Source organism: Rhodococcus sp. WS3 (genome assembly GCF_003797085.1).
Taxonomy (GTDB): Bacteria; Actinomycetota; Actinomycetes; order Mycobacteriales; family Mycobacteriaceae; genus Rhodococcus_F; species Rhodococcus_F globerula.
In genome coordinates this window covers 1,036,404-1,151,746 of record NZ_RKMA01000001.1, presented here as the reverse complement: position 1 = coordinate 1,151,746, position 115,343 = coordinate 1,036,404, and the positions used below count along the sequence as shown (strand labels likewise).

General features: G+C 61.9%; 106 protein-coding genes and 4 tRNA genes (2 of these 110 cut by a window edge). 82 read left to right on the top strand and 28 right to left on the bottom strand.

Annotated features, from left to right (window positions below; translation table 11 throughout):
• Together EEB13_RS05120 and htpX are read left to right on the top strand one after the other, a co-directional pair.
• Positions 1–370 carry the final stretch of a polyprenyl synthetase family protein gene (locus EEB13_RS05120; protein WP_045071268.1) on the top strand. It extends 680 nt beyond the left edge of the window, so 370 of the gene's 1,050 nt are visible here — the last part of the coding sequence; the start codon falls outside the window, past its left edge; it ends in the stop codon at positions 368–370.
• A gap of 96 nt (positions 371–466) precedes the next feature.
• Positions 467–1,372: a zinc metalloprotease HtpX gene (gene htpX / locus EEB13_RS05115; RefSeq protein WP_141484743.1), complete on the top strand. Its 906-nt coding sequence runs from the start codon at positions 467–469 to the stop codon at positions 1,370–1,372.
• A gap of 71 nt (positions 1,373–1,443) precedes the next feature.
• On the opposite strand, the gene EEB13_RS05110 is transcribed toward htpX, so the two are convergent.
• The gene (locus tag EEB13_RS05110) at positions 1,444–1,935 is read right to left on the bottom strand and encodes a YajQ family cyclic di-GMP-binding protein (protein WP_033236471.1); all 492 of its coding nucleotides are present in this window, start codon (positions 1,933–1,935) and stop codon (positions 1,444–1,446) included.
• A gap of 222 nt (positions 1,936–2,157) precedes the next feature.
• Between EEB13_RS05110 and EEB13_RS05105 the strand changes: the two genes are divergently transcribed.
• The 26 genes from EEB13_RS05105 to EEB13_RS04980 all read left to right on the top strand — a co-directional run bounded on the left by EEB13_RS05105 (position 2,158) and on the right by EEB13_RS04980 (position 28,461).
• Positions 2,158–2,240, top strand: a tRNA-Tyr gene (locus EEB13_RS05105).
• A 426-nt stretch (positions 2,241–2,666) separates the two neighbouring features.
• Positions 2,667–2,739, top strand: a tRNA-Thr gene (locus EEB13_RS05100).
• 45 nt (positions 2,740–2,784) lie between these two features.
• Positions 2,785–2,857: transfer RNA gene (locus tag EEB13_RS05095), tRNA-Met, on the top strand.
• Between the two features lie 61 nt (positions 2,858–2,918).
• The gene (gene rpmG, locus EEB13_RS05090) at positions 2,919–3,086 is read left to right on the top strand and encodes a 50S ribosomal protein L33 (protein WP_003941903.1); all 168 of its coding nucleotides are present in this window, start codon (positions 2,919–2,921) and stop codon (positions 3,084–3,086) included.
• A 155-nt stretch (positions 3,087–3,241) separates the two neighbouring features.
• Positions 3,242–3,727 carry a (3R)-hydroxyacyl-ACP dehydratase subunit HadA gene (hadA, locus tag EEB13_RS05085; RefSeq protein WP_172936632.1) on the top strand — a complete coding sequence of 162 codons (486 nt, stop codon included), beginning with the start codon at positions 3,242–3,244 and terminating at the stop codon, positions 3,725–3,727.
• Positions 3,714–4,139 (top strand): (3R)-hydroxyacyl-ACP dehydratase subunit HadB, encoded by a 426-nt coding sequence (gene hadB / locus EEB13_RS05080; RefSeq protein WP_033236469.1) that lies wholly within the window; start codon positions 3,714–3,716, stop codon positions 4,137–4,139. The genes hadA and hadB overlap by 14 nt, the downstream gene beginning before the upstream one ends.
• A gap of 186 nt (positions 4,140–4,325) precedes the next feature.
• Positions 4,326–4,398 (top strand) — tRNA-Trp (locus EEB13_RS05075).
• Between the two features lie 31 nt (positions 4,399–4,429).
• Entirely contained in the window at positions 4,430–4,921 is a 492-nt protein-coding gene (gene secE / locus EEB13_RS05070) for a preprotein translocase subunit SecE (RefSeq protein ID WP_033236468.1), read from the top strand.
• A gap of 83 nt (positions 4,922–5,004) precedes the next feature.
• Positions 5,005–5,856, top strand: coding sequence for a transcription termination/antitermination protein NusG (gene nusG, locus EEB13_RS05065; RefSeq protein WP_033236467.1), 852 nt, complete (start codon positions 5,005–5,007; stop codon positions 5,854–5,856).
• A gap of 61 nt (positions 5,857–5,917) precedes the next feature.
• Positions 5,918–6,352, top strand: coding sequence for a 50S ribosomal protein L11 (gene rplK, locus EEB13_RS05060; protein ID WP_033236466.1), 435 nt, complete (start codon positions 5,918–5,920; stop codon positions 6,350–6,352).
• Between the two features lie 111 nt (positions 6,353–6,463).
• On the top strand, positions 6,464–7,183 hold the full coding sequence (gene rplA, locus EEB13_RS05055) for a 50S ribosomal protein L1 (RefSeq protein WP_003941982.1): 720 nt from the start codon (positions 6,464–6,466) through the stop codon (positions 7,181–7,183).
• 429 nt (positions 7,184–7,612) lie between these two features.
• Entirely contained in the window at positions 7,613–8,206 is a 594-nt protein-coding gene (rplJ, locus tag EEB13_RS05050) for a 50S ribosomal protein L10 (RefSeq protein ID WP_033236465.1), read from the top strand.
• A gap of 78 nt (positions 8,207–8,284) precedes the next feature.
• Positions 8,285–8,671, top strand: a complete 387-nt coding sequence (rplL, locus tag EEB13_RS05045; RefSeq protein ID WP_033236464.1) for a 50S ribosomal protein L7/L12 — start codon at positions 8,285–8,287, stop codon at positions 8,669–8,671.
• A gap of 255 nt (positions 8,672–8,926) precedes the next feature.
• Positions 8,927–10,042 carry an ABC transporter ATP-binding protein gene (locus EEB13_RS05040; protein ID WP_275586646.1) on the top strand — a complete coding sequence of 372 codons (1,116 nt, stop codon included), beginning with the start codon at positions 8,927–8,929 and terminating at the stop codon, positions 10,040–10,042.
• A gap of 9 nt (positions 10,043–10,051) precedes the next feature.
• On the top strand, positions 10,052–10,846 hold the full coding sequence (locus tag EEB13_RS05035; RefSeq protein WP_033236462.1) for an MlaE family ABC transporter permease: 795 nt from the start codon (positions 10,052–10,054) through the stop codon (positions 10,844–10,846).
• Between the two features lie 5 nt (positions 10,847–10,851).
• The gene (locus EEB13_RS05030; RefSeq protein WP_033236461.1) at positions 10,852–11,712 is read left to right on the top strand and encodes an MlaE family ABC transporter permease; all 861 of its coding nucleotides are present in this window, start codon (positions 10,852–10,854) and stop codon (positions 11,710–11,712) included.
• Positions 11,709–13,070 carry an MCE family protein gene (locus tag EEB13_RS05025; RefSeq protein WP_033236460.1) on the top strand — a complete coding sequence of 454 codons (1,362 nt, stop codon included), beginning with the start codon at positions 11,709–11,711 and terminating at the stop codon, positions 13,068–13,070. Before EEB13_RS05030 ends, EEB13_RS05025 begins: the two co-directional genes overlap by 4 nt.
• Entirely contained in the window at positions 13,067–14,146 is a 1,080-nt protein-coding gene (locus EEB13_RS05020) for an MCE family protein (protein WP_033236459.1), read from the top strand. The genes EEB13_RS05025 and EEB13_RS05020 overlap by 4 nt, the downstream gene beginning before the upstream one ends.
• Positions 14,143–15,138, top strand: coding sequence for an MCE family protein (locus EEB13_RS05015; RefSeq protein ID WP_045070990.1), 996 nt, complete (start codon positions 14,143–14,145; stop codon positions 15,136–15,138). Before EEB13_RS05020 ends, EEB13_RS05015 begins: the two co-directional genes overlap by 4 nt.
• Positions 15,138–16,385 (top strand): MCE family protein, encoded by a 1,248-nt coding sequence (locus tag EEB13_RS05010; protein WP_033236457.1) that lies wholly within the window; start codon positions 15,138–15,140, stop codon positions 16,383–16,385. Before EEB13_RS05015 ends, EEB13_RS05010 begins: the two co-directional genes overlap by 1 nt.
• On the top strand, positions 16,382–17,614 hold the full coding sequence (locus EEB13_RS05005) for an MCE family protein (protein ID WP_141484741.1): 1,233 nt from the start codon (positions 16,382–16,384) through the stop codon (positions 17,612–17,614). Before EEB13_RS05010 ends, EEB13_RS05005 begins: the two co-directional genes overlap by 4 nt.
• Entirely contained in the window at positions 17,611–18,858 is a 1,248-nt protein-coding gene (locus tag EEB13_RS05000; RefSeq protein WP_033236455.1) for an MCE family protein, read from the top strand. Before EEB13_RS05005 ends, EEB13_RS05000 begins: the two co-directional genes overlap by 4 nt.
• A 103-nt stretch (positions 18,859–18,961) precedes the next feature.
• Positions 18,962–19,615, top strand: coding sequence for a hypothetical protein (locus EEB13_RS04995; RefSeq protein ID WP_230590359.1), 654 nt, complete (start codon positions 18,962–18,964; stop codon positions 19,613–19,615).
• 36 nt (positions 19,616–19,651) lie between these two features.
• Entirely contained in the window at positions 19,652–20,446 is a 795-nt protein-coding gene (locus EEB13_RS04990) for a hypothetical protein (RefSeq protein ID WP_141484740.1), read from the top strand.
• A 433-nt stretch (positions 20,447–20,879) separates the two neighbouring features.
• Entirely contained in the window at positions 20,880–24,386 is a 3,507-nt protein-coding gene (gene rpoB / locus EEB13_RS04985) for a DNA-directed RNA polymerase subunit beta (protein ID WP_033236452.1), read from the top strand.
• Between the two features lie 118 nt (positions 24,387–24,504).
• On the top strand, positions 24,505–28,461 hold the full coding sequence (locus tag EEB13_RS04980) for a DNA-directed RNA polymerase subunit beta' (protein ID WP_045070980.1): 3,957 nt from the start codon (positions 24,505–24,507) through the stop codon (positions 28,459–28,461).
• 53 nt (positions 28,462–28,514) lie between these two features.
• On the opposite strand, the gene EEB13_RS04975 is transcribed toward EEB13_RS04980, so the two are convergent.
• Positions 28,515–28,901, bottom strand: coding sequence for a glyoxalase superfamily protein (locus tag EEB13_RS04975; protein WP_033236450.1), 387 nt, complete (start codon positions 28,899–28,901; stop codon positions 28,515–28,517).
• A gap of 88 nt (positions 28,902–28,989) precedes the next feature.
• On the opposite strand from EEB13_RS04975, the gene EEB13_RS04970 reads away from it, so the two are divergent.
• Positions 28,990–29,997, top strand: coding sequence for an MsnO8 family LLM class oxidoreductase (locus EEB13_RS04970; RefSeq protein ID WP_141484739.1), 1,008 nt, complete (start codon positions 28,990–28,992; stop codon positions 29,995–29,997).
• Here EEB13_RS04970 and EEB13_RS04965 read toward each other — a convergent pair.
• Positions 29,994–30,491, bottom strand: coding sequence for a SixA phosphatase family protein (locus tag EEB13_RS04965; protein ID WP_033236448.1), 498 nt, complete (start codon positions 30,489–30,491; stop codon positions 29,994–29,996). The genes EEB13_RS04970 and EEB13_RS04965 overlap by 4 nt on opposite strands.
• Before the next feature lie 73 nt (positions 30,492–30,564).
• Here EEB13_RS04965 and EEB13_RS04960 point away from each other — a divergent pair, with 73 nt between their 5' ends.
• On the top strand, positions 30,565–30,765 hold the full coding sequence (locus EEB13_RS04960; protein ID WP_033236447.1) for a hypothetical protein: 201 nt from the start codon (positions 30,565–30,567) through the stop codon (positions 30,763–30,765).
• Here the strand turns inward: EEB13_RS04960 and EEB13_RS04955 are convergent.
• Positions 30,762–31,520 carry an acyl-[acyl-carrier-protein] thioesterase gene (locus EEB13_RS04955; protein ID WP_033236446.1) on the bottom strand — a complete coding sequence of 253 codons (759 nt, stop codon included), beginning with the start codon at positions 31,518–31,520 and terminating at the stop codon, positions 30,762–30,764. The two genes, EEB13_RS04960 and EEB13_RS04955, sit on opposite strands and share 4 nt — an antisense overlap.
• Before the next feature lie 150 nt (positions 31,521–31,670).
• On the opposite strand from EEB13_RS04955, the gene EEB13_RS04950 reads away from it, so the two are divergent.
• From EEB13_RS04950 to EEB13_RS04940, 3 genes are read left to right on the top strand one after another with little or no spacing between them, the layout of a single operon-like run.
• Entirely contained in the window at positions 31,671–32,453 is a 783-nt protein-coding gene (locus EEB13_RS04950) for a hypothetical protein (protein WP_141484738.1), read from the top strand.
• Positions 32,422–34,581, top strand: coding sequence for an Rv1355c family protein (locus EEB13_RS04945; protein WP_242484598.1), 2,160 nt, complete (start codon positions 32,422–32,424; stop codon positions 34,579–34,581). The genes EEB13_RS04950 and EEB13_RS04945 overlap by 32 nt, the downstream gene beginning before the upstream one ends.
• Before the next feature lie 30 nt (positions 34,582–34,611).
• Positions 34,612–36,468 (top strand): putative bifunctional diguanylate cyclase/phosphodiesterase, encoded by a 1,857-nt coding sequence (locus tag EEB13_RS04940; RefSeq protein WP_141484737.1) that lies wholly within the window; start codon positions 34,612–34,614, stop codon positions 36,466–36,468.
• Here EEB13_RS04940 and EEB13_RS04935 read toward each other — a convergent pair.
• Complete coding sequence (locus EEB13_RS04935; RefSeq protein ID WP_141484736.1) at positions 36,457–37,152, bottom strand: GAF domain-containing protein; 696 nt, start codon at positions 37,150–37,152, stop codon at positions 36,457–36,459. The genes EEB13_RS04940 and EEB13_RS04935 overlap by 12 nt on opposite strands.
• A gap of 403 nt (positions 37,153–37,555) precedes the next feature.
• Here EEB13_RS04935 and EEB13_RS04930 point away from each other — a divergent pair, with 403 nt between their 5' ends.
• Genes EEB13_RS04930 through EEB13_RS04915 form a run of 4 tightly spaced genes read left to right on the top strand, consistent with a single transcriptional unit; the run spans position 37,556 to position 45,727 of the window.
• Positions 37,556–39,349 carry a non-ribosomal peptide synthetase gene (locus EEB13_RS04930; protein WP_187328493.1) on the top strand — a complete coding sequence of 598 codons (1,794 nt, stop codon included), beginning with the start codon at positions 37,556–37,558 and terminating at the stop codon, positions 39,347–39,349.
• Entirely contained in the window at positions 39,349–40,572 is a 1,224-nt protein-coding gene (locus tag EEB13_RS04925; RefSeq protein ID WP_187328492.1) for a cytochrome P450, read from the top strand. Before EEB13_RS04930 ends, EEB13_RS04925 begins: the two co-directional genes overlap by 1 nt.
• Positions 40,569–44,693, top strand: a complete 4,125-nt coding sequence (locus EEB13_RS04920; RefSeq protein WP_141484733.1) for a non-ribosomal peptide synthetase — start codon at positions 40,569–40,571, stop codon at positions 44,691–44,693. Before EEB13_RS04925 ends, EEB13_RS04920 begins: the two co-directional genes overlap by 4 nt.
• A 41-nt stretch (positions 44,694–44,734) precedes the next feature.
• A complete protein-coding gene (locus EEB13_RS04915) occupies positions 44,735–45,727 on the top strand; it encodes a glycoside hydrolase family 6 protein (RefSeq protein ID WP_187328491.1) in 993 nt (330 codons plus the stop codon).
• Here the strand turns inward: EEB13_RS04915 and EEB13_RS04910 are convergent.
• The 8 genes from EEB13_RS04910 to EEB13_RS04875 all read right to left on the bottom strand — a co-directional run bounded on the left by EEB13_RS04910 (position 45,676) and on the right by EEB13_RS04875 (position 55,087).
• Entirely contained in the window at positions 45,676–46,965 is a 1,290-nt protein-coding gene (locus EEB13_RS04910) for a glycosyltransferase (RefSeq protein WP_187328490.1), read from the bottom strand. The two genes, EEB13_RS04915 and EEB13_RS04910, sit on opposite strands and share 52 nt — an antisense overlap.
• Positions 46,966–46,978: 13 nt before the next feature.
• Positions 46,979–48,289 carry a lipopolysaccharide biosynthesis protein gene (locus EEB13_RS04905; protein ID WP_141484730.1) on the bottom strand — a complete coding sequence of 437 codons (1,311 nt, stop codon included), beginning with the start codon at positions 48,287–48,289 and terminating at the stop codon, positions 46,979–46,981.
• A complete protein-coding gene (locus tag EEB13_RS04900; RefSeq protein WP_116101708.1) occupies positions 48,289–49,227 on the bottom strand; it encodes a hypothetical protein in 939 nt (312 codons plus the stop codon). Before EEB13_RS04900 ends, EEB13_RS04905 begins: the two co-directional genes overlap by 1 nt.
• Positions 49,224–51,119 carry a hypothetical protein gene (locus EEB13_RS04895; protein WP_141484729.1) on the bottom strand — a complete coding sequence of 632 codons (1,896 nt, stop codon included), beginning with the start codon at positions 51,117–51,119 and terminating at the stop codon, positions 49,224–49,226. Before EEB13_RS04895 ends, EEB13_RS04900 begins: the two co-directional genes overlap by 4 nt.
• Complete coding sequence (locus EEB13_RS04890; protein WP_141484728.1) at positions 51,116–52,285, bottom strand: glycosyltransferase; 1,170 nt, start codon at positions 52,283–52,285, stop codon at positions 51,116–51,118. Before EEB13_RS04890 ends, EEB13_RS04895 begins: the two co-directional genes overlap by 4 nt.
• Positions 52,282–53,139 (bottom strand): glycosyltransferase family 2 protein, encoded by an 858-nt coding sequence (locus EEB13_RS04885; RefSeq protein WP_141484727.1) that lies wholly within the window; start codon positions 53,137–53,139, stop codon positions 52,282–52,284. The genes EEB13_RS04890 and EEB13_RS04885 overlap by 4 nt, the downstream gene beginning before the upstream one ends.
• A gap of 139 nt (positions 53,140–53,278) precedes the next feature.
• On the bottom strand, positions 53,279–54,364 hold the full coding sequence (locus EEB13_RS04880; RefSeq protein ID WP_141484726.1) for a glycosyltransferase family 4 protein: 1,086 nt from the start codon (positions 54,362–54,364) through the stop codon (positions 53,279–53,281).
• Between the two features lie 3 nt (positions 54,365–54,367).
• Complete coding sequence (locus EEB13_RS04875) at positions 54,368–55,087, bottom strand: ANTAR domain-containing response regulator (protein ID WP_141484725.1); 720 nt, start codon at positions 55,085–55,087, stop codon at positions 54,368–54,370.
• 377 nt (positions 55,088–55,464) lie between these two features.
• Between EEB13_RS04875 and EEB13_RS04870 the strand changes: the two genes are divergently transcribed.
• From EEB13_RS04870 to EEB13_RS04850, 5 genes are all read left to right on the top strand, one after another.
• Entirely contained in the window at positions 55,465–56,430 is a 966-nt protein-coding gene (locus EEB13_RS04870; protein ID WP_095886696.1) for an NADPH:quinone oxidoreductase family protein, read from the top strand.
• An 88-nt stretch (positions 56,431–56,518) separates the two neighbouring features.
• Positions 56,519–56,989: a MarR family winged helix-turn-helix transcriptional regulator gene (locus tag EEB13_RS04865; protein ID WP_033236435.1), complete on the top strand. Its 471-nt coding sequence runs from the start codon at positions 56,519–56,521 to the stop codon at positions 56,987–56,989.
• Positions 56,986–58,512, top strand: coding sequence for a DHA2 family efflux MFS transporter permease subunit (locus tag EEB13_RS04860; RefSeq protein ID WP_033236434.1), 1,527 nt, complete (start codon positions 56,986–56,988; stop codon positions 58,510–58,512). The genes EEB13_RS04865 and EEB13_RS04860 overlap by 4 nt, the downstream gene beginning before the upstream one ends.
• A gap of 147 nt (positions 58,513–58,659) precedes the next feature.
• A complete protein-coding gene (locus tag EEB13_RS04855; RefSeq protein ID WP_033236433.1) occupies positions 58,660–59,754 on the top strand; it encodes an LLM class flavin-dependent oxidoreductase in 1,095 nt (364 codons plus the stop codon).
• Between the two features lie 39 nt (positions 59,755–59,793).
• Entirely contained in the window at positions 59,794–60,780 is a 987-nt protein-coding gene (locus EEB13_RS04850) for a pirin family protein (RefSeq protein ID WP_141484724.1), read from the top strand.
• Positions 60,781–60,820: 40 nt separating this feature from the next.
• Here the strand turns inward: EEB13_RS04850 and EEB13_RS04845 are convergent, their stop codons facing one another.
• The 3 genes from EEB13_RS04845 to EEB13_RS04835 are packed head-to-tail and all read right to left on the bottom strand — an operon-like array spanning position 60,821 to position 63,051.
• Positions 60,821–61,348, bottom strand: coding sequence for a gamma carbonic anhydrase family protein (locus tag EEB13_RS04845; RefSeq protein WP_141484723.1), 528 nt, complete (start codon positions 61,346–61,348; stop codon positions 60,821–60,823).
• Positions 61,349–61,393: 45 nt separating this feature from the next.
• Positions 61,394–62,254, bottom strand: a complete 861-nt coding sequence (locus EEB13_RS04840) for an EamA family transporter (RefSeq protein ID WP_141484722.1) — start codon at positions 62,252–62,254, stop codon at positions 61,394–61,396.
• Entirely contained in the window at positions 62,251–63,051 is an 801-nt protein-coding gene (locus tag EEB13_RS04835) for a crotonase/enoyl-CoA hydratase family protein (RefSeq protein WP_141484721.1), read from the bottom strand. The genes EEB13_RS04840 and EEB13_RS04835 overlap by 4 nt, the downstream gene beginning before the upstream one ends.
• A 109-nt stretch (positions 63,052–63,160) precedes the next feature.
• Here EEB13_RS04835 and EEB13_RS04830 point away from each other — a divergent pair, with 109 nt between their 5' ends.
• From EEB13_RS04830 to tuf, 14 genes are all read left to right on the top strand, one after another.
• Positions 63,161–63,982 (top strand): TIGR03084 family metal-binding protein, encoded by an 822-nt coding sequence (locus EEB13_RS04830; protein WP_141484720.1) that lies wholly within the window; start codon positions 63,161–63,163, stop codon positions 63,980–63,982.
• Positions 63,979–65,700, top strand: coding sequence for an acyclic terpene utilization AtuA family protein (locus EEB13_RS04825; protein ID WP_141484719.1), 1,722 nt, complete (start codon positions 63,979–63,981; stop codon positions 65,698–65,700). The genes EEB13_RS04830 and EEB13_RS04825 overlap by 4 nt, the downstream gene beginning before the upstream one ends.
• On the top strand, positions 65,697–66,845 hold the full coding sequence (locus EEB13_RS04820; RefSeq protein WP_141484718.1) for an acyl-CoA dehydrogenase family protein: 1,149 nt from the start codon (positions 65,697–65,699) through the stop codon (positions 66,843–66,845). Before EEB13_RS04825 ends, EEB13_RS04820 begins: the two co-directional genes overlap by 4 nt.
• Positions 66,842–68,440, top strand: coding sequence for an acyl-CoA carboxylase subunit beta (locus EEB13_RS04815; RefSeq protein ID WP_019744291.1), 1,599 nt, complete (start codon positions 66,842–66,844; stop codon positions 68,438–68,440). The genes EEB13_RS04820 and EEB13_RS04815 overlap by 4 nt, the downstream gene beginning before the upstream one ends.
• Positions 68,441–68,448: 8 nt before the next feature.
• Positions 68,449–70,434: an acetyl/propionyl/methylcrotonyl-CoA carboxylase subunit alpha gene (locus tag EEB13_RS04810; RefSeq protein WP_141484717.1), complete on the top strand. Its 1,986-nt coding sequence runs from the start codon at positions 68,449–68,451 to the stop codon at positions 70,432–70,434.
• Positions 70,434–71,594 carry an acyl-CoA dehydrogenase family protein gene (locus EEB13_RS04805; RefSeq protein ID WP_141484716.1) on the top strand — a complete coding sequence of 387 codons (1,161 nt, stop codon included), beginning with the start codon at positions 70,434–70,436 and terminating at the stop codon, positions 71,592–71,594. Before EEB13_RS04810 ends, EEB13_RS04805 begins: the two co-directional genes overlap by 1 nt.
• 25 nt (positions 71,595–71,619) lie before the next feature.
• Complete coding sequence (locus tag EEB13_RS04800; RefSeq protein WP_045070925.1) at positions 71,620–72,417, top strand: enoyl-CoA hydratase family protein; 798 nt, start codon at positions 71,620–71,622, stop codon at positions 72,415–72,417.
• A 16-nt stretch (positions 72,418–72,433) separates the two neighbouring features.
• On the top strand, positions 72,434–73,045 hold the full coding sequence (locus EEB13_RS04795; RefSeq protein ID WP_033236422.1) for a TetR/AcrR family transcriptional regulator: 612 nt from the start codon (positions 72,434–72,436) through the stop codon (positions 73,043–73,045).
• Between the two features lie 36 nt (positions 73,046–73,081).
• Entirely contained in the window at positions 73,082–73,639 is a 558-nt protein-coding gene (locus EEB13_RS04790) for a DUF3558 domain-containing protein (protein ID WP_141484715.1), read from the top strand.
• A complete protein-coding gene (locus EEB13_RS04785; RefSeq protein WP_141484714.1) occupies positions 73,636–74,160 on the top strand; it encodes a DUF3558 domain-containing protein in 525 nt (174 codons plus the stop codon). The genes EEB13_RS04790 and EEB13_RS04785 overlap by 4 nt, the downstream gene beginning before the upstream one ends.
• A gap of 364 nt (positions 74,161–74,524) precedes the next feature.
• Entirely contained in the window at positions 74,525–74,899 is a 375-nt protein-coding gene (rpsL, locus tag EEB13_RS04780; protein ID WP_003941908.1) for a 30S ribosomal protein S12, read from the top strand.
• Positions 74,899–75,369 carry a 30S ribosomal protein S7 gene (gene rpsG / locus EEB13_RS04775; protein ID WP_003941856.1) on the top strand — a complete coding sequence of 157 codons (471 nt, stop codon included), beginning with the start codon at positions 74,899–74,901 and terminating at the stop codon, positions 75,367–75,369. The genes rpsL and rpsG overlap by 1 nt, the downstream gene beginning before the upstream one ends.
• Before the next feature lie 204 nt (positions 75,370–75,573).
• The gene (fusA, locus tag EEB13_RS04770; RefSeq protein WP_033236420.1) at positions 75,574–77,676 is read left to right on the top strand and encodes an elongation factor G; all 2,103 of its coding nucleotides are present in this window, start codon (positions 75,574–75,576) and stop codon (positions 77,674–77,676) included.
• Between the two features lie 132 nt (positions 77,677–77,808).
• Positions 77,809–78,999 carry an elongation factor Tu gene (tuf, locus tag EEB13_RS04765; RefSeq protein ID WP_033236419.1) on the top strand — a complete coding sequence of 397 codons (1,191 nt, stop codon included), beginning with the start codon at positions 77,809–77,811 and terminating at the stop codon, positions 78,997–78,999.
• Between the two features lie 132 nt (positions 79,000–79,131).
• Here the strand turns inward: tuf and EEB13_RS04760 are convergent, their stop codons facing one another.
• Genes EEB13_RS04760 through EEB13_RS04740 form a run of 5 tightly spaced genes read right to left on the bottom strand, consistent with a single transcriptional unit; the run spans position 79,132 to position 81,648 of the window.
• Complete coding sequence (locus EEB13_RS04760) at positions 79,132–79,695, bottom strand: hypothetical protein (RefSeq protein WP_141484713.1); 564 nt, start codon at positions 79,693–79,695, stop codon at positions 79,132–79,134.
• Positions 79,692–80,690 carry a DUF6286 domain-containing Asp23/Gls24 family envelope stress response protein gene (locus EEB13_RS04755; protein ID WP_033236417.1) on the bottom strand — a complete coding sequence of 333 codons (999 nt, stop codon included), beginning with the start codon at positions 80,688–80,690 and terminating at the stop codon, positions 79,692–79,694. The genes EEB13_RS04760 and EEB13_RS04755 overlap by 4 nt, the downstream gene beginning before the upstream one ends.
• Positions 80,677–80,856, bottom strand: a complete 180-nt coding sequence (locus EEB13_RS04750) for a hypothetical protein (RefSeq protein WP_033236416.1) — start codon at positions 80,854–80,856, stop codon at positions 80,677–80,679. Before EEB13_RS04750 ends, EEB13_RS04755 begins: the two co-directional genes overlap by 14 nt.
• Before the next feature lies 1 nt (position 80,857).
• Positions 80,858–81,157 carry an Asp23/Gls24 family envelope stress response protein gene (locus EEB13_RS04745; RefSeq protein ID WP_033236492.1) on the bottom strand — a complete coding sequence of 100 codons (300 nt, stop codon included), beginning with the start codon at positions 81,155–81,157 and terminating at the stop codon, positions 80,858–80,860.
• Positions 81,158–81,183: 26 nt separating this feature from the next.
• A complete protein-coding gene (locus EEB13_RS04740; RefSeq protein WP_033236415.1) occupies positions 81,184–81,648 on the bottom strand; it encodes an Asp23/Gls24 family envelope stress response protein in 465 nt (154 codons plus the stop codon).
• A gap of 199 nt (positions 81,649–81,847) precedes the next feature.
• Between EEB13_RS04740 and EEB13_RS04735 the strand changes: the two genes are divergently transcribed.
• Positions 81,848–83,014: an NAD(P)/FAD-dependent oxidoreductase gene (locus tag EEB13_RS04735; protein ID WP_141485538.1), complete on the top strand. Its 1,167-nt coding sequence runs from the start codon at positions 81,848–81,850 to the stop codon at positions 83,012–83,014.
• A gap of 62 nt (positions 83,015–83,076) precedes the next feature.
• Positions 83,077–83,844, top strand: coding sequence for a glutamate racemase (locus EEB13_RS04730; protein WP_033236414.1), 768 nt, complete (start codon positions 83,077–83,079; stop codon positions 83,842–83,844).
• A gap of 34 nt (positions 83,845–83,878) precedes the next feature.
• Here the strand turns inward: EEB13_RS04730 and EEB13_RS04725 are convergent, their stop codons facing one another.
• Complete coding sequence (locus tag EEB13_RS04725; protein WP_033236413.1) at positions 83,879–84,244, bottom strand: SPW repeat protein; 366 nt, start codon at positions 84,242–84,244, stop codon at positions 83,879–83,881.
• Positions 84,245–84,563: 319 nt separating this feature from the next.
• Here EEB13_RS04725 and EEB13_RS04720 point away from each other — a divergent pair, with 319 nt between their 5' ends.
• Both EEB13_RS04720 and EEB13_RS04715 read left to right on the top strand, forming a co-directional pair.
• Positions 84,564–85,310, top strand: coding sequence for a DNA alkylation repair protein (locus EEB13_RS04720; RefSeq protein WP_141484712.1), 747 nt, complete (start codon positions 84,564–84,566; stop codon positions 85,308–85,310).
• A gap of 83 nt (positions 85,311–85,393) precedes the next feature.
• Positions 85,394–86,638 carry a glycosyltransferase family 87 protein gene (locus EEB13_RS04715; RefSeq protein ID WP_141484711.1) on the top strand — a complete coding sequence of 415 codons (1,245 nt, stop codon included), beginning with the start codon at positions 85,394–85,396 and terminating at the stop codon, positions 86,636–86,638.
• Here the strand turns inward: EEB13_RS04715 and EEB13_RS04710 are convergent.
• Positions 86,622–87,677, bottom strand: coding sequence for a ferredoxin--NADP reductase (locus tag EEB13_RS04710; protein WP_141484710.1), 1,056 nt, complete (start codon positions 87,675–87,677; stop codon positions 86,622–86,624). The two genes, EEB13_RS04715 and EEB13_RS04710, sit on opposite strands and share 17 nt — an antisense overlap.
• 362 nt (positions 87,678–88,039) lie before the next feature.
• Between EEB13_RS04710 and mdo the strand changes: the two genes are divergently transcribed.
• From mdo to EEB13_RS04675, 7 genes are all read left to right on the top strand, one after another.
• Positions 88,040–89,314, top strand: a complete 1,275-nt coding sequence (mdo, locus tag EEB13_RS04705) for an NDMA-dependent methanol dehydrogenase (protein WP_033236488.1) — start codon at positions 88,040–88,042, stop codon at positions 89,312–89,314.
• Positions 89,315–89,400: 86 nt separating this feature from the next.
• Positions 89,401–90,483 (top strand): MadB family AAA-type ATPase, encoded by a 1,083-nt coding sequence (locus EEB13_RS04700; protein WP_141484709.1) that lies wholly within the window; start codon positions 89,401–89,403, stop codon positions 90,481–90,483.
• Positions 90,480–91,997 carry a MadC family VWA domain-containing protein gene (gene madC / locus EEB13_RS04695; protein WP_141484708.1) on the top strand — a complete coding sequence of 506 codons (1,518 nt, stop codon included), beginning with the start codon at positions 90,480–90,482 and terminating at the stop codon, positions 91,995–91,997. Before EEB13_RS04700 ends, madC begins: the two co-directional genes overlap by 4 nt.
• Positions 91,998–92,038: 41 nt before the next feature.
• On the top strand, positions 92,039–92,362 hold the full coding sequence (locus tag EEB13_RS04690; RefSeq protein ID WP_095886681.1) for a hypothetical protein: 324 nt from the start codon (positions 92,039–92,041) through the stop codon (positions 92,360–92,362).
• 274 nt (positions 92,363–92,636) lie between these two features.
• Positions 92,637–93,779, top strand: a complete 1,143-nt coding sequence (locus tag EEB13_RS04685) for an iron-containing alcohol dehydrogenase (protein WP_202026135.1) — start codon at positions 92,637–92,639, stop codon at positions 93,777–93,779.
• Between the two features lie 10 nt (positions 93,780–93,789).
• On the top strand, positions 93,790–95,175 hold the full coding sequence (locus EEB13_RS04680) for a MadS family sensor histidine kinase (protein WP_257013360.1): 1,386 nt from the start codon (positions 93,790–93,792) through the stop codon (positions 95,173–95,175).
• On the top strand, positions 95,175–95,879 hold the full coding sequence (locus tag EEB13_RS04675; protein ID WP_261984445.1) for a MadR family response regulator transcription factor: 705 nt from the start codon (positions 95,175–95,177) through the stop codon (positions 95,877–95,879). The genes EEB13_RS04680 and EEB13_RS04675 overlap by 1 nt, the downstream gene beginning before the upstream one ends.
• On the opposite strand, the gene EEB13_RS04670 is transcribed toward EEB13_RS04675, so the two are convergent.
• Positions 95,876–96,364, bottom strand: a complete 489-nt coding sequence (locus EEB13_RS04670) for a GbsR/MarR family transcriptional regulator (RefSeq protein WP_245006060.1) — start codon at positions 96,362–96,364, stop codon at positions 95,876–95,878. The genes EEB13_RS04675 and EEB13_RS04670 overlap by 4 nt on opposite strands.
• 68 nt (positions 96,365–96,432) lie before the next feature.
• Between EEB13_RS04670 and EEB13_RS04665 the strand changes: the two genes are divergently transcribed.
• Both EEB13_RS04665 and EEB13_RS04660 read left to right on the top strand, forming a co-directional pair.
• Positions 96,433–97,368 carry an ATP-binding cassette domain-containing protein gene (locus tag EEB13_RS04665; RefSeq protein WP_141484707.1) on the top strand — a complete coding sequence of 312 codons (936 nt, stop codon included), beginning with the start codon at positions 96,433–96,435 and terminating at the stop codon, positions 97,366–97,368.
• Positions 97,365–99,029 (top strand): ABC transporter permease, encoded by a 1,665-nt coding sequence (locus tag EEB13_RS04660; protein WP_141484706.1) that lies wholly within the window; start codon positions 97,365–97,367, stop codon positions 99,027–99,029. The genes EEB13_RS04665 and EEB13_RS04660 overlap by 4 nt, the downstream gene beginning before the upstream one ends.
• Positions 99,030–99,037: 8 nt before the next feature.
• Here EEB13_RS04660 and EEB13_RS04655 read toward each other — a convergent pair whose 3' ends face one another.
• A complete protein-coding gene (locus EEB13_RS04655; RefSeq protein ID WP_141485537.1) occupies positions 99,038–99,508 on the bottom strand; it encodes a MaoC/PaaZ C-terminal domain-containing protein in 471 nt (156 codons plus the stop codon).
• Between the two features lie 73 nt (positions 99,509–99,581).
• On the opposite strand from EEB13_RS04655, the gene EEB13_RS04650 reads away from it, so the two are divergent.
• Complete coding sequence (locus EEB13_RS04650) at positions 99,582–100,025, top strand: DUF6314 family protein (protein WP_141484705.1); 444 nt, start codon at positions 99,582–99,584, stop codon at positions 100,023–100,025.
• Positions 100,026–100,066: 41 nt separating this feature from the next.
• Positions 100,067–100,276 carry a DUF4287 domain-containing protein gene (locus EEB13_RS04645; RefSeq protein WP_033236403.1) on the top strand — a complete coding sequence of 70 codons (210 nt, stop codon included), beginning with the start codon at positions 100,067–100,069 and terminating at the stop codon, positions 100,274–100,276.
• A 3-nt stretch (positions 100,277–100,279) separates the two neighbouring features.
• Here EEB13_RS04645 and mftM read toward each other — a convergent pair whose 3' ends face one another.
• Together mftM and mftR are read right to left on the bottom strand one after the other, a co-directional pair.
• The gene (gene mftM / locus EEB13_RS04640) at positions 100,280–101,104 is read right to left on the bottom strand and encodes a mycofactocin oligosaccharide methyltransferase MftM (protein WP_141484704.1); all 825 of its coding nucleotides are present in this window, start codon (positions 101,102–101,104) and stop codon (positions 100,280–100,282) included.
• A gap of 11 nt (positions 101,105–101,115) precedes the next feature.
• Positions 101,116–101,715 (bottom strand): mycofactocin system transcriptional regulator, encoded by a 600-nt coding sequence (gene mftR / locus EEB13_RS04635; protein ID WP_033236401.1) that lies wholly within the window; start codon positions 101,713–101,715, stop codon positions 101,116–101,118.
• Positions 101,716–101,818: 103 nt separating this feature from the next.
• Between mftR and mftA the strand changes: the two genes are divergently transcribed.
• The 7 genes from mftA (at position 101,819) to EEB13_RS04600 (ending at position 109,438) form a co-directional block, all read left to right on the top strand.
• A complete protein-coding gene (gene mftA, locus EEB13_RS04630; protein ID WP_072782308.1) occupies positions 101,819–101,914 on the top strand; it encodes a mycofactocin precursor MftA in 96 nt (31 codons plus the stop codon).
• Positions 101,899–102,186 (top strand): mycofactocin biosynthesis chaperone MftB, encoded by a 288-nt coding sequence (gene mftB, locus EEB13_RS04625; RefSeq protein ID WP_033236400.1) that lies wholly within the window; start codon positions 101,899–101,901, stop codon positions 102,184–102,186. Before mftA ends, mftB begins: the two co-directional genes overlap by 16 nt.
• 75 nt (positions 102,187–102,261) lie before the next feature.
• Positions 102,262–103,476 carry a mycofactocin radical SAM maturase gene (gene mftC / locus EEB13_RS04620; RefSeq protein WP_141484703.1) on the top strand — a complete coding sequence of 405 codons (1,215 nt, stop codon included), beginning with the start codon at positions 102,262–102,264 and terminating at the stop codon, positions 103,474–103,476.
• 40 nt (positions 103,477–103,516) lie between these two features.
• On the top strand, positions 103,517–104,695 hold the full coding sequence (gene mftD / locus EEB13_RS04615; protein WP_141484702.1) for a pre-mycofactocin synthase MftD: 1,179 nt from the start codon (positions 103,517–103,519) through the stop codon (positions 104,693–104,695).
• Between the two features lie 26 nt (positions 104,696–104,721).
• Complete coding sequence (locus EEB13_RS04610) at positions 104,722–106,671, top strand: mycofactocin system FadH/OYE family oxidoreductase 1 (RefSeq protein WP_141484701.1); 1,950 nt, start codon at positions 104,722–104,724, stop codon at positions 106,669–106,671.
• Positions 106,668–107,489, top strand: a complete 822-nt coding sequence (locus tag EEB13_RS04605) for a mycofactocin-coupled SDR family oxidoreductase (RefSeq protein ID WP_092801761.1) — start codon at positions 106,668–106,670, stop codon at positions 107,487–107,489. Before EEB13_RS04610 ends, EEB13_RS04605 begins: the two co-directional genes overlap by 4 nt.
• Positions 107,489–109,438 (top strand): mycofactocin system FadH/OYE family oxidoreductase 2, encoded by a 1,950-nt coding sequence (locus EEB13_RS04600; protein WP_141484700.1) that lies wholly within the window; start codon positions 107,489–107,491, stop codon positions 109,436–109,438. The genes EEB13_RS04605 and EEB13_RS04600 overlap by 1 nt, the downstream gene beginning before the upstream one ends.
• Before the next feature lie 57 nt (positions 109,439–109,495).
• Here the strand turns inward: EEB13_RS04600 and EEB13_RS04595 are convergent, their stop codons facing one another.
• The gene (locus EEB13_RS04595) at positions 109,496–110,734 is read right to left on the bottom strand and encodes an HNH endonuclease signature motif containing protein (protein ID WP_141484699.1); all 1,239 of its coding nucleotides are present in this window, start codon (positions 110,732–110,734) and stop codon (positions 109,496–109,498) included.
• Positions 110,735–110,899: 165 nt separating this feature from the next.
• On the opposite strand from EEB13_RS04595, the gene mftE reads away from it, so the two are divergent.
• The 4 genes from mftE to EEB13_RS04575 form a co-directional block, all read left to right on the top strand.
• Positions 110,900–111,592 (top strand): mycofactocin biosynthesis peptidyl-dipeptidase MftE, encoded by a 693-nt coding sequence (mftE, locus tag EEB13_RS04590; protein ID WP_045071240.1) that lies wholly within the window; start codon positions 110,900–110,902, stop codon positions 111,590–111,592.
• Between the two features lie 70 nt (positions 111,593–111,662).
• A complete protein-coding gene (mftF, locus tag EEB13_RS04585; RefSeq protein ID WP_095887928.1) occupies positions 111,663–113,060 on the top strand; it encodes a mycofactocin biosynthesis glycosyltransferase MftF in 1,398 nt (465 codons plus the stop codon).
• Complete coding sequence (gene mftG / locus EEB13_RS04580) at positions 113,057–114,544, top strand: mycofactocin system GMC family oxidoreductase MftG (protein WP_141484698.1); 1,488 nt, start codon at positions 113,057–113,059, stop codon at positions 114,542–114,544. The genes mftF and mftG overlap by 4 nt, the downstream gene beginning before the upstream one ends.
• 73 nt (positions 114,545–114,617) lie before the next feature.
• A protein-coding gene (locus tag EEB13_RS04575; RefSeq protein WP_033236962.1) for a helix-turn-helix domain-containing protein crosses the window boundary here: on the top strand, positions 114,618–115,343 show its 5' portion. Its footprint extends 582 nt past the window's final position; the window shows 726 of its 1,308 coding nt (coding positions 1–726); its start codon is at positions 114,618–114,620; the stop codon falls past the right edge of the window.

Here is a 115,343-nt window from a genome sequence, read left to right as displayed (position 1 = left end):
CGCCGTCGGCACCGCATTTCAAATCGTCGACGACATCATCGACATCTCCTCCGTTTCGGAACAGTCGGGTAAAACCCCTGGCACCGACCTGCGCGAGGGAGTCCACACGCTTCCTGTGCTGTACGCCTTCGAGGAAGAGGGCGCCGACGCGGATCGTCTTCGCGAGCTGCTTGCCGGCCCGGTCACCGAGGATGCTGACGTCGAGGAGGCCCTCGCCTTGCTCGAACGTTCACCGGGAATGACCAAAGCCAAAGCAAAGCTGGGCGAATATGTCGATGCAGCCCTGGCTCAGCTGGCAGAGTTGCCGCAAGGCCCGGCCAACGAGGCCCTCGTTCGCTTGATCGACTACACGGTTCGACGGGTTGGCTGACGTTTAACCGCGTACACCGTTCGCGTTGCCGCGGGAACCTGAACACCCCTGCTCTTCGTTGTGCTAACGGGTCGGCTGCAAAAGCCGCGAAGTTACATGCGAGCAGTCGAGCTCGTTACGGGTAAGGGGTTGAGCGCTGTGCACGGCTACGCAAACGGAGCCAAGACTTTCGGGCTGCTGCTGGGCATGTCTGCCCTGATCGTGTTCATCGGATCGTTGTTCGGCAACCCGACCATCTTGTGGTTATCCGTACTTTTTGCCGTCGGAATGAACGCCTACGTCTATTTCAACAGCGACAAGCTGGCGTTGCGGTCGATGCATGCCCAGCCCATCACCGAGGTCGAAGCGCCCGTGATCTATCGCATCGTGCGCGAACTGGCGACTACAGCGCATCAGCCGATGCCCAGGCTCTACATCAGCCCGACCAACGCACCGAATGCCTTCGCAACCGGCCGTAATCCGCGCCACGCTGCGGTATGTGTGACCAGCGGAATCATGGGTTTGTTGAACGAACGAGAACTGCGAGCAGTACTCGGGCACGAACTCTCACACGTCTACAACCGGGACATCCTGATCTCTTCGGTCGCCGGGGCCATGGCTGCCGTCATTTCCGGCCTGGCGAACTTCGCGATGTACGCCAGCATGTTCGGCGGACGAGGCAACGGTCAGGGAAGCAACCCGATTGCATTGCTGCTGGTCTCGCTTCTGGGACCGATCGCCGCCACCGTGGTCAAACTGGCGGTCTCGCGCTCACGGGAGTATCAGGCCGATCAATCGGGAGCCGAGCTCACCGGTGACCCACTGGCGCTGGCGTCGGCGCTACGAAAGCTGGAGGCAGGTGTAGCGGCGGCTCCGTTGCCCCCTGAGCCTCGATTGGCGGCGCAGTCGCATCTGATGATCGCAAACCCGTTCCGGGCGGGGGAGAAGATGAGCAGGCTCTTTTCGACGCATCCGCCGATGGCGGAGCGGATCGAGCGTTTGGAGAAGATGGCGGGCATGTAGGGGCCTTCGGCCCCGGTGCGCCTTTCTGGTCGTCGGAACTACCAAAAAGGCGCACAGGGGCGCAGCCCCTACTACCGGTAGTTCACGAACTGCAGGGCGATCCCGAAGTCCTCACCCTTGAGCAGGGAGATGACGCCCTGAAGGTCGTCGCGCTTCTTGCTGCTGACGCGCAGCTCCTCACCCTGGATCTGTGCTTTGACGCCCTTGGGGCCCTCGTCACGGATCTTCTTGGTGATCTTCTTCGCGTTCTCACTGGAGATGCCCTGGACCAACGTTCCGGACAGTTTGTAGATCTTTCCGGACTGTGCCGGCTCTCCCGCATCGAATGCCTTCAGGGAGATGTCCCGGCGAATCAACTTTTCCTTGAACACCTCGAGGGCCGCCAGCAAGCGCTCCTCGGTGTCGGCGTTCAACGTGATCGTTTCTTCACCCGACCACTCGATCGACGCACCGGTGTTCCGGAAGTCGAAGCGTGTGGTCAGCTCCTTGGCAGCTTGATGCAGGGCGTTGTCCACCTCTTGACGGTCTACTTTGCTCACCACGTCGAAGGACGAATCAGCCACTTCTACACTCCCGCTTTCCGGTAGTCACAACATCGAGGTCTGCCCACCTTCCGTGCCGGTGGACACCTCGACGTTATCGGGTCGGCACCGCCGCTCACCACCCGGTTTGCAAAATGGGGGTGGGTTCGTTGTATTCTTCTTTCCGCACCAAGGAAGCCGTTCTTGGCCGCTGCGCGTCGCGATATACTTGCGAGTGCATCGGATCAAGACCTGGTGCAGCACGGCAGATTGCCCGAGCGGCCAATGGGAGCGGACTGTAAATCCGTCGGCTTATGCCTACGTAGGTTCGAATCCTACATCTGCCACACCAAGTCAGCCCCGATCCTGAATCAGGATCGGGGCTGACTTTTTTGTGTTCGGCCCCGGCTGCTCCAGCTCAGGCTGTTCCGGCTCCGATCGCTTCGAGTGGTCGAAGGCGCAGCAGTAGGTAGATACAGAGTTGTAGATGCAGAGAAGCAGTGCGCTGTCGGCCGAGACGCGGTGTCGTCGTTCTCGGTGTCGTCGTTCTCAGCGTTCGTCGTTCTCGGGCACGAACGGCCGTAATTAGGCACGAGCGGCCGTCAATGGGCCGATATCCGTTGCGTCAAAGGCCTCGCCATGGGCTCGGATCGGTGCAACAATGGGCTGCGGCACTGATTTTGCCCCGATGACCTGGCGATTTGGTGCTGGAGCGCGTTCGTGTGTAATCTTTCGGAGGCTTCAAGAGAGCGGCAACGCACTCCGGAAGCCACGCCCCCTTAGCTCAGTCGGTAGAGCGTTTCCATGGTAAGGAAAAGGTCAACGGTTCGATTCCGTTAGGGGGCTCGCTGGATTGTGGTGCCGCGCTTTTTGCGCGACACTCGACACCGAGGCGGTGTAGCTCAGTTGGTAGAGCAAACGACTCATAATCGTTGCGTCGCCGGTTCAAGTCCGGTCACCGCTACACAATATGCATGATCCACCCTGATTGTTCGTAATCAGATACACCCGAAAGAAGGCATCCCGTGGCCTCCTCGACCGACGTTCGGCCCAAGATCACCTTGGCCTGCGAGGTATGCAAGCACCGTAACTACATCACCAAGAAGAATCGGCGCAACGACCCCGATCGCCTGGAGCTCAAGAAGTTCTGCCCCAACTGCGGAACTCACCAGTCGCATCGCGAGTCGAAGTAGCAAGTCCTTAACGGGACGACGATTTTCGCGGAAGACCCTCTTGGGGCCTGCGTCTTCGGGTCCTAGCTAGAAGAGAGTTTCTCCGCGTGACTGATTTGCAAGAGAACAAGGCAGCGGCCGAGGTCCCTACGGACCCGGCCGCTCATGCCGTCCAGATGGTCGGTCACCATTATCGTGTCGAAGACTTCTACGAGGTCGGGCGCGAGAAGGTGCGCGAGTTCGCTCGCTCCGTCCAGGATTCACATCCTGCGCATTACGACGAAACCGCTGCAAAGGGCCTCGGATACGACGGCCTGATTGCTCCGGTGACGTTTGTTGCGATCGTCGGCGGCATTGCCCAACGTCGACTCTTCGAAGAAGTTGTCACCGGCTACGACTTGAGTCAGATTCTCCATACGGATCAACGGATCGTGCTTCACGAACCGATTCAGGTGGGGGATCGACTGTTCTGCGACGTCTATCTGGATTCGTTCAGGCAGGCTGCAGGTAGTGACATCATCGTGACCAAGAACATCATCATCAACCAGCACGGTCGAGAGACCGTCACGATGTGGACAACCCTGGTTGCCCGCACCGGTGGTGAGGTGGACGAGAACATCGCCCACGCAGTCAAGGATGTGATGATGCATGTCGCTCCGTAAATTTTCCGACGTGAATGTCGGCGATCTTCTTCCTGAGAAGACCGTCACCGTCACGCGTGGAAACCTCGTCAATTACACGGGCGTATCGGGAGATCCAAACCCGATTCACTTCAGTGACGAGGTTGCTCGACTTGCCGGCCTGCCCGATGTGGTGGCGCACGGCATGCTCTCCATGGGCATGGGTGCCGGATACGTCACCGAATGGCTAGGGGACCCGGGTGCGGTAACCGAATACAATGTACGGTTTACTAGTCCGGTAATCGTGGCGGCCGACAAGGCCGCCGAGATCGAGTTCACCGCCAAGGTGAAGTCGATCGACGAAGACAGCAAGACTGCAGTACTGGCAATTGTGGCAAAATCCGAAGGTAGAAAAATCTTCGGCCGCGCCACGGCCACAGTCCGTCTGGCCTGATAGCCGGGTAGATTGTGTTTGTTCCGGGGCTTTGAAGTACACTGAGATTTCTGGGATTCCTCAGCGCTGCGCGCTGCCCTGAACGTCGCAAGATGTTCACATCGGGTAGCGCGTATGTTGTGTGATCGCAGAGCGGTTAACCGAACCAGCAGGGCATGAAAGTGCCGGGCTGCGGACGTCAACCAAAGGGGCGTAGCTCAACTGGCAGAGCAGCGGTCTCCAAAACCGCAGGTTGCAGGTTCAAGTCCTGTCGCCCCTGCCCCCGGATGCCAGCGACTGAGAGGATCGACGTGAGCGAGGATCGCGACAAGCGCGACGCCGACGCTTCGGACGCGGAGACTTCACCGTCTTCCGCTTCGAAGGCTGTCGACGACACTGCAGCTGACGCGGCCACGCGTTCCGATCTGTCGCTGGACAAGGGAGACGCCGTAGAGGCGGCTTCCGCATCAAGTGGGGTTTCCAACAAGCCGACCGGCAAGCGCGCTGCACGCGGCGCCTCGGTTGCAGCGTCCACCGTGAAGACTCCGGCTCGGACGGCGTCGCCGAAGGCGACTGCAAAGAACCCCGGTAAGAACCCCAAGGCGAAGAAGGACAACCTCTTCAAGCGCCTTCGCAAGTTCTTCCGCGAGGTCATCGCAGAACTCCGCAAGGTCATCTGGCCGAACCGTAAGCAGATGGTCACCTATACCAGCGTCGTGCTGGCGTTCGTGGTCTTCATGGTCGCTTTCATCAGCGGCGTCGATATCGCTGTGATCAAGGGCGTTACCTGGCTGTTCGGCTGATTGTCGAATCGTCGGGCGTCCTTGCCTGCGAGCGCGAGAAAGACCCGCACGGGTCCGAGTAACGAGAGGAAGCGAGTGCCCCAGTGAGCACCCCCGAGAATGACACGAATGAGGCCTTGGCCGAAGAGCGTGTTTCTGCCGAGGCGGCAGCCGAAGTAGACGTCGAGGCTGGCGAAGGCACCGATACCGACGCTGCCGAAGACGCTGCAGACGGCACCGAAGCCGCGCAGACCGAGGCAACCGAGGACATCATCTCCGAGGACGCCGAGAACTCCGACGACGCTGCTCCGGCAGCCGACATCGAAGTAGAAGATCCGGTTGCGGAACTGAAGGCTGCTCTGCGCCGCGCACCAGGCGACTGGTACGTCATCCACTCGTACGCCGGTTACGAGAACAAGGTCAAGACCAACCTCGAGACCCGCGTTCAGAACCTCGACGTCGGCGACTACATCTTCCAGGTGGAAGTTCCCACCGAAGAGGTCACCGAGATCAAGAACGGCCAGCGCAAGCAGGTCAACCGCAAGGTTCTCCCCGGCTACATCCTGGTCCGCATGGAACTCAACGACGAATCGTGGGGCGCAGTGCGCAACACGCCTGGCGTCACCGGATTTGTCGGTGCCACCTCGCGTCCGTCGCCGCTGTCTCTCAACGACGTCGTCAAGTTCCTGCTTCCTCAGCAAGAGCAGAAGAAGCAGCAGGCTGCAGCAGCTGCCGTCGCAGCAGGCGAGGCGCCGGTCGAGTCCTTCGGCAAGCCCCTCATCGAGGTGGACTTCGAGATCGGCGAATCCGTCACGGTCATGGACGGCCCGTTCGCGACATTGCCTGCCAGCATCAGCGAGGTCAACGGAGAGCAGCAGAAGCTCAAGGTCCTCGTATCGATCTTCGGACGTGAAACTCCGGTTGAGTTGAACTTCAACCAGGTCGCGAAGATCTAACCCCCACACTTGCACTGTTAGACGCAAGACACACACCCAAGCTAGAAACTAGGAACTAGAGATGCCCCCAAAGAAGAAGAAGCTCGCCGGGCTCATCAAGCTGCAGATCCAGGCAGGTCAGGCTAACCCTGCACCTCCCGTGGGTCCCGCGCTCGGTCAGCATGGCGTGAACATCATGGAGTTCTGCAAGGCCTACAACGCGGCGACTGAGTCCCAGCGCGGCAACGTTGTGCCGGTCGAGATCTCGGTCTACGAAGACCGGACCTTCGATTTCAAGCTGAAGACCCCTCCCGCTGCTCGACTGCTCCTCAAGGCAGCCGGCGTAGCCAAGGGCTCCGGCGAACCGCACAAGACCAAGGTTGCCTCGGTAACCATGGATCAGGTGCGCGAAATCGCGAAGACCAAGGCTGAAGACCTCAATGCCAATGACATCGAGCAGGCCGCGAAGATCATCGCCGGCACCGCTCGTTCCATGGGCATCACGGTCCAGGGCTAATTCAGCAGCTCCACAGCATCACGTGGGAGGGCCGGCCAGGCCCTGACCACAACTGAACCATTCACCACTGCATCAAGTAACTCTCTGCAGTGATAAGTAAGGACAGAAGAAATGGCAAAGCGCAGCAAGGCGTACCTCGCCGCCGCTGAGAAGATCGACGCAGACAAGCTCTACAGCCCGCTTCAGGCTGCAAAGCTCGCCAAGGAGACGTCGTCCACCAAGATGGATGCAACCGTAGAGGTTGCAGTTCGTCTGGGCGTCGACCCCCGTAAGGCTGACCAGATGGTCCGCGGAACGGTCAACCTGCCCCACGGCACCGGTAAGACCGCTCGCGTCATCGTGTTCGCCGTTGGCGAGAAGGCAGCAGAAGCCGAGGCTGCAGGCGCTGACGTAGTCGGTGCAGAAGACCTGATCGAGCGCATCCAGGGTGGATGGGTCGATTTCGACGCCGCAATCGCGACTCCTGATCAGATGGCCAAGGTCGGCCGCATCGCCCGTGTCCTCGGACCCCGTGGCCTGATGCCGAACCCCAAGACGGGCACCGTTACCGCGGATGTCACGAAGGCTGTCAACGACATCAAGGGCGGAAAGATCAACTTCCGCGTCGACAAGCAGGCCAACCTGCACTTCGTCATCGGCAAGGCATCGTTCGACGATGAGAAGCTGGTGGAGAACTACGGCGCAGCGCTGGACGAGATCCTGCGTGCGAAGCCCTCGTCGGCCAAGGGCCGCTACGTGAAGAAGATCACGGTTTCGACCACCACCGGTCCGGGCATCCCGGTGGATCCGAACCGTACCCGCAACCTCCTCGAGGATGCTGCAGACGCGTAAGCAGTCCGCTGAACTGAAAGAAGGCCGATAGGGATTACCTCCCTATCGGCCTTCTTTTTTGCATTCAGGGAGAGGGCCCAGGGGCGATTTGGTGATGTGTTGCCCGGTGAGGTAGTCTTCAACGCGGAGTTCAGTGCTGGATATGAACTTCACCCCAAAATCATGTTCTACCCAAGACCGTTGGTTATTGCGCTTAGCGATGAGTGCAGTTGAAAGTCCGGAAATGTCCGGCGACCCACGCAGGAGGACGAGGTAAGGGGGAACGCATTCTGTGGTGGTTCTTTTCGCTTCCGTTTGTCTCCTCTGTACGCCCCGTGCGCCCTGCGCCGGGGCGTTTTGCATGTCTAGGACTTGTGGCTTGTCAGGTTCTCCTGGTGAGCCGCGGCGGTTCCGAAGTGGGATAACGACTGTCACGAGAGGAGGCGAAGTATGGCAAAGCCTGAGAAGGTTTCCGCAGTTGCGGAAATCACCGAGCAGTTCAAGGGTTCGACCGCTGCTGTGATCACGGAATACCGTGGTCTGTCAGTGGGCAACATCACGACACTGCGACGCGCTCTCGGAGAAGGTGCCACCTACTCCGTCGCCAAGAACACCCTGGTTAAGCGTGCCGCCGCTGAGGCTGGCATCGAGGGCCTTGATGACCTGTTCGTCGGACCGACCGCCATTGCATTCATCAAGGGCGAACCGGTCGACGCTGCGAAGGCACTGAAGAACTTCGCAAAGGAAAACAAGGCGCTCATCATCAAGGGCGGCTACATGGACGGCGCTGCGCTGTCCGTGGACGAGGTCAACAAGATCGCGGATCTCGAATCCCGCGAAATCCTGTTGGCAAAGCTTGCCGGCGCGATGAAGGGCAACTTGGCAAAGGCCGCAGGCCTGTTCAATGCTCCCGCTTCGCAGATGGCCCGTTTGGCCGCTGCACTGCAGGAGAAGAAGGCCGCAGAAGGCGGAGCTGCAGAAGCTCCGGCTGCTGCCGCAGAGGCTGCTACCGAGGCTCCGGCCGAGGCCGAAGCCGAAAGCTGATCCGCACCCGCGCATCACTGCTATATCCCCGCCCGGTCGCGGATCAGCGACATGGGACTTACAGGAAGGACCGCCACAATGGCGAAGCTCAGCACCGAAGAGTTGTTGGACCAGTTCAAGGAGCTCACCCTCCTCGAGCTCTCGGAGTTCGTTAAGGCATTCGAGGAGACCTTCGAGGTCACCGCTGCTGCTCCCGTCGCCGTCGCCGCTGCAGGCGCACCGGCTGCCGGCGCAGAAGCTGCTGAAGAGCAGGACGAGTTCGACGTCGTCCTCGAGTCGGCTGGCGACAAGAAGATCCAGGTCATCAAGGTCGTCCGTGAGGTCGTTTCCGGCCTCGGCCTGAAGGAAGCCAAGGATCTCGTCGAGAGCGCTCCGAAGGCAATCCTGGAGAAGGTTTCGAAGGAAGCAGCTGAAGCTGCAAAGGAAAAGCTCGAAGGCGCCGGCGCAAAGATCTCCGTCAAGTAAGACGGTTTTCTCCGCTGCTCACCTCGAGTAGTCGAAAGAGGGTCACTTCCTACGGGAAGTGGCCCTCTTTTTTATTGGGCGCATCCGGCGGGAATGTCCGGATCGGCGCAGGTCGGATGCGTGTCCGATTCAGGGTGCGTGTTAGTTTGTGCTTCGTACTTACTCGTTAGTAGTATTCGCAGTCACGGGTAACACTTCCATGCGATAGAGTGACCCAACCCACATCGGGTGGATGCATCGGACGGCGCGGAGGTAGTGGTGGGAGTAGAGGTAGCGGTAGACGGGCTGACTAAGTCTTTCGGGTCGCAGAGGATTTGGCAGGACGTGTCGTTGACGCTTCCCGCTGGTGAGGTGAGCGCATTGCTGGGGCCCTCGGGTACCGGCAAGTCGGTGTTCTTGAAGTCTTTGATCGGTTTGCTCCGCCCCGAGCAGGGTTCCATCGTGATCGACGGCACGGATATTTTGCAGTGTTCCTCGAAGGAGCTCTACGAGATCCGTAAGTTGTTCGGTGTGCTGTTCCAGGACGGTGCGTTGTTCGGTTCGATGAATTTGTACGACAACATCGCGTTTCCGCTCCGTGAGCATACGAAGAAGTCGGAATCCGATATCCGCAAGATCGTGATGGAGAAGCTCGATCTGACGGGTCTGGTCGGTGCGGAGGACAAGCTTCCGGGCGAGATTTCCGGTGGTATGCGTAAGCGTGCCGGTCTGGCTCGCGCGTTGGTGCTCGATCCGGAGATCATCTTGGTCGACGAGCCGGACTCGGGTCTCGATCCGGTGCGTACGACGTACATCAGTCAGACGTTGATCGATATCAATGCTCAGTCCGATGCCACGATTTTGATTGTCTCGCACAACATCAACCTTGCTCGTACGGTGCCGGACAACATCGGGATGCTGTTCCGCCGTCAGTTGGTGATGTTCGGTCCTCGTGAGGTGTTGCTCACCTCGGATGAGCCGGTGGTCAAGCAGTTCCTCAACGGCACGATGATCGGTCCGATCGGTATGTCGGAGGAGAAGGACGAGGCTCAGATGGCGCACGAGCAGGCGCTCGTGGATGCCGGTCACCATGCCGGCGGTGTCGACGACGTCGAGGGCATTGTGCCGCAGATGAAGGCGACGCCCGGTAATCCGGAGCGTCAGGCTGTTCGTCGTCGTCAGGAACGCGTCCGTCAGATCATGCACACACTGCCGGTGAACGCGCAGGCGGCAATCCAGGACAGCCTCAACGAGGAGGCGGGTCAGTTCAACCACGCCTACGCGGACGCGAGCGAGTACCAGGGGGAGTGGGACGGAAGCTCGCAGGATACACAGGTAATTCCAGCTTATGAGGGTGATCCCTACGGAAACACGACTCACGGACAAGGGTAGGCATAACGAATGGCGGGTACCCGCAACTCGGTTCTGAGTCCTGTACACGGGGCACTGACTCAGGCCGGCAACATCGTCGAACTCTTCGTCGAGGTCGTGAAGAATACGTTCCGGCGGCCGTTTCAGTTTCGCGAGTTCATCGAGCAAGCATGGTTCATCGCCAGCGTCACGATTTTGCCGACTGCGCTGGTCGCGATTCCGTTCGGCGCTGTCGTTTCGCTGCAGACCGGTTCGCTGATCAAGCAGTTGGGCGCTGAATCGTTCACCGGCGCTGCCAGCGTTCTTGCGGTGATTCAGCAGGGAAGTCCACTGGTGACTGCTCTGCTTGTCGCTGGTGCTGCCGGTTCAGCGGTCACCGCTGACCTCGGTTCGCGGACAATCCGTGAAGAGATCGACGCCATGGAAGTCCTTGGCATCAATCCCATTCAGCGACTTGTTGTTCCACGTGTGTTGGCGATGGTGCTCATTGCCGTATTGCTCAACGGGCTGGTATCCGTCGTTGGTATCGCGGGTGGCTACTTCTTCAACGTGATCCTGCAGGGCGGTAACCCCGGCGCCTACATCGCATCGTTCTCGGCGTTTGCGCAGCTGCCGGATATCTGGAGTGGCGAGATCAAGGCTGCGGTCTTCGGTGTCATCGCCGGAGTCATCTCGGCTTACAAGGGACTACACCCCTCTGGTGGGCCCAAAGGCGTTGGTGAGGCGGTCAACCAGGCCGTTGTCATCACGTTCCTGTTGTTGTTCTTCGCCAATCTGATTCTGACGATGGTGTACCTCCAGATCGTGCCGGCGAAGGGATCCTGACCTACATGACCATCGCACGAGGCCGCGGCGATCAGTTTCTGCTGAAGAGCCGCAAAGTAGCCAGAATGCCGCTCAACGTGCTTGATCGCGCGGGTGAGCAGATGTCGTTCTACGCGCGAGCCATTGCCTGGACACCGCGCACACTGCACCGCTACCGCAAGGAAACTCTGCGTCTACTCGCTGAAGTGACCTTCGGCAGTGGCGCATTGGCCGTCATCGGCGGAACTATCGGCGTCATCGCGATGATGTCCGGATTCACCGGCGTCGTTGTGGGATTGCAGGGGTTCGCGGCGCTGGAACAGTTGGGTAGCTCGGTCCTGACCGGCTTCCTGTCTGCCTACGTCAATACTCGCGAGATCGCGCCGATTGTTGCCGCGCTGGCCCTTTCGGCGACGGTCGGGTGTGGTTTCACCGCACAACTCGGTGCTATGCGTATCTCCGAGGAGATCGACGCGCTCGAGGTCATGGCAGTCCCGTCGGTTCCCTTCCTGGTGACGACTCGCATGATCGCCGGCTTTGTGGCCGTCATCCCGCTGTATATCGTCGGCTTGCTTGCCGCCTATCTGGCCTCGCGCGTGATCAGTACGGTATTCAACGGCCAGTCGACAGGGTCTTACGACCATTACTTCAACTTGTTCCTGCCACCGCAGGACGTGTTGTATTCGTTTGCCAAGGTCCTGGTCTTTGCTTTTGTTCTGATTTTGATCCACTGCTACTACGGATTTCACGCGTCGGGTGGCCCGGCAGGCGTCGGCGTGGCCGTCGGTCGCGCCGTTCGTGCGGCAATCGTGACTATCGCAGTGCTTGACTTCTTCCTCAGCCTCGCAATCTGGGGCACCACGACAACAGTGAGGGTGGCCGGATGATCGAGGCTCCGTCCGTTCTGCGCCGCCGTGTGCTGGGAATTGTGTTCTTCGTTGTGTTGGCGCTGTTTCTCACCTTCACGATCGGGGCCTTCAACAAGTCGTTCACCGACGTCGTGAAGGTCGATCTCCTGTCCGATTCCGTGGGAAATGCGTTACCTCCCAACGCGGATGTCAAGGTTCGTGGAATGTTGGTCGGTGAGGTGCGATCCGCGTCGACAACCGATGGTGTCGTCACATCGGTTCTCGCGATCGAACCGGACAAAGCCGAGTTGATTCCCTCCGACGCGACAGCTCGTTTGCTCCCGAAGACACTGTTCGGTGAGCGGTACGTCTCGCTGATCATCCCGGAGGGGACAACGGCTCCGCCTCTTTCGGCCGGAACCGTGCTTCATCAGGACAAGAGCGGCAACGCGATCGAGGTTGGCGAGGTCTTGGACGGTTTGCTCCCGTTGCTGCAGGCAATTCCGCCGCAGGATCTCGCGAACACCCTCGGTTCGCTGGCACAAGGCTTGACCGGCCGCGGCGCTGAGTTGGGGCTCACCGTTGACCGTCTCGAGGAGATTTTCCGCGAGGTCAATACTGAACTCCCCGCCGTGCAGGAGGATCTGCGCAAGTTCGCTGACTTCTCACAGACCTATTCGGAGGCCGCGCCGGATCTGGTGAATGCACTCGACACTCTGCGCACCACCGGAAACACGGTGGTGGAGAAGCAGAATCAGGTCAACACCCTGTTGGCTTCGTTGACGGCGACGTCGTCGACCACCGCTGCGTTCCTCGAGACAAACGCGCAGTCCATCATCACGCTGTCCGCAGACTCACGAGAAGCGCTGCAGTTGTTGGCTCAGTACTCTCCGACGTTCGGGTGCACCTTCAAGGGATTCGCTGAAACTACGCCGAAGGCCGCCAAGATTCTCTCGGCTGACGCGCCTGATCCCGGTGTTCGGGCAAACATTCAGATCGTCAACCCGAAGGGGCGTTACATCCCCAACCAGGACGAGCCTCGACTCGTCGACAATCGTGGACCGGTTTGCTACGACAATGTCACCGAGCCCGGTCGACCCTTCCCACAGTATCCCGGCGGTTCGTACGGTGACGGCTCGTACCAGGTTCCTTCCCGCAACGGTGGCCCCGAAACGATGGAGTTCTTGCAGGCTCCGGAAGGTTCGGGACCGCAGATGTTCTCGACCAACACCACCGGTCCGGTGCAGCAAGCCGGATATGCGGGCTCGCAACTCGAAGAGGATACGTTGAAGGTCATCTACGGCCAGGCTAATGGTGTTGCACCGGAGAATGTTCCGTCGTGGACCACTATGGTCAGCGCTCCCGCATTTACCGGTGCGGAGGTGAGCTTCCAATGAGAGGTCTCGCAGCACCGCTGACAAAGCTCATCATATTTGTCGTGGTCACGATTCTGGCAACAGGATTGCTGGCGGCGAGTATCGCAAACCTCGGAGGGGGAGGCGGGACCAAGTTCAACGCCGTGTTCTCCGACGTGACCTCACTGAACGAGGGCGACGAGGTTCGGATTGCAGGTGTGCGTGTCGGTCAGGTCGAGAAGATCGCCATCGTCAACGACAACCAAGCCGAAGTGCAGTTCTCGGTCTCCGATCGAGATTGGTTGCCGGCCAGTTCCATTGCCACGATCCGTTTCCGGAACCTGGTCGGGCAGCGTTACATCTCGCTGTCTCAGGGCGAAGGCAGCCAGGGTAAGAAGCTGACCGCAGGCGAAACGCTCCCTCTCGAGCAGACCCGACCGGCCGTCAATCTCACGACCCTGTTCAACGGCTTCAAGCCGTTGTTCACGACTTTGAGTGCCGAGGATGTCAACAAGCTGTCGTACCAGATCATCCAGGTTTTCCAGGGAGAGTCGGGAACGATCAGCGAACTCGTCCGCAACACGGCCAGCCTGACAAACACGGTGGCGGACAAGGACGTTGTCATCGGCGCGGTGATCAAGAACCTCAACGAAGTGCTGTCGACAGTAAATGCGAACGACAAGAATCTGGATTCGCTCATCGTCAACACGCAGCAGCTTGTCACCGGACTTGCCAACGAGCGCGGAGTTGTCGGGTCAGCAGTCACGTCGCTCGCCGGATTGACAAATGCAACGGCGGATCTGCTGGAGCCCACGCGACCGTCTATCCAGGGATCGATCACGGCGCTGGACACTTTGGCCACAACGCTGAACCGCCGTAGCGACGACGTGAATGCAGTGCTCGAGACCTTGCCCGTGAAGCTGGACAAGTTGACCCGTGTCGCCAGTTACGGATCGTGGTTCCAGTTCTACCTGTGCGGAATCGACATCATTGCAGGTCCTGGTCAGTCGGCAACATTGAACTTGCCGACCGGGTTGCCGACGGTCAATATGCCGATCTACACCAATGCGGCCAAGCGATGCACTCAAGACGGAATGAAGGAGTTGCAGGGCCGATGAAAAAGCGTCGTAGTCCGGCAATGGCCGGGGCCATAGGCATCGTCGTGGTGCTCCTGGCAACGTTGTCCGCCTTCTTCATGGATTCACTTCCCTTTGTCGGCGCAGGGTCTTCGTACGCGGCGGAATTCTCGGAAGCTGCTGGGCTCAAGCCCGGTAACGAGGTCCGCATCGCGGGTGTGAAGGTCGGCAAGGTGACATCGGTCGACCTCGACGGTGACCGCGTTCTGGTCGACTTCAAAGTCAAGGATGCGTGGGTCGGCGATCAGACGTCGGCGTCCATCCAGATCAAGACGATTCTGGGGCAGAAGTACCTGGCTCTGGATCCGCGTGGCACCGAAAATCTGGATCCGAAGGACCGAATTCCATTGGAGCGCACGACTGCTCCGTACGACGTTGTCGAGGCTTTCTCGTCGGCTGCGGACACTGTCGGGGACATCGACACGGAGCAGTTGGCGCAGAGCATGGAAACGCTGTCGGAGGCCTTCTCCGAGACGCCAGAGGACGTCCGAGCATCATTGGACGGCGTGAGTCGGTTGTCGCAGACTATCGCGAGCCGTGATCAGGACCTGCAGAAACTGTTCGAGGCAACGGGCAAGACGTCGCAAATCTTGGCGGACCGGAACAAGGAGTTCACTCAACTGATCAGCGACGGCGCTCTGCTGGTGCAGGAGTTGAACAACCGCCAGCAGGCGATCTCCCAGTTGCTCACCGGAACTCAGCGGGTGTCACAGCAACTCACCGGATTGGTCCGCGACAACGAGGCGGCAATCGGGCCTGCGTTGACCCAACTCAACGGTGTCATCGACATCCTCGAAGCCAACAACGAGAACTTGGACAAGGCTCTGAAGCTCTACGAACCCTTTATTCGCCTGTACGCCAACGTCGTCGGCAACGGCCGCTGGTTCGACCAGGTCGTTGTCAACCTCCTTCCACCTGGTCTGCCACTGATTCCGGGCCCTCGTGATCCGATTCGTACGTTGGGAGGTAACTGATGGCTGATATCACTGAAGCCGAAAGTGGCTCCAAGAAGCGAACTCTGGCGATCATTGCCGCAGCGTTGATTGGCGTGTTGGTGGTTGGCGGCGCCTTGTGGTGGGTGTTCACCCGCGCGGGCACAACAACGATCACGGCGTACTTCGACAAGTCCATCGGTATTTACGACGGTTCCGACGTGCGAGTTCTGGGCGTGAAGGTCGGCACTGTCACCTCGGTGGAACCGCAGGGCGATCAGGTCAAGGTCGACCTCCGCGTGGATCGCGGAATCGATATTCCGGTGGATGCCAATGCGGCGCAGGTGACTCCGTCAGTAGTCGCGGACCGCTACATTCAGTTGACGCCGGTGTTCACGGGCGGCGACAAGATGGCCAGCGGTTCGGTGATTCCGATCGAGCGCACCGCCACCCCGGTCGAGGTCGATCAGTTGTACGCGAGTATCAACGACCTCGCGTCGGCGCTGGGACCCGAAGGTGCGAACAAGGACGGTGCGCTGTCCAAGTTCGTCGAGACCGGTGCAGCGAACCTCGACGGCAACGGAGCAGCGTTGGGGGAGAGCATCACCCAGCTGTCCGACGCGGCTCGTACGTTGAACGACTCGAGTGACAACATCGCGGTGACCATCAAGAATCTCAATACTTTTGTCGGAGCGTTGGCGACCAACGATCAACAGGTGCGCCAGTTCAACACTCAATTGTCCGACCTCACCGGATTTCTGGCGGGCGAACGCGATGATCTGGGTGCCGCTCTGAATCAGTTGTCCTTGACTCTCGGTGATGTCGCTAAGTTCGTGGCAGACAACCGCGATCAGTTGGCGACAACTGCAGAAGGCCTGATTGCGCCGACGCAGACGCTGGCGAACAACAAGGAAGCGCTCGCCAACACCCTGACCTTGTTGCCTCTCGCCATTTCCAATCTGGTGAACTCGTATGACGCCGAATCCGGAGTTCTCGCTTCACGTCTGGCCTTCCCGGACTTGCAGAACCCGGCCGAGGTGCTGTGCAAATTGATGGATCTCGGCAAACTGGTGCCGGGTAATCCTCAGTTCGAGGAGTTGGGACGACAGATGCAACCCGCCATCGATCAGTGTGTGGCGGTGGCCGCTATGACGGATGCGGCCGACCAGGCCAAGAACATGAATCTCCCGTTCGGAATCCTGGCCGGCCCGGAGCGTGAGATGCAGGTTGTTCCTGGCACGGTGCCGGGTGTCGTGTCACCGCGACTGAGCAGCGGGGAGGGCGAGTGAAGCGCACAGTGATTGCCGGTGCGGGACTTGTGGTTCTGCTCGGTGCGAGTGCCTGCTCGTCGGAGGGCATCTATGCGGTGCCCCTTCCGGGTGGGCCTGACGTGGGATCGAATCCCATGAATCTGACCATTGAATTCGACGACGTTCTCGATCTGGTTCCACAGTCCGCGGTCAAGGTGGACGGTGTTCCGGTCGGGCGAGTGGAGAAGATCGGAGTCGGTCCGGACGGTTGGACCGCCGACGTGCGGATCATCTTGGATTCCTCGGTGGATTTGCCGGCCAATGCCGTTGCCGCCGTGGAGCAGACCAATTTGCTCGGTGAGAAATTCATTCAGCTGTCAGCGCCTCCTAGTGGCGCGGACACTACGGCCCAGTTGTCGGACGGCGACTTGATTCCGTTGGATCGCACTCGCCACGCCACCGAGATCGAGCAGGTTCTCGGTGCGTTGTCGCTGCTGCTCAACGGGGGCGGTGTCGGCCAGTTGCAGCCCATCGTCAAGGAGCTCGGCGCGGCGTTCGACGGGCGCGAGGGAACAACCAGAAGTCTTCTGGAACAGGCGAATACTCTCATCGGAGGCTTGAACGAACAGCGTGAGGACATCACTCGCGCGCTCGACGGTCTCGACGTGTTGTCCAGCCGGGTGAACGAGCAGAACGAGAAGATCGCCAAGGTCCTCGACGAACTGCCGGTGGCAATATCGGTACTCAACGAGCAGCGCCCGCAGTTGACGCAGATGCTCGCTCAAGTGGACCGCCTCGGAACCGTCGGTACCGACGTCCTGACACAGTCCAAGGACGATCTGATCGCAGATCTTCAGGCACTTCGTCCGACATTGCAGGCACTCGCTGCATCCGGTGACGACCTCGTCGGCGCGCTCCCGCTGCTTCCGACGTTCCCGTTCCCGGACGGAGTCGAGAAGATCACGCAAGGTGGGTCGGTCAATTTGTTCCTCGCTGTCGACCTGCAAATCGGTAATACGCTCTCCGGGCTTGGTGTCGGACAGGGAGATCCCGAGTATCGCCAGCCCAAGTTCGGTGATCCCAAGCCGGTGGTGGATCCGTCCAATCCGTATTACAACGGAAACGGACCGCGACCGGGCTGGCCCACAGTGTCACTGCTCCCGATCGCGCCGATCCTGCCGCAGTTGCCGATGGCACCTGCAGCCGGTGCCCCGCTCAACCCCATTCAGGGAATGCTGGATCAGTTCGGAATCGGTGGTGGACAATGAGATCGGCTCTGGTCAAGTGGCAGCTAGTGGGCTTCGTATTGGTCGCGCTCCTAGGGCTCGTCTATGTGGGAGGCAAGTATGTGCGCCTCGACAACCTCCTGGGTTTCGGGCAGTACACGGTCAAGACGGAACTGCAGACGTCGGGCGGCATCTTCACCAATGCCGAGGTGACGTATCGCGGTGTGCCGGTGGGAAGGGTTGGTGATTTGTCACTGACGGACGACGGGATCGAGGTCGATCTGAAGATCGACAACAATGCACCGCCGATCCCGGCGTCGACGAGGGCTGTTGTGGCCAACCGTTCTGCAATCGGCGAGCAGTTCGTCGATCTGATCCCCGATACCGATCAGGGTCCGTTCCTCGAGGACGGTTCTGTGATTGCAGTGGGCGACACAGCGACGCCGGTTCCGGTCGAAGAAGTGTTGACCAGTGCGAACGGCTTGGTCCATTCGGTGCCCGTCGATGCACTGCACACCGTCGCGGTCGAACTCGGTGCAGCCTTCAACGGCAAGGGTGAGGACATCCAGGTTCTGGCCGACTCGTTGTCCGGACTCTCGCAGTCCGGCCTCGACACCTTGCCTCAGACGCTCGGATTGATCCGTGACAGCCAGACGGTGCTCACGACCCAGTCCGACCAGTCGTCGTCGATCAAGCAGTTCAGTGCCGACCTCGATGTCATTGCCGCACAACTGCGGACCAGTGACCCCGACATCAGGCGTCTGATCGACAACGGCATCCCGGCCAGCGAGCAGATCGGGGCCCTCGTCAACGAGACCGGTCCGGCACTGACCACGGACCTGACAAATCTGGCGTCGTTCGGCAGGACGTTTGCGCCTCGTGCCATTGCGCTGCAGCCGTTTCTGATCTTTCTGCCGGGGCTGGCTGCGGCGGGGCCGACAGTGGCTCCTGGTGACGGAACCGTGCATCAAGGGTTGGTGCTGGAGACAAACAATCCGTTGTCGTGCACCGTCGGGTACGAAGGCACCATGGCGATTCTCGATGACATGAAGCGTCAGGATCCCAACTTCGACGACACGCAGCAGGACTTCCCGTTGAACACAGCGGCGTCCTGTGAGGTCCCGCTGGGCAGCGAGACGGGTGTTCGCAGTGCCAACCGGGTTATCTACGCCGATCCCGGCACGATTCAACCGTGGGACTTCAAGCCGAAGGTCGATCCTGACAAGTTGAATCTCAATCCGATTGCTACCCAGTTGGCGCCGATTCTCGGAGTGACGCCGAAGTAGATGTGCCCCAGGGTGTGCTATTGGGTTGGGGCAGTTGAGGATTCGAGGCAACGGAATTGGTGCTGCCAGGATCCGGACATAACAGGTAAGTAGGGTAGTGAGCGTGATTCAGAAAAGCAGTCCGAAGGGGGTGACGGCGCCGCTTGTTGCGGTCGGCGTTCTCCTCGTAGCCGCACTAGTTGCGCTAGGTGTGTTCGGCGTCCCGTACGTGAAGGCGTTGACCACTGACCGCAACACCGCAGAGATTCGCGACGAGGCGTTGATCGGCGCCCAGCAGGTTGCGATCAATCTCAACAACGCCGACTCGGCGAATCTCGACGCGTCGATCGAGACCATGCGGTCTTCGGTTACCGGCGACGAGATGACGGTGTACCTCCAAAGTGTTCAAGACTCCATCACGGACGAACTGCGGAACTCCGGATCCAAGGCCGACGCCGAGGTGATGTCTGCTGCGCTCACCGAACTCAACACGGACGACAGGACTGCGACGGCACTTGTGGTCGTGAAGGTCACTACCACCCAGGGCAACCAGTACGTGAAGAACCAGGTCGGTATGCGATTGGGCATGGTCGAGGTGGACGGTATCTGGAAGGCCAGTTCGGCCGAACCCGTCGGAAACCGGATCGATCTGGAGTCGGGCACATTGCCGGGCGCCGACGGCACCGGCAGTTCCGATGGGTCGACGCCGGCAACCGAATCACCAGCGCCCACCGAGGCGCCCGCACCGAGCGTAGGAGGCGATTCAGGTGGCCAGTAGTCAGCCTCGATCAGCCATCCGAAGGAGAAGCGCGTAATGCCACCGAAGCGCAGAGTCGGGATGCCGCAGGCAAACCAGAACCGTCGGCCGAAGATAGCCGGATCAGCCCGCTCGTTGAACGTCCCAGCGGGGACGCCGGCCGAGGAACCAGCGAACGTCGAGGCCGTCGAGACGGAAGTAGCCCCCAAGCTCAGTCTCGAGAAGGAAGCCCCGACCAATCTCGAGGAGAAAGCGCAGCCCAGCCTCGAGAAGGAAGCCCAGCCGAGTCCCGAGACGGCAGCCGAGCCCAGCCTCGCGGAGGAACCGCCAGCACCAGAGCCTGCTCTGTCGAAGGAAGCGAGTCGCACTTCGTGGCCGCTGGTCATCGGGTTAGGCGCAGCAGCGGTAGTAGTCGCGGTGCTTGCGGGTCTGGCTTTTTTCAAGGTCGGCGCCCAGATGGACGATGTGGCATGGGTCGACGAGGGGGCGACGGCTGAGGTGCTGCGCGTGACTCCACCGGCGCTCGAGGCGGTGTTCACCTTTGCGCCCGGCACCTTCGACGCCGATTTCGACAAGGGCTTGCAGGGTCTGAACCAGGCCATGCGTGATCAGCTGACCGAGTACAAGGACACACAGAAGGCCGGCGTCGAACAAACCCAGACGGCGACTACGGCGGATGTCACGGAGATCGGTGTCACCAGGCTCGAGGAGGACCGAGCGCAACTACTCGCGCAGTTGAACGTGAGTTCGACGCAGAGTGGTGTGGCGGCCGGTTCCCGTTCCGGGATGGTTGTCGTCAGCTTGGAGAAGCAGGACGGTAATTGGCTGATCTCGGAGATCCGCGACCGCTGACAAATGTGTACGACGAGCTGGACCGGAAATGGATTCCGGTCCAGTTTTTCGTATCCGGGTCAGTGACTGGCTACACTACCGACAACGGTGTTCGAACCGAGTCGGTCGACTGTTCGAATGCCACGACTTACCTCGGCGCTCTTGACGGGGCGGTTCCGAAGGTCCAGTCTGAGCGGTGAACATGCACGGACGAGTGATCGGCAGTCTCACGTCAGCACCTGAATCAGACCCTCAGCTACACCCGACTCGACATTTCCTGAGTAAGGGTGTACTTTTGGACGTTGCGCTGGCTGCCTCCTGTCCACCCCTCGTCTCAACCGCTGCGAAGTCAAGTACTTCTTGCTTTCTGCGACGGGTTTCGTTCGGGTTGTAACCAGCGAAATTCGAAGCAGATACAGCGGCGGTCGCAACAGTACGGAGCGGCCCGCGTGAGGTGCTGGAAGGACGCATCTTGGCAGTCTCTAGCCAGACCAAGGCAGTTTCCGGAATCCCCGGAGCCCCGAAGAGGGTTTCGTTCGCGAAAGTTCGCGAACCCCTCGAAGTTCCCGGGCTTCTTGATGTTCAAACCGATTCGTTCGAGTGGTTGATCGGCGCGCAGAGTTGGCGCGAACGAGCAGCAGCTCTCGGCGACAATGCAGTGTCCGGCGGTCTCGAAGACATCCTCGCGGAGCTTTCTCCGATCGAGGATTTCTCCGGCTCTATGTCACTCTCCTTCTCTGATCCTCGATTCGACGAGGTCAAGGCCTCGACGGACGAGTGCAAAGACAAGGACATGACCTACGCGGCGCCGTTGTTCGTCACCGCGGAGTTCATCAACAACAACACTGGTGAGATCAAGAGCCAGACGGTCTTCATGGGTGATTTCCCGATGATGACCGACAAGGGCACCTTCATCATCAACGGCACGGAGCGCGTGGTTGTCTCGCAGCTCGTGCGTTCCCCCGGTGTGTACTTCGACAAGAGCGTCGACAAGAGCACCGAGAAGGATCTGCACAGCGTCAAGGTGATCCCGGGTCGCGGCGCATGGCTCGAGTTCGACGTCGACAAGCGCGACACCGTTGGTGTCCGCATCGACCGTAAGCGTCGTCAGCCCGTCACCGTCCTGCTCAAGGCACTCGGCTGGACCACGGAGCAGATCACGGAGCGCTTCGGCTTCTCCGAGATCCTCATGGCCACGCTGGAGAAGGACAACACCGCCGGTACCGACGAGGCGTTGCTCGACATCTACCGCAAGCTGCGTCCGGGCGAGCCCCCCACCAAGGAGAGCGCGCAGACCCTTCTGGAGAACCTGTTCTTCAAGGACAAGCGTTACGACCTCGCTCGCGTCGGTCGTTACAAGATCAACAAGAAGCTCGGCCTCAACGCAGGTCAGCCGATTGTTGCTTCGACGCTGACCGAAGAAGACATCGTCGCCACCGTCGAGTACCTCGTGCGTTTGCACGCTGGTGACACCTCGATGACGGCACCGGACGGCGTCGAGGTTCCCGTTGAGGTCGACGACATCGACCACTTCGGTAACCGTCGTCTGCGCACCGTTGGTGAGCTCATCCAGAACCAGATCCGCGTGGGCCTGTCCCGCATGGAGCGTGTTGTTCGTGAGCGCATGACCACGCAGGACGTCGAGGCAATTACGCCTCAGACCCTGATCAACATCCGCCCGGTCGTCGCTGCGATCAAGGAGTTCTTCGGAACGTCCCAGCTGTCGCAGTTCATGGACCAGAACAACCCGCTGTCGGGGCTGACGCACAAGCGTCGTCTGTCTGCCCTCGGCCCGGGTGGTCTGTCCCGTGAGCGCGCCGGCCTCGAGGTTCGTGACGTTCACGCGTCGCACTACGGCCGCATGTGCCCGATCGAGACCCCGGAAGGCCCGAACATCGGCCTGATCGGTTCGCTGTCGGTGTACGCACGCGTCAACCCGTTCGGCTTCATCGAGACGCCGTACCGCCGGGTTGTCGACGGCCAGGTCACCGATCAGGTTGATTACCTGACCGCTGACGAAGAGGATCGCCACGTCGTCGCACAGGCCAACTCGGCCATCGACCGTGACGGCCGCTTCACCGACGCGAAGATTCTCGTTCGTCGTAAGGGTGGCGAGGTCGAGTTCGTCTCGTCCTCCGACATCGACTACATGGACGTCTCGCCGCGCCAGATGGTGTCCGTCGCTACCGCGATGATCCCGTTCCTCGAGCACGACGACGCAAACCGCGCCCTGATGGGTGCGAACATGCAGCGTCAGGCTGTTCCGCTGGTTCGCAGCGAAGCGCCTCTCGTCGGTACCGGTATGGAGCTGCGTGCAGCTGTCGACGCCGGTGACGTCGTCATCACCGAGAAGACCGGTGTTGTCGAAGAGGTCTCAGCGGACTACATCACGGTCATGGCCGATGACGGAAGCCGCAAGACCTACCGGATGCGCAAGTTCGCGCGTTCCAACCAGGGCACGTGCGCAAACCAGCGTCCGATCGTGGACGAGGGACAGCGCGTCGATGCCGGCCAGGTCCTCGCTGACGGCCCTTGCACCGAAAACGGTGAAATGGCTCTCGGTAAGAACCTGCTCCTGGCGATCATGCCGTGGGAAGGCCACAACTACGAGGACGCGATCATTCTGTCGCAGCGCCTGGTGGAAGAGGACGTCCTGACCTCGATTCACATCGAGGAGCACGAGATCGATGCCCGCGACACCAAGCTCGGTGCCGAGGAAATCACTCGCGACATCCCGAACGTCTCCGACGAGGTCCTCGCTGACCTCGACGAGCGCGGCATCATCCGTATCGGTGCCGAGGTTCGTGACGGCGACGTGCTGGTCGGAAAGGTCACGCCGAAGGGCGAGACCGAGCTGACCCCCGAAGAGCGCCTCCTTCGCGCCATCTTCGGTGAGAAGGCCCGCGAGGTTCGTGACACGTCCCTCAAGGTTCCTCACGGTGAGACCGGCAAGGTCATCGGCATCCGCGTTTTCTCGCGCGATGACGACGACGATCTGCCTCCCGGTGTCAACGAGCTCGTTCGCGTGTACGTGGCCCAGAAGCGCAAGATCCAGGACGGCGACAAGCTCGCCGGCCGCCACGGCAACAAGGGTGTTATCGGCAAGATCCTCCCGCAGGAAGACATGCCGTTCCTTTCGGACGGCACGCCTGTCGACATCATCCTGAACACGCACGGCGTCCCGCGTCGTATGAACATCGGTCAGGTCCTGGAGACCCACCTCGGGTGGATCGGCAAGACCGGCTGGAACGTTCAGATCGCCGCTGACGGCACTCGTCCGGATTGGGCTGCGACCCTTCCGGAAGAGATGCTCGCCGCTCCTGCCGACTCGAACATCGCCACCCCGGTGTTCGACGGCGCGAAGGAAGACGAGCTCACTGGTCTCCTCGAGTCCACGTTGCCGAACCGCGACGGCGAGCAGATGGTCGGCCCCGACGGAAAGGCCACGTTGTTCGACGGCCGCTCCGGCGAGCCGTTCCCGTACCCGGTCTCGGTCGGTTACATGTACATCATCAAGCTGCACCACTTGGTCGACGACAAGATCCACGCTCGTTCGACCGGTCCGTACTCGATGATCACGCAGCAGCCTCTCGGCGGTAAGGCCCAGTTCGGTGGCCAGCGCTTCGGTGAGATGGAGTGCTGGGCTATGCAGGCCTACGGCGCGGCTTACACGCTGCAGGAACTGCTGACCATCAAGTCGGACGACGTGGTTGGTCGCGTGAAGGTGTACGAAGCCATCGTCAAGGGCGAGAACATCCCGGAACCCGGCATCCCCGAGTCGTTCAAGGTGCTCCTCAAGGAGCTCCAGTCGCTCTGCCTCAACGTGGAGGTGCTGTCCTCGGACGGCGCTGCCATCACGATGGCGGACGGCGACGACGAGGACTTGGAGCGCGCTGCGGCGAACTTGGGCATCAACCTGTCCAGGAACGAAGCGGCAACGGTCGACGACCTCGCGAACTAGGTTTCGGTCCCCGGGTTGCTCTGTGAAAGAGCGGCCCGGGGGCGTAGTTCACATTTGAATTGGCAGTCAGGTTGCCGGGTGACCGGCAACCGTAACCCCAACGGGGAAAGGAAGTTACGTGCTCGACGTCAACTTCTTCGATGAACTCCGCATTGGCTTGGCCAGCGCAGAGGACATCCGCAATTGGTCCTACGGCGAGGTCAAGAAGCCGGAGACCATCAACTACCGCACGCTCAAGCCCGAGAAGGACGGCCTCTTCTGCGAGAAGATCTTCGGCCCCACCCGGGACTGGGAGTGCTACTGCGGTAAGTACAAGCGTGTCCGCTTCAAGGGCATCATCTGTGAGCGCTGTGGCGTCGAGGTCACTCGCGCCAAGGTTCGCCGTGAGCGCATGGGTCACATCGAACTGGCCGCACCGGTCACGCACATCTGGTACTTCAAGGGTGTGCCGAGCCGCCTCGGTTACCTGCTCGACCTGGCTCCGAAGGATCTCGAAAAGATCATCTACTTCGCGGCTTACGTCATCGTCGGTGTCGACGAGGAGCTCCGTCACAACGAGCTGTCCACCCTCGAAGCCGAGATGCAGGTCGAGAAGAAGGCTGTCGCAGATCAGCGCGACGCCGATCTCGAGGCACGCGCACAGAAGCTCGAAGCCGATATCGCCGAGCTCGAGGCAGAGGGCGCCAAGTCCGATGTCCGCCGCAAGGTCAAGGACGGCGGCGAGCGCGAAATGCGTCAGCTCCGTGACCGCGCGCAGCGTGAGCTGGATCGTCTCGACGAGATCTGGAGCACCTTCACCAAGCTGAGCGTCAAGCAGCTCATCATCGACGAGCTGCTGTACCGCGAGCTGGTCGACCGTTACGGCGAGTACTTCACGGGTGCGATGGGCGCAGAGTCCATCCAGATCCTGATGCAGAACTTCGACCTCGACGCCGAGGCAGAGTCTCTTCGCGAGACCATCCGCAGCGGCAAGGGCCAGAAGAAGCTCCGTGCTCTCAAGCGCCTCAAGGTGGTTGCGGCTTTCCAGACCAACGGCAACTCGCCGATGGGCATGGTCCTCAACGCTGTTCCGGTGATCCCGCCGGAGCTTCGCCCGATGGTTCAGCTCGACGGTGGACGTTTCGCGACGTCCGACCTCAACGATCTGTACCGTCGCGTCATCAACCGCAACAACCGCCTCAAGCGACTGATCGACCTCGGTGCTCCCGAGATCATCGTCAACAACGAGAAGCGGATGCTGCAGGAGTCTGTCGACGCCCTGTTCGACAACGGTCGTCGTGGACGTCCGGTCACCGGACCGGGTAACCGCCCGCTGAAGTCCCTGAGCGATCTGCTCAAGGGCAAGCAGGGTCGTTTCCGTCAGAACCTCCTCGGAAAGCGCGTCGACTACTCGGGTCGTTCCGTGATCGTCGTCGGTCCTCAGCTCAAGCTGCACCAGTGTGGTCTGCCGAAGCTGATGGCTCTCGAGCTGTTCAAGCCGTTCGTGATGAAGCGTCTGGTGGATCTGAACCACGCGCAGAACATCAAGTCGGCCAAGCGCATGGTCGAGCGCAAGCGCGTCCAGGTGTGGGATGTCCTCGAAGAGGTCATCGCCGAGCACCCCGTGCTGCTCAACCGTGCACCTACGCTGCACCGTCTGGGTATCCAGGCATTCGAGCCGCAGCTCGTCGAGGGCAAGGCCATTCAGCTCCACCCGCTGGTGTGTGAGGCCTTCAACGCCGACTTCGACGGTGACCAGATGGCTGTTCACCTTCCGCTGTCGGCAGAGGCTCAGGCCGAGGCACGCATCCTGATGCTGTCCTCGAACAACATCCTCTCGCCCGCTTCGGGTCGCCCGCTCGCTATGCCGCGTCTTGACATGGTGACCGGTCTGTTCCACCTGACGCGTCTCGACGACGGTGTCGTCGGTGAGCTCGCTGCAGCTACGTCCGAGGGTCCGGAGCAGGGCGTGTACTCCAGCCCCGCCGAGGCTCAGATGGCCGTGGATCGTGGCGCGCTGACGGTTCAGTCGCAGATCAAGGTGCGTCTGACCAACCAGCGTCCGCCGCGCGATCGCGAAGCGGAACTGTTCCCCGAGGGCTGGAACTACGGCGACGGCTGGACCGCTGTCACCACTTTGGGTCGCGTGCTCTTCAACGAGCTGCTTCCGGCGGACTACCCGTTCGTCAACGAGCAGATGCCGAAGAAGCGTCAGGCAACGATCATCAACGATCTTGCCGAGCGTTACCCGATGATCGTGGTCGCTCAGACCGTCGACAAGCTCAAGGATGTCGGCTTCCACTGGGCAACGCGTTCCGGTGTCACGATCTCCATCTCGGACGTTCTGGTTCCGCCGGAGAAGCCTGCCATCATCGAGGACTTCGAGGCTCAGGCCGACAAGATCGAGAAGCAGTACCAGCGTGGTGCTTTGGACAAGAAGGAGCGCAACAGCGCTCTGGTCACCATTTGGCAGGAAGCGACCGAAAAGGTCGGCAAGGCCATGGAGGCTCACTTCCCCGACAACAACCCGATCCCGATGATCGTGAAGTCCGGCGCGGCCGGCAACATGACTCAGGTTCGTTCGCTTGCCGGTATGAAGGGCCTGGTGACAAACCCGAAGGGTGAGTTCATCCCGCGTCCGATCAAGTCTTCCTTCAAGGAAGGCCTGACCGTTCTCGAGTACTTCATCAACACGCACGGTGCTCGTAAGGGTCTGGCCGATACCGCTCTGCGTACCGCCGACTCGGGTTACCTGACCCGTCGTCTGGTGGACGTGTCGCAGGACGTCATCGTTCGCGAGACCGACTGTGGCACCGAGCGCGGCATCGTCACCACGATCTCGGAGAAGCAGGCCAACGGCTCGATCATCCGCGATGCTCACGTGGAGACCAGCACGTACGCCCGCACGTTGGCTGCTGACGCAGTCGACGAGAACGGCAAGGTCATCGTCGAGCGTGGACACGATCTCGGTGACCCCGCGATCGACGCCCTGCTCGAGGCCGGTATTACGCAGGTCAAGGTCCGTTCGGTCCTGACGTGCACCACCGGCACCGGCGTTTGCGCCACTTGCTACGGCCGCTCCATGGCCACCGGCAAGCTGGTCGACATCGGTGAGGCTGTCGGTATTGTCGCCGCACAGTCGATCGGTGAGCCCGGTACCCAGCTGACCATGCGTACCTTCCACCAGGGTGGTGTGGCCGGCGCCGACATCACCGGTGGTCTGCCGCGTGTCCAGGAACTGTTCGAGGCACGTGTGCCGAAGGGCAAGGCTCCTATCGCGGACGTCACCGGTCGGGTGCAGCTCGAAGACGGCGATCGTTTCTACAAGATCACGATCGTGCCGGACGACGGCGGCGAAGAGGTTGTCTACGACAAGCTCTCCAAGCGTCAGCGTCTGCGTAGCTTCAAGCACAGCGACGGCGAAGACCGCCTTCTGGCAGACGGTGACCACGTCGAGGTCGGACAGCAGCTCATGGAAGGTGCTGCCGATCCCCACGAGGTCCTGCGAGTCATGGGTCCGCGTCAGGTTCAGATCCACTTGGTCAACGAGGTCCAGGAGGTGTACCGGAGCCAGGGTGTGTCGATCCACGACAAGCACATCGAGGTCATCGTGCGCCAGATGCTTCGTCGCGTGACGATCATCGATTCCGGTGCCACCGAGTTCCTGCCCGGTTCGCTCACCGAGCGCGCCGAGTTCGAATCGGCCAACCGCCGCGTTGTCGCTGAGGGCCGCGAGCCCGCAGCAGGCCGTCCGGTGCTCATGGGTATCACGAAGGCGTCGCTCGCGACGGATTCGTGGCTGTCCGCGGCATCGTTCCAGGAGACCACTCGTGTCTTGACCGACGCTGCAATCAACTGCCGCTCGGACAAGCTGATCGGTCTGAAGGAAAATGTCATCATCGGCAAGCTGATCCCTGCCGGTACCGGTATCAACCGTTACCGCAACATCCAGGTTCAGCCCACCGAAGAGGCCCGCGCCGCTGCGTACGCAGTGCCCGCGTACGACGACCAGTACTACAGCCCGGACGGCTTCGGCCAGAACACCGGTGCTGCAGTTCCGCTGGACGACTACGGCTTCAGCAACGACTACCGCTAGCGGTTAGTTCGTGAGAAATCCCCCGCCTCTGATGAGGCGGGGGATTTTTCGTTTCAGGAGTTACTGCCGCTGAGGTCCGGGATGACGATCTCCTGGACGGCCCACTTGTTGCCGTCGGGGTCGGCGAAGTAGATGAATCGTCCCCAAGCCTGGTCGTCGATCGGGCTGATATCGATCCCGCGGCTCTTGAACTCGCGCTCGGCCTCTTCGATGTCCTTGACTACCACCTGCATGCCGACGACCGAACCGGGCTCGGCGTCGGTGATTCCCTTGCCGATGCAGATGGAGCAGGCGGAACCGGGTGGGGTCAGCTGGACGAACCGCAGGTTCTCGTTGACGGTGTGATCGTGGTCGGCGTTGAAGCCGAGTCGGACGTAGAAGTCCTTGGCGCGGTCGATGTCGGTGACGGGAATGGCGACCAGTTCGAGCTTGATGTCCATGACGTGCCCTTCATGTGATGGTGAATTCCGGCGACAGGTCCAGTGTTGCGGGTATTGCGGTCAGAAACGGTCCTCGATTGCGAATCGGATGAAACTTTCCGAATTCCTTGTTGCTCCGAGAGTGCTTCTCTCACTGCTCGACCGATCCCGAACCAGGAGCGGATACCCCGACTCCGCCGCTCTAACTCATACTCTCGAGCGAGCCGAAGGTGCCGACGCTCTCGGCTACCACCGGTTCTGGGTCGCCGAGCATCACGCGGTTCCGGGTATCGCGAGTGGGTCGCCGGCTGTGCTTCTTGCAGCCATTGGCGCTCACACGCGCGACATTCGACTGGGCAGCGGCGGCGTCATGCTGCCGAATCATCAACCGTTGGTTGTCGCCGAACAGTTCCTGATGTTGGATGCCCTGTATCCGGGTCGGATCGATCTGGGTCTCGGCCGGTCTTTGGGCTTCACGGAACCGGTTCGCCGGGCGCTCCGACGGAGCAAGGACGCGCCGGACACGTTTGCCGCTGATGTCGAGGAGCTGCGACGCTATCTGGACGGAACTGCCGTCGTCACGGCTCGTCCGGCGTCGCGCGGCGGGGTGCCGATCTTTGTGCTTGCCACGCGCACCGGGTTGAAAGTGGCAGCGCAGCTGGGGCTTCCGGTAGTCGTGGGTGGGCCCATGCTCGAGATCGGTGGTACCAACAGGGTGGAGGCGCTGGACCAGTATCGCCGGACTTTCCAGCCCAGCGACGCGCACCCCGATCCTTATGTCGTGGTCTCGCTCGAAGTTATGGTTGCCGATACCACCGAGGCGGCCCGTGAGCTGTTGATTCCGGAGGCGTACGCGCTCGCGGAATCGTCACGGACAGGGGAGTTTCCGCCGCTCGTGTCGGCGGAAGAGATCAGGGGCGCAGCGCTCAGCGATCGAACCGCCAGGCGTATCGACTCGTTCGTGGCCTCGGCTATGTACGGGACCGCAATCGAGGTGAAGCAGCACTCGAGTGATCTGGCCGAGCGGACGGGCGCGGACGAGTTGCTGGCGTCGACATCGACATACGACCGCGCCGCCCTGGAACACTCGGATCACATACTGCGCGAGGTGATCTAGCGGGGAACGTGGAACTCCAGCAGCGTGGCGGCAGCGTCGTCGAGTTCTGACCACGGGACGGGCACGGACAACACGGCGATTGCCGAAGTCGGAAACTTGTCTCGAATCCGTTGGGCTGCTTCGGAATTCTCGTTCGATGCCAGATCCAGTGCAGTCCAGGGAATTCCCGGTTCATGGCCGATGACCAGGAGCGTGCTGACATTGGCGGACGTGGTCCGGATTGCGTTGATGACGTCGGCCTGGGATCCGCCGTAGATCGACTTGTCGAAGCCTGTCGGGGCGTCGACGGCGGTCGCGGCCAGGGTGTCGACGGTGCGCCGCGACGTCGAGCACAATACGGCGTCGATGGGTGGGACGTTCTCGCGGATCCATTCGCCGCCGAGGCGGGCTTCGCGCAGTCCCCGTTCGGCGAGTGGCCGCTCGTGATCGCGAATGCCTTCGGGATAGCTGGACTTTCCGTGTCTCATGAGAACGAGGGTGCGGTGGTCTGCCATGCGTTCACGTTATCCGCTTTGTCGCTACCAGTGACGGTTACTCTGGATGGTCAGGACCTTGAAGGAGGCTTCCATGGCAGGCAAGAAGCTCGATCGCACGCATGCTCGAACGGCTCTCGAGGTGGTACGGGAAAGCCCTACCATTGCACTCATCACTGTGGCGCCGGCTGTAGTCGTCTTCGGTGTCGTGTGGTGGCTCTTCGGTTTCTGGGCCGCGATCCTTCTCGCTCTGGTGTTCGGCGTTGCGGCAGTAGCTACTCGCAAGCTGCGTTAGAGCGCACTCACCTGTGCAACGGCGCGCAGTGCATCGCCCACCAGGAACCAGACGGTGAGGCGCGAACCTTCGACGTGGCTCCGTAGGACCACGTCGTCGCCGGCGACAAGGGGTGAGAGGTATTCGATCACCGCCCGGTGAGGCGTGCTGCGCAGTGCAGTTCGGGTACTGATCACCTCTTCGACGGCTTGCCAGTAAACGGCGTTGTTGACGTGATCGAACGGGTCGATATCAGTCACACGCAGGGTGAACGGAGTGTCGATGACGCCCGGTGCTTCGACGTCCGGTGCGTTGTCGGCGATCACACGTTTCCATTTGAGGCGATGTTCGTCGGTGGATTCCTCGAGTGGTTTCATGAAGTCGTCACTCATCCGGGTGGGCATACCGGACTCTGCACTGATGTGGATCCAGAACCCTTCCGTCTCGATCAGCGCACCGTTGCTGCCGTCGAAGCGGACACGCATGTTCGCCCACCTCGTCGAGAATGCGGAGCACCACCGGGTCATGGTCAGATATTCGGGCCAGATCGCCGGACGGATGACGTCGATGACGGTTCGACGCACGATCCAGAACGGGTGAGTGTCGACGGCCTCGATGGCCTCGATGTTGTCGGTGGCGATGTCTTGCAGGTATCGGGCGACGCCGTCCAACCGGAGCGCTTTGGCCGCGTTGATGTCGCCGGTGCGCACCGGGCGTGTTTTCACGAAAATCGGTCCGCGATCGGGCTGCGGCGCGAGTGTGAGGTCTGAGTTCACGAAAGTGATTCCTGTTCGCCGAGGGGTTGCTTGAATTCTGCCAGGTGGTCGGTCGACGCAGAGATTCGAGCATCGGTGCCGATTTCTTGCGACAATAAGATTCTCTCCTCGCGCTTCGACTACGCACCTTCTGGTGTGGACGGGACTGTCATGACTCGAGCGGCGAGCACAACCTCTGTTACTGCGGTACGCACGACTACAGCACCCACGACTACGGCATCGGAATGTGGCTATTTCGACGCTACGTCCCGGTGCTGGTTCCTTGTTGCAACACCAGCGTCGCATCCGCGATTATGGCGCGAGTATCTAGACGGTGCGCGGGAGAACTATCGACATCACGGAGTCGAGAGTGTCGTCGAATACGACGACATAGTGGACGGGCTCTCGACAACGCTGTTCTTCGTGGCTCTCGACGACGTGGGACGTGTTGTCGGCGGCGTGCGCGTGCAGGGGCCGTACATGTGCGCGGACCAGGCACACGCTGTCCAGGAATGGACCGACCACCCCGGTATCGCACAGGTTTACGCCATGATCGACGGGCGTATCCCAAGTGGTGTGATCGAACTCAAGACTGCCTGGTGCGGGGCGCAAGCGGAGAGACGTGGTGAGCTGACGTCGGCATTGTCGCGCATCGCACCGCATGCGCTGTCGCTGCTCGGAGTCAGGTTCGCATTCGCGACGGCCGCGGGGTACGTACTCGACCGTTGGGCTACCTGTGGCGGCGTCATGGAGGATTCCATTCCCGGGGTTCCGTATCCGGACGAGCGGTATCTGACCCGCATGATGTGGTGGGACAAGCACACCTACGTGGACAAGACGCACCATACTCAGTTGCCGGCACTCCTGGCGGAGGCAGCCCAACTCGAGGGGGCACAAGTGCCGTCTGACAGCTTCGCGGAAGATGGACTCGGCGATGGTGTCGGCCGGGAATGAGGCGCTCTGGCGAGCGAGAGTGTTCGACGAGCGAGTCGCCGCCGACGCTGCCTCGTTGGAAGAGGTGAGGCGACAACCGGATACGTTGACACTCGACCATCGGGCTCGGTTCCGCGACGAGTTGTCGGGACTTCGCGACCTTCCTGATCGCCGGGTCGTCGACGAACCTTGTCGATGGGTGTACTACCCGTGGCGGCGCGAGCTGGTGGGAATTCTTGGTCCGCAATCATTTTCACTTCTCCGGTTGGACCGGAACCGGAACAAGATCACCCGTGACGAACAGGCGCGACTGAGACGGTTGCGTGTAGGAATCGTCGGGTTGAGTGTCGGGAATGTCATCGCGCAGGCTCTGGCGCTCGAAGGGTTGTGCGGCGAACTGAGATTGGCAGATTTCGACAGTATCGACCTCTCGAACCTGAACCGAATCCCGGTGGGAATCACTGACGTAGGTGTCAACAAGGCGGTGGTCGCAGCGCGGCGTGTTGCCGAACTCGACCCGTATCTTGCTGTGTCGGTGTTTACGGCCGGGGTGACGGACGCGAGCGTCGAGAAGATTGTCGACGGTCTGGATCTGGTTGTCGAGGAATGTGATTCGCTCGACGCCAAGATGTCGATACGACGGGTGGCGCGTGGTCGTGGAATCCCGGTGATCATGGAGACAACCGATCGTGGGCTGCTGGACATCGAGCGTTTTGATCTCGAGCCGCAGCGGCCGTTGTTTCACGGGCTTCTCGGGAATGTCGACACAGCAACCTTGGCCGGACTAACGGCCCAGGAGAAGATCCCCCATGCGTTGGCGCTCCTGTCGGCCGCAGAACTGTCGGCGAAAATGGCTGCGTCACTGGTCGAAGTCGGGTCGACACTGTCGACGTGGCCGCAGCTCGGAAGTGAATGCTTCGCGGGGGCATCCGCCGTGGCGACGGCGGTGCGCCGGTTCGGCTTGGGGGAGTCGCTGCCGTCGGGCCGGATCCGGATCGACTCGGGTGCCCGGCTGAATTGTCTGCGTGATCCACTGGTCGACGAGGATGGCTCGCAGAGCGATGTTCCTGAAACGAGTGTGGCGGCTGGCGCGGCACCGACGATGCCGGCCGACGGCGTCGAGGCTGTTCTCGAGGCGATCAGGTGGGCGCCGTCGGGCGGAAATGCCCAACCCTGGGCCGTCCAGGTCGATGGGCCGGTGATCCACGTTCATGCGGATCGTGATCGAACGTCGTTGATGGATGTAGAGGGCCGCGCAACCCATGTGGCGATCGGTGCTGCCGTCTACAACGCGAAGGTCGCAGCAGCGGCACACGGAATTCTTGGTGACACCGTTCTTCTTCCCGATCCGGATTCGGTAGATCTGGTGGCAAGTGTCAAGCTCGGAGAAACGATGAATCAGCTTCTGGCGCAGCGCTACCCGGCGATGATGGAGCGAAGTACCAATCGAGGGGTAGGGGTGCAAGCACCGATCGGCCGTGAGCTCGAGGATGCACTGCGGGGCGCCGCGCGCGATGAAGGTGGTCACCTTCATCTGTACACGGACCCGCGTGATCTTGGTGCGTTCGGGGACGTCGTGGGTGCCGCTGACCGTATCCGATACCTGACGCCGATGCTGCACGAGCAGATGATCGGCGAATTGCGTTGGCCGGGATCGGAAACAGCGAATACCGGGATCGATATCCGCACACTGGGGCTCGCCGACAGCGAGGTGGCATTCCTCGACGTCGTCAGGCGTAGTGACGTGGTGACCCGGCTGGCGCGATGGGGCGCGGGAGAAGTATTGGGGATCAGTGCTCGTGACCGCATCACGTCGAGTTCGGCATTTGGTGTGGTGACTGTGGACGGTTCCTGTCTCGACGACTATGTTCGCGGCGGTTCGGCTGCCGAAGCGGTGTGGGTGTGCGCACAGGAGCACGGATTGGGTGTGCAACCCATGTCACCAGTGTTCCTGTACGCCCGCGACGGTAGCGACTGCGCGCGATTGTCCGACCCGTTTGCGAGCGAACTCGATGCATTGCGCCTGCGCATGCGAGTGCTACTCGATCTCGGTAGCGAGGAGTCCATTGCCTTGGTGCTGCGCCTGAGTCATTGTCCACCGGAAACAGTGCGCAGTGCGCGACTGCCGGCGAACAGTATTCGACGCTGAGGCACCGTAGAGAAAGTTGCAGGAGAAATCATGGACGGACGTAGCCTCGAACAGTTGGTGACCGACGTTGCCGGTCGACTGATGCCGGCCGACTCGACGACGTCGGTCGCAGCGGCCACCGAGGTCCTTCGCGACCTGGTCGAGTACTTCGGCGTCGACGTCAGCTTCCTGCGGCGCAACGATCACACGATCGGGGCGACGGTGCTGGTGGCGGAATGGCCGCAGCGCCAGGATGTTCCCGACCCCGATCCCTTGGGAGTGGTGTATTTCCGGGACGCGGACCCGGTTTTTGCGGCCGCCGAGAATGCGCGCGAAGCAGTGATCATCCGTCCCGAACCGAGCGGGTATCAAGACAGGATCCGAAGCGGCGCAGGTGTCGTCGAGACGTCGATGGCCGCCGTGCCGTTGCTGTCCGGTCCCGTCACCACGGGGGTCCTGGGATTCATCAAGTTCGGTGACCGGGAGTGGTCAACTCGAGAAATCAATGCACTCAACGCTATTGCCACTCTGTTTGCCCAATTGCAGGCGAGGGTGGCTGCGGAGGGGCGTCTGCGCTACCTGGCGGATCACGACGAGCTGACCGGACTGTCCAATCGGAGGATGCTTCTCGGTGAACTCGAACGACGTCTGCAGCCGGGGGAGTCCGGGCCCGTTGCACTTCTGTTCCTGGACGTCGACCGGCTGAAGGTGGTCAACGATCTACTGGGACACAATGCGGGCGATGCGTTCATTCACGAACTCGGAAACCGCCTCGAAGGCAGATTTCCGGATGACGTCGTGGTCCGGCTCGGCGGTGACGAGTTTGTCATTGTCATGTCGGAACCGATGGACGCGAATGCGGCCGAAGTGGTTGCACGCGAAGCACAGTTGGTTGCGTCCACGCCGATCTCGCTGGGGACCGAAGAGGTGGGCAGAAGCGTGAGTATCGGTATCGCGGTGGCAAAACCGGGAGAGTGCAGCGTTGGCGAATTGCTCAGGTGCGCCGACGAGGCCGTGCTTACCGCAAAATCCGACGGAGGAAATGCGGTAGTGGTGTGCAGCGACGAGATGCGGGCAGCCAACGACGATCATGCTGAGATGGAGATGCACCTGCGCGCGGCAATTCGCGACGGCCAGTTGGAGGTGTACTACCAACCTGTTGTCGACCTGGAATCGGGTGCGATATCGGGTGTCGAAGCGCTGGTGCGGTGGAACCATCCGGTACGTGGTGTGCTTCAACCGGATTCGTTCATCGACATCGCCGAGGCTGCCAACCTGTCAGGGGAACTCGGCCGGCAGGTTCTCCGCGAAGCCTGCCGTCAACTTGCGCAGTGGAATGCGATGATTTCAGGGACACCACTGTTCATGTGCGTGAATGTATCACCGGCGCAGTTGATTACCAGTGACTTTGTGGATTCCGTTGCAATCGAGTTGGAAACGTATGGTCTCTCGGGTGGCAGCTTGTGTATTGAAATCACGGAGCGGGCGGTGATGCACGATCTGGCTCACGTGTTGGTGACATTGCGTGGACTGGAGGAACTCGGCGTTCGCATCGCTCTCGATGATTTCGGAACCGGGTACAGTTCTTTGGCTCAGTTGAAGGTGTTGCCGGTCGACACGGTCAAGATCGATCGGGGATTCGTTCATGAACTGGGAATCGATCACGACGATCTGGCGATAGTCCACTCGATTGTCGGACTTGCAGATTCCTTCGGGCTGGACGTGGTCGCCGAAGGCGTCGACTCCGGTCGGGCGGCGCAAATACTGCTCGATCTCGGATGCCGATATGCGCAAGGATTTCTCTTCAGTCCACCGGTGAAATCCGACCGTATCGCGGCGATGCTGCGGGCCGGGCGCAGGTCGTCGCCGCCCCTACGAGTTACAACTCTGACGCCTTCACACCCGTAGTCCGACATCGACTATTGCGCGTGCGACGGCGGATACCGAAGCGTTGCACAACTGTGCGTGAGCTTGGATCAGCGCGTATGCCTCGTCGATTCCGGTGCGCCGCGCATCGGCCGTGATGCCTTTGGCTTGTTCGAGAATGATGCGCACTTTCAACGATTCCTGTAGCTGAGAACGAATCTGCTGCAGTTGATGGCGTTTCGACGCGTTGACGCAGTACCCCGTTGCCATGTTCGCTACCAGGTACGTGAAGACGATGTCGTCGGCGGACCACGTTCGTGGCTCGTGCGCGTACAGACTTACAACGCCGATCGTTTCGCCGTTGATCGACATCGGGACACTCGCAGTAGCTGCGATGTTCAACCGTCTGGCGTTCTCGGCAAATTCAGGCCAGAGATCGTGCCGTTGACGGATATCGGTGACAGCGATCCTCTCGCCCTTCTCGTACGCCGTCCGTCCGGGGCCGGATTGAAGACCTTCCTGGCACCGTTCGATGTCGGCAGCGGAATCGGCAATCGACGTGATGCATCTCAGTTCGCCCCCACTGACCAGGCTGATGCTGCCACCCGACACCCCGAGGACGTCGACGCTGTTTTCCAGCAACTCCGTCATCACGTCATCGACCACATAGACGGTCGGCAGCAGCTGCACAAAATGTGCAAGGAGATCGGCGAATTCGAGATTCATCGTGGCTACCTACTCGTCAGCGCAGCGAGGACGAGCTGCCGGGAATCAGGGGTAGCTCTGGAGAGGGCCTGCAGCGCTGCCGGGTGTGGAAGGGCAGACTGCCGCCTAGTCGAAAGCTACACCGATCCGGGCCGGTGTGCCATGGAAGACACCTAGCCATCGACCCGGCAGTGACACCTAGCCATCGACCCGGCAGTGACACCTAGCCATCGACCTGGCAGTGGAGTAACTTTCAATTCAGAGCCGTTCCACCCCTGATTCCTGGTGGCGCGGTGCGTGGAGCTACCCCTGATGCCTGGTGGCTCGTCCGATCTGATGGACGAGTAGGCAGGCCCTCATGAATCACATTCAGCGTCACCTTCACTCTCATTTACCTGACGAACATTTGCCTGACGATTCCGTGGTGCGGCAGATCGCGCGAGTTGTGGAATCCGCGCCCCGCAGCGTCGCCGTTTCCTCAGTGGAAGAAGAACTCGACTACGGCCAACTACTTTCTCGCGCAAGCGCACTCGACCAAGCGCTTAGATCTGCCGGGGTGGTTCCTGGTGATCTTGTGGCTCTCTGTGTGCCGCGTTCGACGGACTGTGTCGTCGGTGCGTTGGGGATCCTCTCGGCGGGTGCCGGGTACGTGGCACTCGATCCGCGGCAGCCTGATGCGCGACTTCGGTTTGCCGTCCAGGATAGTTCTGCTCGCGCGTTAGTTGCTTTTCCGGACGTTGCTGCCAGGCTCGATTGGGTCGACCCGATCGTTCCGCCGCGCACTGGGTGCGCACCGGTCGACGGCGAGGCTGTCATTGCCGAGACCTTCAGCACCCGACCGACTGATGCCGCTTACGTCGTCTACACGTCGGGTTCGACCGGTGAGCCGAAAGGCGTTGTCGCCGAGCACGGCGGATTGCTCAACCTGATCGACTGGCACCAACGATCATTCGAGCTGACCTCGAATGATCGATGCACGTTGATCGCGAGTCCGGGTTTCGACGCAGCAGTGTGGGAACTGTGGCCTGCTTTGACGGCGGGCGCGTCGTTGCACGTAGTTCCATCGGGATTGGAAAACGATCCGGTGCGGTTGCGTGATTGGCTGGTCTCCGAACGCGTGAGCGTGTCCTTTGTGCCCACCCCCCTCGCAGAATCGTTGATTGCCATGACCTGGCCGGAAAATACCGCACTGCGGCTTCTGTTGACAGGAGGCGACGTGTTGTACCACCGTCCGCCGCCTGGCTTGCCGTTCACTCTCGTCAACAATTACGGACTGTCCGAGGCGAGTGTCGTCTCCGTGTCGGGGGTTGTCGATCCGCTCGCCGGTGACACCCCAGCAGACGCGTTGCCCGCACTCGGTCGCGCGATCGACGGTGTCGACCTCGAGGTAGTCGGTGAGGACGGTTCCCCGGTCCGTGCCGGCGAGGTCGGAGAATTGGTGATACGGGGTGTATCGGTAGCCCGCGGATATCTCGGTCTGCCGGAGTTGACCGCGCAGAAGTTCTCACAGCACGGCGACGACCCCGCACAACGCGAGTACCGGACCGGTGATCTGGTTCGGGTCAACAGATTCGGCGATGTCCAGTTCTCCAGCCGACGCGACGATCAGGTGCAGATCCGAGGTAACCGGGTCGAAGTCGGTGAGATCGCCGGGGTACTCGATCGACACCCGGCGGTGCAGGCCAGCGTGGTGATCGTTCGCGGGGATCGGCAGAATCCATCTCTGGCTGCGTTTGTCGTTCGGGATGACAAGACGGCGGACATATCGGGGCTGCAGACGTATCTCTCGGCCCACCTTCCCGATCACATGTTGCCTCGTTCCATCATCGAACTTGACGAGTTCCCCACCACCGCACACGGAAAAATTGATCGCGCGGCGTTGGAGCGCGCGGCGCACTCGACCATCAGTGTCGACCGAGGCTCCTTGATCGCGCCTCGAAACGAGGTCGAGGCAGCGCTCGCCGAGATCGTCGCCATACGACTGGATCTGCCGGCGGTGGGGATCGACGAAAACTTCTTCGTTCTCGGCGGCCATTCGATGTTGGGCGCTCAGTTGATCATTCGGATAGCGGAGATGTACGGCGTCGAAATGACGTTGCTCGAGCTTTTCGACAATCCCACGGTTCGTGACATGGCCGCCAAGGTGGAACAACTGGTCGTGGAGCAGATATCCGGCATGAGTGACCAGGAGCTTCTCGACGCAGGACGGAGTGAATGATGACCACGGCACCGACCAAGGCTCCCAGTCTGATTCGACTGCTCGACCCCGAAGTGCTGGCAGATCCTTACCAGCTCTATCAATCCTTGCGCGACGAGGCGCCGGTGATGTGGGATCCGTACCTACACGCGTGGGTGGTGACTCGTTACGCGGATGTCGCCGACGTACTCACCAGGTTCAAGGCTGATCGGACGCCCACCCCGGCAAAGTTGGCCGAGTTGGGGATGGAGCAATTGGCTCCGGTGGCGCAAGTGATGGTGCGTCAGATGCTGTTCCTCGATCCACCACAACACGGTCGGGTTCGCGGATTGGCGGCTGCGGCTTTCACACCGCGCCGCATTGCGGCCCTGCGCGGTCACATCCAGGAGATCACCGATTCGCTGATCGACGCGGTCATCGACGACGGGGGCATGGAGGTGATGGACACCCTGGCCAACCCGCTGCCCGCTATCGTGACGGCGGAGATGTTGGGAGTGCCCACCGAAGACCATGAACTGCTGAAGAACTGGTCAAGTGACTTTGCCGAGATGCTCGGCAATTTTCAGCACAATCCCGGCCGCGTTGCCGGTGTCCTGCGCAGCGTGGAGCAGATGACGGAGTATTTCCAGGCCGCGGTGCGCAACGAGGCCACGCACCCCACCGACGGTTTGATCGGTGCGCTGTGCGCCGCGGAGATCGACGGAGACAGTCTCAGCGAAGACGAGATAGTGGCCAACGTCGTGGTGACCATGGTCGGCGGGCAGGAGACAACCACCAATCTGATCGGCAACGGCTTGCTCACGTTGCTCCGCCACCGCGATCAGTTCGAGGAATTGATCGACGATCCCTCGGGTCTGAGCGCGGCCATCGAGGAACTGCTGCGTTTCGAGAGCCCGAGCCAACACACGGCACGGATTGCTCCGGACGCGGTGGAGATTGCCGGACAACCGATTCCGGCGGGGCAAGCGGTGATCGCCGTGATGGGGTCCGCGAATCGGGACCCGTCGAAGTTCACCGATCCTGGTCGGCTCGACTTGCATCGCGCACCCAACCGTCACCTCGCATTCGGTTGGGCGGGGCACTTCTGCTTCGGTGCGCCGTTGGCCCGGATGGAGGCGCAGGCGGCATTCGGGACGGTGCTGGCCCGGTTGCCAGGACTGGAACTGGAACCGGGACCGGTCCGGTGGCGCCCCAATTTGGGATTACGTGGCCTTGCGTCGCTGAACGTGCGGTGGTCGTTATGACCACCCTCGACAACGAGCGCCGGATCGCGGCGCGGAAAGCACTGCTCGAGAATCGATTGCGGGGAGCACAAGCGAATGGCGCATCACCTTCCGTGCCGCGCAGACGGGGGAGTGAGACCGGTGTGCACTACGCGCCGCTGTCGGCCGCACAGTTGCAACTGTGGTACCTCAATCGGTTGGCGCCGAAAGCGCTTGCGTACAACGAACTTGCCATTGTGACCAAGGACGGGGCTTTCGACGTCGAAGCCCTCAGCTGGGCCTTCAACGAATTCATCCGCCGGCATGAAGCGTGGCGCACCACGTTTGCGATGGTGGGAGACGAGCCGCGGCAGGTGATCCATCCGCCGACGGTGACGGAGCTGCCAGTCTTGGATGTGAGCCACCTACCGTTCGACGAAGCAGTCGGCGTGGCAACAGACCTTGCCGTCGAGCAGACACGTCAGCCGTACGACACGAGCGCGGGTCCACTGATCCGGCCGCAGTTGGTGCGTGTGTCCGACTCATGTCATCGGTTGTACCTCGGACTGCATCACTTGATCTTCGACGGCGTCACGCTGTACCGGATATTTCTTCCGGAGCTGGTGTCGTTGTACAACTCTCGGATCGCAGGCACTTTGCCTGCGCTTCGTGAGTCGCCCGTTCAACACGGCGACTACTCCTCCTGGGAGCGGAAGTGGGTGGAGGGCGATGAGGTGGCGAACCGGATCGAATGCTACCGACGGCACTTCGAGGGGGCGCCGGCCTTGGACCTTTCGCTCGACCGGCCGCGTCCGCCGCGTCAACGGTTTGTCGGGTCTGTTGAGCCGGTTTTGGTTGACGCCGACACGGTGGCGAGATTGCGTTCCTCGGCGGGCCTCCAAGGGGCAACGCTATTCCATGCCTTGGCCGCGGTGTACGGGTACTGGCTCCAGTGTTACACGGGCAGTAGCGATGTCACGTTCGCAACACCGACAGACCTCCGTCAAAGGTCCGAACTCGAGTCGATGGTGGGGTACTGCCTCACTCCGACCGTGTTGCGCGCGAGGCTCAGCGCGGAGTGGACATTTGCCGAGGCCGTCGCCGCCATGCGCACCGAAGTACTGGATGCGCTCGGGCGTGTGGTGCCCTTCGAACGGTTGGTCCGGGGACTGGACGTGCCGCGAGATCCGCGTATGAACCCGCTCTTCCAGTCGGTCCTGGTTCTCGAACCCCCGGCGGTTCCCGTCGACGACGAGTGGTCGATGCAGCTGATGGAGAACGCCGTCGGCTCCGGAGTTGGGCAGGTGAAGTTCGATCTGAGCCTCGAGTTGGACGAGCGCGACGACGGTCGGTTGGTGGGCAGAATCAGCTACAACACAGACCTTTTCGATTCAGGAACGGTCGCGTTGATGGGGCGTCATCTGCACCTGTTGCTGCGGCGGTGCGCGGAAAACCCCACCGTTGTCCTGAGCGAGCTGTCACTCGCGGATCCCGAAGACGTGACTCGGCAGCTGAATCTCAATCCTGCCCCTGCCTCTGCCGAGTCGGGACTGATCGGACAAAGCCCTCCGCGAACGATCCACGAGGCAATCGTGAATCGGGCGATCACGTCGCCGAATGCACCAGCCGTGACGGTGGGTGCGATCTGCTTGACCTACGGCGAGCTGGTGAACCGGGCCCGTTCGATTGCCGGACGTCTTACCCGCGTGGGTATCGGTCCGGGAACTGTTGTGGCGGTGTTGATGCCACGCACGATTGATCTCGTACCGGCGATCCTGGCCGCCTTGATGGTGGGTGCTGCCTATCTGCCGATCGAGCCTAGGCAACCGGTGCGGCGGGCCCGGTTCATGCTCGAGGACGCGCGTGCGGCGGTAGTGCTGACTGCCGAATCCTTGGCGGAGGAATTGACGTGGGTCGACTGCCCAGTAGTGACAGTGGACGGCCAGGAGCCCTCTGATCCAAGCACGGAACGGTTGGTCGACGGTCGGTACACGGGGGAAGTTCGGTCTGACGATTTGGCCTACATCATCTACACGTCGGGTTCGACCGGGACACCCAAAGGCGTTCAGGTGGAACACCGCAATGTACTGGATCTGATGTCGGCGTTGCCGGTGGCGCTGGGTCTCGATTCCGGCGACGTTGTGCTTTCGGTGGCCTCATACACGTTCGACATGTCGGTTGGCGACTACTTCGTGACTCTCGGGATCGGGGCCGGTCTTGTGGTCGCTACCACCGAGGAGATGCACGACCCGCGTCGGCTTGCGCACGTGATCGAGCAGTGCGGCGCCACGCGGATGAGCGCAACCCCCACCAGTTGGGCAGCGCTGATCGAATCGGGCTGGGCAGGAAGCCCCGGGTTGATCGCGGGTGCGGTTGGTGAACCGCTACCGCAGTCGGTGGCAATGTCGCTGTCCGGTCTCTGCGCCGGGGTGTGGAACGGGTGGGGCCCAACCGAGACGACAGTGTTTGCCGGCGGCGGATCGGTCTCCCCGGATGAACCGGTGACAGTGGGCCGACCGATGCCGGGAACACGTCTGTACGTCACGGATTCGAGTGGGCGGATCCTTCCGATGGGTGTGCCGGGAGAGATTGTGATCGGCGGACCAGGGGTGTCGCGAGGGTATCTCCACCGCACGGGTGAGACGGCGCAACGGTTCGTACCGGATCCGTGTGTGCCCGGAGAGCGCGCCTACCGCAGCGGTGATCGCGGGCGGTACCTCGCCGACGGACGGCTGCGGCACCTCGGGAGACTCGATGGTCAGGTCAAGATCCGCGGGTTCAGGATCGAACTGGGCGAGATCGAAGCGACGCTGAGAGATCATCCGGGCGTGGCAACGGTGTCCGTCGACGTCGGCACCGACCACCGCGGACAACCGCAGTTGCTTGCCTACATCGTCCCGGACGAGAATTACTCCCGGCAGAACCAACCGGATGACGACGCGAATCTGCGCGCGTGGACACGGCAACGACTGCCGGAGTACATGGTGCCGGCCGTGATCGTTCGAGTGCCGGCACTTCCCACCTCGGTAAGTGGGAAACTCGATCGCCGGGCGTTGCGCGACCTGGCCGCTCGGGTGCAGCGCGAAGGCGCAGATGAACATCGCAGCGCGGCAATCGCTTCCGAGAGGTCTTCTGCACGGGTGCTCACGCCGACGGAGCAGAAGGTAGCCTCTCTGTGGTCGATGCTGCTCGCCACCGAGGTGTCGGATCTGGATCGGAACTTCTTCGATCTCGGCGGGCATTCGATTCTGGCCGCGAATCTTGTTGCGCAGATCGAATATCGGATGGGAGCGCAGGTGTCGCTGGTCGATTTCCTCGACAAGGGCACTACCGTTGCTGGGCTTGCGCGCCTCGTGGACGGTGCGTCGTCGCCGGCCGAATCGCACGCGCCGGCTGTGACGGATCGGCCGCCCGCCTTCTTCGTGTTTCCCGATCTCCCGAGCGCGATGAGTCTGCGGCATCTGCGGACGCTGTGGGGCGACGAGCAGAGTGTGTATCCGCTGCTGCCGCTTGCCGCGTCGATGCGCCCGGAACGCTCGGATACCGTCGAGCAGCTCGTGGAGCCCATGATGTCGGCGATGCGGGCCGTTCAACCGGAAGGGCCATATGCATTGGCGGGCTTCTCGTTCGGCGGGCTTGTGGCGTACGAGCTTGCCCGGCAGTTGGATCGCGATGGGCAGCACGTTGCGTGGCTGGGGATACTCGATACGCCGACGCCGGAAACCGCAGGGCGAGTGATGAAGCGATGGAAGTCGTCGTCGGGACGACTCGAGCGACTGCGCCAGCCCGGCAGGATCAAGCTGGTGACCGAATATGCCCGCAACCTCAGATGGTCGGGCCGGGAGAAACTGATTGCCGCGGGAGTCATTCGGCGTTCGGCGACGGAGGATTTCGATCTTCGGGGTGTCTGGGACATCATGGCGCGCTACGAACAACGCGGGCACAGCGTGCCACTCGAACTATTTGTCACGTCGACGACGGCGGCGGAAGTGCGAACACCGATTCTCGGGTGGGATACCTTCCACGAAGGTCGGGTGCGCACGCACTTTCTGTGCGGAAGCCACGACTCGATTCTCGACAGCCCACAAATCGAAGAACTGGCAGCGATCATGCTGGCAGGTCTTCACGATACTTTTCACGATACAAGGGTGGACCTACCGTGATGTGGAATCGAATCGTTGCGTGTGCCTGCGCGGCTGTGCTCATGACGGGTTCGAGTTGTTGTGCGGCGGGTGCGCGAGACGACCTGGCTACTCTGCAGCAGGTCGCGTCCGGAGGTTTCTACGTCGACCCGAATTCGAGTGCGGCGCGCGCGATGGTCGACTACCCGGAAACCGCTTCGACCGTTGCCACGTTGGCCGACACGCCACAGGCATTCTGGCTCAGTGCAACATCTCCGCCGTCAGCGGTTGCCAACCAGGTGAGGCGCTACGTCGACGGCGCGGCGAGTGCGGATGCTGTTGCGGTGTTGGTCACCTATGCGATTCCCCAGCGCGACTGCGGTTCCTTCTCTGCCGGCGGGTACAGCAACGGCGCGGACTACCGGACCTGGTCGGACAATGTCGCGGCCGGAATCGGTAACCGTGAAGCCGTCGTGATCGTGGAACCGGACGCGCTCACCGACCGATCGTGCCTGTCTTCGGAACAGGTCGCGGAACGAATGGATCTACTTCGCTATTCGGTGAATGCTCTTTCTGCGGAACCGAATACGGCGGTGTACATCGACGGTGGTCATTCTCGATGGCTGGATGCACCCGAGCTGGCGAGTCGACTGGGATCGGCCGGCGTTGATCGAGCCAGGGGGTTCAGTCTCAATGTCGCCAACTTCTACACGACAGCGGAGCAGGAAGCATACGGCGAGTCCGTATCGGCGCTGACCGGAGGAAAGGGCTACGTTGTCGATACGTCACGCAACGGCGCCGGACCGCCACCCGAAGGGCCGCTCAACTGGTGCAATCCGCCGGATCGCGCATTGGGGTCGGCGCCGACAACACAAACCCAGGCAGCGCACGCGGACGCGTATTTGTGGGTCAAACATCCCGGCGAATCGGATGGTACGTGCAATCGCGGTGATCCGCCGTCGAGTGTGTGGTGGAATGCGTATGCTGTTGCGATTGTGCAGAATTCGGGACGACGCAGAAATATTCATACGGCACGCCGTGAAATTGCGGCACGCCGTGAAATTGCTCTGGCGTAGGCGCGTCGAACCTGCGGCAGGACTGTCGATTCGGTATAGGCGCGGGCCCTGGTCCTTCCACCGTCAGCCAAACGTGTGTGGAGGGCCTGATCGTTGAGCAGCAGTTCAAGTGCCCGGGCGAGTTCGGCGGCATTGCCGGGAGGAACAAGCAGTCCGGAGCGATTGTGGTCGATCACGTCCCGTAGCCCGCCGATGTCGGACGCGACAACCGGGGTTCCCGCACTCATCGCTTCGATGGCAACAAGTCCTTGTGGTTCCGCCCATCTCGAGGGGACGCAGACCACGCGAGCCCTTCGCATGGCAGCCATGACCTGTTGGTGTCCGGCGTTGGTGCGCACGATCACTCGGCGTTCGGAGTCGCCGGTCATCGACGGAGTATCGGGGCGTTGCATTCCGATCACGACCAGTGGAATCGGCGTGGGCATGAGCCGCTGCGCGTCCAGCAGTGTCGTGATTCCCTTGTGCGGGCCGATGGCACCGATGAAGAGCAGGTAGTCGGTGGATGGGAGGAAATCGGCTGTGTCATTCCCCAGCCCCTCGTCACCCAGCCCCTCGTCACCCTGCCCCTCGTCACCGACGTCGTCGGGTACAAACGACGGTATTACGGCTACCCGATCCGGATTGACTCCCTCCAGACATGATTCCGCCACTGCTGTGCTGATCGGCAGAAAGAGCCCGACACGATCGAGGAGGTGCTGGCTCTCGGCCAGTCCGAGGACAAGTGGCACGGCCTTCGGTGCCCCGTAGAACTCGCTTGCGCACCGAAGGCACCGCGTGATTCCTGGACCCGGGCATACGGTGTCCAGCGCGTTCGCGGGTACCAGAGTTTTCTTGGCGCAGTTCAGTCCGTAGTCGTGGAGAGTGACTACCAGTGCGGTTTGCCGAGGTAAGCGCAATCGCAGGCATGAGTGCAGGATCCATCCGTGGGCGTGCACTACATCGGGTTGTAGCTGATCGACAAGGCGCTGGAGGTGCCTCGTCAGTGCGGGATCGGGTGCGGTGGGATGAAATTGGTGGGTGGGGTCGGAGGTGAACGGTCGCAGGAATCGCGTCCAACCGGGTAGGTGGTGGACCACAACCAGGCCTTCGAGCGAATGCGAGGCTGTGCCGCCTCGGCTGAGTGTGGCGACTGTGACTTCGGTTCCGTCGCCGGCCAATCCGGTGGCCAGTGCATGCACGGCACGTTCGAGTCCACCGGCCGCCGGTGGGTAGCTGTCGGAGACCACGAGGACCTTCACCGGCGAACCCCCTTCACCGAAGAACCCTCTGCTGTGCAGGCACGATGATGTAACGCCACCGCGCCAACGTCCAGAGTGCGCCGAGGCTCTGCGCTGCGAGCCAGCTGATTCCGACAGCAACAATCCCCATGGAGGGCAACAGGATCCAGGAGAGCGCCAAGCACATCAGCAGCATCGACACGTTGAGCGTCATCGCCTCGCGTAGCCTGCCGACTGCACGCAGAACCGCCACCGCGATATTGGTGACGGCGTCCGGGATGGCAGAGAGGGTCAGCACGATCAGCAGCATTTTCCCGTGGGCGCTGTACGACTCGCCGAATACCCGCAAGGCCCACCCACCGCCGATGAGGTAGACGAGGATCAACGGGCCGAGCAGCGCGGCGATAATCCGACTGCAGCGCCGTGCGAGAGCCGGGATGTCTTCGGGATCCGTTGCGGTCTCGGCGAACAGCGACATCGCGATACACGGACTGATCATGAAGAACACCGCGCCGAGCATCCAGGTCGCATAGAAGTAGGCGCCGTCGGATTCGGACAGTCTGGCGAGCACGATGATCGGCAGTACGAATGACGTGACACTCGCAGCCACAGTCACGACGTGTTGCCCCAGAAGTGACGCACTCATATCCCGGACGTCGGAGACGAGGTGTCCGAACAGTGGCCGCATGCTGTGCTCACCGCGAATTCGTCTGCACCAGAACGTCGAGAACACTACCGATATCACCGCGGACGCGCTCCAGGCCGTCAGAATCTGGTTGTGAGTGCCATTGATGAGCACGGGAAGGAACAGCAACGGAATGCGTAAGCCGGTGAACAGCATGTTGCGCGCGAGGAGCAGTCCGCTGCGGCGTAGCGCAACTGCCACGCAGTCGGCCAGCGTGCCGAGCGCGAAGAATGTGGCTCCCATCGTGAATGCCGCTGCGGCAACGGCGGTGCTCAGCGACGGGAGGGTGTGCAGAACGTATCCCAAGATGAGAACCACGACTGCGGACCCGGACACCGCAGTCACGATCACGACTGTCACTGCGGCGGTGAGTATTCGCCGCCAGCGATCAACCGTGAGGGTGCGCGGTAGCCACTCGACCATCGCGGTGGCAGCGCCGACGCTGGCGATCAATGCCGTCGCCTGCATGGCGCTGGTGGTGGCCGCCCCGACTCCGATGTCCGCTGTTGATGTCGTGTGAGCAACAACAAGCCAGAACACGTAGCCCATGAGGGAGGTGAGAACGGTGCTCGCCATCATGTAAGAACTGTTGCGCAGCATCGAGTCTTCGGCTATTCGGGTCCGCGCGATCTGGGGGAGAGAGCCGAGTGTCACCTTCATCAGGGCGCCACGGAGAGATAGAGCACGAGGGATGTCGGTCCGACACCGACGGTGTCGGGGGTCTGGGCTATCGCGATGTCGATCGCGACTCGGTACCGGCCGGGCTCGTTCGGTGCGAGGAACGACACCGTTCCGACCTGGGCACTGCGGGCATTTGTGTTGGTGTCGAAGGGCGCGGTCGGTGGTGTCGTGACAAACCGCGGATCGGTCGGTGAGACGCCACCGATGGTTGCGGACACGTCCGGCGGCAGGGTGGGAAAGAGGAATCCGTAGCTGTACGAAGTCCATTCGATGTCGACCGGAGAACCGGGTGCCACTGCGAGTTGGCCCGCGATGGCAGTGTCGGGGCCGGTGAGGATCGTGTTGACATACCGTTCGGGCTGCGTTGTCTGCATCGCGAGCGCTCCGATCAACGCGCCGACGCACAGGGCCGTCAACGCGAGCGAGACCAGTGCGGTTTTCCCGACTCGGCGCCACGGTACGTCGGGGGCTGCGCGCGATTCAGGTTTCCGCGGAGACTGCCGGATGCGAATGGCCAACAGGGATAACATCACCGCCGATACGGCAAAGAGTGCCAGTGCGATGGTTGACGTGGTCAGTTGAAATCCCAATGGGCCAAGTGCCAGAACGGTTTCGAGCAGGATGATGAGGGTGAACAGGGCTGGAAGAAGTACGCGCAGCGGTTTTTCGAGTCCGTCGAAGCGGGTGTCAGTACTACCGGGCGTCTTGCCGAGGATCAGCGCCGCGGCCGCCCACGCCGGTATGACGAGGAGTGCGGCCACTGCACACACCCGAAGTTCCACGGGAGCCCGGAGCAGTACCGCGGCGAGAGACACGGCCGCAACCACGGCGGAAACCCTCACTCCGGTAAGGAGATCGGAGGTCAGTACCACGTCCAGGACTTGGCGACTCCGAGTGGCAATGTCAGTGCGTTTCATGGCGTTCCTGTCAGATCGGTCAGTTCGGTGCCGACGCTCGCCGAATCGAGGCGGTATACCCGGAGATGCTCGGTCGACATGATCAGCGACGCCCATGGCGCGTGGTCGAGTCGGTCGAGGTACGACGGCGGTGTCGGCAGGCCGGCCAGGGGATCTCCGCTGCCGTAGTTGTCCCCGTTGAAGGGTGGGGAATCCGCCATTCGGGTATCGACGACAAGGTAGTCGTAGGTTGCCCCGGCCAGGTCGGTAGCGAGCTTCGTATCGGGGTCGGTGTCGGTCTGGGTCAGCTCCCACACCGGAAAGTCGGATGACGGTTCGGAGACGTAGAGTTCGCCGTACGCCGCCAGTGCCAGCGTTGTGTATCGGTCGGTCACGACGCGCACGCGACCTTCTCTCAGTCGAATGTGTTCGGCCACCGTCCGAGCTTCGGCGCTCGCGGATCTGGTGTCCGAGCCCCAGAGAAACGGGCCGGGAAAGCGGTACGGATCGTTGAGGCCGGCGCCGACATTGCCGATCAGCAAGACGATCAGGACGGCGAGCGAGATCAGTTTCCGGAACCGGATCACGATGCGTGGCAACCGATCCTGGAATGCGACGACGAGGGCGCACATCACTGCCACCCCGACGTAACTGAACGCCCACGAGCGCCTGGCCCCCTCTGCGCCCGATGGGGCCAGCACAAACAGAACCGACGGGAAGTAGACGGCCCCGATGGCGATGAATGCGAGGGTTGCGGACGTGACTTTGCCCCGCACGCGCGCGATGACCAACAGGCCCAACGCAAATATCGCGGCCACCGCTGCCGGGGCGGCGGCGGTGAAGGCTCGTTCCCAGAGTGGTTGGACATTGGCGGCGAGCAATTCGCGGCCACTCGATTGTGACGTTGCGATGCTGCTCAACTGAGTCACCGAGTTGGCGAGATACGGCGAGAGGTAGCTCACGGTCGGTGATGCGACAAAGACAAGCCAGGCGGCTCCGACGGCCGCGGTGCCGCTCAGCAGAACCCACCATGGGTACGGCCTTTGGTGTGCGCGTACAAACCCGAATGCGGTGACAGTGACGGCGATTGCACCCGAGATCAGGAGCAAGGCGATGGTGGTCAGATGGTGGGTCACGACGCATACGGCGCCGCACGTGACCGCGATCGACAGAAAAGCGATTCGACGACGACGATCGTCCGACCGTGCGGCAATCGAGGTCAAAGCCAACGCCCACATGAAAAATGTGATGGCAACACCCTCGTACGCGAATTGAGTGTCGAAATAGATGGCAGACGGATTGAGGGCGTAGATCAGCGCTGCCACGGCACCTGCACGGGCGGAGCGCAGTAGCGACGTTCCAAGGACGTACGCACCGAGAATTGTCATCACGTGGGTGACGACCATCAACACTTCGCCGGCGGACCAGGCCGAAAGTCCGGTCAGCTGAGCGATAGAGGCGGACAGGGCTGACGTACCCGGGAAGTATTCGACTATCGGGATGATCGAATTGGGTGGGAACAGTTGGCCGCTCGACATGACGTCGACGGATTCACGCCAGTGCGCATACTCGTCGTGATACGACGGACCGAAAGGGTTTCGGAGATACTTCGGGACTGCCGTGAAGAGTCCGAGCAACGCTATCGCGCCGATGCGCTGATTGACTGTTGTCCCGAAAGCCGCCAGTTTGGCTGCCAGCGGAATAACCCCGAGCAGCATACCGACCCAGAAGGTTGCGTAGTAGACATTCGGCGGTGAACCGTCGGACGACATCCGGTACGACACACCGATCAGGAGTATTCCGAGTGCAAGGAGGACGCCTGTCGATGTCCACGACCGCAGCGCCGAGCGTGAAGTGTCGGAGAACCGATGCCGCGGAGCCTGTTCGGCATCGACCGGGGCGAGTGCGATCATGATTGCGCCAACCGTTCGATCGCACGCAGGGTGGTCGACCACGACGTGTGGTCGGTGAATCGTCGATGGCGGTCCGGCGGAATCGACATCAAGGTACGACGGAGTGCGTCGACGTTGTCGGGTTCGACCAGATGGGAGCCTTCGTAGGTGCGAGTTGCTTCGACCAGTCCGCCCACCGCGTAGAGCACGACGTGTAGCCCCGAGTGCATTGCGATCTGCAGCGGACCGCTTGCCGACGCGCGCCGATAGGGAAGCACCACTACGTCTGTATCGCGGAAGAATTGGCCTGCCTCGGCGTCGCTGACGTAGCGATTCACGAAGGTAATGCGCCGACGGTGTGGACTGGCGGATATCAGTGCTGCCGGGGCCTGCCAGTTCTCCCAGGTCTCACCCACGATCGTGAGGTGAAACTGTGCTGCCTGCTCGGCGCTGAGTTGGTTGAAGGCCACCAGGAGATCGTCGAGTCCCTTGTACGGTCTGATGAGGCCGAAAAAGAGCAGTCGGGTTGGCCCACTGCGGGAATCGTGAGAAGCCGGGGAATCGGCGGGGGAATCGGCGATGTGTGTGTACGGTCCGTGGGGTGCTGTTTCGATGTCGAGCCGGTCGAACGGACGCGAGCCGAATGTTCTGCGCAGTAACTCTAAATCATGGTTGTTGTGGACGAGCGCGCCATGGGCGAGCGACAGCAGAAGGGGCATACCGCGTCGACAGTACATATCGACGCCCAAGACCAAAGCCTCACTGGTGTCCTGAGTCTCGTGAAACTCGACAACCACACGAATGCCGAGTACCCGGGCAAACAAAGCGACGAGGATATAGGTGTGGAGTGTCGCGGCAGTCCACCATTGCAGTACAACCAGATTCGGCTTTGTCGAGCGAAGCCGAGCCAGGGCCCCCAATAGGCCGGGAAACCAGTACCAGTCGAGTTCGCCGATGCGAGTGACATTGTTGCCGTAGCGAAGCGCGGTTCCGGTATTCGGTGAGCGACGAGTAGTCGGATACAACCGCCGCGGGATGACCCGGCGTAGCAGGAGCACCGACACATCGTGTTCGCGACTCAGTTCGTTCGCAAGTGTGCAGGTGTAGGCCGACAACCCACTGAGGAAGTGAAAGCCCGGACCCACGAGCACTACCTCGAGTCTGCCTTCCGCGTTCACGCTGCTCACCCCGCAGCCTTCGGCAGATGCAGAACCTTGGGCGGACTGTTGGGTGGATTGTTGGGCGGATCATTTTGTGCTGCTGCGACTACCGAGATCCGGTGCACAACCGGTGCGATGTCCGGTCGGTGCTGCACCCGAATCCGAGTCAGGACGGCAAGGCAGACAACACCATCTCGCCAGGTGATTTTCTTGCCCTCCGACACGGATCGTCCGTGATACGACACAGGCACCTCGAGAGGTCGGATACCGCACCGCAGTAATCGCGCTGTCATTTCCGTGTCGAGGCCGAAACCGCCCTCCGTCAATGTCAGGGAGCGCAGGTGATCGGTCGGGATGAGTTTGAGGCAAGTGTGCATGTCCGTCAGGCAAGCGTCGTACAACACGTTGGCAAACAAGGTTGTTGCGCGGCCTCCGATGGCAAACCGAAATGACGGAAAGCAGGCGTTGACTCCGCGGACCCTCGCGCCGAACACGTGATCGGAGTATCCGGCCAGTACCGGTGCGATCAGCGACGGAATATCGCTCGGCAGATATTCGAGATCTGCGTCGAGGATGACGAGGTGACTTCCGGCGGCGTAGTCCAACCCGGTTCGAATTGCCGCGCCCTTACCGCGATTGACCGGATGGGTCACTACGACAATGTCTTTCGATGTCCGAGCGTCTGATCGCTGAGCTTCGAGAATTCGTGCGGTGCGATCGGTGCTGCCGTCGTCGACGACTATCAGCTCCATCCGGCACGGATAACGTACAGCGAATACGCGGTCTATCGCTGCCTTCAGCGTGCGTTCCTCGTTGAAGACCGGCATCAGTATCGAGAGGCTGACCAGCGGCTGGCTGTGCGGAAACGAAGGCTGATTCATTGCGGGTGCCACCTGACTCGTCCGTGCGGGGAGGGACGAGCTACCGGGAATCAGGGGCAGCTCCGAATATCGGTGCGGAAGTACCAGGGAACAAGGGCATGCCGACTAATTCGAACTTACTCCTCGGCGACTCTCCACGCTACGGCTCCCCTCGGAGTACATGTCGGTACACCTGGGCTGTTGCGGTCGCCACGCCGGCCCAGTCAGGCAATACCACGTCGTCGCCGGTGCCGGCACTCAACTGAAGTGCGATCGCACGGGCTATGGATGTGGCGCCTGCAGTCGGTGGGATCAGGACTGCTCCGGTACCGAGGAATCTCCGAACAATCTCACGATGAGCTGGTATGTCGCTCAGGACGATTCGTGATCCTGCCGCAGCCGACTCGAGTGGGGCGATGCCAAAGGCTTCATGCTCGGACAAGGAGATGGACACGTTCGCCGTCCGGAGCCAGCGATGCATGCCGGGAGTGTCCAGCCGTCCCGTGAACCGCACCCGGTCGCCGAGTCCGAGGCGGGCGGAACTGGCGGCCAGTGCATTTCGAGCAGAACCGTCGCCGACGACAACAAGCTGGACGGTGTCGGGTAATTCGACCATGGCCTCGATGATCCGATCCACCCGCTTGTATGGTTCCAATCGCCCGTGAAACAACAGCGTGGCGGTTTCGTCGGGATACGGCGTCGCGGCGCGTACTGCAGCTGCGTCGACGCCGTTGGGAATGACAGTTGTGTAGGTATCGAGGCCCGGGAAATACGAATGCACCAACTCGAGTTCTGCATCGGAGACACAGACAACGGCCGAGCTCGAGGTGAAGAGCGCTCGGGAGAATTTCCGGTAGAGCGAATGCAGCATGCGGGTGGATCGAGTGTGTCCGGTGCCGTGAAAATGTGGGGTGAAGACGACCGGCCGACGGAACCCGGTCAATGCGGCCAACGCGGAGGATGCGTGATAGCTGTGGACGTGGACGATGTCAAAAGTATTGTCGAGGTGCATGGTTCGCACCAAAAGTCGGGGTGAGACCGACATGGCGGTGGTTGTCCAGGCGGGGTAGCGGTGAACAATCGAATCGCGTTTTGGCGGGGTCGCCGGCGTTTCCGCTCGACGGCTACCGGTGAAAACTTCGACATCGATCCCGGTCGAGCTCAGATGTGTGGCCAACTGCGCGACGTGGTCTTCGACTCCGCCGATGGACGGCGGGAATGCCGGTGTCACCAAAGCGACGCGCATCGATCACACCTTCAGTCCCAGTTCGACAATCGCCCGCGCGACGGACAGCACGGTCGCGTTGTGGCTGCGTGCGCGTCGGCGGATGAGTTGGTATGCCGAGTCGATGGTGGTGTTGTGGTCCTTGGAGATGATCCCCTTTGCCTGTTCGACAACGATTCGGGTTTCGAGTGCATGTTGCAGCTGCATGGATTCCTGTTCGCGCTCGTGTAGTTCGAGCGACATGAGTATGAACCCCATCGCGACGGTGGTCAGTGCCTGGGCTGCGCTCACATCGTCGTCGTCCCAGATGATCATCTCGTGTGAGAAGACGGTCAGGGTCCCGATAGAGGTTCGGGCGGGGGACGCGGACCCACTCGAGATTCTCGATTCCCGGTAAAACGGAAGCGCCGCCACGGCTTTGACGCCCAGGTGGCTCGCTTGGGCAGCAAAGGCAGGCCAGGCGTATGCGGCGCTCGGCACATCGGTGATCTGCACGCTGTCGAGTCGGGGTAACCTCCCGGGCCCTATCCGAAACTCTCGTTCGCATCGATCGAATTCGGGTGAGCTGACCGACGTGATGTCCGGTTGATCGGGAAGGGTGACGGTGATGCTTGCCGCTGCGGTATCGAATATGTCGGCGATGTAGCACACGAGTTCGTGAAGTGTTTGCGTTGCCGAGTTACCTTCGCGCGGCGGCGACGCGAAATGGGTCAGGGCACAGAGGTATAGGGCGTCATCATGCATGGGTATCCCACCGTAGGTCGTTACCGGTGCCGTGAATTGTCCCCGCAGAAGTGGAGTCTGCGCAGACGTGGCAGATGTTCCGTATCTTGTTCCAGTGCACAAGGTTCGGACATATTTGAATTCAGATGCTCTGAAATCCAGTTCCGAGGACGGAACCTGAGGTCAGAAACAAACTGAAATCCCGATATGACCCAAGCGTACAGACCCAGGGAATGAATGGGAACCCATGTGGCCCGTGGTCGACGGCGAATTTCCTTGCGACCCTTGCGAAGCGAGTTTCCATACCTTGCGTCCGGTTCTATCGGCCGGGATGGTCGGACGGCAGGCTAAGGTCGGGAACAGATGATGTCCGATTGCTTTCTCGATGAGGAGTTGCTGTGCGTGCGATGGTTGTTACCGAGTTGTCCGGCCCGCAAGGACTCGACCTCGAGGAGATCCCCGAGCCTGATGCGTCCGGCAAAGTTCTCATCGACGTCAAGGCCAGTGGAGTCTGTTTTCCGGACTTGTTGATCACCTACGGCAAGTATCAAATCCGGCCGGAGCCCCCGTTTGTCCCCGGTGCGGAAATCTCGGGTGTCGTGATCACGGCGCCGGAGGAATCGGGATTCACTGCGGGCGACCGGGTCCTTGCGGCGACCTATCTCGGGGGATATGCGGAACGAATAGCAGTCGACCATTCGCAGGTGTTGCGAATCCCGGACGCTTTGGATTTCGACGAAGCCGCGTCTTTGATCATCAATTACCAGACGATGGAGTTTGCGCTGGCTCGTCGCGCCAAGATCGTGGCCGGCGAAACCGTAGTTGTTCTCGGCGCGGCCGGCGGTGTGGGCACCGCGACCATTCAGTTGGCCAAGGCGCACGGTGCTCGGGTAATCGCCGTTGTTCGACGCGCCGGCGTCGAGGAGTTCCTCCGCGAGTTGGGAGCTGACGAGGTGGTGGCACTGGCGCCGGGGTGGGGTGAGCGGGTTCGCGAGCTGACCGGCGGCAAGGGGGCGCAGATAGTGGTGGATCCCGTCGGCGGTGACGCCTTCGACGAGGCGGTCCGCGTTCTGGCCCCTGAAGGCCGCCTTGTCGTGATCGGATTTGCCGGCGGCGGGATTCCCGAGGTGAAGTTGAACCGGGTGCTGTTCCGCAACATCAGCATTGTCGGGGCGGCGTGGGGTGAGTTCACACGTTCTGATCGCGACGCAGTTGCTGAGGTGCATGCATCGCTGGTGCGCCATGTCGAAAACGGGTTGCGTCCCATCGTCAAGGCTCGATACCTTCTGGAGGATGCGGCCTTGGCGCTCACCGATTTGGAAACGGGCAAAGTTCTCGGAAAGGCCATTTTGGTGCAGGAATGAGTTTCCGAGGGTGATGTTGCTCACCGGAAATCGGGTTGCGCGTTAGTTACGGTTGGGCAATAGTTGCATCCGCACTACTATTCGCCAGGTGATCGCCTCGGATTCTGATGACCTGTTCGGAGCACTCGACGAGTTGTTCACTCGCCTGATGAGCGCCGGTGATTCGGAGTCGATCGATGCACTGATCGAGTTGGATCTCTCGTTCAGTCAGGTTCGTGTGCTGTTTGCTCTCGGCCAGTGCGATGCGCCCGTCCCGATCAACGAGGTTGCCGACGAGCTTCGGCTCTCGGTGGCGGCGACGGGTCGCAATATCGACCACCTCGTGCAGATGGGGTTGGTCGTGCGGCGTGAGGACGAACGTGACCGGCGCGTCAAACGGGTTTCCCTGTCGGAGGCCGGCGTTAAGGTCACGTCCAATCACATCGAATGCAAGCGTGGACAGCTTCGTGATTTTGCGTCGCGCGTGCCCGCGCCGGAACGGCTTCGACTTGTCGAGGCGCTAGAGCCCATTCTCGCGGGTGACTACCTGCGAGCATCTACCCAGGAGACTTCGCGATGACATCGCCGAACGCGCCGGCACCGGCGTCCGACAAGTTAGACGGTGCGGTACTCAAAATCGCATCCGTGGTGGTGCTCGGTGCCATCATGTCGATTCTCGACGTGACCGTGGTGAGCGTCGCGCTGACTACATTTGCCGAGGAATTCGATACGTCCTACGCCACAGTGGCATGGACGATGACGGCGTACACGCTTGCTCTCGCAACAGTTATCCCGGTGACGGGTTGGGCGGCGGACCGATTCGGTACCAAACGGCTGTACATGACCGCGCTCGTGCTGTTCGTGCTGGGTTCGGTTGCCTGTGCGATGGCGTGGGACATCACGTCGTTGATCGGTTTCCGAGTTCTGCAGGGTCTTGGCGGCGGCATGTTGATGCCGCTCGGTATGACGATCATGACCAAGGCTGCTGGTCCGGAACGGATCGGTCGTGTCATGGCTGTGCTCGGTATTCCGATGCTGCTCGGCCCCATCGGTGGACCGATCCTCGGTGGTTGGCTGATCGAGGTCGCAAGCTGGCACTGGATCTTCCTGATCAACTTGCCGATCGGTGCCATTGCGTTGGCGGCAGCGTTCAAGATTCTGCCTTCGGACAAGCCCCAGCCTTCGGAGTCGTTCGACTTCCTCGGCATGGTGCTGCTGTCGCCGGGCCTGGCGCTGTTCCTCTTCGGTGTGTCGTCGATCCCTGAGGTAGGGACCGTCGCGTCGGCCAGGGTCTTGGTCTCCGCCGGTATCGGCTTGGTTCTGATCATCGCGTTTGTGTTCCATGCGCTGCGTAAGGATCATCCGCTGATCGACCTGCGCTTGTTCAAGAACCGGCAGTTGTCGGTCGCCGTGATCACGACGTCACTGTTCATCGTGGCGTTCATGGGCGCGGGTCTGTTGTTCCCGAGTTTCTTCATCCAGGTGGGTGGCCACACGACCCTCGAGGCCGGCCTCCTCATGGCTCCGCAGGGGCTTGGCGCAATGCTGACCATGCCGATCGCCGGCCGACTCGTGGACAAGATGGGCGCAGGCAAGATCGTGTTGACGGGTCTGCCGTTGATCCTGATCGGCATGGGTGTCTTTACGCAGGTCGCTTCCGATTCCCCGACCTGGATGCTGATGGCTGCCCTGTTCGTGATGGGTATGGGTATGGGCTGCACGATGATGCCGCTGATGACGGCCGCGATCGTGACGCTGTCCAACGAGCAGATCGCTCGCGGTTCGACACTCATGAATATCGTTCAGCAGACCGCCGGCTCTATCGGTACCGCTGTGATGTCCGTGGTTCTCACCAACCAGTTGCTCAATCGCGATCTGACAAGCAATGAAGTCGGCATGGCGCACCTTCCGCCGCCGGTGGGACCGGATCCGTCGACGGTCGATTCGATTCTGAGTTCTGCCGCCGACGCATTCGGCAACACGTTCCTTGTTGCTACCGTCTTGATTGCTTTGACCTTCATCCCGGCATTCTTCCTGCCGCGTAGCAAGACGACGCGAGTTGTAGCCGAGGGTGATTCAGCGGCGCCGATCATGATGCACTGACACGTATTCTTTTGCGCTGAGGGCGGTAAGCACATGGTGTGCCTACCGCCCTCAGTGCTGTTCAGGGTGCGGGAATAGCCCCAGATGGTTGAATGTTAAATTATCTACATGCAGTCGTAGGGATCAACGCCCTGAACAGGAGTAGCCATGCAGTTCGGAATCTTCACAGTCGGTGACGTCACCACAGACCCCACGACAGGGGTCACGCCCACCGAGCACGAGCGCATCAAGGCGATGACCACTATCGCCAAGCATGCCGAAGACGTGGGACTCGACGTCTTCGCAACAGGCGAGCACCACAACAAGCCGTTTGTGCCGTCGTCACCCACCACGATGCTCGGCTACATCGCTGCACAGACCGAGAAGATCACGCTGTCCACGTCAACGACGCTGATCACCACCAACGATCCGGTGAAGATCGCCGAAGACTACGCGATGCTCCAGCATCTCGCGGAGGGTCGCGTCGACCTCATGATGGGGCGTGGCAACACGGCGCCCGTGTACCCGTGGTTCGGCAAGGACATTCGCGCGGGTATTCCGTTGGCCCTCGAGAACTATCAGCTCTTGCGCCGGCTTTGGGACGAGGAAGTGGTGAACTGGCAAGGGGAGTACCGCACTCCGCTGCAAGGTTTCACGTCCACACCACGTCCGCTCGACGGCATCGCACCCTTTGTGTGGCACGGCTCGATCCGCAGTCCTGAGATCGCGGAAATCGCGGCGTATCACGGTGACGGGTTCTTCGCGAACAACATCTTCTGGCCCAAGGAGCACTACATCGAGCTCATCAACCTCTACCGTCAGCGCTACGAGCATTACGGACACGGCACCGCCGATCAGGCGATCGTCGGGCTGGGCGGTCAGGTCTTCATGCGTAAGAACAGTCAGGACGCCGTCAAGGAATTCCGCCCGTACTTCGACAATGCGCCGGTGTACGGTCACGGACCGTCGCTCGAAGAGTTCACCGAGCAGACGCCGCTGACAGTCGGTTCGCCGGAGCAGGTCATCGAGAAGACCCTCGCGTTCGCGGATTTCTTCGGCGACTACCAGCGCCAGCTGTTCCTCATGGATCACGCGGGTCTTCCGCTGAAGACGGTGCTCGAGCAGCTCGATCTTCTCGGCGAGGAAGTTGTACCGGTTCTGCGTCGTGAATTCGCGGCCCGTCGTCCGGCGCATGTCCCGGACAACCCGCCCACCCACGCGTCGATGAAGGCCGCGCGTGACACAAGTGCGGTCTCGGCATAGTTCTGGGCACCCTGACGCAACCCGAGGCAGGATGAAGAGATGAGCAACCTCGACATGCATCCCGTAGAGCAGGAATGTGAAGGCAAACCTGACAACAGCGAGATTCAGATCCTCACCCCGCGGGATGTTCCGCTCGGTGGCCCACGGGCAATGCGGGTGCGGCGCACATTGCCGCAGCGCGATCGTTCGCTGATCGGGGCGTGGTGCTTCGCCGATCACTACGGGCCGGACGACGTCGGCTCGGGGCCCGGCATGCATGTGCCGCCGCATCCACACACCGGTTTGCAGACGGTCAGTTGGTTGTTCACGGGTGAGATCGAGCATCGCGACAGCATCGGCTCTCACGCGATGGTGCGCCCGGGCGAACTTAACTTGATGACGGCCGGTAGCGGGATCGCGCATTCGGAGGTCTCGACGCCGAAAACGAAGGTTCTGCACGGCATGCAGCTGTGGGTGGCTCTCCCGGACGCGGCTCGCGATACCGCCCCCGCGTTTGTTCACTATCGACCGGAACCGGTGACCATTGGGGGCGCCAGGCTCAGCGTGTTCCTCGGCTCGTTGGCCGGCGAGAAATCGCCGGTATCCACCTTCACCGAATTGCTCGGTGCCGAGATAGTTCTCGATCCGGGCGCTGACATTGCGCTCGACGTCGATCGTTCGCACGAACACGGAGTGATCGTCGATCAAGGATCGGTAGTGCTGCGTGGCACCACCGTCGGCTGGGCCGAGTTGGGTTATCAAGCACCGGGTTTCGGGAAGCTGACATTACGCAACCCGGGTTCCGAACCAGCTCGGGTCCTGCTGCTCGGCGGCAAGCCGTTGGGCGAGCAGGTCATCATGTGGTGGAACTTCATGGGCCGCACGCACGAAGAGATCGTCGAGTATCGACGCAAGTGGCAGGCCGAACTGGCCTCTGGATTCGACGGCAGCGTCCCTGCTCAACGTTTCGGCGTCGTGCCGGGATACGACGGTCCGGCGCTCCCGGCACCCGAGTTGCCGAACAGTACGTTGCGGCCCCGAGGTTAGTCGCGGCTCTTGCTGCTACCGGCCGCAAGCGTCGTGTCGATCAGGCCTGCTCGATGTCCTGGTGAGCCTTCGCGAGCATCAGGTATCCGGCGCCGTTGGCGCTGATCCCGGCCTTTTCGCCTTCGGAGAGTTCGCGTTTGACCTTTGCCGGTATACCGGCGACCAGTGATCCGGGCGCGATCTGCATCCCCTGCGAGACGACGGCGCCGGCGGCGATCAGCGATCCCGAACCGATGTGCGCGCCGTTGAGCACCACTGCGCCCATGCCGACCAGCACGTCGTCTTCGACGGTGCACCCGTGCAGTACCGCGTTGTGGCCGACCGAGATCCGCTCGCCCAGAACTGCGGGGAACGTCGGGTCTGCATGCACCGTGCAGTTGTCCTGGATGTTGGTGTCCGCGCCGATGGAGATCGATTCGGCGTCGCCGCGAATGACCACGCCGTACCAGATGCTGGCGCCGGCAGCGATGGTCACTGCGCCGACAACGGTGGCATTGGGTGCGATGAACGCACTCTCGTCGATCTGCGGGGTGCGTCCGAGAACGGTGGCGATGATCGGGTTGGTCATGGTTCTCCTGTGCGTTGGAATGAACGTGCTCTGACGGTACCGGGACTATTTCGGGGTGGGCTTTCGATTCATGACAACGGTGCCGATGCCCGCCACGACCACAAGCCCGATGGCAACAAGGGTCATGGAGTCGAGTGCCTGTCCGATGATGACCACGCCGGCCAACGCTGCTGCTGCCGGTTCGAGCGCAATGAGGACGGCAAAGACCTTCTTGGCCAAGGATCGCAGCGCCCACATTTCCAGGCTGTACGGGATGACGGACGAGAGGATGGCTACGGCCGCGCCGGCGGCAAGCATCTTCGGATCGAGCAGTTCTGAACCTCCGGAGACCACACCGAACGGCAGGGTGAGGACGGCCGCCACAATCGTGGCACCGGCCAGACCGTCGGCACTCGGAAGTGTTGCGGCGAGGTGTGAACCGGCGATGATGTATCCCGCCCAGGCTGCGGCCGCAACGAGTGCGTAGATCACGCCGACGACGTCGAGTCCGGATTCCCCGTGATCACCTAATCCGAGGAGAAGTACTCCGCCGAAGGCAAGCAGCACCCAGGCAAAGTCGGCCCAGCGCTTCGACAGCACCGCGGCAAGTGTGAGTGGCCCGAGAAATTCGATGGTGACGGCCGTTCCGATGGGCACCGTGTCGAGGGCCATGTAGAAGGCCCCGTTCATGACGGCCAGAGAAACGCCGAGCGCAAATATGCCCTTGCGCTGCCGGTTCGACCACCTGCTCCATCGTGGGCGGACGATGACTCCGAGGATGATCGCGGCGATCGTCAGCCGAAGCGTCGTGGCACCGGCCGGCCCGATCTGCGAGAACAGGGTCGTCGCGAATGCCGCTCCGAACTGGAGCGAAAGTATCGAGGTGAGGACTGCGCCGACCGGCAGTAGCTGACTGCCGGCCTTCATTCTCCGGTGAACTCAGGACTTCGACGCTCGAGCATCGCGGCGACGGCTTCGTGGTGATCGCGAGTGTGATGGGCGATCGACTGCATGGCGGCCGAGAGTTCGAGCAAACTCTCGAGGCTCTGGTGCTGGCCCTCGCGGAGCAGTTTCTTGGTCATGCGGAGCACCTGCGGGGGATTGGCGGCTACTCGCGCTGCCAAAGCGTGCGCTGCGGGAAGCAATTCTTCGGGCTCGGTGACCTGCGAGACCAGACCCCAGTCGAGTGCCTTGGTCGCGTCGATCGGTTCGCCGGTGAACGCCATCTCGGCGGCGCGGGCGTTGCCGATCGCGCGGGGGAGCAGCCACGCTCCGCCGTCGCCCGGGATGAGTCCCACCTTGACGAAGCTCTCGGCGAAGACCGCCGCCGTCGACCCGATGCGGAGGTCACACATGAGGGAGAGATCGCAGCCCGCTCCGATGGCAGGGCCGTTGACGGCTGCGATGGTCGGCACCTCACACGTGTACAGCGCGAGCGGGATGCGTTGGATGCCGTGCCGGTAGCCCTGGCGGATCTCGCCGGGAGCACCACCGAACATGCCCTCCTTGTCCCGCATGTGCTTGACGTTGCCGCCGGAGGAGAAGGCCGACCCTGCTCCGGTGAGGATGACCGCGCGCACGCTCTGATCTCGGTTGACCGCGGTGACCGCGTCTTCGAGGGCTTCGATCACGTCTATCTCGGAGATGGCGTTGCGGGTGTCCGGGCGATTGAGGGTCCACGTGACCACATCGCCGGTTCGCGAGATCAGTACGGCGTCGCTCATGGGTGCTCCTGATAGTCGATGGCAGTTGAGCTCAGTCTCTCATCGCGAGATTTCCAAATAACAATCATTCGTGCTTGATTTTTATGGACCCGGGTGTGATGCTGGTCGCATGGCCGAACTTCAGACGTTCATCGATGACTTGCGGGCCGAAGGCGAGAGCCTCGACGCCCTGGTTGCGGATCTGCCCGAGGAGAAGTGGGCGACAATGACGCCCGCGGAAGGGTGGACCATCGCGCATCAGATCGGGCACCTGCACTGGACGGACAGTGCTGCGATCCTGGCTGTCACCGACCCGGACGGGTTCGCGGAGCAGTTGAAGGCGGCGTTCGTGAATCCGGCGGGATTTGTCGACGACGGTGCTGCCGAGCAGGCAGCCCGCCCGCCCGCAGAGTTGCTCGCCGATTGGCGGGCGGGGCGCATTGCTCTCGTCGAGGCGCTCACCGCTGCCCCGGCCGGCACCACGTTCCCCTGGTACGGCCCGCCCATGGGCGGTGTCTCCATGGCAACCGCGCGATTGATGGAGACGTGGGCGCACGGGCAGGACGTCGCCGACACACTCGGCGTCGAACGCGCTCCGACGGCGCGCATCAAGAACATCGCTCATCTGGGTGTGCGGACGCGGAACTTTGCGTACTCGGTCAACGAGAAGACGCCGCCCGCCGACGATTTCCGGGTGGAGTTGACGGCGCCGGACGGTTCGCTCTGGACCTGGGGGCCGGAAGATGCGCCGCAGAAGGTGACCGGGCCGGCGTTGGACTTCTGCCTGCTGGTCACCCAGCGCGCCAATCGCGCCGATCTCGATCTGGTTGCCGTTGGCGCCGACGCAGACGAGTGGTTGGGGTTTGCGCAGGCATTTGCCGGACCCGGCGGCGAGGGGCGAGCCGCCATCGGAGCGAGCGGTGAGGGACGAGAAGCGAAGGTGGACAGATGAGTTCGGTACGGATCGGTAATTGCTCCGGGTTCTACGGCGACCGCGTCTCGGCGATGCGCGAGATGCTCGAGGGCGGCGAACTCGACTACCTGACCGGCGACTATCTGGCCGAACTGACGATGCTGATCCTCGGCCGGGACCGGATGAAGGACCCGTCGCTCGGCTACGCGAAGACGTTCCTGCGACAGGTCGAGGACACCCTCGGCCTCGCGCTCGACAAGGGCGTGAAGATCGTTGCGAATGCCGGCGGCCTCAACCCGGCCGGACTGGCGGACGCGCTGCGCGAGGTCAACACCAAGCTGGGGTTGAACGCGAAGATCGCCCACGTCGAGGGTGACGATTTGATCTCTCGGGCAGACGAACTCGGACTCGGATCCCCGCTGACGGCCAATGCGTACCTCGGCGCCTGGGGCATAGTCGAAGCCTTGTCGGCGGACGTCGATGTCGTGGTCACCGGTCGTGTCACCGATGCGTCGGTGATCGTCGGTCCAGCCGCTCATCACTTCGGTTGGAAGCGAGATGATTTCGATCAGCTGGCCGGTGCTGTCGCGGCTGGCCACGTCATCGAGTGCGGAACCCAGGCCACCGGCGGCAACTACGCGTTCTTCACCGAGATTCCCAATCTGGGCCGTCCTGGCTTCCCGATCGCCGAGATCAACGCGGACGGATCCTCGGTCATCACCAAGCATTCCGGAACGGACGGCGAGGTGAGCGTCGGCACGGTGACGGCGCAGCTGTTGTACGAGATCACGGGCGGACGCTACGCAGGCCCGGATGTGACCACCCGTATCGACAACGCGGTGCTCACCCAGGAAGGCCCGGATCGGGTGCTGATCAGCGGAGTCACGGGCGAGGCTCCGCCGCCGCAGTACAAGGTCTCACTCAACACGCTGGCCGGGTTCCGCAACGAGGCCACGTTCATCCTCACGGGTCTCGACATCGAGGCCAAGGCCGATCTGGCGAAGACTCAACTCGAATCCTGGCTGACGAAGAAGCCCGCCGAACTGGTCTGGACTCTCGCTCGCACAGATCACCCGGATTCCGACACCGAGGAAACAGCGAGTGCGTTGCTGCGCTGCGTGGTTCGCGATTCCGACCCCAAGGTGATCGGTCGCCCCTTCTCCGCGGTTGCGGTGGAAATGGCACTCGCCAGTTACCCAGGCTTCTCGCTGACCGCGCCGCCGAGCAACGGACAACCGTACGGAGTGTTCACCCCCGGCTACGTCGGCGCGGGATCGGTGCCTCATGTGGCCGTACTGCCAGACGGCACTCGCGTGGACATCGCTCCGTCGACGCTGACGCAGGACCTCGAACCGGTCGACGAACCTGAGCGTCCGGAGCCGTTGCCGCCACAGTCTTCGCTTTCGGTGCCACTCGGCACGATCGCCGGTGCCCGTAGTGGCGACAAGGGTGGAAATGCCAACGTCGGCGTCTGGGTTCGCACGGACGATCAGTGGAAGTGGTTGGCGCACACTCTGACCGTCGAAATGCTCAAGGAACTACTACCGGAAGCAGCAGACCTGAACGTCACTCGCTACCAGCTTCCGCACCTTCGTGCCGTCAACTTCGTGATCGAGGGAATCCTCGGTCAGGGTGTTGCCTCGCAGGCGCGGTTCGATCCGCAGGCCAAGGGAATTGGTGAGTGGCTGCGCTCGCGCCATATCGACATCCCGATTTCGCTACTCCCCACAACTGACGAGAAAGAGGATTCACGGTGACCGTGTGGACCACACCGGAAAGGCTTGCGCTTCGCGAGACCGTACGCGGATTCGTGAACCAGGAGATTCTGCCGCACCTGACGCAGTGGGAGCGTGACGGCGAGATTCCGCGCGAATTACACCGCAAGGCAGGCGCTCTCGGGCTCCTCGGGGCCAGTGCTCCCGAATCGGCTGGCGGTGAGGGTGGCGATGCCGTCGACTCCATCGTGATCTGTGAGGAGATGCATCAGGCTGGTGCGTCGGGCGGTCTGTTCGCTTCGCTGTTCACCTGCGGCATCGCGGTGCCGCACCTGATTGCGGCCGGCGACGAGGCGCAGATCGAGAAGTGGGTCAAGCCGACTCTGCGCGGCGACAAGATCGGCTCGCTCGCCATCACCGAGCCCGGCGGTGGCAGCGACGTCGGGCATCTGACGACAACGGCCAAGCGCGACGGCGATCATTACGTCGTGAACGGCGCCAAGACGTTCATCACCTCCGGCGTTCGAGCGGACTTCGTCGTCACAGCGGTGCGCACCGGTGGTCCCGGTGCGGGTGGTGTCTCACTGCTCGTGATCGAGAAGGGCACAACGGGTTTCACCGTCTCGCGCAAACTCGAGAAGATGGGCTGGCGCGCATCCGATACAGCGGAACTGTCCTTTGTCGACGCCCGGGTTCCGGTGGAGAATCTGGTCGGCGCAGAGAACAGCGGCTTCGCGCAGATCGCCCAGGCATTTGTTTCCGAACGTGTCGCTCTCGCCGCGCAGGCGTATGCCAGTGCAGAACGTTGCCTGGAGCTGACCCTCGAATGGTGCCGCGCCCGTGAGACTTTCGGTCGACCCCTGATCAGTCGGCAGGCCGTGCAGAACACCGTCACCGAGATGGCCCGCAAGATCGACGTCGCCAAGGTGTACACGCATTCGGTGATCGAACGGCACATGGCCGGTGACGGCGATCTGATCGCCGAGGTGTGCTTCGCCAAGAACACGGCAGTCGAGACGGGCGAATGGGTTGCGAACCAAGCCGTTCAGCTGTTCGGCGGCCTCGGATACATGCAGGAAAGTGAAGTGGAGAGGCAGTACCGGGACATGCGAATTCTGGGAATCGGTGGCGGAACCACCGAAATCCTCACCGGCCTCGCGGCCAAGCGATTGGGGTATCAGTCATGAGTGTCATCCGGTCAACGCTGGACACCAATTCCGAGGTGTATCAGACCGCAACATCGACCATGAACACCAAGCTCGCCGAGATCGAGGTCGAGCACGCCAAGGCGCTTGCCGGTGGCGGCGAGAAGTACACCGAGCGGCACCACAAGCGGGGAAAGCTTCTGGCGCGCGAGCGGATCGAACTCCTGCTCGATCAGGATTCGCCGTTCCTCGAGCTGTGTCCCCTCGCTGCGTGGGGGAGTGACTTCCCGGTCGGCGCCAGCACCGTGGTCGGTATCGGCGTTGTCGAAGGTGTCGAATGCCTGATCGTCGCCAACGATCCCACCGTGCGCGGCGGCACCAGCAATCCGTGGACGCTGCGTAAGGGATTCCGCGCCAACGACATCGCCATGCAAAATCGCCTCCCGGTGATCTCGCTGGTCGAGTCCGGCGGTGCAGACCTGCCGACGCAGAAGGAGGTGTTCATCCCGGGCGGGCGTATGTTCCGTGACCTCACACAGCTTTCCGCAGCCGGTATCCCCACCATTGCACTGGTCTTCGGTAACTCGACTGCCGGCGGCGCGTACATCCCGGGCATGTCCGACCACGTCGTGATGATCAAGGAACGCTCCAAGGTGTTCCTCGCAGGTCCGCCGCTGGTCAAGATGGCCACCGGTGAGGAATCAGATGACGAGGCACTCGGCGGCGCCGAAATGCACGCTCGCAAGTCCGGGTTGGCTGACTACTTCGCAGCCGACGAGCAGGACGCGATCCGCATCGGTCGCTCGATCGTCAAGCGACTCAACTGGACCAAGAAGGGGCCGGCGCCTCGCGCGGAGATCATCGAACCGCTCGAGGATCCGGAAGAGTTGCTCGGCATCGTTCCGGCCGACCTGAAGATTCCGTTCGATCCGCGTGAGGTCATCGCCCGTATCGTCGACGGTTCCGACTTCGACGAGTTCAAGCCGCTCTACGGTTCCTCCCTCGTGACGGGCTGGGCCGAGCTCAACGGCTACCCGATCGGCATCCTGGCCAACGCACGTGGAGTGCTCTTCAGCGAAGAGTCCCAGAAGGCCACGCAGTTCATCCAGCTCGCCAACCGCTCCAACACGCCGTTGCTGTTCCTGCACAACACCACCGGCTACATGGTGGGTAAGGAATACGAGGAGGGCGGCATGATCAAGCACGGATCGATGATGATCAATGCGGTAGCCAATTCCAAGGTTCCGCACATCTCGATCTTGCTCGGAGCGTCGTACGGCGCCGGTCACTACGGCATGTGCGGACGGGCATTCGATCCGAGATTCCTCTTTGCCTGGCCCAGTTCCAAGTCCGCCGTCATGGGCGGTGCGCAGCTCGCCGGCGTCATCTCCATCGTGGGACGCGCTGCTGCCGAGGCCCGCGGCCAGGTTTTCGACGAGCAGGCTGATGCCGGCATGCGAGCGATGATCGAGAACCAGATCGAGGCCGAGTCACTTCCGATGTTCTTGTCCGGGCGTCTGTACGACGACGGCGTCATCGATCCCCGAGACACCCGCACCGTGGTGGGAATGTGCCTGTCGGCCATTGCCACCGCCCCGATCGAAGGCACCGAGAACTTCGGCGTCTTCCGTATGTGAGGCACGCCGTGACAATCACTTCTGTACTGGTCGCCAATCGTGGCGAAATCGCCCGCCGTGTCTTTGCAACCTGCCGCAAGAACGGAATCGGGACGGTTGCGGTTTTTTCCGACGCGGATGCCGACAGCCCGCACGTCGCCGAAGCCGATGCTTCGGTTCGCCTGCCGGGTAACACGCCTGCCGAGACCTACCTGCGGGGTGAGCTCATCATCGCCGCCGCCAAGGCTTCGGGCGCCGACGCGATTCACCCCGGCTACGGATTCCTCTCCGAGAACGCGGAGTTCGCGCGCAGCGTCATCGACGCGGGGCTGACGTGGATCGGTCCGCCCGTCGAATCCATCGAGCTCATGGGCTCGAAAGTCGAGTCCAAGAAGATCATGGACGCGGCCGGAGTTCCGGTGCTGTCCGAACTCGATCCCGCTGCGGTGACCGAAGCTCATCTGCCGGTGCTCATCAAGGCGTCGGCGGGCGGCGGCGGACGCGGAATGCGTGTCGTTCGTGAATTGTCGGCGCTGGAAGGCGAACTGGAAGCGGCGCGGCGTGAGGCGCAGTCCGCCTTCGGTGACCCGACTGTCTTCTGCGAGCGCTACCTCGAGACCGGTCGGCACATCGAGGTTCAGGTCATGGCCGACCGCCACGGTGGGGTGTGGGCGGTGGGGGAGCGCGAGTGCTCGATCCAGCGTCGGCATCAGAAGGTGGTCGAAGAGGCACCGTCGCCGCTCGTGCAACGCATCCCCGCCATGCGCGACAAGCTTTTCGACGCCTCGCGGCTCGCAGCCAACGCCATCGGCTACGAGGGAGCGGGAACCGTTGAATTCCTGGCTGACGAAAAGGGTGACTTCTTTTTTCTGGAGATGAACACGCGTTTGCAGGTGGAGCATCCCGTCACCGAGTGCACCACCGGACTCGATCTGGTGGAACTGCAATTGCAGGTCGCTTCAGGTGAAGTGCTTCCGGACGAGCAGCCGGAGATTCGCGGACATTCCATCGAGGTGCGCCTGTACGCCGAGGACCCCGCCAAGAACTGGCAACCGCAGAGCGGAACCGTTCACCACATCGAGTTGCCCGGTGACCCACAAGAATTCAGTGTTCTGCGTGAGCAGGGCGTTCGCCTCGACTCCGGCGTCGTCGACGGCAGTGTTGTCGGCGTCCACTACGACCCGATGTTGGCCAAGATCATCTCGTACGCGCCGACGCGGACCGCAGCTGCCCGGCTGCTCGCGTCGACGCTGGCGCGCACCAGGATTCACGGCCTGCGCACCAACCGCGATCTGCTCGTCAATGTCCTGGCTCATCCCGCCTTCATTGCCGGGGACACCGATACGGCATTCTTCGAGACCCATGACCTCGAGAAGTTGTCAACGCCTCTGGCCGACACCGACGCCGAAAGGCTTTCGGCGCTAGCGGCGGCACTTGCCGATGCCGCGCACAACCGGGCGTCGGCGCGCGTCATCGGCCGCTTGCCCAGCGGGTGGCGCAACCTGCCGTCGCAGCCGCAGAGCAAGAGCTACTCCACTGCGTCGGGCGACTACGACGTCCGCTACTCCCTGAGTCGAAGCGGCGTGCTGAGCGCAGAAGGCTTCGACGACGTGAGCCTGGTATCGGCAACTGCTGCACGGGTAGTGCTCGAGCAGAGCGGAGTACAGCGCTCGTTCGACGTGGCGGCATACGGGAGTGAGATTTTTGTCGACTCCTCGCTGGGGCCGGTCGCGTTGTCGGCAGCACCGCGCTTCGTGGATCCGTCGGCGGAAGTCGCGGCCGGTTCGTTGCTCGCTCCGATGCCGGGATCGGTTATCCGCCTCGGTGCCGCACTCGGTGACACCGTCACTGCCGGCCAGCCGATTCTGTGGCTAGAGGCCATGAAGATGGAACACACCGTCACCGCGCCGACTGCCGGTGTCCTGGTAGAACTTCCGGTCGCCGTCGGCCAGCAGGTCGAAGTCGGATCGGTACTCGCACGTGTGGAAGAACCCGCTACAGAAGAGGACGCATGATGAGTTTCATCGAAACCGAAGAGCAGAAGGAACTGCGGGCATCCGTTTCCAAACTGGGTGAGCGCTTCAACTACGTCGACTACGTGCTGCCCAAGGCACGCAAGGGTGAGCCGCTCACCGAATTGTGGAACGAGGCGGGCAAACTCGGATTCCTGGGCGTCAACCTGCCCGAGGAATACGGCGGCGGCGGTGTCGGCATCTACGAACTCGCGCTGGTGCAGGAGGAATTGGCGGCACAGGGTGCCGGTCTGCTCCTGGTTGTCGTCTCGCCGGCCATCTGCGGCACCATCATCGGCAAGTACGGCACTGCGGAGCAGAAGCAGCAGTGGCTGCCCAGCCTCGCCGACGGCTCCAAGATCATGGCGTTCGGAATCACCGAGGCCGACGCGGGTTCGAACTCACACCAGATCACGACGACGGCTCGTCGCGACGGCGAAGACTGGATCCTGAGCGGCAACAAGATCTACATCTCGGGCGTCGATCAAGCTGACGCAGTGCTCATCGTCGCGCGCACCGAGGACTCCAAAACCGGCAAGCTCAAGCCCGCTCTGTTCATCGTCCCCACGGATTCTCCCGGATTCGTGAAGACGCAGATGGAGATGGACATCATCGAGCCGGACCACCAGTTCATCTTGTTCCTCGACGATGTACGCCTGCCGGCCGACGCTCTGGTCGGCGAAGCTGATGCCGCCCTGATGCAGTTGTTCGCCGGTCTCAACCCCGAGCGCATCCTGGGTGCGTCGATGGCCATCGGAATGGGCCGTTACGCCCTGAACGCCGCGGTGAAGTTCGCCAACGAGCGCACGGTGTGGAAGACGCCGATCGGTGCCCACCAAGGTATTTCGCATCCCCTCGCGCAGGTGAAGATCGAACTCGAGCTCGCCAAGCTGATGATGCAGAAGGCCGCGGTCCTCTACGACAGTGGTGACGATTTCGGTGCTGCCGAAGCCGCGAACATGGCGAAGTACGCGGCTGCCGAGGCCAGCATCAAGGCACTCGATCAGGCGATCCAGACGCACGGCGGGGCGGGTCTGACGAAGGAATACGGACTGGCCGCCATGCTCGGCGCGGCTCGTATCGCCCGTGTCGCGCCGGTGAGCCGCGAGATGATCCTCAACTTCGTCTCGCAGCACTCTCTCGGTCTGCCTCGGTCTTACTAGACGGTCTCACTGGAAAGGGCGAAGCATGACGGACGAGGACAAGCCATACGTACGGTACGAAGTATCCGGTGGTGCGGCCACGATCACTCTCGACTCACCACACAACCGCAACGCGATTTCGACGCGGTTGGTCACGGAGTTGCAGGCTGGACTGACGTCGGCGGCCGCTGATCCGGCAGTTCGAGCAGTGGTGCTCACCCACACCGGTGGAACATTCTGTGCGGGAGCCGATCTCAGTGAAGCATCCGGGTCGTCCGTATCTCCGGAGGAGGCAGTCAAAGAGCGTGGGCGGGGGATGCTGACGCTCTTGCGCAGCATTCTCGAGCTGCCCAAGCCCGTGATCGGGCGCATCGACGGTCACGTCCGGGCCGGGGGGATGGGTCTTGTCGGGGCGTGCGACATCGTCGTCGCCGGACCGGCGAGCACCTTCGCGGTGACGGAATCACGATTGGGGTTGGCCGCGTCCATCATCTCGCTCACTGTTCTGCCGAGGCTCGATCAGCGATCTGCGAGCCGGTACCTGCTCACCGGAGAGAAGTTCGGACCGAACGAGGCCCACGCTATCGGGCTGGTGACGGAAGCGTCGCAGGGAACCGCCGAGTCGATCACTGAACTCTTGGTCACATTGCGTCAGTGCTCGCCACAGGGGCTGGCCGAATCGAAATGGCTCACGACCAGGCAGGTCCTGGCCGGATTCGACCGAGACGGCGAGGAGATGATCGCGCAGTCGGCGCGGCTGTTTTCCTCTGACGAGGCTCGTGAGGGCATGATGTCTTTCTTGCAGAAGCGTCCAGCAGCCTGGGCACAACAGAACGCACAGTAGAAGGGATGGCGGCGCGATGACTCGAGAACCCAAGCAGGACCGAAGTCGAGTCACGCGCTCCCACCTGCTCGAAGTTACGGTGGAGTGTCTCGCCGAACTCGGATGGGGTGCAACGACGATGAGCGTCGTCGCGCAGCGGGCCGGGGTATCCCGTGGTGCCATGCAGCACCACTTCCCGACGCGTGAGGACCTGATCACCGCGGCACTCGAGGTGATGTTCGACGCCCGAATGGATCAGGCACGCAAAGAGTCCACCGACCTTCCCGCAGGTGCCGGTCGAACCGAGGCGATCATCTCCCGATTGGTCGAGTACTACACCGGCACTCTTTTCAAGGCAGCACTTCAGGTGTGGACAGCGGCAGCTTCCGACCCGGACTTGCGAGCGCGAGTGTTGCCACTCGAGGAACGGTTCGGGCGCATCGCGCACCGCATGGCCGTCGAGAGTCTTGGCGCCGACGACGCAGATCCGACGACGCACCGTCTGGTGCAGGCGACCCTCGACCTTGCCCGAGGGCTGGGGTTGGCAGATGTCTTGACCGACGACTCGCGTCGACGGTCCGAGGTGGTCAGAACATGGGCGGCGCAACTCGACTCGACTCTCGTGCGTGTGTCAGCGCCGGTGTCGTGATCGCGCAGCTCTGATCCCGGAAGTACAGTCACCTGCATGCCGCGCTGCAGAGCCCTGTCCTTCAGTACCCCGTTGGTGGTCGCTGCTGCGGTGCTGGTGTCGGTTACCGGCTGTGGGGCCGACGACGGCACAGCGGAACAGTCCACAGGTTCAGCGCCCACCGCCCAGGCAGCAACCGATCCCGGTCCGATGTTCGCAGAATGCGGATCGGTGACGGATGAGGAGGTGGTCGCGGCTTTCGGGCTCGCGTTCACCGATGTCACCAGAAACGGTGTCGGCTGTGAATGGACGGTTGTCGGTTCGTTGGGACCAAGCGTCGCGTTCTCCTGGTACCGCGGCAGCCCGATCGGCCGCGAGCGCGCCGGTTCCGACCTTCTCGGTCGACCTGCCGCCGACATCACGATCGAGGGCCACTCCGGTTTCATCGCGTCGCGAGAAGGCGTTCTGTGCGAGTTGGGTATTTCCTTCGGGGGCGATTTTGTCCATTGGTCGGTGAACTACGGCTCCGCGAACTCCGGGCTTGTCGCCCCGCCTGCCGATCCGTGTGTTGTCGGGAAGAGCCTGATGGAACTCACTGTCTCGAGGGCACAGTGAGTCGCGCACGGGCGGCGGCGCTTGGCGCGTCGTTGATCCTGCTGACGGGGTGCGGTTCGACAGTGACGGGAACGCCGCTGGCCGAGGGCGGCTTTCAGGGCAGTGGCAGCGAGAAGTTCGCCAACATCCTGCAGGAATGTGAAGCGGTGTCCGACCCGCAGATCGCGGCGGCAATCGGCGCCGACGGCGTCGACCGTGGTTTCTACGGGGCAATCTGTCGGTGGGACGGGGTTGGCGGCGCAGGTCCGGTCCATGTCACGTTCAACTGGTTCGAGACCGGCACCACCGATCACGAGGTCGCCGCATTCGAGCATCTCGGATATGTGGTCGAGAAGATCACCGTCAAGGGCAGTGACGCCTACCTCGTGCGGCAACCGGCGGATCCACAAAGCTGTGGCGTCACCGCCGGCGCTCCGGCCGGGGGAGTGTTCGGTTGGTGGGTGCGCCAGCCGGTCGGCGGCATGGATGCGTGCGCGGGAGTCACTAAACTTGGAGAACTGACGCTCAACGTCAGTATTTGAACCTGCTGTCGAACCTGGTCGTTGCTGTGAGTTCCGTATCACTTCAGGCTCATTTTGACCACATAGCACGCTGGCAGGTATCGTTATGGGTCGTGTCCGGCATGCCCGGGCCGATCTGTGTGCCTAGCTAGGTATTGCCGTGCGCACGTTCGAGCAGTTACTGCTTCAGAACGAGCATCCGGCTGCCTGTGTGGGGGTATGCGACACGCCCGACCTCGGGTGCAGAGCGAGGCGCATTTGCGCAGCGCAGCAGTATCAGAGGTGGGTGAGGAGCAGCAGCTATCTTGCTCCAACTGCTAGATCCCTAATTTCAGAACAGCCAAGGTTGCTTCGAGCAGTCTGTTCCGACGTAGAAAGCCGGTAAATGCCAACCATCAACCAGCTGGTCCGCAAGGGTCGCCGCGACAAGACCGCCAAGGTCAAGACGGCAGCCCTCAAGGGCAGCCCGCAGCGTCGTGGCGTGTGCACTCGCGTGTACACCACCACCCCCAAGAAGCCGAACTCCGCTCTCCGTAAGGTCGCTCGCGTTCGCCTGACGACTTCGGTCGAGGTCACCGCGTACATCCCCGGTGAAGGCCACAACCTTCAGGAGCACTCCATGGTGCTCGTCCGTGGCGGTCGTGTGAAGGACCTCCCGGGTGTCCGTTACAAGATCATCCGCGGCTCCCTCGACACCCAGGGTGTCAAGGGTCGCAAGCAGGCACGCAGCCGCTACGGCGCCAAGAAGGAGAAGAGCTAATGCCACGTAAGGGCCCCGCTCCGAAGCGCCCGCTCATCAACGACCCGGTTTACGGTTCCCCGTTGGTGACGCAGCTCGTCAACAAGATCCTGCTGGACGGCAAGAAGTCCACCGCAGAGCGAATCGTGTACCAGGCTCTCGAGCAGGCACGCGAGAAGACCGGCACCGATCCGGTCGTCACGCTCAAGCGCGCCCTGGACAACGTCAAGCCTGCACTCGAGGTTCGTAGCCGCCGCGTTGGTGGCGCTACCTACCAGGTGCCGGTCGAGGTTCGTCCCGGTCGTTCCACCACGCTGGCACTGCGCTGGCTGGTCACCTTCTCGCGTGCACGTCGTGAGAAGACCATGGTCGAGCGTCTCGCCAACGAGCTCCTCGATGCCAGCAATGGCCTCGGTGCAGCTGTGAAGCGTCGCGAAGACACTCACAAGATGGCCGAAGCCAACAAGGCATTCGCCCACTACCGCTGGTGATGTAAGCGTCGGAGCAACTGCCATCGGGTGGGTGCTCCGACGCTGTCGCCGTTGGCGACCTGATCACATCGGCCGGTTAATTCCGGACAGAGGTGGTCGGGTTGCCGCGGCAGAGACATAATTGAAAGACCATGGCCTTGACGGTGGAACACACCGGATACGGCCGACACCCGAAAAACCAAGCAACGAGCGGGGAAGAAACCTGTGGCACAGGAAGTGCTGACTGACCTGAACAAGGTCCGCAACATCGGCATCATGGCGCACATCGATGCCGGCAAAACCACCACCACCGAGCGCATCCTGTTCTACACCGGTGTCAATTACAAGATCGGTGAGACGCACGACGGTGCGTCGACGACGGACTGGATGGAGCAGGAGAAGGAACGCGGCATCACGATCACGTCTGCCGCCGTGACTTGCTTCTGGAACAACAACCAGATCAACATCATCGATACCCCCGGCCACGTCGACTTCACGGTCGAGGTGGAGCGGTCGCTGCGCGTGCTCGACGGCGCAGTTGCTGTGTTCGACGGTAAAGAGGGTGTCGAGCCGCAGTCCGAGCAGGTGTGGCGTCAGGCTGCCAAGTACGACGTTCCGCGTATCTGCTTCGTCAACAAGATGGACAAGATGGGCGCGGATTTCTACTTCACCGTGCAGACCATCATCGACCGTCTCGGCGCGAAGCCGCTCGTTCTCCAGCTGCCCATCGGCGCTGAGGACGACTTCGACGGCGTCGTCGACCTGGTCGAGATGCGTGCCATCACGTGGCGCGGCGTAGTTCCGACCGGTGCACTGCCGACCATCGAAGAGATCCCCGCGGATCTCGTCGAGAAGGCTGCAGAGTACCGCGAGAAGCTGCTCGAAACCGTTGCCGAGTCCGACGAAGCTCTCATGGAGAAGTACTTCGGCGGCGAAGAGCTCACGGTCGAGGAAATCAAGGGCGCCATCCGCAAGATGACGGTCGCTTCCGAGCTGTACCCGGTTATCTGTGGCTCCGCGTTCAAGAACAAGGGCGTTCAGCCCATGCTCGACGCAGTCATCGACTACCTGCCGAACCCGCTGGATATCGGCGAGGTTGTCGGACACAAGCTCAATGACGAAGAAGTAGAGATCACTCGCAAGCCGAGCAAGGAAGAGCCGTTCTCGGCTCTCGCCTTCAAGATCGCTGCTCACCCGTTCTTCGGCAAGCTGACCTTCGTCCGCGTGTACTCGGGTCGTATCGATCCGGGCGCACAGGTGCTCAACGCAACCAAGGGCAAGAAGGAGCGCATCGGAAAGCTCTTCCAGATGCACGCCAACAAGGAGAACCCGGTAGAAGAGGCCGTAGCCGGCCACATCTACGCGATGATCGGCCTCAAGGACACCACCACCGGTGACACCTTGTGCGATCAGGCGAACCCCATCGTCCTCGAGTCGATGTCGTTCCCCGCACCGGTCATCCAGGTCTCCATCGAGCCCAAGACCAAGTCCGACCAGGAAAAGCTGGGCGTCGCGATCCAGAAGCTCGCCGAAGAGGATCCGACCTTCTCGGTCGAACTCGACGACGAGACCGGTCAGACCGTCATCGGCGGCATGGGCGAGCTCCACCTCGACATCCTCGTCGACCGCATGCGTCGCGAGTTCAAGGTCGAGGCCAACGTCGGCAAGCCGCAGGTGGCGTACCGCGAGACCATCACCAAGACGGTCGAGAAGCACGACTACACCCACAAGAAGCAGACGGGTGGCTCGGGCCAGTTCGCAAAGGTCATCATCGCTCTGGAGCCTTTCGTGGGCGAAGACGGTGCTACCTACGCATTCGAGAACAAGGTCTCCGGCGGACGTATCCCGCGCGAGTACATCCCCTCCGTGGATGCAGGCGCACAGGACGCGATGCAGTACGGTGTTCTCGCCGGCTACCCGCTCGTGAACCTGAAGCTGTCGCTGCTCGATGGTGCTTACCACGACGTCGACTCCTCGGAAATGGCGTTCAAGGTTGCCGGTTCGCAGGCGCTGAAGGAAGCCGCCCGCAAGGCCGGCCCCGTCATTCTCGAACCCCTTATGGCTGTCGAGGTCACAACGCCCGAGGAGTACATGGGCGACGTGATCGGCGATATCAACTCCCGCCGTGGCCAGATTCAGGCCATGGAGGAACGCAGTGGTGCCCGTGTCGTGAAGGCGCTGGTTCCGCTCTCGGAGATGTTCGGTTACATCGGTGACCTGCGGTCCAGGACCCAGGGCCGGGCGAACTTCTCCATGGTGTTCGATTCCTACGCAGAGGTTCCCGCGAACGTCTCGAAGGAAATCATCGCCAAGGCGACGGGCGAGTAAGTAGTAAGTACTGCGAGCTCCCCAGCCCGCGCCGGTAAGTAACCTCGGTTGCTTTCGGCACGAAGCACGACCAAGTAATAACCAACCGCACTGCTGCATACGGCAAGCAATTATCAGTCCAGGAGGACAAAAGTGGCGAAGGCGAAGTTCGAGCGGACGAAGCCGCACGTGAACATCGGCACCATCGGTCACGTCGACCACGGCAAGACCACGACGACGGCGGCCATCACCAAGGTGCTTGCGGATGCTTTCCCCGACCTGAACGAGGCTTCGGCCTTCGATCAGATCGACAAGGCTCCCGAGGAAAAGGCTCGTGGCATCACGATCAACATCTCGCATGTTGAGTACCAGACGGACAAGCGCCACTACGCGCACGTCGATGCACCGGGTCACGCCGACTACATCAAGAACATGATCACCGGCGCGGCTCAGATGGACGGCGCTATCCTCGTCGTTGCAGCCACCGATGGCCCGATGCCCCAGACGCGCGAGCATGTCCTGCTCGCTCGCCAGGTTGGCGTTCCGTACATCCTCGTCGCCCTGAACAAGGCCGACATGGTTGACGACGAAGAGATCCTCGAGCTCGTCGAGATGGAGGTCCGCGAACTGCTGGCCGCTCAGGAATTCGACGAGGACGCCCCGGTCATCCCGATCTCGGCACTCAAGGCACTCGAGGGCGACGAGAAGTGGACCCAGTCCATCCTCGACCTCATGGCTGCAGTCGACGAGTCCATCCCGACTCCGGTTCGTGAGACCGAGAAGCCCTTCCTCATGCCTGTCGAGGATGTCTTCACGATCACCGGCCGTGGCACCGTTGTCACCGGTCGTATCGAGCGTGGCGTTGTCAACGTGAACGAGGAGGTGGAGATCGTCGGCATCAAGGAGACCTCCACCAAGACCACCGTCACGGGCATCGAAATGTTCCGCAAGCTGCTCGACTCGGGCCAGGCCGGCGACAACGTCGGACTGCTCGTTCGTGGCATCAAGCGCGAAGACGTCGAGCGTGGACAGGTTGTCGTCAAGCCGGGCACCACGACTCCCCACACGGAGTTCGAGGGCCAGGCATACATCCTGTCGAAGGACGAGGGCGGCCGCCACACCCCGTTCTTCAACAACTACCGCCCGCAGTTCTACTTCCGTACCACGGACGTTACGGGCGTCGTGACGCTGCCTGAGGGCACCGAGATGGTCATGCCCGGTGACAACACCGAGATGTCCGTCAAGCTCATCCAGCCTGTCGCCATGGACGAGGGCCTGCGCTTCGCAATTCGCGAAGGCGGCCGTACGGTCGGCGCCGGCAAGGTTTCCAAGATCATCAAGTGAGACTCTTGTCTTGCTAGTTGATTCATAGCTCCGCACAGAAAGGCGCTCATTCCCTTCGGGGAGTGAGCGCCTTTCTTGTTGTTGTACTTGATTTCCGATGGTGCGGTTCCGGTCGGGAAACCAGAGCCAGACCTACTGCGCGGCGTCCACTCGATCTAGGTGCAGTAGTACCTGCACCGCAACATCAGAACCGTCGAGGTTGCGGCGCGTTGTCGACGCGATGTCCTCGGCGCGGGTGGTGAAGTCGACGACGTTGATTCCGGGATCGGCGTTGACCACTACGGAGAGTGTCGGGAGCCCACGGTCTACGGTGGCTCGTCCCTTAGCGGCACGGACACCGGGCAAATGTGCGAGTTCAGCTGCAACACCATCGGCGATCGGACCGAGATCAACACTGATTTCGGTGCCGGACTGTGCATGTCGGAGTGTTATTGCTCGGGCGCGGCGCAGCCGAAGATTGAGATACAGCAAGCCGAATCCGGCAACAACGCAGAAGACAAAGGTTCCGGTAAGAACCCAGTGCCACCACGGCTGCTCGGGAATTCCGAGGAGCGTCGGTCGATCCAGCCGTGACACCCACGTCCGGATCAGACGGACGCCGGCATCCCAGGCGATGATGTACGCACCGGCGACGACGAGAGCAATGCCGATGATCAGCACAACGATTCGGTCGAGCGCGGCTATGTAGCGGTTCACGATTCGACCTTCTGCTTTGCTGCGATTTCTCGGGCGAGAACGGTCAGACGGACGGGGCGCTGTAGGACGTCGAGGTGCGGTTGAACTGCTGTTTCGACGGCCGTGATCAGTGCGTCGCGATCCCCGCCGACGGTATCGATATGGACCTTGGCGTGTTTGCGGTCGACGGTGGTGTGGGCGCGTTCGACGCCGGGCACCGTTGCGGCTTGTCCGCTGCACATGCGGGCAATGTCGGTCGGGCGCATCCAGACGGTACCGGCATTCGGGTTCCCTAGTGGCACATGGGTTTTAGCGCGTCGCTTCATCGCCGTCATGATCAGGACGACCCCGGCGACTACCGCTGCGATTGCCGTCGGTAGTAGCCACGTCTGCCAGTGCAATCGTGATGCCCATTCAACGGAGTTCGCGATCCACGGCGCAGATTCGAAGGTGCCGCGATTGATGAACCATTCACGTGAGACCACAAAAGCAAGCGCGAGCAGTCCGAACGCGATCACTACTGCCGATACCGCTGCGGCGGGTGCGGCGGCAGGCGTTCGAGGGGGAGTCCACTGCGAAACCGGTTGCTCGGCAGTGTCTTCGGGAATGCTGATGCCCGGTACGGCGCCCTCTTCGGGGACCGTGGTTGCCGCAATCAGAACGTTCATTTCGTGCAGCGGGTAGCCGGTGAGGGATTCGACACTCGTGGCGACCTCGTTGTGCACGCGACCTGTCAGTTCGACAACAGAGCACGGCCAGTTGACCGCAAGAAAGAGATTGACGGATACGGCGTCGGACCCCATCGCGATGTCTGCCCGCGGCAGTTCCCGTCCGGTCAACTTGCTGAGTCCGCCGGTTTGCCGGACAACTCCGGGGACCGTGATCGCGGCGGCTGTGGCGATTTTCGACATCGCGCGGTCCTTGATGACCAGTACGCCGCGAAGGCCGGGGTCAACGGGGTCCGGTGTTGATGTGCCCGCCGTGGGGGTGGGTGTGGTGGACTCAGCCACGGCCACGGCTTCGGAGGATGGCGCCGAGGTCGAGGTGACCGTCGCGATGCGCGCCGATCGCCATACCGGCTGCTCCGAGTAGGACGGCAAAAAGGAATCCGCTGAACCCGCCCAGGATTCCGGCGAGGGCGAGGAGCAGACCGACCAGCAGGCCGACTGTCGTGCTGTTCACATCAGTTCCTTTCTTCGATGAGGGGTGCGAGCTGATCGTCAGGGTGGCTGACGTCGCCGACGGTGACGGTGATCGGTACGTCGACGACCTGCCCGACCGCGTCGCGGACGTGTTGAGCGACAGTCACGACGTTTGCCGGGTAAGCGACGGATATGTGTACGTTGCAACCGTTTTCGTCGATGACCACGCCGGTGACGCGCTTGCCCGGGAGGTAGGTTCCGACTTCGCCGAACTCGCCGCCGTGCAGTGCGGCGACACCGTGAACCGCCAGCGCGGCGTCGGCGACGGTTTCGGCTGCCATACCGAGATCGATCCGTTCGGGACCGCTCACTGAACTCTCGGCTTCGCTTCCGGTTCGGTGCCCGGGTTCTCGGATTCGCCGAAGAGCATGACGTCGAAGACGGTGATGTTGACTTCGGTGACTTCGAGGCCGGTCATTCTTTCGACGGCCGCGATGACGTTGCGCCTGATTCCGAGCGCCAACTCGTGGAGGGCGACGCCGTATTCGGCGACGATTCCGATGTCGATCGCGGCCTGCTTCTCGCCGACCTCGACGGCCACGCCCTGCGCGTGATTGACGCGTGCACCAGGGATGCGGTCGCGGAGTGCGCCGACAGCGCGTGCGGTACCGCCGCCGACGTCGTACACGCCGTTGATCTCGCGGGTGGCTATGCCGGCGATCTTGGCGACCACGGCGTCCGCAATGATCGTTTTGCCCTGCGTGCTGTGGAGCGCGGCGCCGCCGTCCGCGCCGAACTGGACGCTGCTGCTTCCACTGGAATCGCTGGTCATGCGGTGCTCCCTGCTCGAGTTTCAGTGTGTGCGTCTCACCTGTCATCAACTCTAGTGACAACCGCTGCTTCCCAGCGGGTGCACCACACCTCCGTCCGAATTTGGTATGACAGAGTCTGACGTGAATACGTGACGGCTCTCATAGTGGGCGCCGATAGTGACGCAAGATCAGACGGGTGGGTGTGTGGTGGCACGGATAGTGATCGTGGGCGCAGGTTTGTCGGGGCTACGAGCCGCGGAGGAGCTGCGGCGCGCCGGTTTCGAGGGCGAGATAGTCCTAGCGGGCGGTGAGGCGCATCTGCCGTACGACCGTCCGCCGCTGTCGAAGGAAGTCATCCGCGGAGACAAGGACGAGACGACTCTGCGTCCGGCGGAGTTCTTCACCGAGAACGCGATCGACCTGAAGCTCGGTTCACCAGCACTCTCGGTGGATACCGCATCCAAGACCGTCGCGTTTGCCGACGGTTCGGAGCTGACGTACGACGATCTGATCATCGCCACGGGACTGACCCCAAGGCGCATCGGCGGTCTGCCTGAGCTTTCAGGCGTGCACGTCCTGCGTTCCATCGAGGAAGCACTCGCTCTGCGCGCGGACCTTGCGCCGGGCAAGCGAGCGCTGATCGTCGGTGCCGGCTTCATCGGCTGTGAATTGGCGTCGAGCATGAAGTCGCACGGAGTTGACGTCGTTCTGCTCGAACCGCAACCGACACCGCTTGCATCGGTACTCGGCACGACGGTCGGTGCTCTGGTGGAGCGACTGCACCGAGACGCGGGCATCGACGTCCGGGTTGGCGTCGGGCTCGAGACTCTGTCCGGCGACGGCGTCGTCGACACCGCTGTTCTCGGTGACGGTTCCGAAATTTCCGTCGACGTGGTCGCCATCGGCGTCGGATCATTGCCGGTGACGGATTGGCTTGCAGATTCCGGGATCGAACTGGGCAACGGAGTGCTGTGCGACACGGTGGGCCGGACAAGTGTCGAGAATGTGTGGGCGATCGGTGACGTTGCCGCATGGACGATCGGGGAAGCGCGCAAGCGCGTCGAACACTGGAGCAACGCCGGGGATCAGGCAAAGATTCTTGCCGGGGCGTTGACCGGTACCGGGGACGCGAATGCGCCCGCGCAGGTTCCGTATTTCTGGAGCGATCAATACGACGTGAAGATTCAGGCGCTGGGAACGGTGTCGTCCACTGATCAGGTGCATATCGTCAAGGACGACGGCCGCAAGTTTGTCGCTTACTACGAGCGTGATGGAGTGTTGGCAGCAGTAGTTGGCTGTGGCAGTCCTGCGGCGGTGATGAAGATGCGCGCGAAGATCGCCGCGGGTACTCCGATCGCCGAAGTGCTGGAAGCCGCAGCAGTGTGAGTTGATGGACAGGCGGGCGAGCTGATGCGGCTCGGTCGGGTTCGGGACGCTAGATTTGTTCGGTGATCGTTGCGCTCATCGACTCGGGTCTAGGTTTGCTCCCGACTTCCGCTTGGCTTCGCCGCCTGCGTCCCGAATTGGATCTGGTGTTGTCCTTGGATCCTGACGGCGCACCATGGGGGCCGAAGCCTGCGCCGTGGGTGATCGACCGGGTGCTCGGTGCTGCGGCGCGAAGTCTCGACCGGGGCGCGGAGGTCATCGTGCTGCCATGCAATACGGCGAGTGTGACGGCGCTCGAGCATGTCCGCGAGCTGGTCGGGCCTGGTATTCCCGTAATCGGGACGGTACCGGCAATCAAACCAGCGGCTGCCGTGTGTGAGTCGGTGGCGATCTGGGCTACGGCGGCAACCACGGCCAGCCGCTATCAGGCAGATCTGATCGCGGAATTCGCGGATGGAACCGAGGTAGTCGGCGTCGCGTGCCACGGCCTCGCCGACGCCATCGACCGAGGCGACCGAGCGGGCGCCTTGGCCGCGATCAGCGACGCCGCGGCCCGGACACCAGACGGTGTGCAAGGTGTTGTTCTAGGCTGCACCCATTACCCGTTGTTGCGGGACGAGATTGTTGCCGCGCTGCCCGAAGGAGTCTTGCTCTTCGACAGCGCCGAGGCCGTCGCAAGGCAGACACTGCGCCGTATCGACGCAGCTGAGATGGACACTTCAGTTGGTTCCGGGACGGTCGAGGTGTTCGTGAGCGGACGCCCCGGCAGCCTTCCGTCCAGCGCCGAAGCATTCGACGCCGGACGGTTGTTGGGAGCAATAAGGGCCTGAGTACTCAGTGGGCGGCCACTCCGTGGTCACTGCTCTAATGGGCGGCCACTCCGTGGTCGCCGTGATGCATTCTGGCGGCCATCATCGGCATCGCACTCACTGCCACCACTACGGTGAGGACTCCGACAACCCAGGCTGTCCAGGCTGCGCCTTCGAGGGCGTGGAAGTTCATGACCCAGGGGGAGATGAACATCAGAACGCCGAAGACACCCATCGCGTAGTCGGCGACGGCCATGTCCGGTCGTGCCATGTGAGCCAGGCCGGCGAGTGCAACGAGCACACCCAGGACGATCAGTGACCACATAGCCCGGTCGTTGGTGGTCAACCAGATCGGCGACAGTGCGGCAAAGACACCGAGAACCACGGCTACGGCATCCTGCATTCGATTCCACGACTTCATGGCGAAACCTCCTCGAGCGAAAAGATTCTTTCACTCTCGAGTAGACGCCTTCCTGAGGTCCAGTTCAACTCTCCGACAATTGCATTCGGGTTGCAGTTACCCGCAGGCAGAGCCGGTTTGTATCAAGATTTGTGATCAGAGGTGCGGGCCGCGACCAGGCCGCGCGGGGCGGTGGCTGCGATGTGGCCGGAGAGCGCCATCAGCGTGAGTGTGGTGAAGGCCAGTGCAGTTGTGAGCATGGTTTCAGTGTTGCCGACCAGGCTGTGCCTACCTGGGGCGTTAGATGTGAGGACGCTGTGAGTTGTGAGATCGTGTCGACATGGGTGATCTGAGTGCTCGTGCGGTGGGCGAGGCATTGGCCGACCTGTCCGATCCGAAGGATGCTGTTCACCTTCAGCGGTTCTTCAAGACCGGGCCGGGGGAGTACGGCGAGGGCGACGTCTTCATCGGTGTTCGGGTGCCCAAGACACGGACCGTGGTCAAGCGGTTCGGCGGTCTCGAGTTGAGCGAAGTGCGTGTACTGCTCGACAGCGAAGTTCACGAGTATCGTCTCGCCGGCCTGTTGATTCTGGTGACGCAGTTCGAGAAGTCAAGTAAGCAGCGGTCTTTCGACGACGAAGCCCGACGCACGATCGCCGAGTTCTACCTCGACGCGGTGGAGCGTGGGCGGGTGAACAACTGGGACCTGGTCGATTCGTCGGCCGGTCAGATTCTCGGCGGATGGTTGTTCGATCGGAACCGAAGCTTGGTGTTCGAGCTCTCGGATTCGGGCGACCTGTGGCGTCGGCGCGTGGCGCTGTTGACCACGTACGGCTTCATCACGCAGGGCGACGCGTCGACAACTCTCGAGCTCGCGGCGTCCGTCCTCGACGATCGTCGTGATCTGACGCAGAAAGCGATGGGCTGGATGCTGCGTGAGGTGGGCAAACGCGTCGACCGGGGTTTGTTGACCGGGTTCCTGGAGTTGCATGCGCACGACATGGGTCGTACCGCATTGAGCTATGCGTGTGAGCGCCTCAGTGCGGAGGAGCGGACGCATTTTCGGTCGCTCCGTGCGCCGGTGTGAGACTTTGCCGTAACGGTCTGTGACACGATCGAGAGGTGCAGGCCTCCTCAGCTCGACTAGTTACAGCGACAACCATCGCGTCGATGCTCGCGGCAGCATGCGTGGTGCTGGCATATCTGGTGTACGTCGTGCGAGCCGTCGAACCTGTTGATTTCCTCGTCTATCGCTACGCCGTCGAGAAGTTTGCCAGTGGCGGCGACATCTATGCCGGGAACCTGCTCGGCCCGATGATCGAGCCTGAGGGAATGCCGTTCACCTACACGCCGTTTGCAGTGTTGTTGTTGTGGCCGACAGCGTTTTTCGACTGGTGGACTGCGTACCTTCTGTGGTCGCTTCTGTGCATTCTGCTGGTGGCGTGGACGGTTGCGCGCTTCACTCCGAGGTGGGTTCGCTTGCGGCCGTTGGTGATGGCGGCACTTCTGATCGGGGTGTCGGTGACACCGACGGTCAGCGCGCACATCTCGTTCGGTCAGGTAAATCTGCTGTTGATGGCACTGGTGCTGTTCGACATCACCCGAGATGACAATTCGATTCTCGGCCGGTACTTCCCTCGAGGACTGTTGATCGGCGTTGCGACCGCGATCAAGCTGACTCCGGGGTTGTTCGTCGTCTACTTCGTGGTGACACGGCAATGGCGACTGGCGATCTGGAGTTCGGTGGGTGCGGCCGCTGCCACTGTTGCTGCCGCACTGGTCGATCCGGCGCTGAGCAGAACCTTCTGGACCGAAGTCGTGTGGAGTTTGAGTGGCCGCGTGGATCTTACGGGCGAGGCGATTGCCAGTTCTGGTAACGGCTCGCTGCAGGGCACTCTGGCTGCGCTGGGTTCCTGGACGGATGCGGTGGTGATGCCGTTGATCGTGCTGGTCGGCGCAGCGGCACTGTGGATTGCGAGGCGGATATACCTCGACGGCCGTAGCGTCGACGCGGCACTGGTGATCGGGTTGAGCGCGCCGATTCTGTCGCCGATCAGCTGGATTCATCACTGGGTGTACCTGATCCCGGCGGCGGTCACGATACTGTTCCGGCTGCGTTCGCGTCGTGGTGTCGCGGTTTTTGTTGCAGCTCTGGTGGTGGTCTATTGCGGACCGAGTATGGGACAGCAGTTGATGGACGCGTCGGCGCTGCTCGTGCCGGTCGGAGCGATCTTGCGGGAGGGTTTCATCCTGGTCAGCGCCGCGGCAATTGTTGCTTTGTGGCAGATGCGGCCACGGCCGGACACTGTGTTCGGGGAGAACTCGGCGTTCGGGGAAAACCATTCGGCCCCCGAATCCGAAGGGAATCAGGGGCCGAACAGTATCGAAGAATCCGGTGTCAGAACTCGATCTTGAGGCTGTCGGATACAGGCTTTGCCTGGCATCCGAGAATGTATCCGTTTGCAATGTCCTCGGCGTCGAGGATCTCGGAGTTGTCCATCTGCACTTCGCCTTCGGTGACGGTGCAGGCGCAGGAGCCGCATTCGCCTTCCTGGCAGGAGTACGGCACGTCGAGGCCCTTGGCGAGCATGATGTCGACGAGGGTCTGCTTGCGGGGCCAGACGAGTGTGTGGGTTTCGCCGTCCAGTTCGACCTCGACCGTGGCGGCGTCTGCTGCTTCTTCGTCGGTGACCTCGGCGAGTTCGACGTCCTTGAACGGGTCACCGGCGAGGGAATTGAAGACCTCGGCGTGGACCTGTGTGCGGGGCATGCCGGCTTCGGCGAGTGCGTTGTGCACGGCGTCCATGAAGGGGCCGGGGCCACACATGAAGGCTTCGTAGGCGACAAACGGCTTGGCCAGCGTTGCCAGCTGCGAAACGACCGGGAGTCCCTGGACCGATTCGATCCAGTGGATGACGGTCAGGCGACCGGCGTACTTCGTTGCGAGTTCGCGAAGCTCTGCACCGAAGATGACGGACTTCTCGTCACGGTTGGCGTACACGAGGACAACGTTGCCGCTGCCCTGGGTGAGAGCGGACTTGAGGATCGAGATCACCGGAGTGATGCCGCTGCCCGCGCCGAAGAGCAGGAAATCGTGATCGAGCGACTTGGGGGTGAACACACCGGACGGCGGCAGCACTTCGATGGTGTCGCCGACCTGAACCTTGTCGCACAGCCAATTGGAACCGTAGCCGTCGATGGTTCGCTTGACGGTCACCTTGGGGGCGTCGTCGGTGAACGGTGAACTGGCCAGGGAGTAGCACCGCGCAACGGAACCGGTCTGGTCGCTGGGGATGCGCAGAGTGAGGAACTGCCCGGGCTTGTAGTCGAACTTGCCCTTCAGGTCTGCGGGGATCTCGAAAACCAGCGACCGGGCGTCCGAAGTCTCTTCCACGACTCCGGACACGGTGAGTACCGCCGATCGCGAGCTGTGCGGTACCTCGACTGTCGTCATCGCGAAGCAAGTCCTCTCGTGAAGCTGGGTAATGCGCAGGTCAGTGAAATGCTGCAGGTAGAACATGTTCTAGTTCAATGCTAGCAGTGATGAAAAGCTACTGGGGATCCTAGTCGCGCGGCAAAACGTTCCCGATCAGCGGGAATCAGACCGATCGTGATGGGGGCGCCTGGCGGGCCGGGGCGGTCACAACCTGCCCGAATGGGCGGTTCGGGGGCGGCGTCCGGGCGGTAATCGCAGCGAACTGTGGGTTCGGGCTGTCGGCCGGTCCACAGTGGAGTGCAGATGAGATGCCGATCACAAACAAGCGGCTTTCACTCACTCCCACCGTCACAGTCACGCATTCGCGAGGAGCAAAGAAGATGGCAATCGAGCTCAATCAGATCTGGGACTTCCCGATCAAGGAATTTCATCCGTTCCCCCGCGCACTCATGGGTGTGGGTGCTCACGACATCATCGGCGTCGAAGCCAAGAACCTCGGGTTCAAGCGCACCTTGTTGATGACGACGGGTCTGCGCGGCTCGGGAATCATCGAAGAACTGATCGGCAAGATCGAGTACCAGGGCGTCGAGGTGGTTCTCTACGACAAGGTGGAGTCCAATCCCAAGGACTACAACGTCATGGAGGCCGCGGCGCTCTACCAGAAGGAGAAGTGCGACTCGATCATCTCGATCGGTGGTGGCTCGAGCCACGACGCCGCCAAGGGTGCCCGCGTCGTGATCGCGCACGACGGCCGCAACATCAACGAGTTCGAGGGATTTGCGAAATCCACGAACAAGGAGAACCCACCGCACATCGCCGTTTCCACCACGGCCGGTACGGGTTCCGAGACGTCATGGGCGTACGTCATCACCGACACGTCTGACATGAACAACCCCCACAAGTGGGTGGGCTTCGACGAGGCGACCATCGTGACCCTCGCGGTCGACGACCCGCTGCTCTACTACACCTGCCCTCAGCACTTCACGGCGTACTGCGGCTTCGACGTACTTGCCCACGGCAGCGAGCCTTTCGTGTCTCGCCTAGATTTTGCGCCGTCGCTCGGCAACGCGATCTACTCGGTCGAGTTGGTCGCGAAGAACCTGCGCGAGGCTGTCTTCGAGCCGCGGAACCTCAAGGCCCGCGAGGGAATGATGAACGCGCAGTACATTGCCGGCCAGGCCTTCAACTCCGGCGGACTCGGAATCGTCCACTCGATCTCACATGCGGTGAGCGCTTTCTTCGACAGCCACCACGGTCTGAACAATGCCATCGCGCTGCCTCGGGTGTGGGAGTACAACCTGCCCTCGCGTTACGAGCGTTACGCCCAGTTGGCCGGCGCTCTCGGTGTCGACACCCGCAACCTCACGACGGTGCAGGCCGCCGACGCTGCCGTCGAGGCAGCGATCCGTCTGGCCAAGGATGTCGGTATCCCTGACAACTTCGGTCAGGTGCGCACCGATTCGTACGCGAAGAACCAGATGAACACCAAGAAGTACGAAGGTCGTGGTGATGTCATCAAGGGTGACGAGAAGACTGTGCGCGCCATCTCCGAGCACATTCAGGACGACTGGTGCACCCCGGGCAACCCCCGCGAGGTCACCGTGGAGTCGATGATCCCGGTTGTCGATCACGCGATCAACAAGTCCTACTTCTAACGGGCCTTCGGCCCCGTGCGCCTTTCTGGTAGCCCGCGCTACCGGAAAGGCGCACGAGGGGCTTGCCCCCCATTGAAAGGTGTTCCATGTCCAATCGCACTTTCTCCACCGGCGTCGAAGTGAAAGATGCGCTGCGCGAGCAGGACTACATCGCGGACGACGAGTTTGCGGTGGTAGTTCACCTTGCGACGGCGTTGGGGCGTCCACTCCTGCTCGAAGGACCGGCCGGGGTCGGCAAGACGGAACTCGCGAAATCGCTGGCCGCGATCGGTGGACGAAAGCTCGTGCGATTGCAGTGCTACGAGGGTTTGGATGACAATCGGGCGCTCTACGAATGGGACTACGCAAAGCAACTCCTGCACGTGCAGATGCTCCGTGACCGGATCAGCGATCAGGTGGCCGAGTTCGACAGCGTCGCTGACGCGTCGAAGTTTCTGGCAGATCAGGATTTCGGTTTGTATTCCGAGAATTTTCTGTCGGTCCGGCCATTGCTCGAGGCGATATTGTCACCGGAACCGGTCGTGCTTCTGGTCGATGAAGTGGACCGCACCGAGGAGTCAATGGAGGCGCTTCTCCTGGAAATTCTGGCCGAGCAGCAGATCACGATTCCCGAGGTCGGTACATTCGTGGCCCGGTCGCAGCCCTGGGTCATCTTGACGTCCAACGATACTCGTGAACTCTCGCCGGCGCTCAAGCGTCGGTGCCTGCACTACCATCTCGGCTACCCGACGTCCGAGCGCGAGCGTGAAATCGTCACCGCCCGTGCGCCGGAGGTTGATCAAGCCACCGCCTCCGAAGTAGTCGAACTGGCTCGAATCCTGCGTGACCTTCCGCTGCGCAAGAGCCCGTCGATCTCCGAGGTGATCGATGCGGCAAGGGCGGCAACGGTTCTCGCAGCCAGCGGCCTGGGGGCGTCGTCGGACGCCACGGTGCGCGACATCTTGCTGGCAGCGCTACTCAAGTACTCGTCGGATGTGACGCTCGCGAAGGAACGATTCGACAGGACAGCGCTGGAGTCGCCGTCGCGTAATGGCGGGGAGTCAGTCGAACGTGCCACTGTCGCAAGCAAGCCCGCGAATACGACGACAGCGGTGTTCCGGGGGACCGGCGGGCGGGATTCGCATCAACAAGGGATCCGCGGTGGCAGCGGACTCCGCTCGTCGCGATGACAATACTCAGCGCTGCCGAAAAGCCGTCGTTTGTCCTCGACGTGGTGTCGGCGAGCTTCGGCCGATTGCTGAGGGCGGCCGGAGTATCGGCGTCGCCCGCTGAGGTCATCGAGGTCCGGCGGGTGTTGGCGATGGTCGGGGCATCGGATCGTGATGTCTTGCGTGCCTGCCTGCGGTCGGTGTGCGCCAAGTACTCTCATGAGCAACCGGGCTTCGATCGGGCATTCGACGCGTTGTTCCGTCCGATTCGAGACGGCAAGACGGCAGATCGCATTGCGTCCAGAGCGGAAGTGGCCGACGGTCTGCCGACCGCACTCGGTATCGACGAGGATCAGGAAGTCGGCCGCTACGCGGAGTACAACGAGCGTGCCGCCGAGGTGGGTGACTACTTCGATACTCCGGAGGCGGAGAAGGGATTCAACCCGCACAAGGACGACGACGATGTGTCGATGACGTCAAGTGATGCTGAACTGTCGGTGGATACCGGTTCCGAAACGGGGCGACGGGGGGTCAGCTACACCGTGGACGTGGACAGAGCGTCGTCGGCCGTAGTCGGTGATCTCAGTACGAGTGTTGCTGCCGCTGTGGTGGGTTCGCTGTCCTGGGACGATCCGACGTCTATTCTCGCGTGGTTAGACGCCTACGATCCCAGCAAGGCTTACGCGGACGTTTCCGATGACGGACCGCTGACGCAGGCGCAGTTGAACCGCCTGGTCGAAGCTGTCGAAGCATTTGTTCAGGCGCTCTCCGCCGCTGCCCTGGCGGAGTCCGCTCCCGATGCCCCTGACAGTGAGGCGGCCGCAGGCCCCTCACATAACGACGTCGAACTTGCGTGCCACGAAGTGTTGCGCCGGATGCGAGGCCCCTCGAGACCGCGACCGCGCGAACGCTCCCGTGGGCGTTTGGACATGCGGCGGACGGTACGGTCGAGTTTGCGGACTGACGGCATTCCCTTCCATCTGGTGGTGAAAGCTCCTCGCCCCGATCGGGTTCGGTTGTTGCTGATCGCCGACGTCTCGCTGTCGGTCCGGCCCGTCACCGCATTCACCTTGAGGCTGGCCCAGGCGATGCACCGGCGCGCCGACCGCTGTGAGGTGCTGGCCTTTGTCGATCGACCCGTCGACGTCACGGACACCCTGCTCGCCAGCAGTGGTGACGGCGCTCTGGCAGCGGTCCTGGCGCATCCAGGTCTGGACCTGGAAGCCAGCAGTGATTACGGGCGAGTGCTCACCGAATTGCTGGACGAGCACGGCAACGCCTTGAACTCACGAACGTCCGTCATCATCGTCGGTGACGGGCGGTGCAACGGATTACCTCCGCAGGTGGAGAAGCTCGAGGAACTACGACGCAAGGTTCATCGATTGGCCTGGATCACGCCGGAACCACAGCGATATTGGAACCAGGCGTCGTGTGCGATGCCGGAGTACTCGAAGATCTGTGACGAGGTGGTGGTGGCTCGCGATGCCGCGCAGATGATGGCCAAAGCGGCGGAACTGGGTCACGCACTTCGCTGAGGTGTGAAAAGCAATCCGAGAGTAGTGATGTACTGATATCCATGACGGTGACGAAGGCCGAGAAGTCGGCGCTGCGCTGGAAACCGATACTGCTGCTGACGGTAGTCGGTGCGGTCTGCGGCCTTGTTGCTCTGGGAGTCTTCCAGTGGTGGTGGCAATCGTTGGCATCGCCGCACATCCTCACTGGCGGCGCATACTTCGATCCCGAGCCTGGTTTCACCGGAGCCAGCTTTATGGACCTGTTCCCCGCAGAGCCTGCGCCGTGGTTGTATTCCGGATTGGTCCTCGGACCGACCGTGGTCGGCTTGCTCGCCGGCATCGTGTTCGTGCTGTTCGGCGGGCGGGATCGTCGTCGTCAGGAGTAAGGGCCTCCGTGGACGCGCGGCCGAGGCATAAAGACAGTACCTACCCGATCGGGTAGGTATTCACCTCTCCTTGGGCGGGTGTGTGTCCGTCGATGCCCGCGTAGTCTCGGAACCGGCGCTTGTTAAGTGGATCACAGACTCGGCGCCGGGCGAGAGGAGAGTGGGAGCCGTGTCGGTGGATGTTCCGGATGCCGTTGACGCAGGTGAACGCCGCCGTGACGCAGGTGAACACCGCCATGACGCAGGTGAACGCCGCCGTGGCACCGCTGCCAGATTGGTGAAGTTCCATGCTCCGGAAATTGTGTTCGGCATCGGTTCCCTGGTCGAGGCCGCTCACGCAACTCTCCGATTCGGCGGTTTTCGCCCCTTTCTCGTCACCGACCCCGGCCTGGTCGAATCGGGATGGGTCAGTGAACTCGAGGCGCACTTGGCGGAGCAGGGGCTGCTGCCGACGGTCTGGGCTGGACTGACTCCCAACCCCAAGGACTACGAGATTGCGGCCGGCTTCGAGGTGTACCAGGAGGGCGAGTGCGACGTCATCATCGCGCTCGGCGGTGGGTCTGTCATCGATGCGGCAAAGGGCGTCGCGGTTCTGGCCGCAAACGGCGGAAACATTCTCGACTACGAGGGGGTCGATCAGGCGACCAAGCCGATTCCGCCCCTGGTGATGGTCCCGACCACGTCGGGTACCGGAGCAGATGTTTCCCAGTTCTGCATAGTCACGGACACCGCTCGGGGTACGAAGATCACGATCATCGGACGAGCGTTGGTTCCCGATGTCACCGTCATCGATCCACGGTTGCTCACAACGATGCCCGAGTGGCTCAATGCGGCAACCGGATTGGATGCGTTGACGCACGGTATCGAGGCTTTCGTATCGCTTGCCCACAATCCGCTCACTGATCATCACGCACTCCGAGCGGTCGGCTTGGTCACCGAGAACCTGGTGCGCACAATTCATGAGCCGATGGAAATGGAAGCGCGATCCGTCATGGCTCAGGCGAGTCTCGAAGCCGGTCTTGCCTTCACCAACGCGATTCTTGGCGCGGCTCATGCGATGAGTCATCAAGTCGGAGGCATGCTGGATCTCCCACATGGCGTCATCAACGGGATATTGCTTCCGCACGTCATTCGTTTCAATTCCACGACCGACGCGGCGCCGTTCGTGGCAATTGCTGCGGCGCTGAACCTTCCGGAGCAACGTGGCAGTGCACAAGAAGCCGCGTTGGCGGTGGCGGATCGCGTCGAGCGGCTTGCCCGAGAGGTCGGTGTCCCGAAGGGTTTGGCGGAGTTGGGTGTTCGGGAGCAGGACTTGAGCCGCCTGGCAAGTTTTGCACTGCGTGATGCGTGCATGTCCACCAATCCGCGTGAAGCCACTCAGGAACAGATGGTGGCCTTGTTCCGGAGCGCGCTGTGAATCGGGCGAGATCATGACCGCAGACCTGTCGAGGCTCACCGGATTACGTTCGGGGAAGAGCACTTTCTATCCGCAGTACCGCGGCGCGGCTGAACGACTCGAGCGCGTCGTGCATGCATTGGAGTTGATTTCGCGGGCGCTGGTGAGAACAGTCGACGGCCCGGAGACGTTGGTCTGTGCTGTTGCCGAGGCCGCGCGTGCACATTTGAGTGCGCAGTGGGTGGTCTTTGCGCTCGCCGACGGCACCTTGCCTGACGCGGGGCCGCGACGGTTGGTTCTCGGACCGGACGCGACTCCATTCCTGGTCGACAACGTCGAGGGTCCACCGCTGCCGGACGACGTCGTGGATTGTCTCAACGACATTCGGTGCGGCAGTATCGAATCGAATTCCGTGGTCGATCCGCACTACGCATTTGTGCCGATCGTGCTCGGGGGTGGTGTGGTCGGCGCCTTTGCGGCCTGGACTCCCCAGAATCGCACGCTCGATTCCACCGACGGCGCAGTTCTCAGCATCTTGGCCAGTCAAACGGCTGTTGCGCTGCAGAATTCGGCTCTGTATCAGCGCGGACAACTCTTGTTGTCGCGTGCCGAAGAGGCATTTGCCGAGGCCAATCGAACTGCCGCCGATCTGGCGGTGCGAAACAGTGAGCTGGAATCGACGCAACGTCAACTCGGGGTGGCGCACCGGCACCAGGTCGTCGACGACGAACGCCATCGCATCGCCCGCGAACTCCACGACAGCGTGACCCAGGCGGTGCTGTCAGCGGGTATGCAGATCGAAGTGTGCCGCAGTGACATTCCCGACGCCGAGCGAAGTGAAAGACTGGATCTGGCAAAGGATCTGACGAGGCGGGCCGTGGAGCAACTGCGCTCGGCGATCTACGCGCTCAACCACTCGTCGGATGAAGGCCGGACCTCGCTACCGGAGATGCTCGAGCAACTCAGCGTGGTCCACATGCCCGACGAGTTGGCCGTAAGTCTTCGTGTCGGCGGCACACCGGCCGAGCTTCCCGGTGAAACCGAACATGCATTGCTGCGGATCGCGGGTGAAGCACTCTTCAATGCGGCTGTTCATGCTCACGCCACTCGGGCGGTTCTCCGGTTGACGTATCGCACGGATACCGTCGTCTTGTCCATCTCGGACGACGGTGACGGAGACCCCGCGCGGATGCGATTGATCCTCAAACTTGCGGCGAGCAACGATCTCGACGGGCGGCACAGGGGCTTGGCCAACATGCAGTCCCGGGCACGCGAATTGGGTGGCACGCTCGATGTTCGTCGCGCGAGGATCGGGGGAGTCCAAGTGTTGGTTCGGGTGCCGCTCGCCGACAAGCCTGACAGTGATACTGAGACCGGCGCCGAAGATACCTGTCCCGCAACCGAGATCGAGGAATGATGACCACAGCACGCCCCGTCTCCGCCGGCCCCGTCGGGCACAGAGATCCTGTCCGGCCCACCGAGAGTCGCGTAGTTCGTATCGTGCTCGTCGACGACCACGCGATACTGCGGCAAGGACTGCGGTCGGTGCTCGAGAGGGAAAACGATCTGCGCATTGTCGGCGAGGCATCGTCATTGCCGGAGGCATTGTCGGTTGTCGATCGGGTGAGCCCCGACATCGTCCTCATGGACCTCAAACTCTCGGCGAGTTCGGACTACGAGGGATTGACGCTGTGCTCGCAGTTGTCCGTGGCGCATCCGAAACTCGGATTACTGGTTCTCACCACATTTCTCGACGACCAACTGGTGGTTCGCGCTGTGCACGCCGGGGCGCGTGGATACGTTGTCAAAGACGTCGACACCACCGAACTGGTCCGGGCAATCCGGGCGGTATCTCGCGGCGAGAGTGCATTCGACTCGCGTAGTGCTTCCGCTGTGGTGCGCTCGTTGAACGGCCAGTCCACAACCAAGGACCGGTTGACGGATCGCGAACTCGAGGTCCTGCGGCTGCTCGCAAATGGATTGTCCAACATCAGGATCGGTGAGAGATTATTCATCTCGCCGACGACGGTGAAGTTTCATGTCAGCAATATCATGCGCAAACTCGAGGTGAGTCGGCGTGCCGAGGCAGTCTACGCGGCCAGCAAACAGGGATTGATCTAGACGCGTGTTGCTCGCCAGTCGGCCAGCATCCGCGGCATCTCCGCGGCCATGAAGTCGAAGAAATCGCGAAGGTCGGCCATCCGGTCGCCGCCACGTGTGCCTTCGCCAAGGACGCGAATGCCCTCTGCTGCTACCTCCGATACCTGGTACAGCGCAGACTGTTTGGTGACAAACGCGTCGGCCCACAGGTCTACACTGACGCGGTAGTGCTGACGCCTTGATCCCGGAACGGCGTCGCGTTCGATCAGGCTGACCTGTAGCAGGTATCGCACCGCGCCGGAAATGGCAGCCGCGCTCACGCCGAGCACCTCACCGAGATCGCCGGGAGTCGACGAAGGCTGATTGCTGGTCATCAAAGCCGCCCAGACGCGTGCCGGCATGGGCGGGAAGCCCATGTCGATCAGCACCAGCGAGAGGCGCTCGACCAACTGCCGGCTCTTGTCGGGATGGTCGGGCGGTTCATGTCGGGCGGTCATGTCGGTCATCGGGGAGTGTCCGATCTTTACGTTTTTCTATCTTCACACATTTGTGAAATCAGCGTACGGTCGAATTCATGGGTGCCGCAGTTTCGGTGAAAGACCTGGTCAAGACGTTCGGACCAACCCGAGCGTTGGACGGCTTGGATCTCGAGGTTTCCGAAGGCGAGATTCACGGATTTCTCGGGCCGAACGGTTCAGGCAAGTCGACCACCATTCGGGTACTGCTCGGCCTGCTGCGTTCGGATTCCGGCGAAGCAACGGTCCTCGGCGGCGATCCGTGGCGTGATTCCGTCGCCCTTCATCGGCGTCTGGCATACGTGCCGGGCGAGGTGAATCTGTGGCCGAATTTGACCGGAGGTGAGGCCATCGACCTGCTCGCCGGCCTGCGAGGCGGGATCGATGTGTCCACGCGCGCAGAGTTACTCGATCGTTTCGAACTCGATCCCAGAAAGAAGGCGAGAACATACTCGAAAGGCAATCGGCAGAAAGTGGCACTCGTTGCCGCGTTCGCTTCGGACGTCGAACTCTATGTTCTCGACGAACCGACGTCCGGTCTCGATCCGTTGATGGAGGCGGTTTTCCAGGACTGCGTTCACGAGTTGGCCCATGCCGGGAAGACGGTTTTGCTGTCGAGTCACATTCTGGCAGAGGTGGAAGCGCTGTGCGATCGTGTCAGCATCATTCGTGAAGGGCAAACGGTGGAGTCCGGAACGCTGTCGGAACTGCGGCATCTGACCCGCACATCGGTATCGGTCACGACGCGCACACCGGTCGCCGGACTCGACGCCTTCGAGGGCACGTACGACGTGCTCATCGATGGCGATCACGCGAAGTGTGAGGTCGACAGTGTTCGGCTCGGCGCACTGATGGAACACCTTGTCGGCTTCGGGATCGTGGCGCTGACGTCCACACCGCCAACTCTCGAAGAACTGTTCCTTCGTCATTACGGGGACGAACGAGCGAAGGAGAGTTCGGAGCATCTGCGAGCGGAATCGGGGGCGCGGCCGTGACTGCCACGACCAACCCGGTCGACGTTCACCAAGGTACCCAGTTCACCGGTACATCACGGTTGGTTCGGCTTGCCCTGCGACGCGATCGAATTCAGCTCCCGGTCTGGCTGATTTCGCTGACCGTGTTTCTGATATTTGTCGCTGCCAGCGTGGGTGGACTGTACAGCACTCCGGAGGAATTGCGTTCCGTTGCAGTCGGATCCGCAGTCTCACCAGTGGCGTTGGCCACCAACGGCATCGTGTCGGGATACTCCGAGGGCGCGATTGTTGCCAGCCAGGGCGTTCTGGTGTTTGCGTTGGCAGCGGCATTGATGAGCACGCTGGCGGTGGTGCGCCACACTCGGCAGAACGAGGAGACCGGGCGCGCCGAGATGATCGGTGCGGCGGTTGTCGGTAGGCGTGCGCTACTGACGTCGGCACTTGTCGTCACGATCGGTGCGAATATCGTTCTGGCTCTTGCCAGTGCAATCGGTCTGGTGGCCATCGGGCTTCCGGCGGACGGCTCGCTGGCGCTGGGAGCGGCGATCGGCGGCACCGGTATCGCGTTTGCCGGCGTTGCGGCTGTTGCGGCTCAAATCACGGACGGTGCTCGCACGGCCAACGGTATCGCGGGCGCGGCCATCGGAATTGCGTTCATGCTACGGGCGATCGGCGACGTCGACAGCACCGTGGTCGACGACGGTACCCGCGTGGTCAGTGGGTGGATGTCGTGGCTCTCGCCGATCGGGTGGGCGCAGCAGATACGACCGTACGACGACAACGCCTGGTGGATACTGCTGCTGCTCTTCGGTTTTGCCGTAGTTCACATCGGGATTGCCTTTGTGCTCATCGGTCATCGTGACCAGGGAGCGGGACTGGTCCAGCCGAGGCCGGGGCCACCGGTCGCGGCGCGCTGGTTGCCGTCGGCGTGGGGTCTGGCGTGGCGCATGCAGAGAGTGACGATGTTCTGGTGGCTATTCTCGGTAGTCATTCTCGGATTCTCGTACGGGGCAGTCGGAAACGAGATCGACCAGTTGGTGGGTTCGTCGCAGCAGACTGCTGACCTTTTCGAGCAGCTCGGTGGGGGATCAGCCGCATTGGTCGATTCCTACCTGGCGACCGCGTTGGGTTTCCTGTCGATAGTCATTGCGGCATATGCGGTTCAGAGCATTCTCCGCATGCATGGCGAAGAATCCTCGGGAAGGTTGGAACCGCTGTTGTCCACGGCACTTCCGCGCTGGAAGTGGATGCTTTCGCACGTAAGCACCGTTGTCGGCGGGGTGGTGCTCGCGCACATTCTTGCGGGCGTGTTCACCGGGTTCGCGTTCGGTCTGGTTACCGACGATATCGCGGGCAACACTGTGCGGATGGCAGGCGCGGCGCTGGCCTATCTGCCGGCAGTGCTGGTCGTTCTTGCAGTCGTGGCTTTGGTTTTCGGACTGTTTCCGGCGATTGCGTCGTCGCTGTCCTGGGGTATTTTTGCGGCCTGCATCGTTCTCGGGCAATTCGGCGTGCTGTTCAAGCTGCCCCAAGTAGTCCTGGACCTTTCACCGTTCACTCACGTTCCCACCGCACCCGCCGAAGCCGTGACGGCTTTGCCGCTGGTTGTGTTGACCGCTCTGGCACTAGCTCTCGGTGCGTCGGCGATTGCTGCGTTTGCACGCCGAGACATCCGAATGTAGCGGCTCGGTCACGATGTCGGTCGACAGTGGAGATACGCGTCTGTGACAACCTGGAACATGCGATTACCCTGCGCATCAACCAATTCGGCGGTTGTAGTCACCAGTCCACGCGAGCGCTTGTCGAGTACTACGTCGTCAACGGTGAGCGTGCCGCTCAAGGTGTCGCCGGGACGGAGTGGGCGCAGGAACTGTACGTCGCGCATGGACTTACCGGCAATGACGTTCCATCGGTCGTAAATGCTTGCGACCACAAGTCTCTGACAAATTGCCAAAGTGTGTACTCCGCTGCCGATCAAGCCGCCGAACACGCCGGATTCGGCGGCCTCTTTGTCGGTGTGGAACCACTGAGGGTCCCATTGCGTCGCAAAGTCGACAATTTCCTGCTCCGAGACCGTGTATGAACTCAACTCCATGATCTGGCCGATCCGAAGATCTTCGGCGTAGACGGAGCGATGGTGAAGGGCGGCAGAATCGTTCATGTTCTTCTGGATCTCCTGCGGGTAGGCCTGTACTCGGAACATACGCCACCTACCGAGCCACTAGAATCGGGAGATGGTCAACGACAGGCACCTCGATCCAAACGCACTGGTAGGGGAGTGGAACTTCGAACGAAGGATCGTCGACCGCCGTGCAGAAGTTACAAAACGCGTCACGGGAACAACCACCATCGAAGATGCCGGTGACGGCCGACTGCGCTGGTTCGAAAGCGGGACATTGTTCGACGGCGACCTGGAGTTGCCGGTTTTCCGCACTCTGTTCATCGAGCAGCATGACGGCGAGTGGGCAGTCACCTTCGAGGACGGTCGAGAGTTTCACGACTGGGCGCCGGGAGACGACGTCGAGCATCTGTGCGGCGCAGATACATACCGGGGCCGCATCGACATCGATGTCGAGGAAGCCGCAACAGACTCGCAGGCTGCGTGGTCGGTCGAGTGGACGGTGACCGGGCCGAGCAAGGACTACACGATGACGACGCACCTCGCGAGATCGTCGTAAATGACGCGCGACGCATGCATGGCGGCTGTAGATTCCGGGTCATGACTGAACCGGTGAAAGGCCCAGCGTCGTATTTTCCGTCGATCGAGAAGAAATACGGACGACCGATCAGCGAGTGGCAGGAGCTGATTCGCAGTTCCGACCTGACAAAGCACATGGAACTGGTCACCTGGCTGAAGTCCGAGCACGGGCTGGGGCACGGACATGCCAATGCTCTAGTGGCGCATACCCTGAAGGAAGATGCCGGCTAGCACTTACCGCGCATCGAGTATCAGCCATCCACCGTGATGTTCGAACACCTCGAAAGGCAAGCCGGTCTTCTCGCCAACGGCGCGCAGTGATTCGAGGTCGAAGGTCCGGATGTGCCCGTGGCATGCAGTTGCCTCGTCCTCGAACGGGACGGCGATGACAACACGCTCTCGGGCGATCCGCAGGGCCTGCGCGATCACCTTCTCTCCCACGGCATTGTCGACATGTTCGAGCAGATGAATTGCCGTGACGGTATCCGCACTCTTGTCGGGTGTTGGTACCTCACCGGCGTCGCAGATCAGTGTGTTGATCGTGATACCCAGTTCTGGGGCAACCGCGTCGAGCAGGATCATGGTTCCGGGCAGGATATCCGTCGCAGTGACGTCCATTCCGGCGTCGGCAAGTCGCAACGGCAGGAATCCGAAACACGACCCGAGGTCGAGGACGGAGCCGCGCACGAGTTCGTGTGCTTTCTCGTGGATGGGCGCAAAATCGGCGCTGCCGTCCAGGAGTTCGCGCAGTGAGTTCCGGTAGTAGGTGGTCCATGATTCGAGGGCTCCGTCGACGGTGGAGCGAACCAGTCCCACCATCGTGAGTTCGAATTCGTCCTGCCCGAAGTCGGCGTCCTGGATCGAGGCGGTCACGCCCGCGACGAGCCGTTCGCTGAGGTCGTCCTCAGTCAGGGAATGCCGCACCAGAAGTGTGCCGTCACTGCGATCGAGAGTGAGGGGACCTGACGCCACCCGCTCGACCGTGACGTGGCCGAACGACCATCGCCCGGGTGTCGAGGGCGCAAGTGAATCCATGACCGGTGCGGCGGGTGCTGACATGGTGGGCCTTCCTAGATGCTGATACCGGTGCGCAAGGACTGTGTTCCGGTTCGCAGAAGTTCGGGTAGTTCAAGTGCGTCGTCGGTGAGCCATTGTTCGTAGGCGGCCATCGCGACACCGAGCAGAAGGTAGCCCACAGTCCGCGGACCGTGATCGGTCGGTTCGAGGTTCATTCGCTTGGCAGCGTACTCGGCGACAACCTGGCGCCAGCCTTCGTACATCACCACCGAGTATGCCTGAAGTGTGGGCACGGTGAGGATGAGTTCCATCCGGTTACGGTGCACAGCAGTCTCTTCCGGGGGAAACGTGTTGAACGTCAGTAGTGCGGATTCGAGGGCGTCGACAAGCGGCATGTCCTCGGGCAACGAATTGAAGTGTTCACGCATCTGAGCCAGATGACCGTCGAAGTCGCCCCATGGCACCGCGTTCTTGGACGGAAAGTAGCGGAAGAACGTCCGGCGAGCGATTCCGGCAGCGTCGGCGATCTGATCGACACTGACCTCGTTGAAGCCGAGCGTGGAAAAGAGTTCGATGCCGACCGTACTGATCCCCTCCCTGGTAGTGGAGGGGCGACGACCTATCCGAGCGGACGGGTTTTTGCGGCTTCGCATACTTTTTCTGCTCCCAGTCTGTCATTCTGCACTCGATGCCATTACAGTGGTGAACCGAGTCACAGTGAAGTCCCACTCGTGACCACAGATTCAGGAGGAATCCATGTCCGATCGTGACAATAAGGCACTCGACAACGACCTCATTGAAGAATCGCTGGTCGAAGAGGTTTCGATCGACGGCATGTGCGGCGTGTACTGACCGTGCCTGCTTTGAATCTCGATGCGGGGTGGAAACTCCACCCGCAGGTAGCGCTTCGCCCCGAACCTTTCGGGGCGTTGCTCTACCACTTCGGAACGCGCAAGCTCTCGTTCCTGAAGAACACGACCATCGTTGCGGTGGTCAAGGCGTTGCCAGACCATCCTGATGTCCGGTCCGCACTGCGTGCGCAAGGCATCGAAGATGACGCGGCTCCCCAATATGCCCGCGCGCTGAGCACTCTCGCCGACTCGCACATGATTGTGCCTGTCTGAGTCGCTCGCTCGCTCCCACGTGCGGAACAGCCCTCTGCACGTTCGCCCGCTTCATTTCTTTGCGAGGACACAGCCATGACCTCAGTTCTTGAACATCCCTCCACGCCGGCACCGGTGGGTCGCCTCGTCGATCAGTTCGAACTCGGACTCGACGCCCCCATCTGCCTGACGTGGGAACTCACCTACGCCTGCAACCTGTCCTGCGTGCACTGCCTGTCGTCGTCGGGTCGCCGCGACCCCAACGAGCTGAGCACCGAGCAGTGCAAGGCCATCATCGACGAGCTGCAGCGTATGCAGGTTTTCTATGTCAACATCGGTGGCGGCGAGCCGACCGTGCGCTCCGATTTCTGGGAGCTCGTCGACTACGCGACGGACCACCAGGTTGGCGTGAAGTTCTCCACCAACGGCGTGAAGATCGACAAGAAGGTTGCTGCGCGCCTTGCGGCCAGTGACTATGTCGACGTGCAGATTTCCATCGACGGCGCCACTGCTGAGGTCAATGATGCTGTGCGCGGGCCTGGTTCGTTCGCGATGGCCGAGCGTGCGCTTGCCAACCTGAAGGAAGCCGGCTTCAAGGACGCCAAGATCTCCGTAGTCGTCACGCGGCACAACGTCAGCCAGCTCGACGAGTTCAAGGCTCTCGCGGACAAGTACGACGCGACCCTGCGCATCACCCGCCTGCGTCCTTCGGGCCGCGGCGCCGACGTGTGGGATGATCTGCATCCGCGTCCCGAGCAGCAGCGTGAGCTCTACAACTGGCTGGTCGCCAACGGTGAGGGCGTCCTGACGGGCGACTCCTTCTTCCATCTCTCCGCGTTCGGCGATGCACTGCCCGGTTTGAACCTGTGCGGCGCGGGCCGAGTTGTGTGCCTGATCGACCCGGTCGGTGACGTCTACGCGTGCCCATTCGCGATTCACGATCAGTTCCTCGCTGGAAATATCGTGAAAGACGGTGGCTTCCAGCATGTCTGGCAGCATTCGGACCTGTTCCAGGAACTGCGTTCGCCGCAGACCGGTGGTGCGTGCAGCAAGTGCAACCACTACGACTCCTGCCGCGGCGGCTGCATGGCAGCCAAGTTCTTCACCGGCCTGCCGATGGACGGACCCGATCCCGAATGCGTCATCGGAAACGGTGAAATGGCGTTGGCCGCCGCGGGAGAGATCCCCAAGTCCAGCGTCGACCACTCACGATCCGGTCAACGTAAAACCCCGCGCGCATCGGTGCCCTTGACACTGATGATGCGTCCCCCCGCCAAGATTTGTGACGAAAACCCGCTAGCGGGAATGTAAGTAGCTTTTCTGGCTACTTGCGATACGAGAGGTTTGATTGATGGCAAAGAACGCATTCTTCGAGACCGTCGCTGAAGCACAGCGGCGTGCGCAGAAGAGGTTGCCCAAGTCCGTGTATGCAGCGCTGGTGGCTGGATCCGAAAAGGGTCTGACCGTCGACGACAATGTCGCGGCATACAGCGAGCTGGGTTTCGCTCCGCACGCGGCCGGATTGCCGAACGAGCGGAACATGGCCACCACCATTATGGGGCAGGACATTTCGCTTCCGGTGATGATCTCGCCGACCGGTGTGCAGGCAGTGCACCCCGACGGTGAGGTGGCGGTTGCACGGGCCGCTGCGGCGCGCGGAACGGCCATCGGCCTGAGTTCTTTTGCCAGCAAGTCCATCGAAGAGGTTGCTGCGGCCAACCCGCAGGTGTTCTTCCAGATGTACTGGGTCGGCAGCCGCGACGTGCTCCTTCAGCGTATGGAGCGCGCTCGTGCTGCCGGTGCCAAGGGCCTGATCATCACCACCGACTGGTCCTTCTCGTACGGCCGCGACTGGGGCAGCCCGTCCATCCCCGAGAAGATGGACCTCAAGGCGATGTTCCAGTTCGCGCCCGAGGGAATCATGCGCCCGAAGTGGTTGTTGGAGTATGCCAAGACCGGCAAGATCCCGGACCTGACCACACCCAACCTCGCAGCTCCCGGCCAGCCGGCACCGACGTTCTTCGGCGCGTACGGCGAGTGGATGCAGACTCCGCTCCCGACGTGGGAAGACATCGCCTGGCTGCGTGAGCAGTGGGGTGGCCCGTTCATGCTCAAGGGCATCATGCGTATCGACGACGCCAAGCGTGCAGTCGATGCCGGTGTCTCCGCGATCTCCGTCTCCAACCACGGTGGCAACAACCTCGACGGCACCCCGGCGCCGATCCGTGTGCTCCCGGGTATCGCCGAAGCTGTGGGCGATCAGGTGGAAGTTGTTCTCGACGGCGGCATCCGACGCGGCGGCGATGTCGTCAAGGCTCTTGCGCTCGGCGCCAAGGCAGTCATGCTCGGCCGCGCGTACCTGTGGGGCCTTTCGGCAAACGGTCAGGCCGGTGTCGAGAACGTGCTCGACCTCATGCGGATGGGCATCGACTCGGGACTCATGGGTCTCGGCCACTCGTCCATCACCGAGCTCAGCAAAGATGACCTGGTCATTCCGGAAGGCTTCACCCGCACGCTGGGCGCGAGCTGAACCTCTGGCTCTGATCGAGCTGTGAGTTGAGCCTTCAGGAACACACAACCCTGGCCGGACACCTTGTCCGGTCCAGGGTTGTTTTCGGTCCGCACGAGACCAATCTTGCTGTGGGAAGAGTTTTCTCGGATCGGCACCGCGCGTACTACCAGCGCCGCGCCGAGGGCGGAGCCGGGATCGTAGTCACCGAAACGGCGTCGGTTCTGGAGAACGACTGGCCATACGAGCGTGCTCCGCTGGCATCTCGGTGTGGGCCGGGTTGGCAAGCGATCTCATCGGCATGCGCGCCGCACGGAACCCTGGTCCTCGCGAGCCTGGGGCACACCGGGATGCAGGGATCGAGCGCCTACTCGCAGGCGGTTCTGTGGGGGCCGTCGAGGGTCGCTGATCCGGTGACACGCGAGTTGCCGATGATGATGGAACAGAACGACATCGATGCTGTGGTCGAGGGTTTCCGTACCTCGGCAGCGCTTGCCGTGGACTCGGGGATGGACGGGATCGAGATCGATGCCGGCCCGCGAAGCATTCTGCGGCAGTTCCTTTCGGGGTTGACCAATACGCGCGCGGACAGGTACGGACGTGATCGGCTGAGGCTGCTGCGGGAAGTCCTGCACGCAGTTCGCGGCTCTGTCGGTGCGAACCGTGTGGTTTCCCTGCGGTTGTCGTGCGACGAGCAGGCGCCGTGGGCGGGTGTCACGCCGGAGCTCGCGGTCGGGTATGCCAGTGAGCTGGAGCGGTATCTCGATCTGCTGGTTGTGGTGCGCGGCGGTCTCTACTCGACCGCGGGGTATCGCCCGGACTTTCACGCAGAACCGAACTTCAATCGTGAACTGTGCCGAACCGTCAAGGCCGCAGTTTCGATTCCGGTTGTGTTGCAGGGGAGCGTCGTCGACATCGCGGACGCCCATGACGCGCTCGAGCATGTGGATTTTGTGGAAATGACCCGAGCGCAGATCGCCGACCCGGATCTGGTGGTGAAGTCAGCCCGCGGAGATCAGCCACGTCCGTGCGTTCTGTGCAATCAAACGTGCCTTGTGCGCGATCCGCGTAATCCGGTGGTGACGTGCGTCGGAAATCCGAGTGCAGGATTCGAGACGATAGATTCTGATGAGCGCGAGCAGGATTCGATTACCGGCCCGGTGCTTGTGGTCGGGGGCGGACCTGCGGGATTGGAAGCTGCACGAATCCTGGCCGGGCGCGGCGCTGCAGTCACCGTTGCAGAACAATCGTCACGGTTCGGCGGGATGATCCGAACCTTTGCACAGGGGAAGGGGAAGGGGCGCAGTCGATTTTCCTTGCTTGCACAGTGGCTCGAAGACGAATGCCGTCGCAGCGGCGTCACCATGCTGACCGAGCACACAGTCAGCTCGCCGGAGATCGACGACGCGCGAGGCTGTGGTGGCGTGGTGATCGCGTCGGGCAGCATTTCCAGGCCGCCGACGTACTCCGTGGACACATCCGTGCTCTGGATGGACGCGGCGCAGGCGCAGAGGCTTGGCGGCGATTCGATCAAAGGCCCTGTTGTTCTTGTGGATCCGTTGGGTGGGCCGATAGGTGTTGCAGTTGCAGAGGAATTGGCACAGTGCGGACTCGAGATCTCGATCGTCACACCTGACACAATCGTCGGTTCCCGGTTGGGAATGAGCGGCGACCTTGTCGGCGCGAACACCAGACTTCAGCAGGCTGGCGTGAACCGTGTCTGCTCCTCGCGGGTACGTGCGGTTGTCGACGGCTGTGTGCACGTCGAGAACGTCTACACGGATGTCGCTGCAGGAATCCGGTGCGCGACCGTGATCGACTGCTCGCCTCGATTGCCTGACAACTCCCTGCAGTATTCGGCAGGCGATTATTCGGTGTGGGCCGGCGTCGGCGACACGATTGCTCCGAGAACTGTTCTCGAATCCATCCACGAAGGGCGCCGCGCAGGGTTTACTACTGGAACAGGTTTCAATTCCGTGGAGAGGATCGATTCATGACCCAGGTACGTTCACTCGAAGGCCGTGTTGCATTCATTACGGGCGCGGCGCGTGGTCAGGGCCGCTCACACGCAATTCGCTTGGCCAGGGAGGGCGCGTCGATCATTGCGATCGACGTCTGCAGTGCTGTTGCCGAGCACAACACGTACGACGCAGCGACCTCGGACGACTTCGCCGAGACCGTCCGCCTGGTCGAAGCCGAGGGCGGCAAGATCCTCGCGCGTGAGGCTGACGTTCGAGACAGTGCCGCGCTCGCTGCTGTGGTGAAGGACGGTGTCGAGCAGTTCGGTCGACTCGACATCGTGGTGGCCAATGCGGGCGTCTGCAACTGGAATCGATTCTGGGAGATGTCGGACGAGCAGTGGGAAACCCTCATCGACATCAACCTCACCGGTGTGTGGAAAACGCTCAAAGCTGCCGTGCCGTCCATCATCGAGGGTGGGCGTGGTGGTTCGATCGTCGTGATCAGTTCGGTCGCCGGACTCAAGGCGATGCCCGGTCAGGCGCACTACGGAAGCGCAAAGTTCGGTTTGGTCGGTCTCACTCAGGCGGCGGCAAAGGAACTGGGGGAGTACAGGATCCGCGTCAACTCCATCCATCCGTACGGTGTCAATACCCCGATGGGTGTTGATCAGGGCGCTCTCGCCGTGTTCCAGAACTACCCGCAATACCTCCCGAACTTCACCCCCATTCTCACGGAGACGGCTTTTGCCGAGCCCGACGAGATCTCCGATACCGTCGTGTGGTTGGCCGGTGACGGTTCACGCACCGTGACGGCAAGCCACATCGCTCTTGATCAAGGTAACTCCAAGGTCTGATGACGCCATATCCTCGCCTCTTCGAGCCGCTGCGCCTGCGCGATTTCACCCTGCGTAACCGGGTGGTGTTCTCTGCGCACCTGACCAACTATGCAGAGAACGGGTTGCCGACGGCGCAGCATGCCGCGTATTACGAGGCGAGGGCGCGAGGTGGCGCCGGCTTGATCATCAGTGAGGAACATTCGACTCATCCGTCGGATCGACCGTACGAGAAGATGATCGCCGGATACAGGCCCGAGGTGGTCGAGGGCTATCGCCGGATCACCGATGCCGTGCATGCGCACGGGTCGGTGATCCTCGCTCAGATCAATCACAATGGAGGACAGGGCGCCGGAACGTATTCGAGGCTCCCGCTCTGGGCGCCCAGTGCTATAGCCGATCCACTGTTCCGGGAAGTCCCCAAAGCTGTTGACGACGGCGATATCGCGGAGATCCTCGACGGTTTTTCGCTGGTCGCGCGCAACTGTATCTCCGGCGGGTTCGACGGCGTGGAATTGCAGGCGTCGCAGTCGTCGATTGTCCGAGCATTTCTGGCGCGGTCGACAAACCAGCGAACGGATCGGTACGGCGGTGCTACTGAGAACCGTGCCCAGTTCCTCCTGGAAGTGTTGCGAGTTCTTCGCCGCGCCATCGGCCCTGATCGAATTCTCGGAGTTCGTCTGAGCGGTTACGAAGGAACCAGCGGTGGTATCGAGTTGCCTGACGCGGTCCTGACTGCGCAGCTGGTGGAAGCCGACGGTCAGGTCGACTACATCAACACCGCTATCGGCATGGCCACAGAGACTTTGCATTTGATCGAGGCATCGATGGCGGTGCCGAAAGGTTACGCGAACTTCATTCCATCGGCGATCAAGGAAGTGGTGTCACTTCCCGTGATCGGTGTCGGCCGATTCAAGTCACCGGAACAGGCTGAGCAGGCGTTGGACGAAGGTCTGTGCGATCTAGTGGGGGTAGTGCGTGGTCAGATCGCAGACCCGGATTTTGTGAACAAGGCACGCGCGGGCAAGCCCTCGCAGGTGCGAACCTGCCTGTCCTGCAACCAGGAATGCGTCGGACGGATGGGGCTCAACCGTTGGTTGGGTTGCACGGAGAACCCGCGGGCCGGACGAGAGTCCGTTGCTTTACCCCGGCCGCGGTTGCAGGGCCGCAGCGTAGTTGTTGTCGGCGGCGGGCCGGCTGGTCTGCAGGCAGCGGCTACCGCCGCGCAGCGTGGGCATCGGGTGACGCTGTTCGAGCGCGACGCCGCTCTTGGTGGCCAGATCCGTACTGCCTGCGTGATGCCTGCTCGCCGGGAACTGGGTGATCTGATCCGAAACCTCGAATCCGAATGCCGCAGAGACGGAGTCGCCATCGAACTCGATACTGAAGTGACAGCGGAGAGGCTGATCGAGTTGGCCCCGGATGTGGTGGTGGTGGCGACGGGAGCAAAGCCGGTTCGCCCGGTGTGGGCGGGCGACCTGCGCAGAGTGGTGGGTGTTCGCGACGTGCTCGACGGGAAGGTGCTGCCGAGCGGTTCCGTATTGGTGTTTGACGAACTGGGATTCCACCAGGGCGCGTCGGTGGCGGAGTTCCTCGCAGATCGCGGGTGCGCCGTCACGATCGCCACCAACGGGATGGTTGTGGCCCAAGATTTGAGTATCACTTTGGATTTCGAAGGCTGGAACCGTCGGGCGCATGAGAAGTCGATAGTTCAGCGTACGGATCTGATGGTGACCGCGGTGCACGGCGAAGGTCCAGTGACTGTCGAACTGGTGCACCATCCGACGGGAGTGTCCGAGTCTGTTGCTGCGGACTGGGTGGTGTTTGCGACGCAGCAGGAACCGGTGGATGAACTGTGGAATGCGCTGCGTGGCAGTTCCTTCGAGGTCTACCGAATTGGTGATGCTCTGTCGCCGAGGCGTTCGCACAGTGCCGTCATTGAAGGTCACAGGGTTGCAGTGAGCCTCTAAAGCGCACGCAGGCGTGTGCATCGGGGCGTGTTTGATCCCGGTGCACACGTTTGTTTTTCAGGCCGCTGTTGGCGGTGTGTTCCCGGGAACGGGAACTTGGTACGGATCCACGGACATCGGTGGATAGAACCGGGTTTTTCGGTCGTCTCCGATGTGGACTCGCCACTCGGTGTGATGCATCATCCGATGGTGGTGACCGCACAACAAGATCAGGTTGTCGAGGTCCGTGGGGCCGTCATCGAGCCAGTGGATCAGATGGTGGGCGTCGCACCAGCCTGGCGGGGTGCCGCAACCGGGGAAGGCACATCCGCCGTCCCGAACCGTCAGGGCCCGCCGCTGCGGAACGCTGGCAAGGCGCGCTTTCATGCCGTGATTGAGCGGAACACCGTTGCTATCGAGAAGGATTCGGGTGACCTCGCAGTCGCAGGCCAGCATGCGGGCGGTGTCGAGGCTGATGGGGCCGGCCCAGTTGGTGATCGCGTACCCGAGTTCCTCGGTGGAAGGCAACATGTCTTTGAGGGCCTGAAGATCGGTCATGTCTTTTGCGGTGGCGGTGATCGTCAGGTGCGGTTTCACGCCGCCTTCGACGGGACCGAGACCCGCGGCTTCGTAGCGGCGCAGCATTTCACAGAATCCGTCGGCGCGTCGAAGTGCCGGGGTGCGTTCGTCTTTCACACCGTCCTTCTCCGGCGTGGGCGCCGAGAGGGCAGACAGTAGTGCGATGAGACGGGCACCGTTGACGGCGTCGAGGTCACCTTTCACGCAGATCCGCCCGTACAAACCACGGGCGGCGTAGAACTCGTTGAGCTCGGAATCTTCACCGGCCGGTACCCCGTCGGCGCGGTTGCCGTACTGCTTCTGGATCCGTCTAATGGCGGCGCGGACGGAATCGCAGTCGGTGACCTTTTTCGAGGCGAGGGTCAGGAGGATGTCGCGGGCTTTCTCGACGTCGGCGAGGCTCATGTTCTTGGGTGGGTGCTGACAGAAGTGGGCGACCTGACGCGCTTTCAACGCGTCGATGTCGCCGTCGTGAAAGGATTGTCCGACAACAGGTTCGAGCATGAAGAACCGCGCCAGGCCCACCAACTGGCTGCATTCGCCGATCTCGAGGTTGGTGGACAGGTGCAGCCACTGTGCGATAGCGCGGAATCCTTTGCCGCCGAGGGTGTCGCGGGTGAACATTTCCGTGATCATCACAACCATGCGGGACTGCATCTCGTGTCGGGCGCGAGCGAGGTCGAGTACCTCGGTCTTGAGGCCCTCGCCGTCGTATTGCCACGCTTCCCGACTGTCCATGAACTAATTCTAATCGAACAGAATTTCGATTCCTAGGGACATATCGGACAGATTCCCGTCAATATTCTCTCGAGACATATTGACTTGCAATAATATTCGATGCATTGATACAAATCGGCCATGTGCGCTGCCCATGCGCGAACGGCCGACGAATATGATCTCATCATGACCGAAACCCGTGAACTGTCCGCTATTCCGAGCCCAGGGCTCGAGGGGTCTGCGCACACCGTCGTGGTTCCGGTCGGTTCTTTCGAGCAGCATGGCCCGCACTTGCCGCTGGACACCGATACCCGAATTGCGAGAGCGGTGTCGAACGAGCTTCCCGGCGTCGTGGTTGCCCCGGCCCTCGAGTACGGAGCGAGCGGGGAGCACGAGGGTTTTGCCGGGACGATTTCCATCGGCGCCGAGGTCATGGAAATGGTGGTTGTCGAGTACGGACGGTCGGCATTCCGGTGGGCGAAGAGGGTGCTGTTCGTCAACGGTCATGGTGGAAACGGTCCGGCGTTGGCAAAGGCTGTGGCGCTGTTGCGATACGAAGGCCGGGATGCAGCTTGGGTGCCTTGTGCGGTTCCGGGGGCGGACGCCCACGCGGGCAGGACAGAAACCAGCCTCTTACTGCACCTTTCGCCGGAATGTGTGGATATGAACCTGGCGGAGGTAGGAAATATTTCTCCTATCTCAGACCTGATGCCAGGATTGCGTTCGGGCGGTATGGTCGCTGTGTCGGATAACGGTGTTCTGGGTGATCCAGTTCAGGCAAGTGCCGTGGACGGCGCGCACATTTTCGACGAGTTGGTGCAACGTGTGACGGATGGACTGGCCCGGTGGAGTCCGGGCCCGGATGGGAGGCTTCGGTGATGGTTGTTACCGATGGGGGGCGGGCGATCTACCCGAACCGATTCGCGGTGTTTTCCCTGACGATCGCCTGATGCGACCCGCACGACTCCCCGACGGCTTCGGCATTCGGTTGGATCCCAAAGTTCGCACGTACTCGGGTGGCCGGGTGCTCATCGGCGGTTCGCCTACGCGCATGCTCAAACTGGCTCCGACAGCAGCGGCGATGATCGGCGACGGCTTCCTCGAGGTTGTCGACCACCAGAGCGCCGCGGTGGCGCGCCATTTGCTCGATTCGGGCGTCGCGAATCCTCGGCCCATGTCGACGCCGTCGGCGGCTGACGTCACTGTCGTGATTCCGGTCAAGGACAACGTTGCCGGCATCGAGCGGTTGTTGCCGGTGCTCAAGGATCTGGCGGTGATCGTTGTCGACGACGGGTCCGACGTTCCTCTCGATCCGCGGCGGGACTACCCGGGTACGGGAACTGTCACTGTTGTCCGGCACGAGTATGCGCGTGGTCCCTCGTCGGCCCGTAATACGGGATTGCGTTCGGCACAAACATGTTTCGTGGCGTTCCTCGACTCCGACGTCATTCCGCGAGCAGGCTGGCTCGAGCTGATGCTAGGGCACTTCAGTGATCCTGGTGTGGCGCTGGTAGCGCCGCGAATTGTGGCCCTCGATCCTTACGGGACGTCACTGGCTCGGTATGAAAGTATGCGTTCCTCCCTGGATCTCGGGCGGAAGGAAGCCGCCGTCAAGTCCGGCAGTCCGGTGTCGTACGTACCCAGTGCGGCCATGATCGTGCGGCGCGACGTGGCTCTGGACTGCGAGGGATTCGACGAAAACCTCGAGGTGGCCGAGGACGTCGATTTCTGCTGGCGCCTGCAGTCAGCCGGTTGGCGACTGCGCTACGAACCGGTTGCCAATGTCGCCCATGACCATCGGGTTCAGTTCGGCAAATGGTTCAGCAGACGAGCTTTCTACGGAACCGGCGCTGCGCCGTTGGCTGCACGCCATCCGGGTTCGGTGCCGCCCATGGCGATGTCGGTCTCGACGCTGTTCGCGTGTGTTGCGGCAGCAACGCTCACCAAGTCGGGGTTGGCCGGAGCGCTCGGCGCTTTGCTGTTCACCGTGTTCCGGTTGCGGAAGATGTTCACTGGTCTGACGCAGCCGACGCGCATCGCGGCGATTCTCACTGCCCAAGGATTTGTGGGCGGGTTCTGGCAATTGGCGTCGGCGATGTGCCGTCACTATTGGCCGGTGACGCTGTTGGCGGTGATCAGCTCACGCAAGATCCGGCGATTGGCGATTGCCGCGGCTGTCAGTGAAGGGCTGGTGGACTGGTATCGGCACCGCGAGTCAGGTGGTTTGGGTCCGGTTCGGTACGTGTTGTTCAAACGGGCCGACGACGTCGCGTACGGATTCGGCCTGTGGCGTGGTGCGATCGAGGCGCGCGACCTGGCGGCATTGAAGCCCCGAATCACCAAGTGAGCGTTCCGGATCGCGCAGACTTCGTGGTGGTCGGTGGCGGCACCACGGGCTGTGTGGTCGCGGCGAGACTCAGCGAGGACCCGGCCGCGCAGGTGCTTCTTCTCGAGGCAGGAAGTGGATATCGTTCGACGGTTGATCTTCCGGGTGTCCTCGATGATCCGTATTTGCTCCCGGTGGGACCGGCTAGTGAACACACCTGGACGTATCCGGTCGAATTGACGCCAAGTCGACGCGCCACCGTCTCGCGTGGGCGAACTCTCGGTGGGAGCGGCGCGGTAAATGGTGCGTACTTCGTGAGGGCCACGCGCACAGATTTTGACCTCTGGCCCGATTCCTGGAGTTACGAGAAGGTGCTGCCGTACTTCCGGAAGTCGGAGACCGATCACGATTTCGGCGGGCCGTATCACGGTGACAATGGTCCAATTCCGGTGCGTCGGCGCCAAGTCGACGACATGCATCCATTCAGCAGTCGGTTCCATGACGCGGCACTTGCAGCGGGTTTCCCCGAGGACGCCGACAAGAATGCGCCGGATTCGAACGGCGTCGGCCCGGTCCCGTTGAATATCTCGGACCATCGTCGTATCAGTAGTGCGGTCGGCTACCTGTTGCCGGCGATGGGGCGTCGTAATCTCACCGTCGATGTCGGTGTCACCGTGCTGCGGATCGTGTTCTCCGGGACGCGGGCGGTGGGCGTCGATGTCCTCGACGGCACAGCGTTGCGGCGCATCCGCGGGCGCCACATCGTGGTGTGCTCCGGCGCGGTTGCCACGCCGCTCCTGCTCCTCAATTCCGGCGTCGGATCGGCTGATCAGCTTGTGGCTCATGATGTTCCGGTGGTGGTCGACCTTCCGGGCGTGGGGCAGGGTTTTGTCGATCACCCGGAAGTGCTGCTGCCTTACCGGTATTCGGTTCCGGAGGCATTGCGGCCGCAGACCCCGGTGCTGGAAATGGCTCTGAACGACGCGGACCTCGAAATACGTCCGTACACAGCGTCGTTCACAGATTTGGTACCCGGAATTCCACAGATGGATCATGGGATCGGAGTGGTGCTGATGGCTCCGCGCAGCCGCGGAACCGTCGAGCTCGATCCGAAGGCGCCCGGTGGATCGCCGCGGATCCGATACAACTACGTCGACTCGGCACACGATCGTCGAGTCCTCCGGCGGGGAATGCAGATCGCGGAGGACCTGCTCGAAACCATTGCGAAGACCGGGATGATCCGGCGGCCCGAGATCGAATATTCGGACGAGTGGATCGAATCGCGGTTGGGCACGTCGCTGCACATGTCGGGAAGTTGCGTCATGGGTTCGGAGTTCGATCCGGATGCGGTTGTCAACGATCGATGCAGTGTCCTCGGCGTCGAGGCACTCAGTATTGTCGACACATCGATCATGCCGGTGATTCCCACTCGCGGTCCCCATGCAACTGCGGTGATGCTGGCTGAACGAGCAAGTGAACTGGTGCGTGACGCTGCGCGGGCGTGAAGAGCAACCGACCATCTTCACCATTGTGATGTGATCGGCACTACAGTGGCAGGGGAGCGGAGGAACGCAGAATATGGCACGTGAACAGGCTGTGTACGGCAACCCGTGGGTAGCAGTGCGGCCCGGAGATGACGTAGCGGTGCTGGCACGTCGACTGTCGAGTGCCCATCAATCCTTTATCGACGCCCACGACGGGGCTGCAATAGCGGACGATTCGCGCGTGCGGTCCGTTGTGCTCGAATCCTGGATGCGTAGTCGAAACAAGGGCGTCGATCCTGATGTCGTCGGTGCTCCGGAGATGCTCGAGGGGCTGGATCTCGAGAGTTATCGCTCGTCCCATCCCATGTCTCTCATCCGGCCCGTGGTTCGAAAACTGCTGGTAGAGGATGCAGCGGATACAGGCCTGCTGATCGCGATCAGCGACGCACACGGTCGGTTGCTCTGGGTCGAGGGCGACAGTGCCGCCAAGGACCGGGCACTGTCGATGAATTTTGTCGAAGGCGCCGACTGGAGTGAAGACCGCGTCGGCACCAATGCTCCGGGGACGGCACTCGCGCTCGATCATTCGGTACAGATTTTCGGTTCGGAGCATTTCAACCGCACCGTGCACGACTGGAGTTGTTCGGCCGCGCCTGTCCACGACCCCACGACCGGACAGATTCTCGGCGCCATCGACATCACCGGTGGACCTCGGGTTGCCGTCCCGGAAGTGTTGTCGTTGATTCGTGCAACGGTGGCTGCCGCCGAATCGGAACTGCGGTTCCACCTGCTCAACTCGCCGATCCCGCTCACTGCCTCA

Excerpts from the sequence above, each read along its gene's own strand:
- htpX (WP_141484743.1), top strand. The coding sequence starts at position 467 with ATGCGAGCAGTCGAGCTCGTTACGGGTAAGGGGTTGAGCGCTGTGCAC.
- hadA (WP_172936632.1), top strand. The coding sequence starts at position 3,242 with ATGGTCGGTCACCATTATCGTGTCGAAGACTTCTACGAGGTCGGGCGC.
- hadB (WP_033236469.1), top strand. The coding sequence starts at position 3,714 with ATGTCGCTCCGTAAATTTTCCGACGTGAATGTCGGCGATCTTCTTCCT.
- rplK (WP_033236466.1), top strand. The coding sequence starts at position 5,918 with ATGCCCCCAAAGAAGAAGAAGCTCGCCGGGCTCATCAAGCTGCAGATC.
- rplA (WP_003941982.1), top strand. The coding sequence starts at position 6,464 with ATGGCAAAGCGCAGCAAGGCGTACCTCGCCGCCGCTGAGAAGATCGAC.
- rplJ (WP_033236465.1), top strand. The coding sequence starts at position 7,613 with ATGGCAAAGCCTGAGAAGGTTTCCGCAGTTGCGGAAATCACCGAGCAG.
- rplL (WP_033236464.1), top strand. The coding sequence starts at position 8,285 with ATGGCGAAGCTCAGCACCGAAGAGTTGTTGGACCAGTTCAAGGAGCTC.
- EEB13_RS05035 (WP_033236462.1), top strand. The coding sequence starts at position 10,052 with ATGGCGGGTACCCGCAACTCGGTTCTGAGTCCTGTACACGGGGCACTG.
- EEB13_RS05030 (WP_033236461.1), top strand. The coding sequence starts at position 10,852 with ATGACCATCGCACGAGGCCGCGGCGATCAGTTTCTGCTGAAGAGCCGC.
- EEB13_RS05025 (WP_033236460.1), top strand. The coding sequence starts at position 11,709 with ATGATCGAGGCTCCGTCCGTTCTGCGCCGCCGTGTGCTGGGAATTGTG.
- EEB13_RS05020 (WP_033236459.1), top strand. The coding sequence starts at position 13,067 with ATGAGAGGTCTCGCAGCACCGCTGACAAAGCTCATCATATTTGTCGTG.
- EEB13_RS05015 (WP_045070990.1), top strand. The coding sequence starts at position 14,143 with ATGAAAAAGCGTCGTAGTCCGGCAATGGCCGGGGCCATAGGCATCGTC.
- EEB13_RS05010 (WP_033236457.1), top strand. The coding sequence starts at position 15,138 with ATGGCTGATATCACTGAAGCCGAAAGTGGCTCCAAGAAGCGAACTCTG.
- EEB13_RS05000 (WP_033236455.1), top strand. The coding sequence starts at position 17,611 with ATGAGATCGGCTCTGGTCAAGTGGCAGCTAGTGGGCTTCGTATTGGTC.
- EEB13_RS04990 (WP_141484740.1), top strand. The coding sequence starts at position 19,652 with ATGCCACCGAAGCGCAGAGTCGGGATGCCGCAGGCAAACCAGAACCGT.
- EEB13_RS04975 (WP_033236450.1), bottom strand. The coding sequence starts at position 28,901 with ATGGACATCAAGCTCGAACTGGTCGCCATTCCCGTCACCGACATCGAC.
- EEB13_RS04970 (WP_141484739.1), top strand. The coding sequence starts at position 28,990 with ATGAAACTTTCCGAATTCCTTGTTGCTCCGAGAGTGCTTCTCTCACTG.
- EEB13_RS04965 (WP_033236448.1), bottom strand. The coding sequence starts at position 30,491 with ATGGCAGACCACCGCACCCTCGTTCTCATGAGACACGGAAAGTCCAGC.
- EEB13_RS04960 (WP_033236447.1), top strand. The coding sequence starts at position 30,565 with ATGGCAGGCAAGAAGCTCGATCGCACGCATGCTCGAACGGCTCTCGAG.
- EEB13_RS04950 (WP_141484738.1), top strand. The coding sequence starts at position 31,671 with ATGACTCGAGCGGCGAGCACAACCTCTGTTACTGCGGTACGCACGACT.
- EEB13_RS04945 (WP_242484598.1), top strand. The coding sequence starts at position 32,422 with ATGGACTCGGCGATGGTGTCGGCCGGGAATGAGGCGCTCTGGCGAGCG.
- EEB13_RS04940 (WP_141484737.1), top strand. The coding sequence starts at position 34,612 with ATGGACGGACGTAGCCTCGAACAGTTGGTGACCGACGTTGCCGGTCGA.
- EEB13_RS04935 (WP_141484736.1), bottom strand. The coding sequence starts at position 37,152 with ATGAATCTCGAATTCGCCGATCTCCTTGCACATTTTGTGCAGCTGCTG.
- EEB13_RS04925 (WP_187328492.1), top strand. The coding sequence starts at position 39,349 with ATGACCACGGCACCGACCAAGGCTCCCAGTCTGATTCGACTGCTCGAC.
- EEB13_RS04920 (WP_141484733.1), top strand. The coding sequence starts at position 40,569 with ATGACCACCCTCGACAACGAGCGCCGGATCGCGGCGCGGAAAGCACTG.
- EEB13_RS04915 (WP_187328491.1), top strand. The coding sequence starts at position 44,735 with ATGACGGGTTCGAGTTGTTGTGCGGCGGGTGCGCGAGACGACCTGGCT.
- EEB13_RS04905 (WP_141484730.1), bottom strand. The coding sequence starts at position 48,289 with ATGAAGGTGACACTCGGCTCTCTCCCCCAGATCGCGCGGACCCGAATA.
- EEB13_RS04900 (WP_116101708.1), bottom strand. The coding sequence starts at position 49,227 with ATGAAACGCACTGACATTGCCACTCGGAGTCGCCAAGTCCTGGACGTG.
- EEB13_RS04895 (WP_141484729.1), bottom strand. The coding sequence starts at position 51,119 with ATGATCGCACTCGCCCCGGTCGATGCCGAACAGGCTCCGCGGCATCGG.
- EEB13_RS04885 (WP_141484727.1), bottom strand. The coding sequence starts at position 53,139 with ATGAATCAGCCTTCGTTTCCGCACAGCCAGCCGCTGGTCAGCCTCTCG.
- EEB13_RS04880 (WP_141484726.1), bottom strand. The coding sequence starts at position 54,364 with ATGCGCGTCGCTTTGGTGACACCGGCATTCCCGCCGTCCATCGGCGGA.
- EEB13_RS04875 (WP_141484725.1), bottom strand. The coding sequence starts at position 55,087 with ATGCATGATGACGCCCTATACCTCTGTGCCCTGACCCATTTCGCGTCG.
- EEB13_RS04860 (WP_033236434.1), top strand. The coding sequence starts at position 56,986 with ATGACATCGCCGAACGCGCCGGCACCGGCGTCCGACAAGTTAGACGGT.
- EEB13_RS04855 (WP_033236433.1), top strand. The coding sequence starts at position 58,660 with ATGCAGTTCGGAATCTTCACAGTCGGTGACGTCACCACAGACCCCACG.
- EEB13_RS04850 (WP_141484724.1), top strand. The coding sequence starts at position 59,794 with ATGAGCAACCTCGACATGCATCCCGTAGAGCAGGAATGTGAAGGCAAA.
- EEB13_RS04845 (WP_141484723.1), bottom strand. The coding sequence starts at position 61,348 with ATGACCAACCCGATCATCGCCACCGTTCTCGGACGCACCCCGCAGATC.
- EEB13_RS04840 (WP_141484722.1), bottom strand. The coding sequence starts at position 62,254 with ATGAAGGCCGGCAGTCAGCTACTGCCGGTCGGCGCAGTCCTCACCTCG.
- EEB13_RS04835 (WP_141484721.1), bottom strand. The coding sequence starts at position 63,051 with ATGAGCGACGCCGTACTGATCTCGCGAACCGGCGATGTGGTCACGTGG.
- EEB13_RS04830 (WP_141484720.1), top strand. The coding sequence starts at position 63,161 with ATGGCCGAACTTCAGACGTTCATCGATGACTTGCGGGCCGAAGGCGAG.
- EEB13_RS04825 (WP_141484719.1), top strand. The coding sequence starts at position 63,979 with ATGAGTTCGGTACGGATCGGTAATTGCTCCGGGTTCTACGGCGACCGC.
- EEB13_RS04815 (WP_019744291.1), top strand. The coding sequence starts at position 66,842 with ATGAGTGTCATCCGGTCAACGCTGGACACCAATTCCGAGGTGTATCAG.
- EEB13_RS04805 (WP_141484716.1), top strand. The coding sequence starts at position 70,434 with ATGAGTTTCATCGAAACCGAAGAGCAGAAGGAACTGCGGGCATCCGTT.
- EEB13_RS04800 (WP_045070925.1), top strand. The coding sequence starts at position 71,620 with ATGACGGACGAGGACAAGCCATACGTACGGTACGAAGTATCCGGTGGT.
- EEB13_RS04795 (WP_033236422.1), top strand. The coding sequence starts at position 72,434 with ATGACTCGAGAACCCAAGCAGGACCGAAGTCGAGTCACGCGCTCCCAC.
- EEB13_RS04790 (WP_141484715.1), top strand. The coding sequence starts at position 73,082 with ATGCCGCGCTGCAGAGCCCTGTCCTTCAGTACCCCGTTGGTGGTCGCT.
- rpsL (WP_003941908.1), top strand. The coding sequence starts at position 74,525 with ATGCCAACCATCAACCAGCTGGTCCGCAAGGGTCGCCGCGACAAGACC.
- rpsG (WP_003941856.1), top strand. The coding sequence starts at position 74,899 with ATGCCACGTAAGGGCCCCGCTCCGAAGCGCCCGCTCATCAACGACCCG.
- EEB13_RS04745 (WP_033236492.1), bottom strand. The coding sequence starts at position 81,157 with ATGGCAGCCGAAACCGTCGCCGACGCCGCGCTGGCGGTTCACGGTGTC.
- EEB13_RS04740 (WP_033236415.1), bottom strand. The coding sequence starts at position 81,648 with ATGACCAGCGATTCCAGTGGAAGCAGCAGCGTCCAGTTCGGCGCGGAC.
- EEB13_RS04725 (WP_033236413.1), bottom strand. The coding sequence starts at position 84,244 with ATGAAGTCGTGGAATCGAATGCAGGATGCCGTAGCCGTGGTTCTCGGT.
- EEB13_RS04720 (WP_141484712.1), top strand. The coding sequence starts at position 84,564 with ATGGGTGATCTGAGTGCTCGTGCGGTGGGCGAGGCATTGGCCGACCTG.
- EEB13_RS04715 (WP_141484711.1), top strand. The coding sequence starts at position 85,394 with ATGCTCGCGGCAGCATGCGTGGTGCTGGCATATCTGGTGTACGTCGTG.
- EEB13_RS04710 (WP_141484710.1), bottom strand. The coding sequence starts at position 87,677 with ATGACGACAGTCGAGGTACCGCACAGCTCGCGATCGGCGGTACTCACC.
- mdo (WP_033236488.1), top strand. The coding sequence starts at position 88,040 with ATGGCAATCGAGCTCAATCAGATCTGGGACTTCCCGATCAAGGAATTT.
- EEB13_RS04700 (WP_141484709.1), top strand. The coding sequence starts at position 89,401 with ATGTCCAATCGCACTTTCTCCACCGGCGTCGAAGTGAAAGATGCGCTG.
- madC (WP_141484708.1), top strand. The coding sequence starts at position 90,480 with ATGACAATACTCAGCGCTGCCGAAAAGCCGTCGTTTGTCCTCGACGTG.
- EEB13_RS04690 (WP_095886681.1), top strand. The coding sequence starts at position 92,039 with ATGACGGTGACGAAGGCCGAGAAGTCGGCGCTGCGCTGGAAACCGATA.
- EEB13_RS04675 (WP_261984445.1), top strand. The coding sequence starts at position 95,175 with ATGACCACAGCACGCCCCGTCTCCGCCGGCCCCGTCGGGCACAGAGAT.
- EEB13_RS04670 (WP_245006060.1), bottom strand. The coding sequence starts at position 96,364 with ATGACCGACATGACCGCCCGACATGAACCGCCCGACCATCCCGACAAG.
- EEB13_RS04665 (WP_141484707.1), top strand. The coding sequence starts at position 96,433 with ATGGGTGCCGCAGTTTCGGTGAAAGACCTGGTCAAGACGTTCGGACCA.
- EEB13_RS04655 (WP_141485537.1), bottom strand. The coding sequence starts at position 99,508 with ATGAACGATTCTGCCGCCCTTCACCATCGCTCCGTCTACGCCGAAGAT.
- EEB13_RS04650 (WP_141484705.1), top strand. The coding sequence starts at position 99,582 with ATGGTCAACGACAGGCACCTCGATCCAAACGCACTGGTAGGGGAGTGG.
- EEB13_RS04645 (WP_033236403.1), top strand. The coding sequence starts at position 100,067 with ATGACTGAACCGGTGAAAGGCCCAGCGTCGTATTTTCCGTCGATCGAG.
- mftM (WP_141484704.1), bottom strand. The coding sequence starts at position 101,104 with ATGTCAGCACCCGCCGCACCGGTCATGGATTCACTTGCGCCCTCGACA.
- mftR (WP_033236401.1), bottom strand. The coding sequence starts at position 101,715 with ATGCGAAGCCGCAAAAACCCGTCCGCTCGGATAGGTCGTCGCCCCTCC.
- mftA (WP_072782308.1), top strand. The coding sequence starts at position 101,819 with ATGTCCGATCGTGACAATAAGGCACTCGACAACGACCTCATTGAAGAA.
- mftC (WP_141484703.1), top strand. The coding sequence starts at position 102,262 with ATGACCTCAGTTCTTGAACATCCCTCCACGCCGGCACCGGTGGGTCGC.
- mftD (WP_141484702.1), top strand. The coding sequence starts at position 103,517 with ATGGCAAAGAACGCATTCTTCGAGACCGTCGCTGAAGCACAGCGGCGT.
- EEB13_RS04605 (WP_092801761.1), top strand. The coding sequence starts at position 106,668 with ATGACCCAGGTACGTTCACTCGAAGGCCGTGTTGCATTCATTACGGGC.
- EEB13_RS04600 (WP_141484700.1), top strand. The coding sequence starts at position 107,489 with ATGACGCCATATCCTCGCCTCTTCGAGCCGCTGCGCCTGCGCGATTTC.
- EEB13_RS04595 (WP_141484699.1), bottom strand. The coding sequence starts at position 110,734 with ATGGACAGTCGGGAAGCGTGGCAATACGACGGCGAGGGCCTCAAGACC.
- mftE (WP_045071240.1), top strand. The coding sequence starts at position 110,900 with ATGACCGAAACCCGTGAACTGTCCGCTATTCCGAGCCCAGGGCTCGAG.
- mftF (WP_095887928.1), top strand. The coding sequence starts at position 111,663 with ATGCGACCCGCACGACTCCCCGACGGCTTCGGCATTCGGTTGGATCCC.